Below are 115,343 nucleotides of genomic sequence, written 5' to 3' on the forward strand. Positions count from 1 at the left end.
ACAACTACCAGGTACGCAAATACGACGCCTGGTATCGCCATATCACCCTGTCCATGCTGGCGTTGGCGTTCCTGGCCGCGATGACCCGAACCCCGCAAAAGGGGGCTCTTCACGCCTGGGCGGTGACCGCGGGCCGCGAACGCGGCGGCTCGCGGCCCTGACCGTCACCGAGGCCCGGCGGCTGTTCAACCTGATCGGCTCGACTCGCACCACCATCGACCAGGGACTTCACTGGTCGATCTGGAGGCGCGCGCATCAGGCGGAGGCACGACGCCACCACTTCCGAAGGCGGCTACGACTTCAGGTGATCAAGATCTAGCCCTGTAGTACTAGAGGTGTCCGTCGCGGCCAGGAGTGAGCGCTTCGCCCCGGACGACGACCGCTGGCTCTCCCAGACCCGGCTGCTGCATCAGGATCTGGCGCACGCCGCCGAACGCCTGGCGCTGCGCACGCGGGAGACACCCGGTGCCAAGGGCGGCGGCCTGGACGTGCTCGTCGTCCTCACCCCGGCCGTCCTCACCGCGTTCGTCGCGGCCCTCAGGGCCTGGATGTCCCGGGACAGAGACCGCTCCGCGCTCGTCCGCTACCGGGTCGGTGACCAGGTCACGGAGCTCACGGTCACCGTCCAGGACGGGGACACCGCCACTCTGCAGGCCGCCCTGGAGCACGGGCTGCGCGCCGCGGGCCATGCGGCGGCGGAACCTTGTGCGGACGGCGCGGAAGAGCGGCAGGAGGACATCGACGCGCGTGAGTGAGCCCGCCCGCTCCTACCATGCTCTCCTGATCGGCAACGCGGTCTACCCCGAGGAACCGGCCCTGCGGGCGCTGCAAGGCCCCGCGGACGATCTGTCGGAGCTGCGGGCCGCCCTGACCGATCCCGTCGTGGGTCTGCCCTGGCAGGTGCGGCAGCCGCTCCTCGACGCGGACTCCCACACCGTGGAAGAGGCCCTGGTCACCTTCTTCCAAGAAGCGTCGTCGCAGGACCAGTTGCTGCTCTACTACAGCGGACACGGGCTGCTCGACCTGCGCAACCGGCTCCACCTGTGCACCCGGGACACCAGCCATGAGTGGCTGCGGACGCGCTCGCTGCGGCACTCGTTCGTCAACGAGCTGATGGACGACTGCGCCGCACGGACCATCGTCGTCATTCTCGACTGCTGCTTCAGCGGCACCGCGGCGGTCAAGGGCGCGGATCCCGCGGCCCGGTTCGCCGGGCACGGCCGGTTCGTGATGACCAGCTCCGGGCCGAACGAGACGTCGTACGACGGCGCCGCCGACAAGAACCGGGGGGACGGCGACGGCCGGGAACGCCGGCCGAGTCTCTTCACCGAGCACCTGGTCGCCGGGCTGCGCCACGGGGCCGTGGGCGGCCACGACGGGTTCGTCACGGTCACCGACGTCTACCAGTACGTGCACGCACGGCTGAAGGCTCTTCATCAGCAACCGCTGATGAAGACGGACGGGCAGGCAGGCCGGGTGTGGCTGGCACGCAGGCCGCCGGGGCGGGAGGCCGGCTCCGCCGGGACCGGCGACGGGCCCGCGACCTCCGCCGCCGTCGACGTGCGTCCCGAGTTCACGGACTCCCGGGGCCGCACCGTCCGCGCGCGGACCGAGAGCCACTTCTCCGGCGTGGTCCACGTCTTCGCGCCCGGCTCCTCCACGGTGCTGAGCGTCCACCGGGACAGGCTGATCGAGGCCGGTGAGGGGACCGAGGTCACCGCCGTATGGTCGAAGCGGCCCAAAAGCCTCCGCAGCACGCCCAGCGCACACGGAGACGCCGTCTTCCCCCTGCCCGACGGGAGGGGGACCCTGCGGTGGAGCGCGAGCCAGTTGCGGGCATTCCGCCGGACCACGACGGCCGGCGGCTGGCCCGCGTCCGCCAAGCCCACGCAGCCGCGCGGGACGCATGCGGCTCTCGTCGACGCGGACGAGGGCTACGAGGCTTTTGCCCGGTCGCACCGGTCGGCACTGCGGTGGCTGCTGCTCGATGCCGCCGCGGTGGCGCTCTTCGCCCTGCTCGACATGGCGGGTCTCCGTGGCCTCCCCGCCATGCCGCTGGCGCTCTGCGCCGTCGTCCTCCTCAGTGGGGGGATCACCCTCCTCCTCCGCAGGACCAGGGAACGGTGGGCGTTCTCACGCATGCGCCGCTTCCTGCTGCTGCCCGTGCTCCCCGTCACCCGCATGCTGATGACCGTGAGCGTGGAAGAGGACGACGGCCCGGTCCAGACGGGATACCTCGCGCAGCTCACCCCTGCGCCCAAAGTCCGCGCGCACGTACGGTCGGAGGGAGACCCGCCCGAGTTCGAGCTGTCGATCCCTCTCCTCGACCACTACATCCCCCGCATCAAGGAGGGGGTCCCTCCTTTTGACGTACCGGACGGCATTCCCCGGCCCGTCGACGTCATCGGCCTGCCGACGGACGGGCAGTGGGTCGCCGTCCGCACCCCGCAGGGCGTGCTGTGGCCGCGCGGCAGGGCGAAGTAGCCGAAGGGGCGGGTGCCTCCTACGCCTCCCGGGCGCGATCCGGGGTACGCGGCGAGCGGAGCCCTGCGTTTCGGGAAGGCGGGTCAGCGAGGGGCCGCCCGCGCCGGAGCCCCTGCGTGCGATCCGGGCGAAAGGCGCATAACCTCCCGTACAGGGCGGCGCCGGGGCAACGGCGCGTGGTGGTGCGGAGGCATGCGCATGCGGATTCGGCGGCTGGGTGCCCGGCTCCTCGCTGCCGGAATTCTCGCGCTGCCGCCCCTCGCCCTCCCGGCCTCCGCCGTGCCTCCCGCGTCCGCCGCGCCCGCCCTCTCTCTCCCCGCAACCGACCCCCTCCCCCTCGACCGCGACGGGCAGATCACCGACCGCGTGGACGCCCTCCGCGACCGGCGCGGCGACGTCGACGCCGCGCTCGAACGGCTCGACCGCGAGCAGGGCACCCGGCTCTTCGTCGCCTACGTCCGTGACTTCTCCGACTTCTCCCCCCGGGACTGGGCCGACGCCACCGCCGAAAAGAACGGGCTCGGCCGGAACGACGTCCTGCTCGCCATCGCCATCGGCGACCGCGAGCACGGCGTGTCCGCCTCCCCCGGCTCCGGGATCTCCCGGCGCGACGTCGACGCCGTCGACGCCCGCGCCGTCGAGCCCGCCCTGCGGCAGAACGACTGGGCCGGTGCCGCCATCGGCAGCGCCAACGGGTACGCGGCCGTGCTCGACGACCGGCAGGTGCCCCCGCCCGACCTCACCCCCGGGCCCACCGACCCCGGGGGCGATCCGGCCGGCGAGTCCGCCGAAGGCGACGTCAGCGCCACGGATGTCGTGGTGCCCGTCGTCGCCGCCCTCGCCGTCGCCGTCGCCGCCGCCCTGTACTTCTCCCGGCGGCGCAGCGCCGGGAGCCGGACGACGCCCCACTGGCCCCACGACGGCATCAGCACCCCCGACCTCGACGCGCGCGCCAAGGAACTCCTCGTCGAGACCGACGACGCCCTGCACACAAGCCGGGAGGAACTCGGCTTCGCCACCGCCCGGTTCGGCGAGGAGACGGCCCGGCCCTTCACCGAGGCCGTCGAGCACGCCCAGGCCGAGCTGACCGCCGCGTTCCGCCTCCGCCAGGCCCTCGACGACGCGTCCCCCGAGGACGACGGCGCCCGGCGCGCCATGCTGGAAGGGATCGTCACGCGCTGCACCGACGCCAACGCCCGGCTCGACGCCGAGTCCGACGCCTTCGACCGGCTGCGCGGGATGGTGCCCCGGGCCCCGCAGGTCCTCGCCGCCGCCGAGGCCGCCGCGCGGCTGCTCCCCGACCGGATCGGCCGGGCCGAGGACACGCTCGCCGCGCTGGCCGGCACCTACGGCCCCGCCGCCGTCGCCGCCGTCGCGGGCAACCCCGCCGCCGCCCGCGACCGCCTGGAGTTCGCCACCGCGCACCTCACCCACGGCCGCGCCGCGCTCGGCGCCGACGACCCGGTCACCGCCGCCGTCCACGTACGGGCCGCGGAGAGCGCCGTCGACCAGTCCCGCACCCTCGTCGAAGGCGTCGAACGCCGCGAGCAGGAGCTGCGCGAGGCCGCGGCGCGGCTCCCCGACGCGCTGCGCGACCTGCGCGCGGACCTCGCCGACGCCCGGGGCGTGGCGCCGGGCACGGCCGCGGACGAGCCGGACGCCGGTCTGCCGGACCGGATCGCGCGGGCGCAGGCGGTGCTGACGGAGGTGGAACAGGAGGCGGCGGGGGGCCGCGACGACCCGCTGGCCGCACTGCGACGGGTGGAGGAGGCGGACGCCGCGCTGGAGGAATCGCTCGCCGGGGCCCGGGAGCGGGAGGAGGCCGGGCGGCGGGCGGGCCGGCTGCTGGACCGGGCGATGGTCGGGGCGTACAGCTCGGTGGCCGCCGCCCGGGACTTCGTCACCACCCACCGCGGCGGCATCGGCCCCGCGGCCCGTACCCGGCTGGGCGAGGGCGAGCGGCACCTCCTGCAGGCCATGGAGCACGCCGGCACCGACGCGGCCGGCGCCCTGCGGCACGCGCAGCGCGCCGACGAACTCGGCCGCGAGGCGCGCCGGCTGGCGGAGCAGGACGTGCAGGGCTTCGACGGCTCGTACGGCGGCGGCCCCTTCGCCGGCCCGCGCGGGGACGGTGACGGCGGCGGCGGACGGGGCGGCATGGGCACGGGGATGCTCGGCGGCATCATCCTCGGCGGCATGCCCGCCGGCTCCCAGGGCGGCGCCGGCCGCGGTCCCGGCAGCTTCGGCGGCGGCGGCACGCGGGGGCGGATGGGCGGTGGAGGCCGCTTCTAGGAGCTTCCAGACATTCGGAGTACGAGGTATGCCCAGGCGCGCGCCCCGCGCGTGCGCCCACCAGATGGAAGGAGAACGCATGACCGGCAGGCAGACCGTCCTTCGCCGCACCCTCCGGCTCGCCCGCGCCGACATCGACGCCGTCATCGACCGGGCCGGGGACCCGCGGAAGATGCTCGACCGGCTCCTCCGCGACTACACCGCCGCCATCCGCGAGGCCGAGCAGGCGGTCGCCACCGCCCTCGGCGACCTGCGGCGGAGGGAGGCGGACCACAAGAAGGACTCCGTCGCCGCCGACGAGTGGGGCGCCAAGGCCCTCGCCGCCGGCCGCAGGGCCGACGAGCTGCGCGCCGAAGGCGGCGGCGCGGCACAGGCCGAGACGTTCGACCACCTGGCCCGTCAGGCGCTGGAGCGGCAGAGCGCCTCCGAGAGGAAGGCGACGGCGGCCGAGCCGCTGATCGCCGCGCAGACGGAGGTCGTGGAGAAGCTGACGCAGAACCTCGACGCGATGCGGGAGAGGCTGGCCGGCCTCGACGCGCGCCGCGACCGGCTCGTGGCCCGCACCGGAACGGCGGAACCACCCCCCGCAGACGGCCGTGCAGCGGCCTGAGCACTTCCAGCGGTGGATTCCGGGAGCGATCGGCCGGGTGAGAGGACTCAGAACGCCGACAGGAGGGCTTCCTCGTCGAGGTCGGCGCGAGGCTCGGTGCCCGGCAGGGCCAGTTCGTACCAGACCGTCTTGCCGCGGTGGGTGCGTCTGCTGCCCCAGTTCCGGCTGAGCATGCTGACCAACTGCAGCCCGCGCCCGCCCTCGTCGGTGTCCCGGGCGCGGCGGCGGCGGGGCTGGACCAGGTTGCTGTCCCACACCTCGCACACCAGCGTGCGGTCCAGCAGCAGGCGGAGCCGTATCTCGGGTTCGCCGCCGCCGCTGCGACCGCCCTCGCCGTGCCGGAGCGCGTTGGTCACCAGTTCGCTGACCAGCAGCTCGGTGGTGTCGATCAGCGGTTCCAGGTGCCAGGCGGCGAGCTGCGTACGGGCGTGTTCGCGGGCGAGCGCGACCGAGCGGGGATCCGCGGGCAGCCGCCAGTCGCCGACGGTGTCGGCGGGCAGTCCGCGGATACGGGCCATCAACAGGGCGATGTCGTCCTCTCCGTGCCGGGTGTAGAGCGTGTCGAGTACGTGGTCGCAGACGTCTTCCAGCGGCTGCGCCGGGTCGGAGAGCGCCTTGCGGACCTCCTCCAGGCCCTCGTCCAGGCCGTGGTCGCGGGACTCCACGAGGCCGTCGGTGTAGAGCGCGAGGAGGGCGCCGTCCGGCAGCTCGACCTCGACCTCCTCGAACGGCTCGCCACCGACGCCGAGCGGCATCCCCGCGGGCACCTCCAGCAGCAGCGGCGGCTCGCCGGACTCGACCACGACGGGCGGCAGATGGCCGGCGTTGGCGAAGGTGCAGCGCCGGGTGACCGCGTCGTAGACGACATAGATGCAGGTGGCGAGGTAGACCTCGTCGGAGACGCCGCCGAGGCCGCCGGCGATCTCGTCCAGCGCGGCGAGCACCTCGGCCGGCTCCAGGTCGAGCATGGCGAGGGTGCGTACGGCGGTGCGCAGTTCGCCCATGGCGACGGCGGCGCGCAGGCCGCGGCCCATGACGTCGCCGACGACGAGCGCGGTGCGGTGGCCGGGCAGCTCGATGACGTCGAACCAGTCGCCGCCGACCTCGGTGGCGGTGTTGCCGGGCAGATAGCGGCAGGCGATGTCGAGGCCCGCGGCCTCGGGGTCGCCGGGCGGGAGCAGGCTGCGCTGGAGGATGAGGGCGCGGGCGTGTTCGCGGCGGTAGAGGCGGCCGTTGTCGATGCACACGGCGGCGCGGGCGGCGAGCTGGGCGGCGAGGGCGGCGTCGCGTTCGCCGAAGTCCTCGCTGCCGCGGGCCCGGGAGAACTGCACGAGCCCGACGACGGTGTCCCCGGCGACCAGCGGCACCGCGAGCGTCGTCTGCACCAGGCCGCTGTCGCCGCCCGGCACCCGGCGCACCTGGGCCGTGCGCAGCGCGGCGGCGTGCGGGGAGTGGAAGTCGAACCGGTGGGTGGAGCCGACGGCCGTGACGGGGGCGTCGGAGACGGCGCTGGCGAAGGCGACGCGGCGCAGCTCGGCGCTGCCGTCGGCGAGGCCGGGGCGGCCCTCGTCGCCGTCGATGAGGCTCTGGTAGACGTCGACGCAGGCCATGTCGCAGAACTGCGGGACGGTGACGCCGAGCAGTTCACGGGCGGTGGTCTCCAGGTCGAGCGAGTTGCCGATGCGGGCGCCGGCCTCGTTGAGCAGCGCGAGGTTGCGGCGGGTGCTGGCGGCCTCGCTCTCGGCGCGGCGGCGCCGGGTGACGTCGGAGACGACGGCGGCGATGCCCATGGGCCGGCCCGTGCGGCTGTGCACGCGGTAGAGCGATATGGACCATCTGAGGCCCCCCGGCTGGCCCTCGCGCGCGGCGGCGGCGGAGCCGGTCTGCGGCTCGTCCGGGCCGGGCCCGAGGATCTGCATGTCGGTGACGGGCTCACCGGTGTCGAGGACCTGCTGGAGGGCGGCGGTGACGCGCTCGGCCTCGGGGCGCGGGAGGTAGTCGCGGGGCGTGCGGCCGGTGTGAGAGGCGACGGTTCCGCCGAAGGCGGCGGCGACGCGCTCGTTGACGCGGACGAGCCGAAGGTCGGTGCCGAAGAGCAGGAACCCCATCGGGGCTTGGCCGAAAACCGCCTGGGAGGCGGCGAGGTCGGTCTCGATACGGCGCAGGGCGTACGCGTCGACGGTGAGGCACAGGGCGCCGCGGGTGCCGCCGAGGCCGGTGGTCGGCATGACGTACAGTTCGGCGATGCCGTCGACGGCGTGGCGCCCGCCGGCGGCGCCGGACCCGGCCGGTCTGCGGTAGGGCAGCAGGCCGGTCCACTCCCGTCCGTCGAGGATCTCCGCCACCTTCTCGCCGACGTCCGCCCGCAACTCCTCGGGAACCAGCGCCTCGACGGCGTCGCGGCCCAGCACCTCGGCGGCGGAGATGCCGAGGAGCTCCTCGGCACGGGCGCTCCACTGCTCGATGTGCCCCTCCGCGTCCAGTGCGAAGGAGGCCACCTTGATGTGGTCGTAGATGGAGCCCGGCGGACTGCTCTGCCAGAACGGTGCTCCCACGCGACCGCCCCCTTTGCTGATCCTGCTCCGGGTATGCACCGCAGAGTATGCGGGAAGATCCGTATCCGGAACATGGTCGTCGGGTCACGGGTTCGGAACGCCCCACCGCTTCCGGTCCCGCTGTCCGCTGCGTCTGCGAAGTGGTGCCCGCCCGGCACCCGGCGCTACTCCCCCGTGCGCCCCCTTCCGTACGCCGATGAAGCCTCCCTCGTACGTTCTAACCAGCGGACCCCAGCTCGAACCACACCGTCTTGCCCCTTCCCCCGCACCGGGTTCCCCAGCGCAGCGCGACGCTGGCCACGAGCAGCAGGCCGCGACCGCCTTCCTCGTCCGGCGCGGCCGTACGCAGCAGCGGCGGCACCGGCAGGGTGTCGGAGACCTCGACGCGGACGCCGCCGGGCGCGTCGGGCCCGCCGAGGGGCCGCAGGCGCAGGCCGACGGGTCCCGAGGCGTAGCGCAGGGAGTTGGTGACCAGCTCGCTGACGAGCAGGACGGCCAGGTCGGCCAGGGGGTCGAGGTGCCAGGTGCGCAGGGTGTCGCGGACGGCGCAGCGGGCGGCGCGCACGCAGCCGGGTTCGGCGGGAAAGCTCCACTCGGCGGGGCCGGCCGCGCCGGCGAGGACGGCGGAGCCGCCGGGGAGCGCGGGGGTGTCGGGGCCGGGGAGGCCCGCCGCGGGCGCCGTCCCGGCGACGGGCGCGGAATCGTGGAAGCCGGTGAGGGCGGGCGGATCGGGGAGCGGGGAGTACGGCGTCACGGCGGCGTGGCGAAAGAACGAGGGGTTGCTCACGCCTACCACATCCCAGCAGGGTTCTGTCGGATTTGACCGACTTGAGGGGAGTGGTAGGCATATACCCGTTTTGGGAAAAAATATCACCTGCATACGCGCAGGAAGCTACACGGTGGTGGCGTCCCCGCCGCCGGCGCGCTCCACCCGGTATGTCTGCCGCTGCTCCGCGGGCCCGAAACGGGAGACCGCGCGCTCGGCCTCGTCACGCGTGGCGTACCGGCCGACGCGGTAATGGTTGCCGTTACCGTCCTCGCGGACGATGACCCACGGGCGTGCGGCGCCACTGTCACCCGCACCCATAAAGCCCACCCCAGGAATCTCTACCCAGGACGCCCGCGGGACGACTGCGGTCCCGGCCGTCCTGCTGGCTACCGAATATGCCAGAGCTTACGCCCGGCATTCACTCCCCGCATACGGCTTTACACGAGAAGTGCCATTCTCGGCCGAAAGTTCGAATCACGGCGGGAGAGGGAGAAGCCGGCCCGGGAGCCGGGAAGCGGGGTGCTACTTGACGGGCAGGTGGTAGCTGACGCGGTAGCGGTCGGCCGGCACGATGACGTCCGCCGTCTCGACCGCCCGCCCCGAGGCGTAGAACGTCCGCTGGATGCACAGCACCGGCTGCCCCGGCACGGCGCCCAGCGCGTGCGCCTCGTCGGCCAGCCCGGGGCGGGTGCCCACCTCCTCCACCACGTTGTCCACGACGACGTCGATCGCCGCCATCCGCTCCACCACGCCGCGGCCGGCGAGCGGCCCCTCCTCGGGCAGCATCACGGGCGTACGGCCCGTCAGGGCCAGCGGCTCCCAGGACGTGGACAGCAGCACCGGCACGCCCGCCGAGCGGAAGACGTACCGGGTGCGCATCACGGGGTCGCCGGCGCCCAGGTGCAGCCGGGCCGCGACGGACCCGCCGGCGCGCTCCTGCGCGCTGCGCGACTCCCAGGAGCCGGTCACCGACTCGTCGGCCTGCTCCTGCCGGAACGGGGTGAGGTCGCCGAGCCCGCGGTAGCCGGTACGGACCAGCCGGTCGGGCTCGGGACGTGACCGTACGTACGTACCGGACCCGGACCGGCCCTCGACCAGGCCCTCGGCCATCAGCACCTTGCGCGCCTCCAGTGCGACGGTGTCGGAGACCCGGTACAACTGGCGGATCCGGGCCTGCGAGGGCAGCCGTGCGTGCGGAGGCAGTTCGCCGCTGACGATCTTCCGGCGGAGGTCCGCGGCGACCCGCAGATAGGCGGGCTGGTCACCTAGAGGCACCGTTTCTCCACACCCCCGGTCGCTGCGGTCACCGTCCCGGCCCGCGCCGTCTGCGGCCTGCGCCGTTCCGGCCCGAACACGCGCGAAAGCTTGGCAACCTGCGACCGGGCCCCGCAACCCCGGGGGAAAGCTTCACGGAGCGCGTCCGCCGACGGGTGTGCGCGGGGCTCCGGGGCGTACGCCCGCGTACCCGCAGTCCCGGCTACGGGCCGCCCGCGGCCCCGCTCACAGACCGAGCACCGCGCGGGCGATGAGGAAGTAGATCACCAGCCCGGTGGCGTCGACCAGCGTGGTCACCAGCGGGGCGGAGATCACCGCCGGGTCGATCCCCAACTGCTTGGCCAGCAGCGGCATCACGGAGCCGACGGACGCCGCCCACGAGCAGATCAGCACCAGCGACAGCGACACGGTCAGCGCGATCCGGCCGTTCGTCATGAGCGTCGCCAGCACGATGCCCACGATCCCGAGCCCCACGCCCAGCAGGAACCCCACCCGGCACTCCCGCCACGCCACCCGGGCCACGTCGCCGGTGCGCAGCTCGCCGACCGCGATGGCGCGCACCGCGCCCGTCGCCGCCTGGGCGCCGACGTTGCCGCCGGTGCCGACGAGCAGCGGGATGAACACCGCCAGCGCCGTCACCTCCTCCAGTTCCCCCTCGAAGGCCTGCAGCACGCCGGCGGTGAGCGTGGCGGCGAGGATCAGCAGGAAGAGCCAGATGATGCGCGCGCGGGCGAGCCGGAAGACCCCGACCGCCAGATAGTGGCCCTCCACCGGCTCGGCGCCCGCCTGGCGGGCCACGTCCTCGGTGTCCGCCTCCTCGATCAGCTCGATGGCGTCGTCCACGGTGAGGATGCCGACGACACGCTCCTCGCTGTCCACGACGGGCAGGCCGAGGAGGTTGGCCTCCTGCATCAGACGGGCGGCGGTCTCGGCGTTGTCCGTCGCGTAGACCCGCGGGAACTCGGTGTCCACCAGTTCGATGAGCGGGCGCCCCGGCGGGGCCAGCACCACCTTCCGCAGGGAGACGACGCCGACCAGGTGCCGGCGGTCGTCGACGACGGGCAGCGTGTAGACGGTCTCGGAGTCCGGGCCCTGGTCGCGCACCCGCTCCAGCGCCTCGGCGACGGTGGACTGCTCCTTCAGCCGCACCAGCTCCGGCGACATGTACCGGCCGACGGCGTCCTGTTCGTAGCCGAGCAGCGGGGCGGTCAGGGCGCGCTCGTGCGGGCTGAGGCCCGCCAGGACGCGCTGGGTGAAGTTGGCCGGCGCCTCGCCGAGGAGGCGGGCGCGGTCGTCGGGGGCCATCTCCTCGACGACGTGCCGGAAGGTCTGGTCGCGCAGCCCTTCGAGGATCTTCTGCTGGTCGCCGGCGCCGAGTTCCTCGAAGACCTCGACAGCGCGGTCCTTCTCCAGCAGCCGGAAGCAGAAGACGGCCGTGACCTCGTCGGCGCGGGCGAGTTCGTCGGCGACGACGTGCGGGGGATGTTCGGCGAGCCACTGCTGCAGCCCGGCGACGTCGTTGCCGTCGAGGAGGGCACCGAGGTCGGTGTCCACGCTCATGCCCGTACCTCCCTCCGTTCCGGCCGCTGTCCGGCTTCACCCTAGAACGTGCCGATTACCGGGCTGAGCAGTGGCGTGCCGCCCGGTGCGCCGGACCGCACGCACCCGGCGACGCCTGGCTCTTCGGCGGCAGCACGTTCTGGACGTACGACGACCCGCAGGTCATCGCCCGGAAGGCCGAGTACATCGACGACCGCGACCTCGGCGGCGCGAGGGTCTGGTCCCTCGACGGCGACGACGACGGAGAGCTGTACCGGGTCCTGGACCGCGGTCTGGACCGATCCGTCACCCCACGGAAGCGGTGCCGGGTCCGACCCGGCCCCGCCTCCTTTCCTCCTCCCAGCCGAACGGGCCTGAGCGGGGGTGACGCCGCGTCATGTGACCATGTCGGCATGACCGACAGCGCTCACGCCGAGACGGCGTCCCTCGCCCCCTTTCCCGACGACTGGCAGCGGGCTCTCGGGGTCGTCGCCCACCCCGACGACCTGGAGTACGGCACCGCCGCCGCGGTGTCGAAGTGGACCGACGCGGGCAAGCAGGTGGCGTATGTGCTCGCCACCCGCGGCGAGGCCGGGATCGACGGGCTGGAGCCCGGGGAGTGCGCCCGGGTACGGGAGGAGGAGCAGCGGGCCGGCTCGGCGGTCGTGGGCGTGAACACGCTGGAGTTCCTCGACCACGGCGACGGCGTGATCGAGGAAGGGCTGCCGCTGCGCCACGACCTGGCCGCCGCCATCCGCCGGCACCGCCCCGAGCTGATCGTCACCCTCAACCACCACGACACCTGGGGAGCGGGCCCCGGCGCCCCCCGCAACACCCCCGACCACCGCGCGGTCGGGCGCGCCGTGCTGGACGCCGTCGGCGACGCGGGCAACCGCTGGATCTTCCCCGACCTGCTGGAGCAGGGCCTCCTGCCGTGGGGCGGCGTCCGCTGGACCGCCGTCGCCGGCTCCCCGTACCCCACGCACGCCGAGGACGTCACCGCCGCCGCCAGGGACCGGGCGGTGGCCTCGCTGGCCGAGCACCGCGCGTACATCGAGGGACTGGGCGAGGAGGACCCGCGCGAGTACTCCCGCAAGCTCATCGGGCAGATGCTCGCCGAGGCCGGCAGGCTCCGCGGCACCGACCTCGCCGTCGGCTTCGAGCTGGTGCCGCACAGCTTCGACGACGCACCTTGACCTTGACGTGACGTCAACTTCTACGGTGAAAGCCACACCGACCGGCCGACCGGACCGAGGAGGGCGGACACCGTCATGGAGTGGTCCATCCAGGAGATCGCGCGCACCGCGGGCACCACGAGCCGCACCCTGCGCCACTACGGCGACCTCGGGCTCCTCCGCCCCAGCCGGGTCGCGGCCAACGGCTACCGCTACTACGACGAGCAGGCCCTCCTCCGGCTCCAGCGCATCCTGCTGCTGCGCGAACTCGGCCTCGGCCTCCCGGCCATCGCCGGCGTGCTCGACGGCGGCAACGGCCCCGCGGACGCCGTGGCCGCGCTCGGCACGCACCTGGAGCTGCTGGAGCAGGAGCAGCAGCGCATCGGACGGCAGATCGCGTCGGTGAGGACCACACTGCGCAAGCTGAAAGAAGGTGAGCCGCTCATGGCGGACGAGGTGCTCGACGGGTTCGACCACACCCGGTACGAGGAGGAGGTCACGCGGCGCTGGGGGAAGGCGGCGTACGAGCGGGGCGACCGGTGGTGGCGCTCGCTGAGCGAGACGGAGCGGGCCGGTTTCCAGCGCCGCCAGCGCGACATCGCCGCCGACTTCGCCGCCGCGCACACCGGGGGCGAAGCGCCGGACGGCGAGCGGGCGCAGGAGATCACGCGGCGGCACTACGCGTGGATCAGCGCGGGGTGGCAGGGGCAGGAGCCGTCCGCGGAGGCGTTCACGGGGCTGGGGCAGATGTACGTGGACGACCCGCGGTTCGGCGCGCACTACGACGCGCACGGGGAGGGAACGGCGGTGTTCATCCGCGACGCGATGCGGGTGTACGCCGAGCGGCATCTGGCCTAGAGGGCGGAGGGGCGCCGCCCGGGCGCCGTCCGCCCGTACCGGACCGCCGCACGTCCCCGTGACGTGTGCTGCTCCCGTCCACCTGCTCCGGTACGCGCGCCGAAGGGCCCGCCGACCTCGTCGGCGGGCCCTTCCCCCGGCCCCCTCATGCCGCCAGCGCGACCGTCTCGACCGCGGGCGTCCGCAGCGCCCGCCGCGCGGTGCCCAGCGCGGTGACCATCGTCGCCGCCGCGGCCACCGCCGCGATCGCCGGCCAGATTCCGTACCCCGCCCCCGGCAGTACGTCGTCCGTACGGGTCACCGTGAAGGGCACGATCCCGGCCATCGCCGCGAGCGTCCCGAAGAACACCCCGGTCACCGTCAGCAGCAGCCCCTCCAGGCCGACCCCCGCCAGCACCTGGCCGGGCGTCGCGCCCGCCAGCCGCTGCTGTCCGAACTCGCGGCTGCGGTACGAGGTCGCCGCGTACAGCGTGTTGATCAGCATCACGCAGGCGAAGACCGCGATGATCCCGACGACCACGAAGTTCAGCGTCTCCACGTTCTTGTCGTCCACCGACTGCGTCAGACCGGCGGCCTCGATGTGGTCGTTCTCGACGGACTGCATGGTGAGCGTCGCGACCGAGATGCCCACGAAGAGGACCATCGGCATCAGCACCCCGGCCAACTGCTCGGCCCGCTGCCGCAGCCCGTGCACCGTCAGGTAGCCGCTGCCCCCGCCGAACGCCGTCAGCAGCCCGCCGGTGAGCCGCAGCAGCCCGTGCAGCAGCGCCGGGGAGAAGGCCGCGAAGCCGACCGACAGCAGGATCGCCCCGTACGCCGGCGGCGCCATGGCCTCCGGGCCCGCGTCGCCCATGGCGAAGCCGGTCAGGCACAGGGCCGCGCCCAGGCCCAGCGCGGCGAAGCCGCCCCGGGTGCGCAGCCGGCGGCGCGGGGCGCGCTGCTCGCGCGCCCGGTCGGCCCGGCGCACCGCGAGGAACGCGGCGCCGACCGACGCCAGCAGCGTGATGCCGAGGCCGGACGTCAGCGCGACGGTGCCGAAGAGGGGGTCGACGTCGTCCGCGACCTGGCCGCTGTCCTGGAACATGCCGAGCAGGATCCGGCCGCCGATCATGCCGGGCACGACCGCCAGCAGCGAGCCGACGAGGCCGACGACCGCCGCCTCGCCGACGATCATCCTCTTGATCTGCGCGGGTGTCGCGCCGGTGGAGCGGAGCAGGTCGATCTCGGGGGTGCGCTGCCGTACGGCGACCGTGAGGGTCGAGGCGACGGCGAAGAACACCAGCAGCGAGCCGTAGCCGCCGACGACCATGGCGGCCGTGGACAGGGACTCCGCGCTGACGTCGTCGACCCCCTCGGCGCCGGCGGTGTCGAGGAGCGAGTGGAACATCATGATGATCGTCGCGCCGAGGAAGACGGACAGGAGCGTGGCGGCGAAGCGGCCGGGCCGCTGCCGGATGGAGCGCAGGGCGAGCGAGAACACCGGTCAGACCCCCATCGGCGCGGAGTGGCGCGGGTCGTGGTGCGGGCCGCGGCCCGGGGCTTCGCCCGCGTACATGTCGCCGAGGTGGGTCATCCGCTCCGCGACGGCGTCGGCGGTCGGGGCGTCCATGCGGCCCACGAGCCGGCCGTCGGCCAGGAACAGCACGGAGTCCGCGTACGCGGCGGCCACCGGGTCGTGCGTCACCATCACCACGGTGCGGCCGTCGACGCGCACGGTCTCCTGGAGCAGCCCCAGCACGTCGCGGGCGCTGCGGGTGTCGAGGGCGCCGGTCGGCTCGTCGGCGAAGACCACGCTCGGCGCGGCGACGAGCGCGCGGGCGATGGCGACGCGCTGCCGCTGGCCGCCGGAGAGCTGGTCGGGCCGGTGCCGCATCCGGTCGGCGAGACCGACGCGGGCGAGCACCTCGCGGACCCGGGCGCGGTCGACGCGGCGGCCGGCGAGCTTGAGCGGCAGCACGGTGTTCTGCCCGACGTTCAGCGTGGGCAGCAGGTTGTACTGCTGGAAGACGAACCCGATCCGCTCGCGGCGGAACTTCGTCAGCTCGGTCTCACTGCCCCCGGTCATCTCCGCGCCGTCGACCATCACCACGCCGCTGTCGGGCCGGTCCAGCCCCGCGGCGCACTGCAGCAGCGTCGACTTCCCGGAACCCGAGGGCCCCATCACGGCGGTGAAGGACCCGGCCGGCAGGCTCAGCGTCACCCCGTCGAGCGCGGTGACGGCCGCCTCCTCCGCGCCTGCGGTGCCGTAGACCTTGGTCACCTTGACCAGGCGCAGCGCCTCGTGCGGCGCGCCGACGTCGACGGGACCGGCGGTCCCGCGGCGCTCCTTCTTTCCGAACATCGTCGTCACCCCTCTTGGTGCGGCACCCCGTGTGCCTGACCACGAAGCTACGGACGGCGAGGGGCGCGGGCACTGGGCGCACGACCCCGATGGAGGGTGGTGCTACGTGCACCATCCCGGTGTACGGCCGCGTCCAGGGACGGTCGCCGGCCTACCCGCTCCCGGGGGCCGCCCCGCTGATCTCGGAGCCGATCGCGCGGTCCGTCTCCGCGAGGCCGACGAGGTTGAAGGGCTTGTCGGGGTTGCGCACGACGTGCATGCAGGGGGCACGAACCCGTGGCGTTTGACCTCAACCGCGGTTGAAGTCGGAGAGTGGGGAGAGCCACCGACGAAAGGGGAACGGCGATGATCCTGGTGACCGGAGCGACGGGCAGAGTAGGAGGTCAGGCGGTCGCGCAGGCGCACGCGACGGGCGCGCCCGTACGCGCTCTGGTGCGCGACCCCGCCCGCGCGGACTTCCCGGCGGGGGTGGAGGTCGTACGCGGGGACCTCGCCGACCCGGTGACGCTGGGCGCGGCCTTCGCCGGCGTCTCGGACGTCTTCCTCGTCTGGCCGCTGCCCACCGCCGACACCGCCCCCGCCGTCCTGGAGGCGGCGATCACCGGCGGCGTCCGCCGGGTCGCGTACGTCTCCGCCTGGGGCGCGTCCGACGACCCGGACGAGGAACCGCAGGGCATCCTCGGCTTCCACACCGCCATCGAGCGCCTGCTGCGGGCCTCACCCCTGGAGTGGACCCTGCTCCGCGCGGGCGGCTTCGCCGCCAACACCCTGTACTGGGCGGCCCAGATCCGCGCGGGCGACGTGGTCCACGCCCCGTACGCGCAGGCGGGCCGCTCCCTCATCCACGAGGCCGACGTGGCGGCGGTCGGCGTCCACGCCCTGACGCATGACGGCCATGCCGGCGCGACGTACCACCTGACGGGCCCGGAAACCCTCACCCAGGCCGACCAGGTCCGCACCATCGGCGAGGCCCTGGGCCGGCCCCTGCGCTTCGAGGAGTCCCCGCCCTCCGTCGCGCGGGAGGCGTACGTGGCGGCGGGCCTGCCCCCGTCGTTCGCGGACGGGATCCTGCAGGCGCACGCCGCGTTGGTGACGCACCCGGAGCCGGTGACACCCACGGTGGCCGAGGTGACCGGCCGCAAGGCCCGCACGTTCGCGGAGTGGGCCAGGGACCACGCGGCGGACTTCGGCGGCTGACGACCGTGCCGGGCCGGTCGCGGTGTCCCCCTCGGCCGCGGCGGTCAGCGGACCGTCCAGCGGTAGCAGCGGGTCACCGTGCCGCCCGAGGGGTGGGGGAACGAGGCGGTGCCCAGGGCGTCGCCGGTCTCCGTCAGCCAGCTCGCCTCGCTTTCCACCGCGCCGGGCGGCAGGCCCAGGTCGATGACGCGGCCGTGGCGCCAGTAGACCGCCCGCTGGCCCACCTCCGTGAAGCAGTGGCCGGCCGCGTCGCCCCGGTCGTTGAGGGCCGTGGCCGTGGTGCCGTAGAGGGCCTCCGGGAGGGCGGGGAGTGCCGTGAGGCCGTGGCGCGGGGACCAGTGGAAGGGGCCGTCGGTGGCGTTGCTGTGGCCGACGACCTCCCCCCGGGTGTTGAGGAAGCGGCCGTCGAGGGGGACGCTGCTGGCGCCGCCGTCGAAGCGCGTGAAGTCCGTCAGGCGGTCGCCGTCCCAGACGAACGCCCGCCACTCCCCCGTGTCACCCTCCGCGGAACCGGCCACCACACCGCGGGCGTTGACGCCCGCGCCGAAGACCGGGCGGTACGCGCCCGTGAGACGGGTGAGTTCGGTGACGGAGCCGTCGTGCCAGAGGAAGGGATCCCGCGACCAGGCCATGAAGCGGACCTGGCCGGCGACGACGTGTCCGGCGCTGCCGAGCGCGTCGGGGGCGGCGTTGACCGCTTCGGGGTCGGGGGGCGTGATGCGCACGGGGTCGGCGGAGGTGGCGGGGCGCACCACGTACAGGCCGCCGCGCGGGGGAAGTTCGGGGTCGGCCTGGAACTCCGTCTGGGTCTGCACGAGGACCCGGCCGCGGTCGTCGATATGCGAGCCCCAGGCGCGGTAGTCGTCGCCCGCCAGCACCCGCCGGGGCGCACCCCCGCGGGACCAGACGACGGCCTGCGTGCGGTCCTCGTCCGGCAGGTAGTGGTAACCGGCCAGCGCGCCGCGCGCGTTGACGCCCTGGAGGGTGTACGTACCGGAGGCGTGCAGCGCGCGGGGCCGCCGTACCCGCCCGCCGTGCCACGCCGCCTGCACCTCCTCGCCGTCCGGCCCGAGCGCGCGGCCCACGGCCCGGCCACCGGGGTGGACGTACGTCAGGAGGGTCATCGGCAGTGAGCCGTCCGGCTCGGCCAGGGGCCGGGCCACCACGCGGCGGGCACGCGCCGCCGCCTGCCGGGGGATCGCGGCGGCGATGCCGCCCGCGGCCACGCCCGCGAGCAGCGCTCGCCTGCCTAAGTACCGGTTCTCGGGCACGTCTCTCCTCGGAGTCGGGTGTCCGTGGGGGGAGGTGCGCGACCGCCACTGTCGCACGGAGCGCCGTGTGCGTGCCTACCCCTCAGGGGTTCGTCCACGCGTCGGGGTCCTCGGCCAGCTCGTGCACGTACCCCGGCAGGCGCGCCGACGCCACGTCCGCGAGCGTGACCTCGCCCAGGATGTTGCGTACGTTCACGCGCAGCGCGATCCACAGCGGCAGCAGCGATTCCGCGGGTCCCACGTACGACAGCTCCGGCGGCCGGGCACCGCGCACGGAGACCAGGGGACCCTCCACGACCCGTATGACGTCGGCGATGGTGATCTCGTCGGCGGGCGCGGCGAGGCGGTAGCCGCCGCGCCCGCCGCGCTGGCTGACGACCAGCCGGCCGCGGCGCATGTCGCCCAGGATGCTCTCCAAAAACTTGTGCGGAATACCCTGCGCGTCCGCGATGGCCTCCGCCTTGACGGGGGCTTCCTCCGTCGCCGCCGCCAGCTCCAGTGCCGCGCGCACCGCGTAGTCTGCTCGTGCCGAGATCCGCATGCCGGTCATTATGTCTGCATGGCCGCCCCGGCTCCGTCAGGGGCATGCGCGTCACCCGCCCGTACCTCATGGGTGTGTGCCGGGCGGCCGGTCCGGCAGGGGGATCGAAGCGCGGACGCGGAAGCCGCCGCGGGGGCGCGGGGCGGCGTCGAGTGTGCCGCCGTAGACCGCGAGGCGTTCGCGCAGTCCGATGAGCCCGCGTCCGCTGCCGGCCGCGGCGCGGGCGGTGGGCACCCCGCCGGTGTCGGTCACCTCGACGCGCAGTTCGCCGGGAGCGTGTGCCACGGAGACCGCGACGGAGGCGCCCGCCGCGTGGGTGACGGCGTTGGTCAGCGCCTCCTGCACGACGCGGTACGCGGCGAGGTCGACTCCGGCCGGCAGCGGGGCCGCGGGCGCGCCGGTCACGGAGAGCCGGACGGGGACGCCGGTGTCGCGTACGCGCCCGGCGAGGGCGGCGAGTTGACCGAGGCCCGGCTGGGGGGCGAGGTCGACGGCGAGGGCGGGGTCGGCGGGAGTACGGGCCGGGGTGTGCGCCCCGGCGCCGTCCGCGCGATACGTCCCCGGGGGCGGCGCCCCGGCCGGATGCGCCGTCGGACCCCCGGCCGGGTCCGGTCCCTCCCCCTCCGGGCCCGCCGCCGCCATCGTCAGCAGCCCCATCACGTGCCGCAGCTCCGCCATCGCCGCCCGTCCGGCGGCCTCCACCGCGCCCATCGCCTCCCGCGCCTGCTCCGGCGACGTGTCCAGCACCTTGCGCGCCGCGCCCGCCTGGATCGTCATCATGCTGACGTTGTGCGTGACGACGTCGTGCAGTTCGCGCGCGATCCGCGACCGCTCCTGGTCCACCGCGCGCCGCGTCGCCGCCTCCTGCTGCTCCTCGAGGGCGTGGACGCGCTGCTGCCAGGAGTGGATCGCGTTGGCGGCCAGCCCTATCGGCAGCAGCACCAGCAGCGGTACGAACCCGCGCCCCACCTCCGGCACCACCCCCGCCGCCGCACACAGCGGCACCCCGGCGACCAGGCTCACCAGCGCGCGCCTGCGGTACGGGCTGTACATCACCGCGCTGTACGCCGCCACCACCCCGCAGGCGAAGGCGAACGCCGTCGCGCCCCGGGCCACTTCGCCCAGGTGGAACGCGGCGGCGGCGCCGAGCACCGCCCAGAACGCGGCGAGCGGGTAGCGGCGGCGCAGGACCAGCGGCACCGCTGTCAGCGCCCCGAGCACCAGCTCCCAGGCCCGGGCGGGCGGCAGCACGTGCTCGACGACGGGCGGCACGGGGTATTCCGCACGGGGCGGCTGCTGCGTCCCGGCGCCGCCGCGCTCCGGTGCCTCCCGCCGACCGGGCTCCGGGAACGCCGGCGAGCCGGGCTCCGCCGTCCCCGGCGGGAAGGGCGGCGGCGGAGGGCTGATCCTTCCCGGCCCTCTCTCCCGCGGGGCGACCTCCTGCGGGGCGACCTCCTGCGGGGCGTCCTGACGCTGCTCGTAGAAGGAGCGGTCGAGGTCGGCGACGACGGTGCCCACGCAGAGCACCAGGGCGAGGGCCACGTCGGCGGTCCAGGCCCACCGCGACAGCCGCGGCGGCACGCCTCCGCCCCCGGGCGCCGGCACGAACCAGCCGCGCGCCCGCCCCGCGGCGCGCCCCACGCCGCGCCCGCACCGTCCGATGACCGCACCCGCCCACGTCACCGCCTCAGTGTGCCAACCCGCCCCCCGCCACCGGATCCACCGCGAGACCCACCCCCCGTCCACCGGGCGCCTACCTCGCGCGGATGACGCCGCCGGCCATCGGCCGGATGCGGTACGGACCTTCCCCACCGCGGCCGACGTGCCCGCCGCTCCGCCACGCCTAGCGTCTGGCGGCACGCAGCGCGTCGTACGACGCGCGCCGACCGCCGAGCTGGGGAGGCCCCGGGCCATGACATCACCACCGCACACCGCGCGCGCCGAGAGCGACGGCGGTGCCGACGTCCTGATCGCACTGCGCGGGGTCAGCAGGACGTACGACGAAGGCCCGCCCGCGCTGGACGACCTGACCCTCGCGGTACCCGCCGGGCAGGCGCTCGCCGTTCTCGGCCCGTCCGGCAGCGGCAAGTCGACGCTGCTCAACCTCATCGCGGGCCTGGACCGTCCGAACGCGGGCACCGTCAGCGTCGACGGCCTGCGCGTGGACGAGCTGAGCGAGAGCGCGTCGGCGAAGTACCGCAGGGCGTCGGTCGGGATGGTCTTCCAGTTCTTCCATCTGCTCGACGACCTGACCGTGGCGGACAACGTGCTGCTGCCGGCCCAGTTGGCCGGGATGCCCCGCGCCCGCGCCGCCGCGCGGGCGGCGGAACTCCTCGCGTACCTCGGCATCGGGCGGCACGCCCGCGCCTACCCCGGCCGGCTGTCGGGCGGCGAGCGGCAGCGCGTGGCGGTGGCACGAGCGCTGATGAACCGCCCGCCGCTGCTGCTCGCCGACGAGCCCACCGGCGCGCTGGACACCGCCTCGGGGGCGGAAGTCCGCGAGCTGCTGCGGGACTTGCACGCGGACGGGCAGACGATCGTGCTGGTCACACATGACCTGAAGCTGGCGGAGTCGTGCGCGACGCGGACGGTGGAGCTGGTCGACGGGCGGATCGCGCGGGACAGCGCGGCCGACGGGGCCGACGGGGCCGACGGGGCTGCCGGGATCGGCGGGGCCGCCGGAGCGGTCCGGTGAGCGCCCTGGGCCGGGTGGTGCGCGCCGGGGTGGGGCGGCGGCGCGTGCAGACCACGGTGATGGTGCTGACCACGCTGCTCACCGTCGCCGCCGCCGTGCTGGCGACCGGGCTGCTCGTCGGCTCCCGGGCTCCGTTCGACGACGCCTTCGACCGGCAGCACGGCGCCCACCTCACCGCGCAGTTCGACGCCGCGGAGGCGACGGCCGCGCAGGTGGAGGCCACCGCCGGCGCCGAGGGCGTCGCCGCGTCCGCGGGACCGTACACGATCACCTCGCTGCGGCTGCGCGTCACCACCGCGCCCGAGGGGGCCGTCTCGCCGCCGCTGACGGTCGCGGGGCGGACGTCGGCCGGCGGTCCCGTCGACGACCTGGACGTCACCGAGGGCCGCTGGGCGCGGGCGCCCGGCGAGATCGTGCTCGAATCCGGGGCGCGGGCCCCGGACCTGGCGACCGGCGCGCGGGTGCAGGTCGACGGCCTGCCGGGCGGCCCGACGCTGAAGGTCGTCGGGATCGCCGAATCGATCGGCGAGAGCGCGGACGGATGGGTCGTGCCGGAGCAGCTCGGGGAGCTGACCGCGCCCGACGGGCCCCGCCCCGACCGCCAGATGCTCTACCGCCTCGACGACGCCGGCTCGCGCGCCGACGTCGCGGCGGGACGCGCGGCGGTGGCCGCCGCCGCGCCCGCGGGGGCGCTGACCGGCTCGCAGTCGTACCTGGACGTCAAACAGCTCGCCGACGAGAACACCGCCGCCTTCATCCCGTTCGTGACCGCCTTCGCGCTGCTGGGGCTGGCGATGTCGGTGCTGATCGTGAGCATCGTCGTCAGCGGCGCGGTGGGCGCGGCGACGCGGCGGATCGGGGTGCTGAAGTCGCTGGGCTTCACGCCGCCGCAGGTGGCGCGGGCGTACGTCGCGCAGGCGGCGATCCCGGCGGCGGTGGGGGCGGCGCTGGGCGCGCTCGTGGGCAACGCGCTGTCCGTACCGCTGATGCACGAGGTGGCGACCGCGTACGGCACGGGGCGCATCCTCATCCCGCTGTGGGTCTCGCTCACCGTGCCGGCCGCGGTCCTCGCCCTCGTCGCGGCGACGGCCCTGGGTCCGGCGCTGCGCGCGGCCCGGCTGCGTACGACGGCCGCGCTCAGCGTCGGCCGCACACCGCACGCCGCGCGGGGGCACCGCGTACGGCACGTGCTGGGCCGGCTGCCGCTGCCGCGGGCGGTGGGTCTGGGCCTGGCGGGCCCGTTCGCCCGGCCGGCGCGGTCGGCGACGATGGCCGCGGCGGTGACGTTCGGGGCGCTGGCGGTGACGTTCGCGGTGGGGCTGGGGACGTCCCTGATCGCGGTACAGAAGGAGGGGACGCCGGACGCGACGGGAGACGTGAGGGTGCACACCATGAGGGGCCCGGGTGCCCCGGGAGCACCGGCCGTCCCGGGCCGGCCGGGAGGGGCGCCGCCGGGGTCGGAACCGGAACCCTCGGCGACGGCTCCCTCCCCCACCGTCACCGTCGCTTCCGCCAGACAGATCGCGGCGGCGATCGGAGCCCGCGCGGGGACGGAGCACTCCTTCGCCACCGCCGAGGCGGACGTCACGGTCGCCGGGCGCAAGGGCACCGTACCGCTGGTCACGTACCACGGCGAGGCCCCCGCCGACGGCCACCGCATGGCCGCCGGCCGCTGGTTCGCCGCGCGCGGCGAGGCGGTCGCCCCGGCCCGCCTCCTTCAGGCCACGGGCGCCGGGATCGGCGACACCGTGACCCTCCGGGACGGCACCCGCACGGCCGAACTCCGCATCGTGGGCGAGGTCTTCGACCTGAGCGACGAGGGCATGGCCATCCGCACCGCGTACGCCTCCGTCGCCGACCTCGTCCCCGACCTCGAACCCGCCGCATGGACGGTGGACCTGACCCCGGGCACCGACCGGAGCGCCTACCTCAAGGCGCTCAACGCGGACCTGCAACCGCTGGGCGCGGAGGGGACCTTCGCCGAGAACGACGAGGAGTCCCCGGTGATCGTCGCCATGCAGGCGCTGATCGCCATGCTCACGGCGATGCTGGTGGCGGTGGCCTGCCTGGGCGTGCTCAACACCGTGGTCCTCGACACCCGCGAACGGGTCCACGAGCTGGGCGTGTTCAAGGCCCTGGGCATGAGCCCCGGGCAGACGGTGGCGATGGTCCTCACCTCCGTCGCGGGCATCGGACTCGCCGCGGGCGCGGCGGGCGTCCCCCTGGGCATGGCCCTGCAGCACTACGTGGTCCCGGAGATGGGCCGCTCTGTCGGCACGAACATCCCGGACGCCCTGGTGGACATCTACACGCCCGCACACCTGATCCTCCTGGCCCTGGCAGGCGTGGTCATATCCACGGCAGGCGCCGTGCTCCCCGCCACCTGGGCCGCGGCCACCCGCACCGCAACGGCGCTGCGCTCGGAGTGACGCGGCGCCGGCCACTTCCCCGGCGGGGGTGCGCCGGCGCCGTTGGAAAAGCCCCGTGGGGGCGGGCGCACGAGGCCGGCCACGCCCCCTGCCCCGGGATCTTCCCACCGGCGCTGCCGCGCATGTGCGCACGGAGGGGGTCGTGGTCCGGCTGGGAGAGCGCACGGTCCTGCCCGGCGCCGACGTGACGGTCTCGGCCGGTTCGCGTCTGGCCGTCGTCGACCCATGTCTACGTGACCCCGATGAGTCCGGCGGAGATCCTGAAGAAGCCCGGGGGATTCAAGTCGTTCCTCGGCGTCACCAGGGAGAAGTCGGAGTACATGATCGAGTTCGAAATGGACAAGGCCCTCTTCAAGGCGATCAGGGGCGATCGGGGCAAGCACGTATGGCACAGCCCAGGTGATCTCCATATCCCCAAGAGCGCGATCTCCTATCACGGACCCACCTCTGGCTGGACCCCCTAGGCCGGCATCGCAACAGGAGCAACTGTGGACCTGACCGGATATCCCACCGACTTCCTCGCGGACCTCGGGTTTCCCGAGGCCGCGCGGAGGTTCCTCGTGCGCCGGACGCGCCGCTGGCCGCAGCTCTCCCTCAACGGGGAGCCTCTGGACGACGCAACGCTGAGCCACTGGCAACTGCCGGAGGAGGCGGACACGTCCGAGTCGAACATCCTCGGCTTCGCCCGCGACTCCACGATGGAGCAGCACTGGGAAGACGAGGGGTACGCGCTTGACGACACCGGCGAGGGACCGTTCGCCCTGTTCTACTCTCGATACAGCCGGCCGCTGACGGCGGGAGCGGTAACCGGGGTTTCCGGTGTTCCGGAGTCGGTCGCCGAGTCGGTCGAGTCCATCGGCCTGATGCTCACCGGATTCTTCGTGGTCACCCTCCTCACCCCCGACGACCCGGCCACCGACCCCTTTTCCGGCACCGTTCTCCGCGACTTGCGCGAGAGCTTCGCTACGTAAGGGCGCGGGCGCCGGGGAGGGTGCCGCAGGTGAGGAGCGTCATCGAGAATCTGTGGAGAGAATGCCGACTTCCGTCCCGCAACGCGCCGCATGTGTGTGGCGAGCGGCTCGCCGATCAGGTCGGCCCCCCTGCGTCCCTGGTGCGCTCGAGATGCGCGCGGGCGGCGGCCACGGCCTCGGGGACGCGCGACATGAGCTGATCGCGGACGCGCGGCGCGCCGGTGGCGGCGAGCCGCGGACCTACACCGGCGGCGACAGGGGCGTCGGACATGTCACCGACCCGTACATCGTCGGACAGGGCGGTGACCGCGACCCGCTTGACGACGGTGGGACGGCCGAGGGCGCCGGTTGGGCACCGCCTGAGGGCTGGGCGGCCGGGCGCGCACGAGGCGTGAGCACCCGCGCACGCGTGGTGGCAACGGGTGGCCCGCGTGCCAGACTTGACACGTCGGTCCAATCCGTGCGGAGGAGTGGGGCTTGCTGCAGCCGCTGGACGCGAACGCGCCACGCCAGATCGGCCCGTACGAACTGCTGGCGTGTCTCGGCGCCGGCGGCATGGGCGAGGTCTACGTGGGCCGGGAGTCCGCCGGCGGCCGGGACCGGCTGGCGGCCGTCAAGACGGTGCGCCCCGAACTGGCGGACGGCGCGGCCTTCCGGCACCGGTTTCACCGTGAGATCGAGCTGGCGGGGAGGGTCGGCGGCGCACACGTCGCCGAGCTGCTCGATGGTGCCGCGGACGGCGAACCTCCTTGGCTGGCCACCGAGTACGTGCCCGGCCCCAGCCTCGGCGAGGTGGTGCGGCGCACCGGCCCGCTGCCCGAGCGGACCGTCAGGGCCCTGGGGGCCGGGCTCGCCGCGGCGCTGCGGGCGATCCATGCGGCGCAGGTGCTGCACCGCGACCTCAAGCCGGCCAACGTACTGCTCTCCGCCGCCGGCGTGCGGGTGATCGACTTCGGTATCGCCCGCGCCGGGGGCGTGACCACGCTGACGTCGACCGGCTCGCTCGTCGGCACTCCGGGATTCATGTCCCCGGAGCACGTCGCGGGCAGCAGATCGGTCGTCGCGGCCTCGGACGTGTTCTCGCTCGGCGCCGTGCTGTGCTTCGCAGCGACCGGGCACGGCCCGTTCGGGGAGGGCCAGCCGGCGGCCGTGCTCTACCGCATCGCCGCGGAGGAGCCCGATCTGGCGCGGGTGCCGGCGGGGTTACGGGAGTTACTGGCGCGCTGCCTGTCCAAGGACCCCGGGCAGCGCCCCACGCCGGAAAACCTCGCGACCAGCCTCGTTTCCGGCCTCGCCGCCGCCCCCGGGACGATGGCGTGGCCTCCGCCCGTACGGGCCCGGATCGCCGAGTACGAGGAGGCCGCCGAACGGCTGCGCCGGGTCCCCGGCGGCTCGCTGCACCGCCTGCCGACGCTGCCGTCCGCGCCTCCGGAGGGCGCCCCGGCGCGCCCGGCCTCCGCGTTGGCGGCGCGCGGTCCTGGTCGGCGCCGCGGGGCTGGCGGTGACCGCGCTGTTCGCCGGCGGGGTCGTCGTGCTGGACCCGTTCTCGGCGGACGGCTCCGGCGGCGGCTCCGCCGGCCCCGGCCCGGGCGACGAAGACCGCGACAGCGCGGGTGACGGCACAAGGGCCCTGGTCGACGGCGTCGACGAACTGGGCGGCCTGGACGGCTCCGGCGTGATCCCGCAGGTCCGCAGCCAGCGCCCCGAGGGGTGGAGGCAGTGGCGGGGCAAGCTCTCCCAGCCGCCGATGGGCTGTGCTGCCGACACGGTCGTCATCGTCTGCCATCTGGTCGACGGTTCGTACGAGGGGGTGAGCGCGGCGGACGGGCGCCCCCTGTGGCGCACCGGCGCCGAGCCCGGCAGCAAGGAGGCGGCGTACGTCGGGGCCGCGGGCGACCTCGCCGTGCCGGGAGCCGGCGGGTTTCCCACGGTCCGCGACGGCGTCGCCGTCTTCGGCACCTTCGGGCGACTCCAGGTGCGGGACGCCGCAACAGGGCGCCTCCGCTGGCAGAAGCGGCACAAGGACGCGGTCAGCGGCTACAAGGGGGACAATTTCGGCCGTCCCGTGGTGGCGGACGGGAAGGTGTTCGCCACCGCGAGCGAGAAAGTCGTCGCCTACGATCTCGACAGCGGCCGGGAGCTGTGGCGCCGCAACCTCACCAACGAGGACCTTCCGATGGTGGGGCGCCGCGTCAAGACGTTCGCGGCGACGACGTACGCGCACGGCCGCCTGTACGCCCGTACCGACCTGGGACTGATCGCCTACGACCCGGAATCCGGTGACACCCTGGCGGAGTCCCCGCCGTACGACAACGGATGCGACCAGGTGCGGGTGCAGGGGGATGGCGCGTACTGCGCGACGACGATGCGGGAGGGCGAGGAGGCCTTGACGTGGGTGCTCGTCCGGCACGACGCACGCAGCCTGCGGCCGGAGGCGTCGGTCCGGGTGCCCGGGATCGACACGAACACCCTGATCGGCTCGGTCGGTGAATCGTCGCTGATCGCGTCCGACTACTTCGGCGCGGACATCCTCGTCATGGACCGCGAAAGCGCCCGGATCCAGCGGCGGTTTGCGTTCGGCAAGGAGTCACTCGGGCTGCATCCCCTCGTGCCGCCCCCGCTGATCGCCGACGACCGCATCGTCTTCGCCGACGCCTCCGAGCTGTACGTGCTGCCGCTCGACGACCCCGGTGCGGAACCGCTCCGCGTCGGGATCGACGGCGCCCCTGGCGGCCGGCCCAAGGGGGAGTGGAGCGTCAGCGACGGCCTCGCGGTGTCGGACATCCCCCGCCACCCCTGGGTGCTGCCGCTGGGCGGGGTGGTCCACATCGTTTACGACCGGGGGACGATCGTCTCGGTGCCGCTGCCGGACACACCCCGGCGCGCGGGGAGCTGACGTGCTCGAACCGCTGCCGCCCGGCCGGGGCGGGTACATCGGCCCCTTCCAGTTGCTGGCGCGACTCGGCGCCGGCGGCATGGGAGAGGTGTACCTGGCGCGCCGCCACGCCGCGGGAGCTCAGGAGCCGGAGCTGGCCGCGGTCAAGACGATCCGTCAGGACGCCGGCGCCGACGAGGAGTTCCGGGTCCGGTTCCGGCGCGAGGTCGAGGCCGCACGGGCCGTCACGGACCCCCGCACGGCTTCCGTGCTCGACGCCGAGGTGCGGGCGGCGCGCCCATGGCTGGCCACGGAGTACGTGCCGGGGCCCACGCTGGCGGACGCGGTGCGGAGCTGCGGGCCGCTGCCGTACGACGCGGTGCGGATGCTGGGTGCCGAACTGGTTGGGGCGCTGGGGAGCATCCACGCCGCGCGGGTGCTCCACCGGGATCTCAAGCCCGGCAACGTGCTGCTCGCCGCCGGCGGTCCCCGGGTCATCGACTTCGGGATCGCCCGGGCCTTCGACGCCACCGCGCTGACCGCCACCGGGATGGTCGTCGGCACCCCCGGCTTCATGTCTCCCGAGCAGGTCACCGGCGCGCAGGTGATCGGACCCGCGAGCGACGTGTTCAGCCTCGGCTCCGTGCTCTGCTTCGCGGCGACCGGGCACGGCCCGTTCGAGGACGAGGAGGCCGCCGCCGTCATCTTCCGCATCGCCCGCGCGGACGCGGACCTCACCGGGGTGCCGGACCCGTTGCGCGAGATCATCGCCGCATGCCTGCGCCGGGACCCGGACGAGCGCACCGACGTCGGCACCCTGGCCGCGTTGCTCGGCGCGGACTCCCCGGTGGCGGCGCCGGACAGCGCCTACCCGTGGCCGCCCCGGCTCGCCAAGCTGATCACCGGGTACGAGCGGACGGCGGCCGGCATCGCCGCGGCGACACCCGTGCCGCCGCCGCACCGGCGGGCCGCGGTGACCAGGAGGGCCGCCCCTGCTCCCAAGCCGCGAAGGGCGAGCGCCCAGTGGGCCCTCGCGGCGGTCGCCGCCGTGGCCGCGGTGGTCACGGTGGTGCTGCTGGCGACCCTGCTGGCGGGGGACGAGGGCGGCGCGGGCGGCGGCGGGGCCGGTGCCGGCAGCGGGGGCGGGAACGGCGGTGAGGGCTCCGCCGCCGACGGCGCCCAGAAGGACGGGCCGCCCGTCGTCACGGACGGCGGCGCGGCCGTCCGCACGGGAGACTTCGGCGACGACGCACTGCGGCCGGAGCGCCGCCCGACGGGCTGGAGCCCCTGGAACGCGTCCCTGCCCCGCGTCAACGGCTGCGCACTGGGTGGCCGCGTCCTGGTCTGCACCACCTCCGAGGGCGGCGCCGTCGGTCTCGACGCGTCCGACGGCACCGAGATGTGGACCGCGCCGGGCTCGCGCGAGAACGAGGACACCGCGATGTACCCGCCGCCGGCGGTCGAAGGCGGCGTGGCCTACCTGCCCCACCACGACGGCGTCACCGCCGTGGAGCTTCAGTCGGGCGAGTCCCTGTGGGACGAACCCGGATCGGGCGGGCAGGTGCAGGGGCTCGCGGTCCTCGACGGCGTGCTCGTCATGTCGCAACCGGCGCCGAAGGGCATGTCGGCGGTCACCGCGTTGGGGACCGCCGGCGACCGGAAGGAACTGTGGTCGTTCGAGGACGAGAGGGTCTTCTCCATATCCGCCGTCGACGGCCGCGCCTACCTCACCCACGCGCTGGCCCCGAGCGACCCGTCGGCCGGGTACGCCGCTGACGTCAGCGCCGTCGGTCTCCGTTCGGGCGGGCGCACGGGGCGTGCCCGCTGCCGCGACTTCGCCGTCCGCGACACCTGGGCGGTCTGCTGGGAGCCGCCCGATCTCACCGGTGAGACGGGCGTGACGGTACGGACGGCCGACACGCTGAAGAAGCTCCGGACGATCGCCCCGGATGTGCCCGTGCACACACCGCCCGTCCTCGATGACGACGGGGCCATCCTGCTGCACCACGACGGCAGGCTCACGCGCTACGACCTCGCCTCGGGCGAGCGGCTGTGGGACAGAAGGGGGATCACCGATTCACAACCCGAGGCCGTGCTGCAGGCGGGCGGCAGGCTGCTGGCGTACCAGAACGTCACCGTCTACGCGACGCCCGCAGGGGACCCGGACGGGGTCGTGACCAGTCGGAGTTTCGCGGTGGAGTTCAAGGAGAGCGGGCCCGAAGACGTGACGCTGCCGGTGACCGTCCTGGTCTCCGGCGGGGCCGTCTTCATGGTCTACAACGACGGCACCGCGCTCTCCGGCTACCTCCCGACCTGACACGCCTGAAATGTCCGATCTCACAGTCGGGAGAAGGCAACTGACAGCAATCTGCCAATCCCCCCGACGCCGCCCGCGGGCGATGATGCCCGTACGGCTCCGAAGCGGTGACGCCTGAAGTGGGGTATCCGGATGGGCAGTGGCTCCTCGCGCGCACCGAACTCGCCGACCCCGCACTCGCCTTCCGGTCCCGCGGCGGCCGAAGGGGCCGCCGTGGCCCAGGAGCCCGCGGTGGCCACGCACTGCCCGTACTGCGCGCTCCAGTGCGGCACCCGCCTCCGGCCGGGCGCCACCCCCGGTGAACCCCTGCGGGTGGAGCCCGACGCCGCGTTCCCCGTCAACCAGGGCGGCCTGTGCCAGAAGGGCTGGACCGCCCCCGCCGTCCTCCGGGCCCCCGACCGGCTGCGTGCCCCGCTCGTCCGCGACCGCGACGGCCGTCTCGCCCCCGCCGGCTGGGACGCCGCCCTGGACACGGTCGCCTCCCGGCTGGCGGAGATACGCGCCGCGCACGGCCCGGACGCCGTCGCCGTCTTCGGCGGCGGCGGGCTGACGAACGAGAAGGCGTACCTGCTCGGCAAGTTCGCCCGCGTGGCCCTCGGCACCCGGATGATCGACTACAACGGCCGGTTCTGCATGTCCTCCGCCGCGGCGGCCGGCATCGCGGCCTTCGGCCTGGACCGCGGGCTGCCGTTCCCCGTCACCGACCTCGGCGAGGCCGACACCGTCCTCCTCGCCGGCGCCAACCCCGCCGAGACCATGCCCCCGCTGATGCGCCACCTCAACAAGGCGGGCGCCCTCGTCGTCATCGACCCGCGCCGCACCGCCACCGCGGAGCGGGCCGCGCTCCATCTCGCCCCCGCTCCCGGCACCGACCTCGCGCTCGCGCTCGGCCTGCTGCACGTCGCCGTCACCGAGGGGCTTCATGACGAGGAGTACGTGCGGACCCGTACCGCCGGCTTCCCGGAGGCGTGGCGGCATGCCGCCGGCTGGTGGCCGGAGCGCGTGGAACTGGTCACCGGCGTGCCGGCTGCCGCGCAGCACGAGGCGGTGCGGCTGCTGAGCGAGGCCCGGCGCGCGTACGTCCTCACCGGGCGCGGCGCCGAGCAGCACAGCAAGGGGACGGACACGGTGGCGGCGTTCGTCAACGTCGCGCTGGCGCTGGGGCTGCCGGGGCGGGCGGGGTCCGGGTACGGCTGCCTGACCGGCCAGGGCAATGGGCAGGGGGGCCGTGAACACGGGCAGAAGGCGGACCAGTTGCCCGGCTACCGGCACATCGCGGACCCCGGTGCGAGGGCACACGTCGCGGGTGTGTGGGGCGTGGATCCGCAGAGCCTGCCGGCGGCCGGGGTGAGCGCGGCGGAGCTGCTGAACGCCCTGGGCACGGACGACGGGCCGCGGGCGCTGCTGGTGTTCGGCTCGAACCCCGTGGTCTCCGCGCCGGACGCCGAGCGCATCGAGCGCCGGCTGGCGGAGCTGGACCTGCTCGTCGTCGCGGACTTCGTACCGTCGGAGACGGCGGCGATGGCGGACGTCGTCCTGCCGGTCACCCAGTGGGCCGAGGAGGAGGGCACGCTCACCAACCTGGAGGGCCGCGTCCTGCGCCGCCACCGCGCCCTCACACCGCCCGAGGGCGTACGCGGCGACCTGGACGTGCTCCGTGCACTCGCCGTCCGCCTCGGCCAGCCACCCGACCGCTTCCCGGCCGAGCCGCGCCGCGTCTTCGACGAACTGCGCCGCGCCTCCCGCGGCGGCGCGGCCGACTACAGCGGCGTCAGCTACGACCGCCTGGACGCCGGCGAAGCGCTCCACTGGCCCTGCCCCGAAGTCCCCGACGGCGACGCGCCCCATCCCGGCACCCCGCGGCTGTTCCTCGACCGCTTCGCCCATCCGGACGGCAGGGCGCGCTTCCAGGCCGTCGAGCACCGCGAGCCGGCCGACGCGCGCGACGACCGCTTCCCGCTGTGGGCCACGACGGGCCGGCAGCTCGCGCACTACCAGTCCGGCGCGCAGACGCGCCGGGTGCCGGAGCTGGTACGGGCCGCGCCGGAGGTGACGGTGGAGCTGCACCCGGACACGGCGGCGCGGGCGGGTCTTGCCGACGGCGAGCTGGCGCGGGTGCGCTCGGCGCGCGGGGCGGTGCTGGCGCGGGTGCGGCTGGTGGCGACGCTGCGGACGGACACGGTGTTCCTGCCGTTCCACTTTCCGGGGCACGGGCGGGCGAACCTGCTGACGGGCACGGCGCTCGACCCGCGCAGCCGGATGCCGGAGTTCAAGGTGAGCGCGGTGAGCGTGGAGCCGGTGGAGGTCCCGGAACGGGAGCTGGAGCCGGCGGTACGGAGCACGGCGGAATGAGGGGTACGGGGCGCGGCGGGACCCGCGGCGGGGCGGGGTCCGCGGAGCGCGGCGGGCCGGCGGGAACGGAGCGCGGGCGGACGACGGCGTCGCGGACCCGCATCGTGATCGTCGGCGGCGGGCCGGTGGGCCACCGGGTCGCCGAACGCCTGCGCCACCACGGCCACGAGGGCCCCCTCACCCTCCTCGACGCCGAACCCGGCCCCGCCTACCACCGCGTGCTCCTCCCCGCCCTCCTCGACGGCAGCCTCAGCCCCGCCGACCTGCGCCTGCCCGACCTGACCGGCCTGCCCGGCGTCACCGTCCGCCACGGCGTCTCCGCGGCCGGCGTCGACCTCCGCCGGCGGCAGGTGCGTACCACCGAGCACGACCGGCTCCCGTACGACACCCTCGTGCTGGCCACCGGCGCCCGCCCGCACCTCCCGCCCGTCCCCGGCCTGCGCCACGCCTCCGGGTGGCTCATCGACGGGGTCACCGGCCTGAGGTCGCGCACCGACTGCGCCCGGGTGCGGGGCGACGAGATCGTGGTACTCGGCGGCGGCCCGCTGGGCGTGGAGACCGCGGCGGCGCTGCGCCGCGCCGGCCGGCGGGTCACGCTGGTGCACCCCGGCCCGTACCCGCTGGACGACCGCCTCGACGCCGAGGCCGGCGGGGTGCTGACGCGGCATCTGGCCGGGCTGGGCGTCGAGTTGGAGATGGGCCGGGTCGCGGCCGGGGTGCAGCCCGGCAAGGTCGTCCTCGACGACGAGTGGCCGCTGCCCTGGGACACCCTCCTGTGCTGCACCGGCGTCCGCCCCCGCGCTCGGCTGGCGGAGGCCGCGGGTCTGGCGGTACGGACCGGGGTGCTGGTCGACGCCGAGGGCCGCACGAGCGACCCGGCCGTCCGCGCGGTGGGCGACTGCACGGAACAGGCGGGCTCGCTGTACGACGGCTGGGAGCAGGCGGAGGCGGTGGCGAGGTCGCTGACGGGCAAGGGGGCGCCCCGGAGGACGGGCGGCGGGCGCCGTCCGGTGTTCCGGCTGCGGCTGCCGGGGCTGACGCTGGGTGTGCTGGGCGCGCGGGGCGACCGGAGGGGCGGCGCGGGGGACGAGATCGTCACGTACCGCGACCCGGCGCGTGGCCGGTACGCGCGGCTTTCGCTCGACACCGCGGGCCGCGTCCGGACGGCGATCCTGACCGGTCTCCCCCAGGCCCTGGCCACCCTGACCCAGCTCTACGACACCGACACCCCGCTCCCCGAAAGCCGCCTCGCCCTCCTCCTGGGCCGCCCCGCCCCGCGCACGGGCCCTCTGCCGGAGCTGCCGCCGGAGGCGGTGGTGTGCCGGTGCAACAACGTGACGAAGGCGGCGCTGGCGGCGGCGTGGAAGGAGGGCGCCCGTACGCCCCGGGCGCTGGCGGGGGCGACGCGGGCGACGACGGGATGCGGCTCGTGCGTGGAGGAGGTCCGGGAGATGTGCGAGGAGTTCGCGGGAAGCACGCGATGAAGCGCCTGCTGATCATCGGCTACGGGATGACGGCACATCGCCTGGTGGAGGAGATGCGCACCCGCGACCGCCGGAACCGCTGGCGGATCGTCGTCCTGGGCGAGGAGCGGGAGGAGGCGTACAACCGCATCGCGCTGACGGACAGGCTGCGCGGCGTACCGGCGGAGAAGCTCGCGCTGACGGCGCTGGAGGATCCGCGCCTGGAGATACGCACGTCCACGGGAGCGGCGCGCATCGACAGAGCGGCACACGAGGTGGTGACGACGGAGGGCGAAGGGGTGCCGTACGACGCCCTCGTCCTGGCCACGGGTGCCGTCCCCGCGCGCCCCCCGCTGCCGGGGACCGGGCTGCCGGGATGCCACGTGTACCGGACGCTGGACGACGTCAACGCGATCCGCGGGGTGGCGGAGACCGGGCGCGACCGGACCGCGGTGGTCGTCGGCGGCGGCCTGCTGGGCCTGGAGACGGCGGAGGCCCTCCACCGCCATCTGGGGGTCCGCACGCACGTGGTGGAGGCGGCCAGGCACCTGATGCCGGCGCAACTGGACCTGACGGCGGCGGAACTCCTGGCAACCGGGCTGAGCCGGCGGGGAATCCGCCTCCACGCGGGAAAGGGACTCCTCTCCGTGGACGCCGGCCCGGGCGGCCGGGTGACGGGGGTGACGCTGACCGACGAGACCCGCATCAGGGCGGACCTGGTGATCTTCACCGCGGGCACGCGCCCCCGCGACGACCTGGCGGAGGCGGCGGGGCTGCCGCGCGGGGAGAGGGGAGGCTACCTGGTGGACGACGACTGCCGCACGCCGGACCCGGACATCTGGGCGATCGGGGACTGCGCGGCGATCCACGGCACCCGCACGGGCACGGTGGCCCCGGGCTACCACATGGCGGCCACGGTCGCGGGCCACCTCCTGAACGCCCCCGAGCCCCAGCCCCCGCTGTCCCCGGCGGAGCCCTCAACGGTGCTGAAGCTCCCGGGCGTCGACGTGGCCAGCATGGGCAACCCCCACGCCACGGCGGAGGGCGCCGTAGAACTCACCTACACCCACCCCGACCCGACCCCCCGCTACGCCAAACTCGTCCTGGATCCGGAGGCGCACACCCTCCGGGCAGCGATCCTCCTGGGCCACCCCGGCGCCTACTCCCGCCTCCACGCCCTGGTGGGCCGGGAACTCCCGGCCCCGGCGGAACAACTCCTCGCCTGAGGGGCGGCGCCGGGTCACGGTGACCCGGCGCCGCCCCCGGCCCCGCAGTGCGCCCCGCGCCGCCCCGCGGGGTCGGGGTCGAGGGCGGCGCGGGGCACGGGTGGAGGGCCGGTGAGTCAGCCCGTTTCGGTGGCGGAGCTGCGGGCGGGGACCGTCAGGGTCCTGCCGTCGGAGAAGGTCACCGTCTGTTCCGCTGCACCGTAGTTGTGGGCCGTGTAGGTCTTCGTGCCGCCGGTCGCGAAGACCGCGGCCGTCGGGCTGTCCGCCGTCACCGTGGTGTCCGGGGCGCCCGTCGCGGCGAGGGTGTGGATCCAGTGGTAGACGTGCGCCCACGACTCGCCGGCTTCCGGCCCGTACGTGCCGCCGCCGCCCGCCGCGTACGCCTGGCGGGCCGCGGCCGGGTCGCTGAGGGCCTGGAACTCCCAGAGCAGTTCGCGCCACTCCACCGCCGGGCCGCCGTTCTCGCGTTCCAGCTCGGCGAGGTTGCGGTCGATCGCCGCCTTGTCCCGGGCCAGGTGCAGGGAGCCGCCGGTGACCGGGAGGACGTTGATGCCGTGGATCTCCTCCGGGTTGCCCGTCCACCACGTGGCGTGGGCGCCGCCGGCGCTCCACACCATGCCCAGGGTGTTGTGCTGGAAGTCCGCCGGGAAGGCGTCCTCGTCGGCGTCGAACCAGTAGCTGCGCACGGCCTCCGACTCCGTCGTCAGCAGGTACACGCCGAGGTCGCGCAGTTCGGTGTCGCCCGTGGCGGCGCCGAACATGATCAGACCCGCGCTGAGGTTGACCGACTCGGACGACGCCTCCTGGTTGTTGCCCGCCGCGAACCCGGCGTGCCCGGCGGCCCAGCTATGGCCGGCGTAGACGTCGAAGCCGCGCAGGAACGGGTAGCGGTCGCCGTCGCGTGCGGGGTTGGCGGCGTCGGCGATCAGTTCGCGGACCATGCCGCCCCAGGCGGAGTCCGCGGCCCAGCCGGGGTCGTACTGGGCGACGACGGCGGCGGCCATGACGTAGTAGCCGTAGTGGAAGTGATGGTCGTTCAGCTCGGTGTCGCTGCCGTACGAGGCCGGGTAGCCGGTGAGCGTCTTCCACACCGCGTCGTACGAGAACTCCGTCTCGCCGCCCGCCGTGAACCACTCCTCCAGCCGCGACTTCATCACCCCGAGGATCTTGTCCCGCGCATCTGTCGCGCCGGCCTGATCGGCGATCGGCACGACCTGGGCGAGGCGGCCGAGGGCCTTGCCGGTCCAGTACGTGTCGGCCGGGCCGACGGCCGCGGTGTCGGCGACCTCGTTGACGAAGGCGGTGAGCTGCCCCTGGTCCACGCCGCCCGACTCCGGAAGCACGGGCAGAACGCCGGTGACGTCCTGCGAGGTGGTGAAGGAGGCGCCCTCACGGACCTTCATGGTGCCGCGCGGCGAGACGTACTCGTACCCGGTGAGCTCGTCGGAGGTGTGCTTCCACTGGTGCGGGTAGAGCGCCTGGAGGGTGCCGGTCTCGGTGCCCTCGCGGGCCTCGGTCCGGAGCGTGTACGTCGCGTTCATGCGGCCCTGGTCCGGGGCGTAGTCCCAGTCGACGCGGGAGCCGGTGACGAAGCTGAAGGCATAGCGGCTGTATGTCTCGAAGGCATCCGGGCCCGGGAGGACGGCGACGGAGTAGTAGTCCTTGCCCCCGAGGTCGGAGCTGAGGGTGCTGCCGGAGGCGGTCCAGTCGCTGCCGGTGGGGGCGAAGAGCGCGTAGTGCTTGCCGCCGACCGTGATGCCGAGGGCGTTGCCGTCGTCGGCGAAGACCTCGGGCGCGGCGGAGGCGGTGATCTGCGCGGCGCCTCCGGTGGCCTCGGCGTAGACGAAGGGGCTGCCGTGCCCGATGGTGGCGCGCAGGGTGCGGCCGTCACCGGCCCAGTAGGGGCTGACGGTCCAGTCGGACCAGCCGTCCGCCTTCGCGTCGGGCGAGTGGAGGCCGTCGACGCCGAGGGTCAGATCGGCCTCGTGCTGGAACTCGTACTGCGCGCCGCCCCCGACGACGACGTGCTCGGTGGCGTACCCGACCTCCAGCCCGCCGGCCACGGCCCGGTAGCTGAGCGGGTGGCCGAACATGGGCAGGGAGTACGGGTTGTCGGCCGCCCGCTGGAACGCGAGCGAGGACCACCAGTCGTTGGTGGGGACGGGCCGGTCCGCGACCCGCTCGGTCACCTTCGGCTCCACCGGCTGCCCGGCGTTGTCGACGGGCCCGGAGGTGCCGGGCGGCCGGGTGTCGGAGTAACTCCCGCTCCCGACCGGTACCTCGGCGGCGCCGGCCGCGCCGGCGGGCAGCGCTGATCCGGCGGCGACGGTGGCCACGGCGGTGAGGGTCAGGAGGATGCGTCTGCGCTTCGGATGTGGTCCCACGAGCTGCGTACCTCGCAATGAGTGGGGGACAGAGGAGGGTGAGAGCGCTCTCAGAGGGGCGTCGCAGAAACTAGAGCCACCCGAAAGCGCTGTCAACACCTCTCGTCAAGACTCAACCGAAGTCTGCTCACGTGCGTTCAGTTTCTGAACGCATGTCGAGCGCGGATCCTCCGCCGCGTCAGGGCTTGCGGAGCACGCCGCCGTACTCGTACAGCTTGTCGCTCTTCTTCGTGGCGCCGACGAACTGTTCCAGCTCGGACGCGACGGGCGGCAGCGGCGGCTGGGTGGGGTCCGGGCGCCATTCCGCGACGTTCACCATGCCCGGGGAGACCGGCTCCAGGCCCTCGGTGAAGGCGTCGATCTGCCGCGGGGTGCGGGTCTGCCAGGGGACGCGGTTGCTGTTCATGTACTCGGTCGTCCCCCGGGCGGTCTCCTCGTCGTCGGAGGCCACCTGGGAGAGCGCGAGGTAACTGCCCGGGACGGCACGGTCGATGACGGTGCGCAGGATTCTGCGGGGATCGTCGTCGTCGAGAAGGTGGTGCACCACGGAGAGGAAGAGCACGGCGAGCGGCTCGTCGAAATCGATGAGCCGCTGGAGGTCCGGGTGACCGAGAACGGCTTCCTGGTCGCGCATGTCGGCGGTGATCACCGCCGTGGACCGGTCGTCGGCGAGCAGCACGCGGCCGTGGGCCAGGACGATGGGGTCGATGTCGACGTAGACGACGCGGCAGGACTCGCCGTACGCCTGCGCGACCTGGTGGACGTTGTTGTTCGTGGGCAGCCCGCAGCCCATGTCGAGGAACTGCCGGATACCGGCCTCCCGGGCGAGGTAGCGCACCGCGCGGTAGAGGAACTGCCGGTTCTGCCGGGTCATGTCCACGCCCTCGGGGAACCGCTTCAGCCCGACACGGAGCATGTCGCGGTCGACCTCGTAGCTGTCCTTGCCGCCCAGCATCCAGTCGTAGGCGCGGGCGGAGGTCGGGCGGTCGGTCGGGATGCCGGGTACGGCGGGTCCTTCGTCAGGCGTCACTGCCCACTCTCCTCGTCTCGCCACGCGTCCTGCGGCGGCCGAACAAACCTGGGTACGGCGGGAGTTGAGACTATCCGCTCCCCGCCACCCGGACCACAGGGGGCGCCCGCCGCCCGGGGTTTCCCGCCCTTCTCCGCAGCAGCCGGTGTGCGACGGGCCGGGCCGGCGTCCGCGCCCGCAGCAGAGCGGGTCCGTGGGGTCGGGCTCCTCGCCGTGCGCAGGGTGCCGCGCGGGCGTCCGCGGGTACAGCGGGCCCCGGGGACCCGCACACCGCACGTTCCCGGCCCGCTCTCCCGGAGCGGATCCGGCGCGCCGACGGCACGCGTCCCTGCCGGGACGGCGCCCCGGACGTGCATGCGGAACAGACCGGCCCCCCGATCGAGGGCGCCCGGCCCCGCGGCGGGCGCCGTCGAGCGCGGGGCCGTCCCCCCGTGTGACGGCCCCGCGGCCGGTGACGCCATCCACCTTGCGGGACCCACCTGGCAAGAACCTTGCAGGCACCTAGAATCCGCAGGTAGTGCCGCCGGGCGGGCGGCCCGGCAGACGAGGGACGTGCATGGAGTTTCGACTGCTCGGCGGGATCGAGGCAGTGGCAGCCGACGGACGTCCGGTTGATCTCGGGCCCGCGCGGCAGCGGAGCGTGCTCGCCGCGCTGCTGCTCGACACGGACCGTGCGGTGCCCGCGGCCCAGCTCATCCACCGGGTGTGGGGGTACACCGAGCCGCAGCGGGCCCGGGAGACGCTGTACAGCTACCTGTCCCGCCTACGCCGTACCCTGTCCGGCTCGCAGGCAACCCTCGCCCGCGGCCCGGACGGCTACCGGCTCGCCCTCGGGCCCGCGGAAGCGGTGGACGTCCACCGCTTCCGCCTGCTGCTCACCCGGGGCCGGGCCGCGCGGGACGACGCCGAGGCCGGGGACTTCTTCCGCGAGGCGCTGGCGCTCTGGCGCGGCGCGCCGTTCCCCGGCGTCGACACCCCGTGGTTCAACGCCACACGCGACGCCCTCGCGAAGGAGCTGCTGGCCGCGGAGCTGGACTGCGCCGATGTACGGCTGCGCCTCGGCGACCACGCCGCGCTGCTGTCCGCGCTCGCCGAGCGCAGCGCCGCCCACCCGCTGGACGAGCGGCTGGCCGCGCAGTACATGACCGCCCTCTACCGCTGCGGCCGTCCGGCCGACGCGCTCGACCACTACCGGCACGTGCGCCGCCTGCTCGCCGCGGAACTCGGCATCGACCCGGGGCGCCGGCTGCAGCAGTTGCACCAGGCGGTGCTGGGCGGCGACCCGGAGCTGAGCATCCCGGAGTCCCGCCGGGCGGCGACCGTGTCCAGGCCGTCGTCCGCGCCGCCCGCCTGGCAGGCGCAGTGCCAACTCCCGCCCGCCGTACGGGGCTTCGCGGGCCGCACCGATCTCGTCGCGCGCCTCGCGGAGCTGCTTCAGTCCCCCGACGGCGCGCCCGTCGTCGTCTCCGGCTCGCCCGGCGTCGGCAAGACGGCGCTGGCGGTCCACCTCGGCCACCGGCTGCGCGGGGCGTTCCCCGACGGCCAGTGGTACGTACGGCTGCAGGGCACCCGCGAACGGCCGCGGGAGCCCGCCGACGTCCTCGCGGGCCTGCTGCGCGTCTCCGGCGAGGACGCCGCCGCCATTCCCGAGTCGCTGGAGGACCGCGCCGGGGCGTTCCGCGGCCGGGTCGCCGACCGCCGCGTCCTGCTGGTGCTCGACGACGCCGCGGACGCCGAGCAGGTGCGTCCCCTGCTGCCCGGCACCGGGGGCGTGGCGGTGCTGGTCACCAGCCGCTCCGACCTGCGGGGCCTGACGGCCAGTCATGCGGCGCACCCCGTAGGGCTGGACGTCCTGCGCCCCGGTGAGGCGAACGACCTGCTCGCCGGCATCCTCGGCGAGCGGCGGGTCGCGGCGGAGCCCGCGGCGGCGGGGCGGCTGGCGGAGCTGTGCGCCCGGCTGCCGCTGGCGCTGCGGATCGGCGCGGCCAACCTGGCGGCGCGGCCGGGGCGTTCCCTCGGGTCGTACGCGGACGAGCTGGCGGGCGACGGGCGGCTGGCCAAGCTCTCCATCGCCGGCGACAGCGAGGCCGCGGTCCGTACCGCCTTCGACCACTCCTACGCCGCGCTGGAGCCGGCCGCCGCGCGGCTCTTCGGCCTGCTCGGGCTGCACCCGGGGCCGGACTTCACGGCGGCGTCGGCCGCCGCCCTGCTCGGCTGCGCGCCGGCCGGGGCCGAGGAGCCGCTGGACCGGCTGGCCACCGCGGGGCTGGTGCAGCACACGGGCGCCGACCGATTCCAGTTCCACGACCTGCTGCGGCTGTACGCCGCCGAGCGGGCCGCCGCCGACCCGGACGGCGAGGCGGCGTGGCAACGGCTGTGCACGTGGTACCTGGCCTCGGCGGACGCCGCCACGGCCTTCGACTTCACCGGCCTGGCCCAGCTTCCCCGGCCCCGGCACACCTCCGGCCGGTTCCGCGACCGGGAGGAGGCGCTCGCCTGGCTGGACAGGGAGCGGGCCAACCTCGTCGCCGTCACCATCCGCGCCGCAGCGGCCGGCCCGTACCCGGTCTCCTGGCAACTCGCCGACCAACTGCGGATGTTCTTCTACTACTGCGGCCACCAGCCCGAGTGGGAGGCGACGGCCACCGCCGGACTGCGGGCGGCGGAAGAGCACGGCGAGGTGCGGGCCCGGGGGGCGATGTATCACAGCCTGGGGCTGCTGCGGCAGAGCAGCGGCGACTCCGCAGCCGCGCTCGAAGCCCTGCGGAACGCGCTGGACGACTACCGCGACACCGGCCTGAAGCCGGGCGAGGCGGCGATCCTCAGCAACCTCGCGGTGCACGCGGGCCAGCGCGGCGACATGCGCACGGCGCTGCACTGGCAGCAGCTCGGCATGGAGGTGCTGCGCGGCCTGGACAAGCCCGTGCAACTGGGCGGGTCACTCAACATCCTGGGCCTGGTCCACGCCTACCTCGGCGAGCTGGACCGCGGGCTGGAGCGCACCACCGAGGCGATCGAGGTCTGTCTGGCCCACGGGCAGTTGCCGCGCACCATCAGCCCGTTGATCAACCGGTCGCTGATCCATACCTGGCTGGGGCGGTACGAAGAGGCGCTGGCGGACGCCGCCGAGGCGATACGGCTCGCCCGGGAGCACCGCACGCGCCAGCACGACGCCGGCGCCCACGGGGCGATGGCCCGTGCCCACCTCGGCAGCAGCCGGCCCGACCTGGCCAAGCCGCACGCGGAGCAGGCCCTGCGCACCGCCCGCGAGGTCGGCGACCCCAGCGAGGAGGTGGAATCCCTGCTGACCCTCGCCGTCCTGCACCGGTTACGCGGCCGGCACATGCCGGCCGCCGACCGCCTCACGGCGGCCCTGGTCCTCACCCGCCGCAACGGCTTCCGCCACCAGCAGGCCGAAGCCCACGCCGCTGTGGCCCCCCTCCACCTGGGCACCGGCGAGGCCGCGACGGCGGCGGACCACGCCGAACTCGCCCTCGCGACGGCCCGCGAGCTGGACCTGCCCCTGACCGAACACCGGGCCCTGAGCGCACTGGCGGCGATCGCCCGGGCGACGAACGACCCCGAGAAGGCCGCCCGCCACACGGCCGAAGCGCAGCGCATCGAAGAGAAAACGGGCTACCGGCCGGCCCCCTATGCCCGGCCCGGCGCGGACGGTCCGGCCGTCCCCGTACCGCGCCGCGGTTATTACCCGTGATTAGCCTGTGGGCTCCCTTGACGGCCTTCCGCAGACGGCGGCACAGTCCTGCTCATCCGCATCAGCTCTCGCCCTGCCGGTTCACGCTCCCGAGCTAATGCGTATTAGCAGCGCGCGCGTCGCGCAGCCGCGCCACCCTCCGCAGCCGACAAGGAGCCCTCATGACACTCGACCGCCGCCGCTTCCTGCGCACCGCCTCCGCCGCGTCCGCCGTCACCGCCGGCGGTACCGTGCTCGCCCTCGGCGGGACCGGCGCCACCCCCGCGGCCGCCGCGCCCGGCGGGTTCCCCGACTACCGGTACGTGCGCACCCTCCTGGTCCCCGGGCAGCTCTCGTACAACCCCAGCGGCGAGATCATCTTTCCCTGTATCCGCGGCGTCTACGACCGCCTCCCCAGCCCGCTGGGCCGCTACTACCTGTACTACGCCCCCCATGAGAATCCCGGAGGGATCTGCCTCGCCTACGGCGACTCGCTGGAGGGACCGTTCACCGAATACCCCCGCAATCCGCTCGTCTCCAACGTCTGGAGCCCGCACTACAGCGTCAGCCACGTCTCCTCGCCCCACGTCATGTGGCACGCCGGGAACCGTGAGCTGTGGCTCTACTTCCACGGCGAGAACAACACCACCCGGCTCGCCCGCTCCACGGACGGCATCAACTTCACCTACGACACGACCGTGCTGACCACCGGCATGCTCCCCGCCGGCACCACCGAGACCTCCTACGCCCGCGTCTTCCCGTACGACCTGCCGGGCCGCGGCGCCCGCTACGTCATGCTGTTCATGCGCAACGACACCACCAACCACCGCGACATCGGCTGGGGATGGTCGGCCGACGGCCGCACCTGGACGTTCGACCCCGAGCCGCTCATCGACCACGCCGCCGTCGGCGCCTCCGACGTCTCCGGCGCCCACCTGCTGGAGCGCGGCGGCAGCGCGTACGTCGTCTACCACACCGACAAGGGCAGCGGCGGGAACATCCTCATCACCGAGGTCGGCGCCGACTTCTCCCGCCGCAACCACCTCGGCGTCTTCTACGACTCCGGCTCCGCCGCGCCCGAGACCGGCCGCGCGGCGGCTCCCTCGTTCGGCACCGACCGCGGCGTGCCGTACATGATCTACGAGGCCGGTGAACGCCTCTCCGGCGTCATCGCCATGGCCCGCGGCTGAAGCACGGGGGACGGCGTGACCGTGCGGAAGCGGCGTACGCCGGCCGCCGTCCCCCGCGCGAGCTACACGCAGGTGTCCACCCTGCGGTGACGATTCCGGGGCGGCCGGGTCCCTAGCGTTCTGGGCGACCGGAGTACGGCCGACCGGCCGACCGGGCCCGGATTCCCGCGACCTGGAGGACATCGTGTTCCGCAGCATCCGCAGCAACGCCACCGCGACGGCACTGGTCTGGCTGTGCTGCACGGCGGCCGGCGCAGGGCTCGCCGGCTGCTCGGACTCCTCCGGCACGGCCGACGACTCCGACGGCGCGACCGCCGCCGCCCGGAAGCGTACGGCCGACGAGGACCTGCTCACCGGCACCGCGAAGATCGAGGTCGGCGGGCAGTCGGTGAACGTCTCCTGCTCCGGCGGCCCCGCGGAGGGGCGTCCGGTCATCGTCCTGCTCTCCGGCGGCGGCGACGACCTGACGGCGCTGGCCGGCCTCCAGAAGAAGCTGAGCGAGAAGGACCGTGTCTGCGCGTACGACCGGCTGGGCCAGGGCGCCAGCGACAAGCCGGCCGGGCCGCAGACGATCGAGAGCACGGGGACGGTGCTGACCGGGGTGATCGAGCAGGTCGCGGGCGACCGGCCGGTGGTGCTGGCGGGGCATTCGCTGGGCGGGCTGATCTCCGCGCGGTACGCGCCCGACCACCGCGACCGGGTCAGGGGCCTGGTTCTCATGGACGCCACCTCGCCGACCCAGAGGGCCGATCTCACCGGGGAGATCCCGGACTCCGCCACCGGCCCGGCGCTCGATCAGCGCGAGCGGGCGCTGGCGGTCCTCGATGGCGGGGGCCCGGAGAAGCTGACGGTGCCGGACGGTCCGGTGCGGTCCGCGGGGGACATCCCGGTCGAGGTGATCCGGCACGGGAAGGAGTACCTCGCGGCCGTGCCGGAGTACGGGCCGGGGCTGGAGCGGGCGTGGCTCGGCGGGCAGCGCAAGTGGCTGGCGCTGTCGGAGCGGAGCGAGCTGAGCACGGCCGAGAACAGCGAGCACTACATCTACCGGGACGAGCCCGAGGTGGCCGTACGGGCGATCCGGCGGGTCACGGCGCAGGCGGCGGAGGGGGCCGAGGGTTAGGCGCCGGTACGGGGCGGCGGAGCCGGCCGTGTCCGGGCCACGAAGCCGCGGCGGCCGGCCGCGCCGCGGCTACACTCCACCGGTGACGAGACTTCGGCAACGTGCGGAGCTGTGGCGCCGGTTCGACGTCACGGTCCGGGATCTCCCGCTCGGGCTCCTCATCCTCTTCGCCGCCCTCCTCCCGGCGTCGCACACCCACGGCACCCAGCTCGGCGGCCTCCCCGGCCGCGACTTCGACGCCCTCGCCGTCGCCGCGGTCGCGTTCCAGTGCCTGCCCCTCGCGATCCGCCGCCGGTGGCCGCTGCTCTGTCTCACCCTGGTGACGGCCGGCTTCGCCGTCGACCAGCTCCGCGGCTACCACTCCCTCGCGGGCACCGCCCAGGCCATCGCCCTGATGAGCGCGGGCGCCCATCTGGAGCGCCACCGCCGCGCTTTCGCGGTGCTGTTCTCCGCCGCGTACGTGGCGCTGGCGGTCGCGCTCGTCGCGGCCGGCGGGACCGAGGGCCCGAGCGAGTTCATCATGTACTACCTGGGGATGGCCCTGGTGTGGGGCATGGGCTCGTGGCTGCGCTCGACCCGGGCGGCCGAGGCCGCGCACCGGCGCCGGGTCGCCGAGGACACCCGTACCGCGGAACGCACGCGTATCGCCCGGGAGTTGCACGACGTGGTGACCCACCACGTGACGGCGATGGTCGTGCAGGCCGAGGCGGCGCGCTATCTGACGGCCGCGCCCGACCGTCTCGACACGACCCTGAGCGCCGTCACCGACACCGGCCGCCGCGCCCTCACCGACCTGCGGCACCTGCTCGACGTCCTCGACCCCGGCTATGACGGGGAGGAGGCCGGCATCCCGCCGGTCGGCAGGCTGCTGACGCTGGTGGAGCAGACGCGGCTGGCGGGACAGCCGGTGGAGTTCACGGAGCGGGGCACGCCGCCGGAGTCGACCGGCAGCGCCGACCTGGTCGCGTACCGCGTCGTCCAGGAGGCACTGACGAACGCGCTGAAGCACGCGCGGGGCAGCGCCACGTCCGTCGACGTCCACCACGGCGCGGGCGAGATCAGCGTGGCGGTGAGCACCGCGGGCACCGCCACGCCGACCGCCTCCCCCGGCGGCAGCGGCCGGGGACTGGCGGGGCTGCGCGAGCGGGTGGACGTGCTGGGCGGCACGTTCAGCGCGGGCGCGGAGACCGGCGGCTTCGTCGTACGGGCCCGGATCCCGGCGGGCAGCGCCTCGTGACCGCACCGGTCCGCGTCCTGATCTGCGACGACCAGGTCCTCGTCCGCACGGGCCTGGTGACGATCATCGACGCCCAGCCGGACCTGGAGGTGGCCGGCGAGTGCGGCGACGGCCTCAGCGCGGTCGACCTCGCCGGCCGGCTGGAGCCGGACGTCGTGCTGATGGACGTACGCATGCCGGTGCTCGACGGCATCGAGGCCACCCGCCGCCTGGCCGGGGCGCGGGTGCCGCGCCCGGCGAAGGTGCTCGTCCTGACGACGTTCAACCTGGACAAGTACGTGTACGAGGCGCTGCGCGCCGGCGCCTCCGGCTTCCTCCTCAAGGACGCGCCGCCGGCCCAACTGCTGCACGGGATCCGCACCGTGGCCACCGGCGCGGCCCTGCTGGACCCCGGCGTGACCCGGCAGCTCGTCGGCCGCTACGCCGCCCGCATCCGCCCCGCGGACGGCACCCCGCGCGAGGTCCCGCTCACGCCCCGCGAACTCGAAGTCCTCTGCCTCATCGCGGAAGGGCTGTCCAACGGCGAGATAGCCGCGGCCCTCCAGCTCAGCCACGAGACCGTCAAGACGTTCGTGTCCCGCATCCTCACCAAGCTCGATCTGCGGGACCGCGTCCAGGCCGTCGTCTACGCCTACCGCCAGGGCCTGGTGACCTGACCGCGCGCGCAGTGGCCGCGCGGCGCCGTCCGCCCTGCCGGGCGTGCGACCTCGGTTCGACGGCGGCGCGGGCCCGGACGCACAGGACGCCCGCGGTATCTCCCGCGCACCGGGCCCGGCCCGCCCCGCCGGGCGCTCATCGGTCGGCGGTCCGTACGGTCAGGCCCGCGTCGGCGGCGGCATCGAAGGAGTCGTCGACGGCGACGACGTCGCGGCCGGCGGCGTCCAGCATGGAGGCGGCGACGGCGGCGCGCATCCCGCTCGCGCAGTGCACCCACACCTGGCCCGCGGGGACCTCGGCGAGGCGGTGGTAGAGGGTGTGGACGGGGATGTGGACCGACCCCTCGACGTACCCGGCGGTGCGGCGCTCCGCGTCGCGCCGCACGTCGAGGACGACGGGGCCGGCGCCGGCGGTGTCCGGGGGGACGGCGCCCTTCCCGGCGAGGTCGGCAAAGGTGCCGCGGGGGAAGGAGGCCGGGGTGTCGCCCTCGCGTACCCACTTTGTGGGCGGGCCCGTGGCCGCGGCGGCGGGGCGGTCGATGCCGACCCGTACCAGCTCGCGCTGGGCGGCGGCGAGCTGGCCGGCGGACTCGGCGAGCAGGGTGACGGGCCTGCCCCAGGGGATGAGCCAGGCGAGATACGTGGCGAGCTGCCCGGCGGCCTCGAAGTTGAACGAGCCGGAGACGTGCCCCTCGGAGAAGGCGACGCGGTTGCGCAGATCCACGACCCACTCCCCCGCGGCGAGCCGCTCGGCGATCTCCTCGGCACCGGCGGGCGCGGGCGGGGTGAGGTCGACGGGGGCGGGTCCGGCGGCGTTGGCCGGGCTCATGTGCACGTAGTAGGCGGGGGTGTCGTCGAGGCCGGCGAGCAGGTCGGCCACGAAGGTGTCGACGTCGCGGGTGAGGGCGTCGTTGACGGCCTTCTCCCGCCCGATGGTGGTGTCGCCGCCGGCGGCCGGGGTGGAGGAGCAGAAGCTGCCGAACCCGTGGGTGGGCAGCACGGCGGTCTCCTCGGGCAGCTCGTCGGCGAGCCGCCGCGCGGAGGCGTGCTGCGCCCGCGCCAGCGACTCGGTGAGCCGCGGCTCGACGAGGTCGGGCCGCCCGACGGTCCCGATGAGCAGCGACCCCCCGCTGAACACCGCGACGGCGACGCCGTCCTCCTCCAGCACGTACGAGGTGTGGTGGGGGGTGTGCCCGGGGGTGGCCAGCGCCCGCAGCGCGAGACGGGACGCCGGATCGGCCTCCGTACGGTCCCCGTCCCGCACCGGCACGCGCGCGAAGGCGACCTGGGCGCCGGCGGGCACGAGATACGCGGCCCCGGTGAGGCGGGCCAGCTCCAGCCCGCCGGTGACGTAGTCGTTGTGCACGTGCGTCTCGGCGACGTGGGAGATCCGCACCCCGCGCCGCGCGGCGGCGGCGATCACGCGGTCGATGTCGCGCGGCGGGTCGACGGCGACGGCGGTCTGCTCGCCGCCGGCGAGATAGCTGCGGTTGCCGAGACCCGGCACCTCGATCGTGTCGACGAAGAACACGGCGTACTCCCTTCCCGTGACTCCTCACCCCCGGGGCACACCGGGGCCGTGACCCGGTCACCGGGGTCTCGTCCCGGCCGCGGGGACCGCGCGGAGAACAGCCCGGCGGGCGCCGCGTACCCGCCCGGTCACCGCGTACGGGCCCGGTCGCCGGGGCCGGGTGACGCACCGGCGCCCGCCTTCTCGGCCCCCGCACGCGCGGCCCCGGTGGCCTCCCTGGCCGCGGCCCGGGTGATGTTGCGGGCCATGCCGCCGAAGACGATGCGGTGGAAGGGGAACACCGACCACCAGTAGGCGTGACCGAGGAGGCCGCGCGGGTGGAACAGGGCGCGCTGCCGGTACCGGGTGCGGCCGGCGGTGTCCTCCTCCGCGTACATCTCCAGCCAGGCGAGCCCCGGCATCCGCATCTCCGATCGGAGCCGCAGCAGGCGTCCGGGCTCGATCTCCTCGACCCGCCAGAAGTCCAGCGAGTCGCCCACCCGCAGGTGTTCGGCGTCGCGCCGGCCGCGGCGCAGACCGACGCCGCCGGCGAACCGGTCGAGCCGCCCCCTGACCGCCCAGGCGAGCGGGAAGGAGTACCAGCCGTTCTCGCCGCCGATGCCCTCGATCACCTTCCACAGCACGTTCCGGGGCACGCCGGCCGGGAGCTGCCGTTCGTCCTCGTAGAGGCTGCCGCCCGACCAGTGCGGGTCGGTGGGCAGCGGGTCGCTGGGCGCGCCCGGCACGGAGGCCGACGACCAGCGGGTGGCGACCCGCGCCTCGCCCACCCGGCGCAGCGCCAGGGCGAGCGCCTCGCGGAACGGCAACGGCCGTCCCGGCAGGTCGGGCACGTATCGGGCGATGTCGTGCTCGCGGCAGACGACCTCGTGCCGCAGCGACTCCGTGAGGGGCCGGGCGAGGGCGGCGGGGACAGGGGTGACGAGCCCGATCCAGTGGCTGGACAGCCGCGGCGTGAGGACCGGCACCGGCAGGATGAGCCGCTTGCGCAGCTTCGCCTCGTCGGCGTAGGCGCGCATCATCTGCCGGTACGTCAGGACGTCCGGCCCGCCGATGTCGAAGGTCCGGTTCACCTCCCGCGGCATCGTGGCGGAGCCGGCCAGGTAGCGCAGCACGTCGCGCACGCCGATGGGCTGGGTGCGCGTGTCCACCCATCTGGGGGTGACCATGACCGGCAACCGCTCGGTCAGATAGCGCAGCATCTCGAACGAAGCCGAGCCGGAACCGATCACGACGGCGGCACGCAGCACGGTGGCGGGCACCGGACCGTCGAGGAAGATCCTTCCCACCTCGGCGCGGGAGCGCAGATGCGGGGAAAGGGATGCCTCCGGTACACCCATTGGTGTGAGCCCGCCCAGGTAGACGATCCGCCGCACACCCGCGGCGTGGGCCTGACGGGTGAAGACGCCGGCCGCTCGACGGTCGGTCTCCTCGAATCCGGCGCCGGAGCCGAGGGCGTGCACGAGGTAGTACGCCACGTCGATGCCGCGCATCGCGGCTCCCACGGAGTCCTCGTCCGTGACGTCACCGCCTGCCACGTCGACGTCCCCGGCCCAGGGGTGGTCACGGAGCTTGGCGGGCGTACGGGCCAGGCACCGCACGCGGTGACCGGCCGCGAGGAGCTCCGGCACCAGGCGCCCGCCGATGTACCCGGACGCCCCGGTGACCAGGCAGTTCAACGGGGCCGGGGCAGGCCCGCCAGCGGTGTCCATGTTCGTTCCTCCGTCCTCGCCGGATCACGGGGTCGCCGGGTCCCCGGCGGCGTCCGTCCGGAGCGGGACGGGGGACCGTCCCCGCCCCGGCGTGGACGGTCGTCACGAGGAAGCAGGCTCCGCATACCTCCATGATCACGTCGGGCGGGGATCCGCGCGACGGCAGCGGTACCGGGATGCCGCCGGCATGTCGGCGCATGTGCACCCGCGCCGCTCTTTGTCCGGGTGCGGCGGGCACATCAGCCCTTGCCCGCCTCCGGCGGCTGCGCCAGGTCAACTCGCCACGACGCGGAGTCAATTATTCCGCCGGTACGGGCGAGGACCTTGTCATCGAACATACGATCCCCCTAGCGTGACTGTCCGTTCGAAAGCCGAACACCCGCCGCGCGCCGGACCGCCGAATCCTGCCCCCGGCCGCCGCGGTACCCGCCGAGCAGCCATCACCGCCGGGCAGGAGCGGGGGACCCACGGGTCCGGCCACCGCCGGACCGCGCCGTCCCTGCGACGGCTCGGGGTGAGGCCCGCCGAAGCCGGCGGCCGGGCATCTCCAGCCCGAACCCGACAGCTCACCTCGCAGGCGTCCGGAGAAAGAGGCCCGTCAGATGTCATCCCCTCACGGCCGCCACCGAGCGCGGCGCCGCCCCGGCAGCGCCCGCACGCTCGCCACCCGCGCATCGGCGGCGGGCGCCACCCTCGCACTGCCGGTCATCGGCGCCTCCGCCGCCTTCGCCGAGGAGGACACCACCTACACCGTCGCCTCCGGCGACACCCTCTCCGTCATCGCCGCGGAGCAGGACGTCGACGGCGGCTGGCAGGCGCTGTACGAGAACAACAAATCCGTCATCGGCGACGACCCGAACCTGATCGCCCCCGGCATGGAACTCTCCCTGGACGGCCCCGCCGACGGCTCGGCCACCGACGCCGCCAACGCGTCCTACGGCACCGGCACCGCCGCGGACGAGCCGACCGCCGTCATGCCCGTCGACGGCAGCACGCCCACGGCGGGTTACGAGGCGTCGGGCGAGAGCTGGGAGAACGGCCACACGGGCCAGGACTGGTCGGTGCCCGTCGGCACGACGGTCAAGGCGGCGGCCAAGGGAACCGTCGTCGAAGCCGGCTGGGACGACTCCTTCGGCTACCAGATCGTCGTCAAACACGGCGACCAGGACTACACCCACTACGCCCACCTCTCGCAGATCGACGTCTCGGCCGGCACCGCGGTCGCCATGGGCGAGGCCATCGCCGAATCCGGCGCCACCGGCAACGTCACGGGCCCGCACCTGCACTTCGAGGTCCGCACGACACCGGACTACGGATCGGCCAAGGACCCGATCACGTGGCTGCGGAACCACGGCGTCACCACCTCAACCACCACCTGACCACCCACCCCGGGCGGGCCCGGCCCAAGTGCCGGGCCCGCCCGCCCACCCGCCGGTGCCGGGCGGATCAGGTCGCCGCGGACGGTGGCATCTGCACGCCGACGTACCGACCCGCACCCGGACCTCCATGGGGGAGGCGTTCGCGGGGGCCGATTGTGAGTGTGAAAACCATTACCCTGCGTGCTCACGCGTGAGCTACCGTTGCCCTGCACCGCGCGTCCACCCGGAGGACGTGCGCGTGGTGGCCCGCGGAGACGCAGGCCCTCCGGTCTGGTGATACGGCAACACGGTGCGCTCCCGGCGGGAGCCATCCGGCGCCGCCACCGTCACCGAAGGGAGCGCACTCCGATGGCTGCCGTCAAGGACACGTCCGAACGCCGGAACTGGGTCCGTGAAGTCCTCGTGGGCGTCACGGTGGGCCTCGGCTCGAACCTGCTCTGGCTGCTGGCGCAGGCCGCGGTGCACAGCCTCGGCTGAGCCGGGCGGCGGGCGGGCCTCCAGGGGCCCGCCCTCACCTCGGCGCCCGCTACTCTACGAATCGTCATTGCGGCCCGACGGGCTTCCGCTCCGCTTCAGCGGAGTCACGAAGGACATGCCCCCACCCGCACGAGTCACCTCGTGCCTGGGGAACCTTCGTGCTCCTGCAACTGTCCGCGGCCGAACTGGAACCGCTCATCACAGTCGACAGCGGGTCTGAACTCACTCCGCTGACCCGGACGCTCCAAGCCACGCACGAGAAAGTCAACGGCCGACCGGCAGGCCCCGGCGACATCGCTTCATGGAACAACAGCATCCCCGTAGTGGTCAGCGCTCTGCTCTCGAAAGGGCTCGAGGAGGTGGAGGTGCAGATCGAGGTCGACTTACCGCACACCAATTCCGCTGTTGATCTGGTGCTCTGCGGCCGGAATCCCGGTACCGGCGAAGACTCCTACCTGGCCGTCGAGTTGAAGCAGGTGCGACATGCCACCGTCGACCCCGAGTGCCCGGTCGCCGTGGACCTCGGGTTCGGCAAGGGGAAGAACAAGCTGCATCCGGTGCGGCAGATACAGCGCTACTGCGAATACATGAAACGCTATCTCCCGCATCTGCAGCAGAGCGAAGATGCGCTGACGGGAGTGGCGCTGCTCCACAACGCCCGGGACAAGCACGTGGAAGCCTTGTTCGCCCTGCCCGAGACCGACCACGGCTGGCTCTACACCCTTGACGACATCGACCGGTTCGGGCGCATCCTGACCTCGAAGTTCACCGCTTTCTCCGGAAAAGGCGCCGCAAAGGCCCTGGCAGGGGATCGCTGGCGTCCCCTGCGCAAGGTCACGGATGTCGCACGGCAGCGGTCGGTCACCGGTGGCGGCCTGACACTCCTCGACGAGCAGTACGTCGCGTTCGACCGGATCACCCGGCGACTGGAGAGGGCGGCTCCTTCGACGCCCGTCGGCCTTGAGCTGTTCTACGACGCCGAGGCCGCGCATTCCCCGGCCCCCGACTCCGGCGGCAAGCACGTCTACATCCTCCGTGGCGGCCCTGGAAGCGGGAAAAGCGCCGTCGCGTTGGAACTCCAACGGGAACTCGGCCTCCGGGGCCGTGAAGCCGTACTCGCCAGCGGATCCCATGCGTACACGGAGACGCTGCGTGAGATCATGATCGCGTCGGCACGCCTCGGGCAGATCAAGGACAAACGCAGGGCGGCCTTCAAGCTGTACCAGTACTTCAACAGCTTCCGTGATGTCCCTCCCGACAGCGTCGAGGTCCTGATCTGCGATGAAGCACACCGGATGCGGCGCAACTCGACCAATCGCTGGACCCCGAAGGAAATCCGGGACGACGACCGGCCACAAGCCGTGGAACTCTTCAGGGCGGCCAAGGTACCGATCTTTCTGCTCGACGACCATCAGTCGATCCGCCCGGACGAGGTCGGCACCGCGGAATACCTCAGCGAACTCGCCGGTGCCCACGGGTACGAGGTCCACGTAGAAGACCTGGAAGGAACGTTCCGTGCGGGTGGCAGCAAGCGGTACCAGAGCTGGGTCCAGCGGCTCCTGGGGCTGGGGACCGTCTCCGATCCCGTGGCGTGGCGCCCGGACGGGCGGATGGCGCTCACGGTGGCCGATTCCCCCGAGCACATGGAGCAGTTCATTCGGGATCGCGGCGCTGCGGGAGCCACGGCGCGCATCACCGCCGGCTTCTGCTGGCCGTGGAGCAACCCGAACGGTGACGAACTCGTCGACGACGTACGAATCGGCGAGTGGCAGCGGCCCTGGAACGTGAAGCCGCAGCACGAGGTGCCGAACGCGCCGAAGTCGGATCTGTGGTCCACCGATCCCCGCGGCATCGGACAGATCGGCTGCGTCTACACGGCCCAGACCTTCGAGTACGACTGGAACGGCGTCATCATCGGCCCCGACCTGCTCTTCCGTAAGGGCAGGTTCACCGTGGACCGCAGCGCCTCCCGCGACCCGGGCTTCGGCCGCGAAGTCGACGACGGGATCATCGAGCGGTGTATCCGGAACGCCTACCACGTCCTCCTCACCCGGGGGGTCGTGGGCACGGTGCTGTATGCGGTCGACCGGGAAACCCACAACGCGCTGCGCACCTTCATCCCGGGCACCATCGGGATGCAGGAAGTACCCGGAGCCCAGCCGCAGCTCACCGCGGAGGGACCTCAACTACCACGCCCCTACCGCGAACGGCGCAGGTAACCTTGCTCCCGTCGTAGCTGCGGCCCGCCGGGCTTCCGCTCCGCCTGGGCGGAGTCACCATGGACATGCCCCCACCCGCACGAGTTCCTTCGTGCTGCCTGGGGGCATTTCTTGCTGTTCCGCGACTCCGCCGCCGCGGTCGGCGCCGAGTGTCTGTCGGGCTCGCTCTTCTTCCGCATGACGGAGCAGTTCGTGCACGTGCACGGTCACAAACCGCGCTCGTCCGAGGTCCGCTCGTGGGAGCGGAGCATCCCGTTGCTCGCGAGCGCACTCAACGACGCAGGGCTCGGTCAGGTGGAGATGATCCTGGAGTACGGGCTGCCGCTGAACAGCAAACGCGCGGACGCCGTGCTCGCCGGCGTGCACCCCACGACCGGCCTGCCGTCGTACGTCGTCGTGGAACTGAAGCAGTGGAGCAGCGCCGAGCCGGATGACGACGATCCGTCGCTGTGCCGCGTGGACGCCTACACCAGGGCGGTGTTGAACCCGGTCGACCAGGTACGCGGCTACTGCGAGTACCTCGTCTCATTCAACGGAGCGCTGGCGGAGCACCCGGACCGGGTCAGCGGCGCCGCATATCTCCACAATGCCACCGAACTCAGCGTCAGCGGACTCTTCGAGACCGATCAGGACCAGTACGGCCGGCTCTTCATCGGTGCACGGCGAGGGGAGTTCGTCGACTATCTGAGGACAAGGCTGGGAACCGGGTCCGGCGCTTCGGCCGCCGACGAACTGATCAACGGCAAGGTCGGCCCGTCCAGGCGGCTGATGGCGGTGGCCGCGGAAGAGGTCCGCGAGCGCGAGAAGTTCGTCCTGCTGGACGAGCAACGGATCGCCTACCGCCAAGTCCTCAATGCCGTCCGCCGCGCGAAGAGGTCGGACCACAAGGAGGTCGTGGTCGTCACCGGAGGGCCCGGCACCGGTAAGAGCGTCATCGCCCTGTCTCTCCTGGGAGAGCTGTACCGCCAGGGCGCCACGGCCCTGCACGCGACCGGATCGCAGTCATTCACGAAGACGATGAGGAAGGTCGCGGGCGCCCAGAAGCGCGCGGTCCAGGACCTGTTCAAGTACTTCAACAGCTTCATGACGGCCGAGCGCAACGGCCTCGACGTTCTGATCTGCGACGAGGCTCACCGTATCCGGGAGACCTCGGCGAACCGGTACACCCCGGCGTCGGGCCGCACCGGCAAAGCCCAGATCGATGAGCTGATCGACGCGGCCCGGGTCCCCGTCTTCCTCCTGGACGAGCACCAGGTCGTACGCCCCGGCGAGCTGGGCACGGTGTCGGACATCAAGTCGGCCGCGGCGAAGAAGGGCCTGCACTGCGAGGTGGTGCCGTTGGACGGGCAGTTCCGGTGCGGGGGAAGCGATGCGTACCTTCGGTGGGTGGTGGGGCTGCTGGGCCTCGAGCCCGGTGGTCCGGTGATCTGGGAGCCGGACGGCAAGATGCAGTTACTGGTCGCGGACACCCCACAGGAGATGGAAGCGTTTCTCGCCGAGCGCCGCTCACATCAGTACAGCGCGCGCATGTCGGCGGGCTATTGCTGGAAGTGGACGAAGAAGGTGCCACCCGGGCAGCCACTCCCCCCGGACGTGGTCATCGGAGAGTGGCGACGGCCCTGGAACGTCTTCGGCGACCGAGCCGTCGGAGGCGCGCCGCCGTCCGCCCTCTGGGCGACCGACCCGGCGGGTTTCGGGCAAGTGGGCTGTGTGTACACGGCCCAGGGCTTCGAGTACGACTGGAGCGGCGTCATCATCGGCCCGGACCTGGTCTGGCGCGGTGATCGCTGGGTGGTCGACCGTTCGGCGTCCAAAGACCCGGTCTTTAAGAAGTCCACGCCTGACGCGGATGTGGACCGGCTCGTCCGCAACACGTACAAGGTGCTGCTGACGCGGGGAATGATCGGCACGGTGGTGTATGCGACGGATGCCGAAACACGGGCGAAGCTGCGTGAGCTGACGGGTTCGGCGACCGGAGTTCCTGCCGCCGTGTAAGGGCATTGCGCTTCGATGCGGTCGGGGTAGCGGTGCCGAGGGCGGCGAGCGTGACGGCGCCGCCCTCGGAGGCGAAGCCGGGGCCGCCGCCGCCCCGGCGCGGCGACGTCTAGCTCGTGAGCAGGCGCTCGCTCAGTTCCCAGAGCCGGCGTGCCGAGAAGGGGTCGATGGCGTGGGGCGCGACCGTGGCCAGGGGGTGCTTCTCGGTGGGGAAGTCGATGGGCGTCTCGTCGTCGTCCAGGGGTGAGATGTCGTTGTCCTTGAGGTAGACACCGCCGATGTCGGCGAGCGCCGGGCTGGTCGCCGCGAACACGCTGGTGCTGGCGCCCTGTTGCGGGGTCTTCTTCTCGTGCTCGGGGTCGATGACGGGGCGGCCGGACTCGTCGATCAGTCCCATGGCGCGCAGTGCGTCGTCGCCCGGCCAGGGCGCCGGCTCCTCGCCCTCGGCGTGCCAGGGCCCCAGGTCCGTACCGATGACGATGCCCGGGTGCACGGCGTAGCCGCGGATTCCCTCCGCGGCCCAGCGGCGGTCCAGTTCGACGGCGAAGAGCACGTTGGCGGTCTTGGACTGGGCGTATCCCTGCAGCCCGAGGTCGTCGTAGCCGGCGAGGAAGTGGGGGTCGTCCCAGCGGATGCCGGAGGCGCGGTGGGCGCCGGACGTCAGGTTGACGACCCGGGCGCCGCGGGCGGCGCGCAGTGCGGGCGACAGGCGCAGGGTCAGCTGGAAGTGGCCCAGGTGGTTGGTCGCGAACTGCGACTCGTAGCCGCGTGCGTCCCGGACCAGGGGACCGCCCATGAGGCCGGCGTTGTTGATCAGGACGTGGAGCGGGCGGCCGGAGTCGAGGTACCGGGCGGCGAAGGCGTCGATCGACACGGGGTCGAGGAGGTCCAGCCGGCCGGTTTCCACGCGCTCGATGCCGGCGAGCTTCGCCGCGGCGCGGTCGGGGTTGCGGGACGCGACCGTGACGGAGGCGCCGGCCTTGCTGAGTGCGCGGGTGGTCTCCAGGCCGAGGCCGACGTGGCCGCCGGTGACGACGACGTTCGTGCCCGAGAGGTCGATGCCCGCCAGTACCTCGTCGGCGGTCGACGCGGCCGTGAAGCCGGAGGTGAGGGGGTGCTGCCTGTGCATCGTGTGCTGGGTCATGACCTCCACTGTGTCCTCGGTCCCCCGGACGATGAATACTTGTCGATCCGCATTACCTGCGCGAGAGTACGGGAATGACTGCCGACCACCTGTCCGACGTCTTCGACCTCGTCGAGGTCCGCGGCGTGGTGTCGGGCGGTTTCGCCGTACGCGGGCCGTGGGTGTCCCGCGCGGCCGTCGAAGGGCTGAAGTTCACCGCGATGGTCAGTGGCCGGGCCCGGCTGACCACCGACGGCGTCCCGGGCCCGGTCGGGCTTGAGCCGGGCGACGTCGCCGTCCTGAACAACCGGTCGTGGTTACGGATGGAGGGCGGAAGCGGCGACGGACCGCCCCAGGAGATCCTGCCCGAGGCGGACTTCGCCTCCGCCCGTCTGATCGGCGCCGACCGCGGTACCGACTTCGTCGTCGGCGGCCACGTCGAGCTCAACCCGGCCGGCCGGGCACTGCTGCACCAGGCGCTCCCGCCGCTGGCACACGTCCGCGGCTCCGACTCCGCCGCGACCAACCTGCGCGGCAGTCTCCACCGGCTCTTCGACGAGGTGCGAAGGGACCGCGTGGGGTCCGCCTTCGCCATCCGCCAGCACGGCCAGCTTCTCCTTCTTGAGGTACTGCGCGCCTACATCGACCAGGCCGAGCTTCCCCCGGGATGGCTGCGGTTGCTGACCGACGAGAGGCTGCGGCCGGCGCTCGAACTCGTCCACACCGATCCCGGGAGGCCCTGGGGCCTGCGGGAGCTGGCGCACGCGGCGGCGATGTCGCGGACGACGTTCGCCGAGCGTTTCCGCACCGTGGCGGGCGTACCGCCGCTGACCTATCTCCACCGCCGGCGGATGCTGCTGGCGCAGCGGGCCCTTCGCGACGGTGACGTACCCGTCGCCGCGCTGGCGGCCGAGCTGGGATACGCCTCGGCGAGCGCGTTCAGCACCGCGTTCAAACGGGAAGTGGGGGAATCACCGCTGCGCTACCGCTACCGGGTGCGCAGGGAAAGGTCCGCTCGCGGACGTGTCGCCGCCGTCCCGAACTGACCGGCCGCGCCGGGGCCAACCGGCCGCCGGACCTGCGGAGACGGCAGGCGGGGCGGGCGTGTCAGTGAGCTGCCGTATCCTTCCGGCCACCGCACATCGACCGGGAGGAACAAGAGAATTGAGTCACCTGTCCGCATTCCCGCTGCCCTTTTATTCCTCCCGTTCCCAGCCGTTCGCGACACCGCGGACACTGCGGGAACTCCAGATGATGCGGTGCAGCGCCCATATCCGCGCGAAGCCGCAGTGGTTCGAGAAGATGAACGACGCCGGCATCGTCGCCACATGGACGCGGGAGGCGGTTTCCCAGGGCCTTACCGAGGCGCAGGTTCGTTACGTGATCGCGGAGCTCGCACATTACGCCGCGTTGCGGAACGAGAGTAACGGCGTGGAGGTTTCCGCCGTCGACGGGGTGTGGCAGTCGGACGCCCTGATCGATGACGAGCTCAGGTCCCGGTTGCGGGAGGCGGTCCGGGTGCTGGAAGAGGTACCCGAAGAGGAAAAGGACTGGCATCCCGGCTCCGACGGCCAGGTGCTGGATCTCGTGCACCCCTCACTGTTCTGCCTTGTGCGCGAGGCGAGCGGCGCGCCGGAGCGGGCCTGGCAGAACCCGGCGGACCGCTGGTCGCGGTACGAGTTCTCGGAGAAGTTCCAGTGGCTGCCCACGAACGTCGATGTCAGCGACGACGGCGAGGCCGTCTTCCGCTCGTACGTGAACAACGTCCACCCCGAGGACCATCGCGAACTGGCCGCCGTTCTGCCGGAGCTGTTCGCGCGCCTGCGCCCGCTGCTGGAGAACGTGCTCACCGATCTACGCCATCCGCGACCGCTGCGGATCGAGGCCGATCCCTTCGGGTGGTATGACTCCGAGCCGGAGTACCCGGATGAATCGGATCACGGCGACAAGGCGGCCTACGAAGAAGCCGTCCGCGCCTGGGAGGAGGCCCAGGACGACTGGTGGCAGAACCGCAGCCCGGTCATCCCGGACGCCCCGGACTTCACCCCGCCCGGGATACCCGACGAGTCCGAGCGCGTCGACCTGCGCGGGCGCCGGCTCCAGGTCATCGTCAAGCTCGCCACCATTCATCTCACCCCGGAAAAGCCCGAGTACGCCGGCGGCTCCTGGCACGTCGAGGGGATGCTGAACGAGCGGATCGTCTCCACCGGCATCTACTACTGGGACAGCGAGAACATCACCGAGAGCACCCTGGGTTTCCGGGCGGCACTCGACTACCCCAGATACGAGCAGAACGACGACAACGGTCTGCGCGAGGTCTACGGTCTGGAGGACGAGGACGCGCTGAACCAGGAGCTGGGCTCCGCCTCCACCCCGGCGGGCCGCTGCCTGGCCTTCCCGAACATCCTGCAGCACCGCGTCGGCGCATTCCGCCTCGCCGACCCCACGCGCCCGGGACACCGCAAGATACTCGTGTTCTTCCTGGTCGACCCGTCGAGGAAGATCGTCTCGGCGTCCGAGGTGCCGCCGCAGCAGCCGTGGGCCGAGACCTCGACCATGACGCTGGAGCAGGCCAGGGGCTACCGCGACCAGCTCATGCAGGAACGCAAGTTCTTCGTCGACGAGCACAACGAGCAGCTCTACGAGCGGGAGTTCTCCCTCTGCGAGCACTGAAGAGCCGGCCACCGGCGGAGCGGAGGCGCCGTCGAGCCGACGACGATTGCTCCGCCGGGACCGGAACCGTTCGGCGCGTGTCCGCGTGATCCCTGTGTGTTGCCGGCGAGGTGAGGGGACCGAATGAGGGCTCGGACGATGGTGAGCGTGGCGGTATCGGCCTGTGTGGCGGTGGTGGCGTGCGCGTGCGGTTCAAACAGCTCCGAGGAGGACTCGGACGCGAAGCAGTCCAAGCCGTCCGCGTCCGCGCCGGCCGAAGAGCCTTCGGCCGAGCCGTCCGCGTCCCCGTCCGCGTCCGCCGGCACCGAGACGCCGTCGGCCTCACCCGCCGGCGACCAGCCCGCGCCCAGGACGAAGGAGCGCGCGATAGAGCGGTACGAGCTGTTCCTCCACGCCGTGGGCGGTGAGGACGTCGACACGATCTGCGAGGTGGCCGGGCCTGCGGCCAAGCAGGCCGAGGACGAGGGGTTCGGCCCGTGCGAGTCGACGTTCGTCGCCGTGTTCCAGATGATCCCGCCGGAGAAGAAGGAGGCCCTGAAAACCGCGACCGTCGACCCGCAGGGCGTCGACGTGCTCGCTCCCGACAAGGTCGAGATTCCGGCCGCAGCGGTCAGGGCCTCCGTCACCTTCACCGAAAGTGAGATCGGCAGCAGCACCATGGAGTACCTCGAGGACGACTGGTTCGTCACCGACTGACCCGGCGCCTCGTACGCGGCTCCGCCCGCCGGACGGCTCACGCCGGGCGGAGCCGGTGACCAGGAGATGTCCGCCGCCCTGCCGGCCGTGACCGCCGGCGGTGCCCCCGCGTCATCACGCCGCCGCCCGCCGTAGCCGCTCCGGGCGGCGCGTCGCGGGCGGCGTCCGGACCGCCGCTCCCGCCGCGGCCCTCACCCACGCCCTCCTCGGCACTCTGCGTGACACTGACGCCGCTCTGGGCGAACCCCGCGCCGGCCCGGCGCCGTGATCGGCCCGGCGCCCCCACCGGCCCGGAGCCGGTGAAGGTGCCGGACCCGGCGGGTGCGGGACAATGGAAGTGCCATGGTCGGGGTTGTGCCCCTACGCGGCAGGCGCCACCGCGCGCGTACGCGCAGCCGCCCGGCCGGTCTCTCGCATACCAGCCACAGTCGAGAGGCGAGAGGAAGGCGGTCGTCATGACCAGCATCACTCACCGTATCGGCGCCCTGTTCCGGATCAAGGCCGGCAAGGCCCTCGACCGCGCCGAGGACCCGCGCGACGTCCTGGACTACTCCTACGAGCGGCAACGGGAACTGCTGCAGAAGGTCCGGCGCGGCCTGACCGACGTCGCGACCAGCCGCAAGCGCGTCGGGCTGCAGGAGGACCAGTTGCGGCAGTCCACGGGCAAGCTGGAGGACCAGGCGCAGCAGGCACTCGCGGTCGGCCGGGAGGATCTGGCCCGCGAGGCCCTCACCCGCCGGACCACCGCGGCGTCGAAGATCATCGAGCTTCAGGAGCAGCAGACGTCGCTGCAGGCGCAGGAGGAGAAGCTGGGCGTGGCGGCGCAGCGCCTTCAGGCGCAGGTCGACTCCTTCCGTACCCGCAAGGAAACTCTCAAGGCGAGCTACACGTCGGCCGAGGCCCGGACCCGGATCAGCGAGGCCGTGAGCGGCGTCGGCGAGGACATGGGCGAGGTCGGGCTTGCCGTCCAGCGGGCCGAGGACAAGACCGAGCAGATGCAGGCGCGGGCCGGTGCGCTGGACGAGCTGATCGATTCCGGGGCGCTGGAGGACGCCACGCTGCCCGCCGGCCGGGACGCCATCCAGGACGAGCTTGCGCACATGAGCGCGGACCAGGACGTGGAGATCGAGCTGGCCCGGATGAAAGCGCAGTTGCCCGCCGCTCCCGGCCCGCCGGAGAGGGGAGGTCCCGGCGCCACGAAGAGCGGCCCCGAGGAGGAGGAACCGTCATGATCACACGGATTCCCGGCGCCGGCACGCCGCCGCGGGATGAAGAGACCGTCCCCACGCAGGCGGGCCGCTGCTCTCCGACGAAGGCCCGTACCCGGGGTGAGGACTGATGCGCAGCCGCTTTGCACCCGATCGGCAGTTGACCACGCGCATGGTGGTCACGATGTTCCTGCTCGGGCTGGTGTACGTGGCCTTCGTCGCCGCGCTGATCGTCCTGCTCAAGTCCGTCGTGCTGGTGATCGTCATCGCCGGCGGCCTGCTGGTCGCGCAGTACTGGTACTCGGACCGGATCGCCCTGTACGCGATGCACGGCAGACTCGTCACGGCCGAAGAGGAGCCACAGCTGCACGGCATCGTGGACCGGCTGTGCGCGACCGCGGACATGCCCAAACCGCGGGTGGCCGTCTCCCGGATGGACCTGCCGAACGCGTTCGCCACGGGCCGCAACGCCGACCACGCCGTCGTCTGTGTCACCACCGGGCTGCAGCGCCGCCTGACGACCGAGGAACTCGAAGGCGTCCTCGCCCACGAGCTCTCCCATATCGCGCACCGCGACGTGGCGGTGATCACCGTCGCCTCGTTCCTCGGCGTGATCGCGGGACTCGTGGTGCGCTTCGCCTTCTACTCCCAGTTGTTCGGCGGACGCCAGCGCGACCAGAACACCGTCCTCATCCTCGCCGCGGTCATGGCGGTCTCCGCGCTCGTCTACGCGCTCAGTTTCCTGCTCATCCGCGCGCTCTCGCGCTACCGCGAGCTGGCCGCCGACCGCGCCGGAGCCATGCTGACCGCGAAGCCCTCCGCGCTGGCCTCGGCCCTCACCAAGATCAGCGGGGACATCGCCCGTATCCCCACCCAGGATCTGCGCACCTCCCAGGCGTTCAACGCCTTCTTCTTCACCCCCGCCCTCGGCCCCGGGACCGTGGTGGCCAACCTGTTCTCCACCCACCCCAGCCTGGAGCGCCGCCTGGAGGCCCTCGCCGAGATCTCCGCCGACCTGGGCGAACCGGGCGGCGGGGCACCGTGAGAGGGAGCTGAGACCGCGTGGGCTTCCTGGATTCCCTGTTCGGCCGGTCCAAGCCGGTCAAGCCCGACCTCGACCAGCTCTTCGGACTCCCCTCCGCGGCGGTCACCCTCCAGGCGGCCATCGGCTTCACCCCGACCGGTTCGGGTTCGGTCTGCTTCGCCTCCATCGAGGGCGGCGCCTTCGCGCAGGTGCAGCAGGAGGTACGGGCCCTGCTGGACGCCGATTCCGAACGGGCGGGGGTGCCGGTGGAGTTCAGCCGCGACGACTACGGGTACTCATGGCTGCTCTCCCGCCGCGACCCCGGCGACCTGCCCGCGCTGGTGGGCGACCTGCACGCGGTGAACACGGCGCTGCAGGACAGCGGCTTCGGTCCGCAGCTCCTCTGCTCGCTGGTCTCCTTCCGGGACACCGAGCGGCGCTCCATGGCGTTGGTCTACCTCTACAAGCGCGGCACCTTCTACCCCTTCGCGCCGTTGTCCGGTCAGAAACGCGACAACCCGCTGGAACTGCAGGTCCAGGCGGTGCTCAAGGACGACCTGCGCATCGAGCAGGACCTGAGCCGCTGGTTCCCCCTGTGGGGCGCCCCCGGCCTGTGAAGAGGATCAAGAAAAAGTGCACCGCTCCCGCTCCTGTCCGATTCCTCGCGCAATCCTGCGATGGTCACGGGCGTCCGTATCGGTCCTCGCGTGCTCCGGCGCCCCTGCCTGACCGTCGTCGCGTGAGTTTTCCCCCGGGTGGCGTGCGTCTGTCCGCGGGATCCCCGAGCTCCTCCACGCCGACGCGATGACGCAGATGCGGGCGCCCGTGCCGGCCGCGGGTCGAGGGGCGGGGGTCCCGGTGCGGGCGAAACGGGATACTGCGGCGCTCAAGTCGCAGCGTTGCGAGGGCTGTTGACGCTTCCGCGATCCCTCGTCATCATACGTAACAGCGTTCAACAGGCCGACCAATGGTCGAGATATCGAACATCCTCGCCCTCATCGCCCCGGGGCCGAGGCTGATCCGAGAGCCTTCCCGGCCGGCCGGACATGCGAGACAGACCCCCCACGAGAGGTCACTGCCATGTCCTCGTTGCCCTTGTCCCGGGAAGCAGCGGTCACTGCTGCGAGCCCGGCGGCGCCGACCTCGGCGTGTGCACCGTTCCGGAAGAGCCGTGGTCTCCGGCTGCCCGTCGGACGCGACCGCCGCATGCGTAAGACACCGTCCGTTCTCCGGCCGGCAGTGCCGGAGCCGCCTCCCATCCGAGAGGAACCCCCCACATGAAGGAACGACACCGCAGACGGCGTCGCGCCCTCGTGGCGCTCACCGTGGCGCCGCTGCTCGCGACCGGCACCCTGACGGCGACCGCGTCCGACGCCCAGGCCGCCGAGTCCCGGGTCCTGCTCTTCACCAGAGCCGTCGGCTACGTCCACGACTCCATACCGGCCGGCATCCAGATGTTCCGGGAGGAGGCGGCCGAGCAGGACATCGAGCTGGTCCAGACCGACGACCCGGCCGTCTTCGACGACGCGGAGCTCTCCGGCTTCGACGCCGTCGTCATGCTCCAGAACTCCGGCATGGTCTGGAACACCGACGAACAGCGCCAGGCCATGCAGAACTACGTCACCGGCGGCGGAGGCGTGGTGGCCGTCCACAACAGCCTCGACGCGGGCATCGAGGGCGAGTTCCCCTGGTGGGACGAGGTCGTCAACGGCGGCGCCCACATGCCCGGCCACGCCGCCGGCATCCAGAACGGCACCGTCCGCATCGAGGACCCGGACCACCCCTCGACCCAGGGTCTCCCCGCGACCTGGACGCGGCCCGAGGAGTGGTACAACTTCGACCCCAACCCGCGGCCGAACGTCCACGTCCTCGCCACCGTCGACGAATCGACCTACGACCCCGGCCAGTTCGCGATGGGCGACGACCACCCCATCTCGTGGTGCAGCCTCGAATCCGGCGGCAGGGTCTGGGCGACCGCCATGGGCCACGACTCCGCCTCCTACGCGGAGGAGGAGTTCCGCAGCCACGTGATGGGCGGCGTGCAGTGGGCGTCGGGCAACGTGCCGGGAGAGTGCGGCCAGGACTCTCCCGACCAGGACACCTTCGAGAAGGTGACGCTCGACGACGGCACCGCCGATCCCATGGAGCTGGACGTCGCACCGGACGGCCGCGTGATCTACATCCAGCGCGGCGGCGCGGTGCGCGTCTTCGACCCGGACACGCAGTCCACCACGACCGCCGGGACCCTCGACGTCTACACCGGCGGCGAGGACGGGCTCATCGGGCTGGCCCTCGACCCGGACTTCGCCGCCAACGGCAGGATCTACCTCAACTACTCCCCCGCCGGCAGCGCGGAGGACGTCAACAGAGTGTCGGCCTTCACCCTTGACGGAAACAGGCTGGATCCGTCGAGCGAGCAGCGGGTGATCGACATCCCCGCCTACCGGGACCGGACGTTCCCGGAGCCCGGTCACACCGGCGGCGGCCTCGAGTTCGGCCCGGACGGCAGCCTGTACATCGGCACGGGCGACGACACGGCACCCAATCTCGAATCGGCCTGGCAGGGCTACGCCCCACTGGACTGGCGCGAGGGCCACGAGATGCAGGACTCGGCGCGCACCGCGGGCAACACCAACGACCTGCGCGGCAAAATCCTGCGCGTCCGGCCCGGCGACGGCGGCGGGTACAGCATCCCCGACGGCAATCTCTTCCCCGAGGGCACGGCGGACACCCGCCCCGAGATCTACGCCATGGGCTTCCGCAACCCCTTCCGCTTTTCCGTGGACCCCGCCACCGGCGACGTGCACATGGCCGACTACGGACCCGACCGCCGCGGGACGACGGACAACCGCGGCCCGGCGGGCCTGGGCGAGTACAACGTCATCACCGAGCCGGGCAACTACGGCTGGCCCTTCTGCCACGGCGACAACCAGCCCTACGCCCCCTACAACCCCGACACGGGCCAGGTCGGGGCGAAGTTCGACTGCGACCGTCCCGTCAACGAGTCCCCCAACAACACCGGGCTGACCGAGCTGCCTCCGGTGCAGATGCCCGAGATGTGGTACGGCTACGACACCTCATCGCAGTTCCCCGAGCTCGGAGCGGGCGGTATCGCCCCGATGGCCGGACCGGTCTACCGCTACGACGACGGAAACCCCTCTCCCACCAAGTTCCCGCAGTCGTTCGACGGCTCGGCGTTCTTCTACGAGTGGGACCGCGGCTTCATCAAGGAACTCCGCTTCGACGGGAGCGGTGACCTCGGAGCGGTCAACGACTTCCTGTCCGGCACCAGGTTCATCAGGCCGATGGACATGACCTTCGGTCCGGACGGCTCGTTGTATCTCCTGGAGTGGGGCAGTTCCTTCGGGGGCGGCAACGGCGACTCCGGCCTCTACCGCATCGATCGCGTGGGCGCCGCAGGCACTCCCTGAGTCATCCCTCGGCGAGGGCGGCGAGGCCGGACGGCCGAGCCGCCCGGCCGGGGACGGGACCCCGGTGGCCGGAAAGCCGGGGGCGCCGGTGAGGTACCGGCACCCCCGGCCCGCGGAGTTACTGTGCCGCCGGCTCGTAGGGGCACTTGTGCTGGTACCGGGCGACGCCGCTGGTGTCCGCCATCTGCGGGCAGAAGAACTGGGTGTAGCGGGTGTCGTTGTCGATGAAGGTCTTCAGCCACGGGATCGTCAGGCGGGTGACGTTCGAGTTACCCCAGACGGGGAATCCGTGGCCGCCGCTGCTGAGCTGGACGTAGGCACCGGGGGTGTCGGACGGCAGGGTGGCGTAGAGCCCGTCGAGGGCACCCGGCGTGATGACGGTGTCATCCAGCGCGCCCATGATCATCGTCGGGACCCGGAGGTTGGACATGTTCTGCGAGAACGAGGCGGGCGCGAACGGCACCGCGGCCTGGAGGTCCGGCCGCTGCGTGGCCGCGTGGATCGCGCCGCCGCCGCCCATGGAGTGGCCCATCACGCCCAGGCGTTCGGGATCGACGCGGTCCCTGACCGGGCTTTGCTGGGTGAGGTAGTCCAGCGCGGCCAGCAACTGCCGGCCCCGGGCGTCGTCCCAGTCGGTGGGGCTGTTGGTGTCGATGCCGATGACGACGAACCCGAAGGACGCGATCCAGTGCCCCATCCAGGCGCCCTCGGCGTCCCAGCTTGCGGTGTAGCCGGGCACGACCGCGACCGCGCCCCACGTGCCCAGGCTGGTGTCGGTGGGGTAGTAGATCTTCCCGCCGTTGAAGCCGTGGCCGGACTCGACGTTCATCTCCGCGGTGGCGAACGTCCCGCGCTGTGCCCTGACGCTCTCCACGGTGGGGTCCGGGCCGCGCTCGTACGGGTTCTCCTGGGCGGCCGCGGGTTGCATCGCGACCACGGCCATGATCAGGCTGAGGACGGCCGCGAGCGCGGACGCGCCGAGCCTGCTCCACCCGCTTCTCGTACGAGGTCGTGCCCGGCGGCCGGTCGCGGTGCCCGCGGGCGCCGCGATCCGGGTGAGAGTACGTTGCATGCTCGTGTTCCTCCTTGTCGCTGTGGTCGCCGGCCGTCGCACGGCTGGCTGCCGTACGAGGACCGGTCGGCGTCGTTGCCGATAAGGGGCCGGATCACGGGACACCGGGACTTGTGCGGTTCAGGTCAGGCGGATCACGTTCCAGGACATCGGTTCGAGCATGGCCCGCAGGACCCCGTCCGACAGGGCCGTGCCCTCCGCTCCGTGCGGGGTGACGCGGTCGGGGTCGGCCGCGGTGTTGCGGGCGTCGGGGTCGGCGTCGGACAGCACACTGTGCTCGGCGACGCCGGTCACGCCCAGCCCGCGTACGCCGATCTCCACCGGGAGTTCGGCGTGCTGCGCGCGGTTGACCGCGAAGACCGTGACGGCGCCGCTCGCCTCGTCCCGTACCGCCGTGGCGTGCAGCAGCGGGACGTCGCCGTAGCGTGCGGTGTCGTACGCCGGCGAGTCGGCGCGCACGTCGAGGACGGTGCCGCGGCCGTGGCGCGCCGCCTGGGCGAAGGGATGGAACGTGGTCTGCCGCCAGGCCGGGCCGCCCGGCTCCGTCATGATCGGTGCGATGACGTTGACGAGTTGCGCGAGGCAGGCCAGCTTCACCCGGTCCGCGTGCCGCAGCAGCGCGATGAGCAGCGAGCCGACGACGACGGCGTCGGTCACGGTGTAGTTGTCCTCCAGCAGCCGCGGGGCCTCGGCCCAGTCCGGCGACTGCCGGTCGAACTCGGCGTGGAAACGCCGCTGGTACCAGACGTTCCACTCGTCGAAGGAGAGGTTGATCCGCTTCTTCGACTTCAGCCGGGCCCCTACGTGGTCGCAGGTGGCGACGACGTTGTCGATGAAGGACTCCATGTCCACGGCCGAGGCCAGGAAGGAGTCGCGGTCACCGTCCACCTCCTCGTAGTAGGCGTGCAGGGAGATGTAGTCGACGAGGTCGTAGCACTCCGTGAGGACCGTCCTCTCCCACTCGGCGAACGTCGGCATCGACTGGTGCGAGCTGCCGCACGCGACCAGCTCCAGGCCCGGGTCGATCTGCCGCATCGCCCGCGCGGTCTCGGCGGCCAGCCGTCCGTACTCCGCCGCGGTCTTGTGGCCCGTCTGCCACGGCCCGTCCATCTCGTTGCCCAGGCACCACAGCCGGATGCCGTACGGCTCCTTGCTCCCGTGCGCGACACGGAGGTCCGACAACGCGGTGTCCCCCGGGTGGTTGGCGTATTCCTGGAGCTCAAGCGCCTCGGCGACCCCCCGGGTGCCGAGGTTGAGAGCCAGCACCGGTTCGCATCCGGTCTTGTCCAGGAAGTCGGCGTACTCACGGAGCCCGAACTGGTTGCTCTCCGTGCTCCGCCAGGCCAGGTCGAGCCGGCGCGGCCGGTCCTGCCGGGGGCCGACGCCGTCCTCCCACTTGTAGCCCGAGACGAAGTTGCCGCCGGGGTAGCGGACGGCGGTCACCCCCAGCTCGCGGATGAGGTCCAGGACGTCGGTGCGCAGGCCGGCCGGGTCGGCGGCGGGGTGGTCCGGCTCGTAGACGCCCGTGTACACGCACCGGCCGAGGTGCTCGACGAAGGACCCGAACAGCCGCGGGTCGGCCTCGCCCACGGTGAAGGCGGGGTCGAGGGTGAAGCGTGCGGTGGTGCTCATGGGTTCCTCTCTGTTGCGTGCCGGCTGGGTTCGCCGCCGGCCGGTGTCACTTCCCCGCGAGGCCGGTGTGCGCGACGCCGCGGACGATCTGGCGCTGGAAGAGGGCGAAGACCACCAGCAGCGGCAGCCCGGCCATGACCAGGGAGGCCATCACCTGGGAGTAGCGGACGCCGTAGCTGGACTGGATGTTGACGAGGCCCACCGGCAGCGTCATGCCGTTCGGGTCGGTGGTGACCAGGAAGGGCCACAGGAAGTTGTTCCACGTGTGGATGAAGACGAAGATCGAGACCGCGGCGAGGATGGGCCGGGACAGCGGCAGCACGATGGTGAAGAACACCCGCCAGCGCCCGGCGCCGTCGCAGAAGGCCGCCTCCTCCAGCTCGCGCGGCACCCCTTCGAAGAACTTCACCAGGATGAACACCATCGCGGGCACGGCCACCTGCGGCAGGATCACGCCCCAGTAGGTGTCCACCAGGCCGAGCGCGGCCATCTCCGCGAAGAGCGGCGCCATCAGCACCTGCGGCGGCACCATGATCCCGGCGAGCACGAGCGCGTAGAGCACCTTCCGGCCGCGGAACTCGGTGCGCGCGAACCCGTACGCCGCCATGGCGCACAGCAGCACGGTCAGCAGGGTGGTCATGGCCGAGATGTAGAGGGTGTTGAGCATCCACCGGGGGATGTCCCCGGCCGCCCACACCTTGTCGTACGCGTCGAGGGTGATGCTGGAGCCGATCCAGGTGAGCGGGGTCTCGACCTCCTCGCCCATCGGCTTGAGCGAGGTGGCCAGGGCGTAGGCGAGCGGCAGCACCCACACGGCGGCGAGGACGAGTGCGGCCAGCAGCATGGCGACGCGGCCCCGGGTCCAGCGCGGCCGGCCGGTGCCGCGGGCCGGGGCGGGCTCGGTGGAGGAGACCGGGTCCGGGCGGGAGGTGTCGGCCGCTGCGCTCATGAGGTGCTCTCCTGGCGTGTCCGGCGGGCGAGGTGCAGGTGGACGAGGGAGACGATGACGATCAGCGCGAAGAAGATGTACGAGGCGGCGGAGGCGTAGCCGATCCGGTAGCCGGTGAAGCCCTCTTCGAAGACGTACAGCAGAGTGGTCCTCGTGGCGCCGTCCGGCCCACCCTGGGTCATGATGTAGACCTGGTCGAAGATCTTGAGCGAGGCCAGCAACTGGAGGATCACCACCACGCCCGTGGTGCGCCGCAGCATCGGCAGGGTGATGTGCCACAGGCGCTGCCAGGCGCTCGCACCGTCCAGCTCGGCGGCCTCGTAAAGGTGCTGCGGGATGGACTGCAGTGCCGCGAGGTAGAGCAGGAAATTGAAGCCCACGGTCCACCAGATGGTGGTGAGCACGATGGAGAGCATCGCGTACTGCGGGTCGGTGAGCCAGCCGATGCCCGGGTGCAGGCCGAACTCGGCGAGCACCTGGTCGGCGAGGCCGAAGTCGGCGGGATAGATGATCCACAGCCACAGGAGCCCGACCACGCCGGAAGGCAGCAGGTAGGGCGCGAACCAGCTCAGCCGCCACAGCCAGTCCACGAACCGCAGGCCGTGCGCGAGCAGCGCCATCACCAGGCCGAGCAGCACCAGCGGCACCGTCGACAGGAGGGTGAACCACACGGTCTGCCACAGCGCCTCCCACATGTCGGGGTCGGAGAGCGCCTCGGTGTAGTTGTCGAACCCGACGTACTCGCCCCCGCTGCCGGTGATGTTGTCGCTGGTCAGGCTCATCTTGATGCCGAGCACCACGGGCCAGACCAGGAAGAGGGCGTAGACGGCGAGGAACGGGGCGACGAACATCAGCCCGTGCTCCCACCGGCCGTGCCGGATGGCGGTGCCGCCGGGCACGGGTGCGGGTGCGGGCGCACCGGGGGCGGCGGTGGTGTCCGCCTCGGTCCGCGCGGGTGCGGTCATGCCCGATCACCTCCCGGGGCCTGGACGTCGCCGAGCGGACTCGGCGTGTCCAGCAGCTTCTTCAAACCGGACGTCGCCTCGGCAAGGGCGCTCTCGGGCGTACGGGCCCCTGTGAAGACCCCCGAGAAGATGTGCCCCAGCTCCAGCCACATGAGGGAGGCGGAGCCGGCGAACCAGGCGGGCGGGTCGAGGGCGACGTGGTCGATCACGTGCCGGTACTCGGACTGCGGTTCGAGCTTGAGGTAGGCGGGCGTGCTCAGCGTGGGGGTGTACGCGGGTATGTGCCCGCCGCTGGCCCAGTCGGCCGAGTGCCTGAGCATCCAGGCGACGAACCGGTGGGCGGCGCGGTTGGCCTCGCCGCCGCGGTCCTCCTGGTGCGGCAGGACGAAGGAGTGGGAGTCGGCCTGAGCCGCGGGGCGGTCGAAGAGGGTCGGCACCGGGGCCATGGAGAACGGCAGCTCGGTCTCCAGATAGGTGCTGACCTCCCAGTCGCCGTTGAGTGCCAGGCCCGTCTCGCCCGCGTTGAAGATCCCGACGCTGCCCTGGTAGTCGGCGACGCGGACGGCGAGGCCGTCGTGGGTGAGCATGCGCATGAACTCCAGCACGCGCAGCGCCTTGTCCTCGTCGAGGGTGAGGCGGGTGCCCGTGTCGTCCAGCAGGGTGCCGCCGGTCTGCGCGTAGAAGGTGGCGAAGACGCGGGCCGGCCCCGCCGCGTCCGCGCCGGTGGTCTCCATGACCAGCGGCGGCCGGTCGGTGACCCGGCGGATCGCGCGCAGCGCGTCGGTGAACTCCTCGACGCCTTCCAGGGTCTTGATCCGCCCGTCCGGCTGGAGCAGCCCGGCTTCCTTGCAGATCTCGGTCTGGTAGTAGAGCACGAGGGGGTGGGTGTCGAGCGGCACGGCGTACTGCTTGCCGCCGATCGTGCCGCGGTCCCAGATCTCCGCCGGGAAGTCCCGGGGGCGTACGCCGTACTCGGCGAGCAGGTCGAGGTCGAAGGCGTCCAGCAGCTTTCCGGGGCCGAAGCCGGGCAGCCGCGCCAGGTGCAGCACCGCCACCTCGGGGGCCCGGCCCCCGGCGCCGGCCATGCCGAGCTTGGTGTAGTAGGGCGCCCCCCACTCCAGTTGGGCGGCGTCCAGCGCGATGCCGGAGTGCTCGGCCTCGAACGCGTCGAGCATCGCCTGCATGGTGACGCCGTCACCACCGCCGAACAGATGCCAGTAGCGCAGCGGCGTCTTGCCGGAGGCCACGGAGGAGGGCGCGGCGCAGCCCGCGGTGCCGGCCGCGCCCGCGCCGGTGAGCGCGACGAGCCCGGCAAGACCTGCGGCGGAGCCGAGCAGGCGCCGGCGACTCGGCTGGGGGACGGATGGACCAGACGGGTCAGGAGGCTGTGGGGACATGGGACTCCTCACCGGAGGTGAAGTGTTCGCTATCTCGAACAACGACCGGCTTTCCGGACGGAAAGTAGGCTCGAAGTTCGCCCACGTCAATGCCGGGGAGAGGACCAATCCCGGCCGTCCGCAGCGCACTCCCCCACCTGCGGGGCGCCGGCCGGGCTTGCGGCGCTCCCTTCGGCCGGCGGCAGCGAGGTCTCACAGGCCGCGCCCGGCTGAGCGAACACGAGCCGACCTGCCGGTTCTTCAGCCAACAGATGCCGGCTGAACGCTCACAGTCGCCGGCTCGTAACTCCCGGTGGTGAACGTGAGGAGGGAGCGAAGACTGTGGGCTTCGATGTCGGGGAGCCGTGGCGGCTCCTGCTGGTCGACGACGACCGTGAACTCGCCGAGCTCTTGTCCACCGCGTTACGGGACGAGGGGTACGCCGTCGACGTCGCACACGACGGGCAGCGCGGGCTGCACCTCGGACTGACGCGCGACTACGACGTGCTGGTACTCGACCGGCGGCTGCCCGTCCTGGACGGGCTGGACCTGCTGGCCCGCCTGCGCGGCAAGGGGATCCGCGCGTGGACGCTGATGCTGACCGCCATGGATGCGGTGTCGGACCGGGTCGACGGCCTGGACGCCGGCGCGGACGACTACCTCGGCAAGCCGTTCGAGCTGGAAGAGCTGAGCGCACGATTACGCTCGCTCTGCCGGCGGACGCTCGAACTGGCCGACGTGGTACGGATCGGGTCGGGGTGGCTGCACCTCGGGGCGCGCGAGGTCGAGCTGGGCGACGGTGACCGAGTGGCGCTCGCGGCCCGTGAGTTCGAGCTGCTGCGGGTGCTGGCGTCCAGGCCGCAGGCGGTCCACTCGCGGGCAGAGCTGCGCCGGCGGGTGTTCGGCGAGGCTTCCGCGTCGTCGATCGTGGACACCTACGTGTACTACCTGCGCGGCAAGCTCGGCAGACAGGTCGTGCGGACGGTGCACGGACACGGATACCGGCTGGGGTCGCTGTGAGCGCCGCCGCGGAGCGCGTCGTGGTGCGCAGGGCACGGGTGCGGATCAGCGTGGTGGCCGCGGTGACCATCACGACGCTGGTCACCCTGGTCGGCGGCATCGCCTATGCGGTGACGGTGCACGCCCAGAACGAGCAGGTGCGGCGGGAACTGCGGTACAGCACGCGCACCGGATCGCCGGACGCGCCGCCGGGATGCACCTGGCTGTACGCGCCCGGCCGGCCGGCGCCGGCCGGTTCGCCGCCGGGCTTCCCGCTGCGGGCCGACCTCGACGGCGTACGCGCCTCCGGCCGGGCGATCGAGCGGAGATCCGAGCGGAACGGAACCGTCTACCTGGTGCGCACCGAGCCACGCGGGGGCGGGGTCGTCCAGGGCGTGTTCGATATGCGGTACCAGCTCACCGACCGGGACCACCTGCTGGTCGCGCTCGCCATCGCCGAGCTGGTCGGCCTGCTCGCCGCCGCCGGGACCGGGTGGGTGCTCGGCCGGCGCGCGGTCGCGCCGCTCGCCGACGCGCTGGCCAGGCAGCGGCGTTTCGTCACCGACGCGAGCCACGAGCTGCGCACCCCCGTCACGCAGGCATACACCCGGGCCCAGCTCCTGGCGCGGCGGGCGGTGGCCGACGGCCTCCCGGCGGCGCACCGGGAGGGCCTGGACCGGCTCACCGGCTCGGTGGGCAGGCTCGGTGAGATCATCGACGACCTGCTGCTGTCCGCCAGGATCGCCGGCGCCCGGCCAGCCGCGGCGGCGCAGCCGGTCGACCTCGCCGCCGTCGCCGAGCAAGCCGTCGCCGACCATGCCGACACGGTGCGCGCTCACGGGCTCACCACGTCGATCGACCGGCCGCCGGAGCCGCTGCTCGTGCACGGCGTCGAGTCGGCGTTGCGCCGCGCGGTGGGCGAGTTGCTGACCAACGCCGTGCGCCACACGCCGGCCGGCGGCCGGATCGAACTGACCCTGGCAAGAGTCGGCCGCGACATAGAGCTGGCCGTGTCCGACACCGGCACGGGCTTCGCGCAGACGGATGCCGAACGGCTCTTCGACCGCTTCCACCGGACCACGGCCGGCGACGACGGTCACTACGGACTCGGTCTCGCGCTGCTGCGCGAGGTGGTCACCAGCCACGGCGGCACGGTCACCGCGACCGGGAGGCCGGGGGCGGGCGCCCGCTTCACCATCCGAATCGCCGCCGTCTCCGCATGACGGGCCCCCCGCCGTCACCCGGTCCGGCGGGGCCGGCACGCGGCGCGGACGGCGGCCCCGCGGGCGGGCACGCGACGCCTCAGGGGATGAGGAGGGCCGCGGCGGTGCGGACGTCGGCGTCCAGGGGGCGGTCCGGCTCGACGGGTGGGACGGCGTCGGCCAGGGCGTCCAGCAGCGCCCCGCAGGCGTCGGCCGTGGGGCGGCGCGCGCCGGTGTGGCCGGCTTGGCGCAGCCCGACGGCGAGTGAGCCGCAGAGCAGTCGGAGCAGCTCGGCCATGTCGTAGGCGCGCAGCGCGGCGTGGGTGCCGAACGGGATGACGTCCTGGTTGTGCAGATTGGTCGGCAGACTCTGCATCGACGCCGGCGTCGCGGCCCGGCGCATCTCCGCGACGAAGGAGGTGGTGGCGAGCTGGACGCCCTGCAGCCCGTGCTGCCGGCCCGGCTCGACGGCCAGCATCGGCGGCAGGCCGCCGTTGCGGGCCGGGTCGACGAGCAGGTCGAGCTGCCGCTCGGCCAGGTTGCCGAGCTGCGCGGTCACCGACGCGAGCAGGTCCGCGGCGAACGCGGCCGGCTGGCCGAAGAAGTTGCCGCCGTGCACCACCGTGCCGGCGTCGGGGAAGAACAGCGGATTGTCGCTGACGCCCGACAGGTCGGCCGCGACCACCCCGTCGACGTAGCGCAGCGCATCCTCGGCCGCGCCCAGCAACTGCGGCGCGCAGCGGATCGAGTACGGCTCCTGCAACCCCCGCGTCCCGGACGCCACCGCCCCCTCGAGCATCGCGCGCATGTCCGCGGCGACCGAGACGGCCCCGGGATGCCCGTAGGCCCGCAGCAGGTTCGCGTCGAGGAAGCCGGCATCACAGCCGAGCAGGTCCACCAGCAGACACGTCAGCCGGGCCAGTGCGCGGTGAGCGGCGCGGACGGCGTGGTGGGCGAGCGCGAGTGCCGCGGTGGTGACCGAGGTGCCGTTGACCAACGCGAGGGCGTCGCGCCCGTCGAGGGCCAGCGGGGCGAGCCCGGTGGCCTCCAGCGCGTCCGCCGCCGGCATCCGCCGGCCGTCCGCGTACGCCGGTCCGCGCCCACGCAGCGCCTGGGTGGCGTACGCGAGCGGGATCAGGTCGCCGCTCGCGCCCACGGATCCGTACCGGGGCACGGCCGGTGTGAACGTGGTGGCGAACATCGCGGCGAGCCCGTCGACGACGTGCGGCGACACCCCGGACACACCCTGCGCGAGCGACCACGTCCGCACCAGCAGCGCGGCGCGGACGACGTCGTTCGGCAGGTCCGGCCCCTGGCCGGCGCCGAGATGGGCCAGCGTGTTGTCGCACTGGTCGGCTTCCTCGTCCCGGCCGGCGAACCCGACGAGCGCGCCGAAGCCGGTCGTGGCGCCGTACACCTGGCGGTCCTCCCCGGCGAGCACGGAGCGGAGGAACGCCCGCCCCCGCCGCACGCGGGTGCGGACCTCGTCGGCTACGACGACGGTGAGCGGGGCGGCCGCGCGGCGCAGGTCGGCCGCATCGAGCCGGCCGTCGAGCGAGACGGTCCCGGTAGTGGTGAGCACGGACAGCACGCTACCGACGGAATCTCAGAGCACTCTGAAATCCGGCGGGTAACTTGCCGCTCATGGCGCACGACTACCTGATCATCGGGGCCGGGCCGGCGGGACTCCAACTCGCCGCCATGCTGGAACGGGCCGGTCGAGACTATGTCGTTCTGGAACGGGGCAGCGGGCCGGGAACGTTCTTCACCCGATTCCCGAGACACCGCCGGCTCATCTCCGTCAACAAGGTGCACACCGGGTACGACGACCCGGAACTGCGACTGCGCATGGACTGGAACTCGCTACTCTCCGACGAGCCGGAACTGCTGTTCACGAAATACAGCAGACAGTACTTCCCGCACGCCGACGACTTCGTCCGCTATCTTGCCGACTTCGCCACGAAGACCGGCGTACGGATCGCCTACGACACCGAGGTGACCCGGATCGCCAGGGACGCGGACGGCTTCACCGTGACCGACGGTGGCGGACGGATGTGGACCGGCAGGCGGCTGGTCGTCGCCACCGGTCTGGCCAGGCCGTATGTCCCGGACATTCCGGGGATCGAACACGCCGAGCTGTACAGCGAATTCGACACCGACCCGGAGACGTTCACCGGCCGGCGCGTGCTGGTCATCGGGCGGGGAAACTCCGCCTTCGAGACGGCGGACAGTCTGATGGAGACCGCGTCGGTCATCCACGTCGTCGGCTCCGGGTCGCTGCAGATGGCGTGGCGGACGCACTTCGTCGGTCATCTGCGCGCGGTGAACAACAACTTTCTGGACAGCTACCAGCTCAAATCACAGAATGCGCTGCTGGACGGGCGCGTCGTATCGATAAGAAGGGACGCGGACGGATATCACGTGCCCGTCGCGTTCGAACGAGTCGACGAGGTCGTCAAGGAGATACGTTACGACCGGGTGATCGTGGCCACCGGATTCCGTTTCGACGCCGGCGTCTTCGACGACAGCGCGCGGCCCGAACTGACCCACGGCGACCGGTTGCCGGCGCTGAGCCCGGTCGCTGAATCGGTGAACGTACCGGACATGTACTTCGCCGGCACGCTCACCCAGTCCCGGGACTTCAAGATATCCACGAACGGCTTCATCCACGGCTTCCGCTACGGCGTACGCGCGCTGCACCGCCACCTCGGCCGGCGCTACCACGACACCCCGTGGCCGACCGCCGACCTCGGCGCGGACGCGGAGCGTGCGGTCGACGCGATCGTCACCAGGGTCAACCGGTCCTCCGCGCTGTGGCAGCAGTTCGGCGTCCTCGGTGACGTCCTGCTGGTCGCGCCGGACGGCGCCATGCGCTACGCCGAGGAACTACCGGTCGACCACGTGGGACAGGCCGTCGCCGCCGGCGAGTTCGGCGACGTCGGCGCGTACGCGGTGATCACGCTCGAGTACGGCGAGGACCACCACCTGGTGGACCCGTTCGACGTCACCGCCGGCCGCAAGTCCCAGCAGGACACCGCCGGGCTCGACGGCCGCTACCTGCACCCGGTGGTGCGCTGGTTCCGCGCCGGCGAGCAGACCGGCGACCACCACATGACCGAGAACCTCGAAAACGAGTGGGACAGCGAGCGTTACCACCGCGCGCCGCTGCGGGCCTTCCTCGCCGCGCAGCGGAACTCACCCGCGCCGGTGCTGCCATGACGCTGCGCGCACTCCACGACCGGGCCCGCGAGGCCCTCGACCCGGTGCACTACGACTATGTGGCAGGCGGCGCCGGGCAGGAACGGGCGCTCGCCGACAACGAGCGGGCGTTCGACCGGCTCGCGCTGCTGCCCAGAGTGCTGCGCGGCGCCGCGATCCGGGAGATCACCGTGGATCTGCCCGGTGCGCCCGGCGCCGCACCGGTCTTCGTCGCGCCCACCGCGTTCCACCGGCTCGCGCATCCCGAAGGCGAGGAGGCCACCGCCCGCGCGGCGGCGGCGGAGCGGGCCGTGCTGGTCACCGGGATGGCCTCGACGACGGCCGTCGAAGAAGTGGTCGCCGCGGCCCGCGCGGTCCGCGCGGATGCCGCCGTGTGGTTCCAGCTCTACCTCCAACCGGACGTGCAGGTGACCGACGCGCTTCTCGCCCGCGCGACCGGCGCGGGCTGTACCGCACTGGTGGTCACCGTCGACTCCCCGGTGTTCGGCCGGCACACCCGCGACCTGCGTCACGGCTTCACCGACCTGCCGGCGGGCTACGCGGCCGAGAACATGCGCGGCCTCCCGGGCGCGGCTGCGGGCGGGACGCTGGACATCGCCATGTCGCCGGACCTGTCCTGGGCGGACCTGGACCGGCTGTGTGCGACGGCCACCCTTCCGGTGCTGCTCAAGGGGATCCTGCACCCGGTGGACGCGCGGCTCGCGGTCGAACACGGTGCCGCCGGGGTCATCGTGTCCAACCACGGCGGCCGCCAGCTCGATGCCGCACCGGCCACGGTGGACGCGCTGCCGGCCGTCGTCGACGCCGTCGCCGGCGCCGTCCCGGTGCTGCTCGACGGCGGTGTGCGGCGCGGCGGCGACGTCGCGCTGGCGGTCGCTCTCGGCGCCGCCGCCGCCGGCGTCGGCCGGCCCGTCGTGTGGGGGCTGGCCGCGAACGGGGCGGCCGGGGTGCGGGAGGTTCTCGCCACCCTGCGCGACGAGTACGACCACACGCTCGCGCTCTGCGGGGCACGCGGCAGCGCCGACCTGGCGCCGGACATGGTGGTGCGCCGGTGAGGGCCGTATCGGTGCTCGCGCTCGCCGCCGCGGTCACCGCGCCGCGCTGGCTGCCGCAGCGGGTGGTCGCCCTGCGCGGCGCGATATTCGAGAAGGTCAACGGGGACGGCGCGATCACTCTGCCCAACGCGACGCACGGTCCCGAGGTGTTCGAACGCGTCTACGCCGACCCGGCCGCCGACGGCCGCAGCGCGGGCGCCGGACTGTCCGACCTGTTCTGGTACTGGCTCGCGCCCGGCCCAGAGGTCCATCAGGAGCACCTTGAACGGGGCGCGCGCTACGACGACGTCGCCGCGACCACCCGGCGCATCCTCGCCGGCCGCTCCGCCGATCTCGCCGACACCGCCGGCCGCGCCGTCGGCCGCGCGCTGGACGCTCTGCCGGACGACAGGATCAGCCTGGTACGCCTGCGGGACCTGCTGATGCCGGCATGGGCGGAGTTCAGCTACGAGCTGGTGTTCGACGAGCCGTGCCCGCGGCACGCGCGCGAACTGATCGTCGCCCACGCCGCCGACGTGGTCACCGCGCTGAAGTGCACCGGCCTGCGCCACCCGCGCCGCCGCGCCCGGCTCACCGCCTATCTCCGTGGCCGGCTCGCCGACGTCGTGCACCGGCTGCCCGCGTCGCTCTCGCCGGAGGAGCAGGTGCACTATCTGCAGGGCACGTTCTTCAACACGGCTGTCGTGCAGCTTTCCGAAGCGAGCGCACACCTGCTGCTGGCCCTCGCACAGCACCAGGACGTACAGGCCAGGCTGGTCGCCGATCCGGCCGATGACCGCTACCTGGACAACGTGCTCGACGAGACCATGCGGATCTACCCCCTCTTCGGCATCGCGCACCGGATCACCACCGGCGAGATCGCGCTGGACGCCGGCACCGTCCTGCCCGCGGGCTCGGTGGTGTGCTTCAGCTACCCCGACTACCACGCGACGGGCTACGACCGGCCCGACGAGTTCGACCCGGACCGGTGGAACTCACTGTCCCGCAGGGCGGCCCACCACATCCCCTTCGGCATGCCGGCCAACCGGCCGTGTCCCGCCTGGCGCCTCTCGCCGCTGGCCCTGCGGGCCGCCGCCCGCGAGGTACTGCGCCGGTTCCGGCTGGAGTCCACCGTCGCGCACACCCGCTCCCTCCCGCACCGGGCACCCTGCCTGCTCATCCCGCGCTGGCGCGGGACCGATCCGCTCCCGCTCCCCCTGCTGCGGCTGTTCGTCCGCGGGCGCGACCGTGTCGAGGACGTGACCCGCAGCGTCACGCAGTTGGTACTCGGCACCGCGATGGTGCTGCACGCGCGGCGACTCCGGCTCGCCGGCACGTACTTCGACCGGCACGCGGTGGCACCGCCCGGGCGGTGCCCGCACCACACCGGACCGGAAGCACACGAGTGAGCGGGGACGGCGGGCTGAAGCCCGCACGCGCGGGTACGGCCGGGGAGGTCCGCGCCGTACCGGGGGACGCGGACCCCGAGGGCGAGGACCGCTTCGGCCGGCTGCGGCCGTGGTGTGTCGGCGCCGGGGTGGTGGTCGTCGTCGCCGGCGTACTGCTGCACCTGCCGGAGCTGCGCATGCTCGGCGAAGGCGACGGCATGCCGATGGACATGCGCTGGACACCGGTCATGGTGACCGGCATGGTCGCGGTCACCGCGGGGGTCCTGCTCACGATGATCGGTCTGTTCGCCGGCCGTCCCCGGCCGCGGGCCTCGGTGCCCGTGGTGGGCCACATCGAGCACGGCAGGACCCGCCCCGTCTACTGGGTCACCTGCGGTGTGCTCATCGTCGCCCTGGTCATCGACACCATGAAACCGCTCACGATCGCCTTCGTCCTGCCCGGCATGGCCGACGAGTACGGCATGTCGACCTCCGCGGTGTCGATACTGCCGGTCGTGGCGCTGACCGGGACGACCGCCGGGTCGGTGGTCTGGGGTGTGATCGGCGACCGGTACGGCCGCCGCCCCGCCCTGGTGCTGGCCACCGTGCTGTTCATCGCGACCTCGGTGTGCGGAGCCATGCCGTCGTTCGCCTGGAACCTGGTCATGTGCTTCACCATGGGCATGTCCGCCGGCGGGATGCTGCCCCTGGTGTTCACGCTGCTCGCCGAGGTGGCGCACCGCCGGCACCGGGGCTGGATGGCGGTGGCGATCGGTGCGGTGGGCGGGCTGGCCGGCTATCTCGCCGCGAGCGTCGCGGCCAGCCAACTGGAGCCGCGGTACACCTGGCGGGCACTGTGGCTCATCGGCCTGCCGACCGGCCTGCTGCTGCTCGCCGTGCTGCCGCTGATCCCCGAGTCACCTCTGTTCCTGCTCCGCCAGGGCCGGCGAGCGGCGGCCGAACGTATCCTCGGCCGCTTCGGTGCCCGCCTGACCGTCCGGCCGTACTCGCCCGACCTCGCCTCCCCCGGCCTGCGGGAACTGCTTCGCAGCCGGACGGCCGTCACCCTGGCGATCGGGCTGGTCGGGCTGAGCTGGGGGCTGGTGAACTTCGGCTTCCTCGGGCTGCTCCCGGCGCAACTGAGCGAGGCGGGTATCTCCAGCACGTCGGCGAGCGCCCTGGTCGCCCGCGCCGCCCTCTACTCCGCGCCCGCGCTGCTGGTGGTGGTCGTCCTCTACGCGATCTGGAGCAGCCGGGGCAGCCTGATCCTGTTCGTCACGATCACCGCCGTCGCCCTGACCGGCGTTGTCGCGTGGAGCATCGACGACGGCGGCGATGCCCTGCTGACCGGCTCCGTCGGCCTGCTCGTGCTCACCCTGGCCGCGGTGAACGCCGTTCTCGTGCCGTACAGCACCGAGATCTACCCGACCGAGTTCCGCGCCCGCGGTGCCAGCCTCGCCGCCGCGTCGACCAAACTCGGCGGCGTGCTCGGGCCGGTGGTCATGCTCGGCTTCCTCCAGGTCAGCACGCCGGGCCGGCCCACTCTCGCCGTCAGCGCCATCGTCTTCGGCGGGCTCAGCCTGCTCGCCGCCGCCCTCATGCTCCGCTACGGCCGCACACCACCGTCCCTGCCCACCCGCTGAGCGGCCCGCACGGCACGGACGGTCACCCGGCGACGCGGGCGCGGAGGCCGGCCCTGTCGGGCTTGCCGGCGGGGGTGAGGGGGACCTCGTCGAGCACCGTCAGCCCGGTGGGGGCGCACGGCTCACCGAGTGCGGCGGCGACCAGGGCGCGCAGGGCCGGCAGGTCGGGGGTGTGGCCGGCGGCCGGAACGACGAAGGCGTGCGCGGTCTCGCCGGTGTCGGCGTCCGGTGCGGCGACGACGTGGGCCTCCGCCACCGACGGATGGGCGGCCAGCACACGCTCGATGGGCCCGGTGGCATACACCTCGGCGTTGACGATGACCACGTCGCGGGCCCGGCCGGTCAGCCAGAGCATGCCCGCGGCGTCGAGGTGGCCGATGTCGCGGGTGCGCACCCAGCCGTCCACGAAGACCTCGGCGCTGCCGACGGGGTCGGCCCAGTAGGCGGCGCCCTGCGCCGGCGTACGCGCGAACAGCTCGCCGTCCACGCCGGGTGGCAGGACCGCACCGTCCGGGCCGCGGACCTCCAGGCCGGCCGGCGGCCGGCCGACCGAGCCGGCCGGGTCGTGCGGGGTGGCCATGGCGATGGTGCCGGTCTCGGTCTGGCCGTACCCGTGGAAGACCACGGGCCCGAGCACGTCGAGCGCCTCCCGCAGCCGCGCCGGCGACAGCGGCGAGCCGGACACCATGAGCGCGCGCAGGCACGACAGGTCCGCCGGCTCGGTGCGCTGACGCGCGACGAGCTTGCCGAGGCGGGGCACGGTGATCACGCTCGCCGTCGCGCGGTGACGGACGAGCGCGTCGGGGAACGCCGGCGCGTCCGCGACGACCATGGTGCCGCCGGCGGCGAGTGTGAGCAGCCCGTACTCCATCATCACCTGGCTCGTCAGCGAGCCGAACACCAGGAACCGGTCCAGCGCGGATGCCAGGGCCGCGATGGCCGGCGGCCAGGCGGACGGCCGGAGCGTCCACGCGGAGCCGAGCGCGGCGTAGGTCTGGGCGACCGCCTTGGGCACGCCGGTCGAGCCGCTGGTGTGGAGCAGCCTGGCGACGTCGTGGGGCAGGCCGGCCGGCGTGACCGGACCGTCGGCCGCGGACAGCAGCGTGCCGAGCGGAGTCGTCCGGCCGGGGCCCGGGGCACCGTCCGAGACGGTGACGGCGACGTCCTTCAGCACGTGCGCGAGCCGGCCGGCGGGCAGGCCGGGACGCGCGCCGACGACACGTGCCCCGACCACATGGCAGGCGATGATCGCGGCGAACGCCTCCGGCGTGACGCCGAGGAGCACGCCGACGCCGTCGCCGGGCCCGATGCCGTCGTGCCGCAACCCGTTGGCGACCCGCCGGACCATGCCGAGCAGCGCGCCGCCGGACACGACGCGCTCGCCGTGTTCGAACACCGCGCGGTCGCCTGCCGCGCCGAGCAGGTCGAGTACCCGGCCGGGGAACGGCTGTGCCGGGTGCTCAGCCAAGGCACTTCTGCACGAAGGCCGCCAGCGGCTGCCGGTGCACCTCCGGCAGGTCCCAGTCGTTCTCCAGGTTCTCCGCCAGGTGATGGGTGCCGCCCGGCGCGCCGTCGCGGTAGTAGCGGACCACCGGGTGCAGGTAGCTGGCGCGGTCGGCGTTCTCCGCGTCGTTCTCCGCGACCCGCGGGATCGTCACGTCGAACGGGTCGCCGTGGTCGTGGTCGGCGCCGTACTCCAGGTCGACGACGAACCGGTGCCGGGCGTCGCCGAGCCCGCCTTCCCGCACATAGGCGAGCGGGACCTCTTCCTGGTACCAGGCCCTCTCCGCCTCGACGGTGACCACGTCGCCGAGCACGCCGAACTGCTGCCACAGCGCGGAGGACCGGTTGACCCGCGCGATGACGGCGTCGGCGACGGCGTCCTGCGTCGGCTCGACCGGGGCCGCGGGCCACGCCCGGTCGTGGTGGCGCGCGCGCAGGATCCGGTGCAGGGCGCGCACGCCGTAGCGGAAGCCGTGGATGAACCCGTTGGTGGAGGTCTTGAAGTCCCGCTGCTGGGTCAGGGTGCCGGCGAAGTACAGGCCCGGCACGTTGACCGACTCGTACGCCGACGTCTGCTCGGGGAACCGGTCGTCGATGACCAGCGCCGGCCGGCAGCCGTCGGCGAAGACGCTCGCGTCGAAGCGGAATCCGGTGCAGGCGATGATCCGGTCGTAGTGCAGCTCACGCAGCTTCTCCACCGTACGGGCATAGCGGAACAGCACACGGAACCCGCCGTCGTCACGGCGCTCGATGCGCTCGACGCTGCCGTCCAGCACGGTGTTCTGCGACTTCAGCTGGTAGGTGTCCAGGAAGTTGTTGTTCACCGCGCGCAGATGTCCGACGAAGTGCGTCTGCCAGGCCATCCTGACCGAGTGCGGACCGGCGACGTGGATCACCGCGGCCTTCTCCACCAGCGCGTCGGCCGTCTCGAATCCGGAGTTCCCCTTGCCGATGACCAGCACCCGCTGTCCGGTGAAGGTCTGCGGGTCCGGATCGAACGAGTCGTAGTACTCGGCGAGCTCGATGCCGGGGATATCCGGGATGTTGAACTTCGACACTCCGGTGGCGACGACGAGTCGCTTGCCCGTCCACGTCCGTCCCCGGTGGTCGGTGACCGTGAAACCTCCGCCGCCGGCTCTGGAGATCCCGGTGACCTCGGTGTCGTACTCGACCCGCACGCCGGTCTTCGCCGCGAAGTCGGCGAGATAGCGCAGCAGGTCGTCCGCCTGGGGGAAGTAGCGCTCGCTGTAGCGGGTGAACAGCAGGTCGGGGTCGTCGGACAGGAGGGAGTTCCAGTCCATCCGCATACGCAACTCCGGGTCGTCGTACCCGGTGTGCACCTTGTTGACCGAGATGAGCTGCCGGTGCCGGGGGAACCGGGTGAAGAACGTGCCCGGCCCGGACCCCCGCTCCAGAACGACGTAGTCGTGGCCGTCTCGCTCAAGCAGTGCGGCAAGTTGCAGCCCGGCCGGACCAGCCCCGACGATCACGTAGTCGTGTGCCATGCGTCGCAAACTACCCGCCGGATTTCAGAGCGCTCTGAGATTCTCCGGCCGGACGACCGGCCGCGGCCGATGAGCCGGATGACGCTTCAGAGCCGGCCACTCACCTACGACCGCACCTCCGCACGGCATCGTTCTGCCGGTGCGCATGCCGAGCCCTCCACGGCTCGGCATGCCACAGGGCGTTCGTGCAGTCGGCGGTGGAGACGCCCCGCGCCTCCACCGCCTCGCCGCTGCTGCGGCGATCAGCCGGAACGTGGCCCGCGACCGGTCTCAGGTGCCGGCCGGTCGCGGACCTTGCCCGGCTGCCGGGCCGCGAGTCCTCTTACGTGACGGTCCAGCGCTGGTTGCCGCTGTTGGTGCAGGAATAGAGCCGGACCTGGCTGCCGTTGGAGGTTCCGGCCGCGTCGAGGCAGAGGCCGGACTGGACGCCGACGATGGTTCCGTCGTCGGTCACCTGCCATTTCTGGTTGTCGCCGCCCCAGCAACTGTAGATCTGGATCGCGGCGCCGCTGCTGCTGCCGGCGGCGTCCAGGCACTTGTTTCCGTAGACCCGTAGCTCACCGTCGTCGGTGGCGGCCCACAACTGGTTGCTGCCGCCGTGGCAGTCCCATATCTGGAGCGGGGTGCCGTCGGCGGTGCCCTCACCCGACACGTCCAGGCACCGGCCCGACTCGACGCCCTTGATCTGTCCGGAATCGTCAGGCGGCGTGGTGGAGCCGCCGTTGAGAGCGTTGAGGACGGCGTCGTAGGCGGGCTTCTTGCTGCCGTCGTTGTAGAACAGCAGCGGCGTGTCCTGCGCCCGCCAGGAGTCGCTGTCGCGCACGCCCCAGACGGTGATGCCGAGGCAGCGTTCGACGGCCAGGCAGTCGTTGGTCACCGCGGCGTAGGTGTTCGGCGAGGCACCCTGGATGTCGAGCTCGGTGACGGCCACGTCGACGCCGAGGTCGGCGAAGCTCTGCAGGGTGGTGCGGAAGTTGCTGTTGTAGGGGCTGCCGCTGTTGAAGTGCGACTGGAAGCCGACGCAGTCGATCGGTACGCCGCGCTGCTTGAAGTCCCGGACCATGGAGTAGACGGCCTGCGTCTTGGCCCAGTTCCAGTTCTCGATGTTGTAGTCGTTGTAGCAGAGCTTGGCGTCCGGGTCGGCGGCGCGCGCGGTCTCGAAGGCGACCTCGATCCAGTCGTTGCCGGTGCGCTGGAGGTTGGAGTCGCGCCGCGCTCCGGAGTTGCCGTCCTCGAAGGCTTCGTTCACGACGTCCCACTGGGTGATCTTGCCCTTGTAGTGGGCCATCACGCCGTTGATGTGGCCGATCATCGCCTGGCGCAGGTCGCTGCCGCCGAGGCTCTGCATCCAGCCGGGCTGCTGGTTGTGCCAGGCGAGGGTGTGGCCGCGCACCTCCTTCCCGTTCTGCACCGCCCAGTTGTAGACGCTGTCACCGGCGCTGAAGTTGAACTGCCCCCGCTGCGGCTCGGTGGCGTCGATCTTCATCTCGTTCTCGGCCGTCACCGAGTTGAACTCGCGGCTCGCGATCGACGTGTACTGCGAGTCGCTCAGCCTGCCCGAGGCGATGGCGACGCCGAAGTACCGGCCACTCTGCGCCGCCGCGGCACCGAGCGTACTCTCGGCCGCGTCCGCCTTCGGCGGTGCGGCGAGCGTCGCGACCGCGCCGAGGACGACGGCGACCAGCGCCAGCAGCAGGCCCCGGAGTTTTCGGCCGACGGGGGGTCTGGGAAGGGCGTACGAGCCCATGACTGTGCCTCCAAGCTAGAGATCAAGGAAGGACTGATGCGCAGGGGACTGCGTCGCCCCGGACGGTCCCGGCCGGCACGGACAGATCAGCTCGGCGGGTGGCGTACGCCGGGCGGCCAGGTCTCGGCACGGGCATGGCGGGGCTCCACAGCGGCTCAGCCGGGGGCCGCCACGCGGCGTCCCTGCCTCGCCGACTGCGCGAAGAGCCAGGACGCACGGTGCGAACCTCACCGGGGACGGAACGGGGTGGCACAGGTGCGTTGGTGCGGGGATCTGCCGTGCAGTGCGGGGCCGCAGGATCCGGGATTTCGAACTCTTGTCAGCCCCTCAGACAAGGATGATTGAGGCCTTGACCGTGGATCGTCAACACCTGCGCAGAAAAAGTTTCCGCTCCATCTTCGAAAATTTCGAACGCCCACGCACGGGCCGGCGTCGCCGCGGGGAGGAACCGCGTACCGCGTCGGGGCGTTGAAGGAGCGAGACGCAGGAACAGCGGGGTCCGGAAGCGCGGAGTGAGACCCGGTTGACCACCCCGGAATCGTAAAATCTTCCTACAAATGGCCGGAAACTTTGGCATAGGGGATGTAACCGGCTGCCGATACGTCAGCCCTCTTCCCTTTTCGTCCCGTTCCACCAGGCGTCGCGCTCGCCGCCCCGGAGCAAGATCGGCCAACCTCCGGTGACCCGCACCGACCGTGTTGTCATGTTCTGGACGCGTTCCTAGCCTTGAGAGCGTTTGCACGACGTGTTTCCCGCCCCGCTGCACGAGTGCCACCGCCCCGACCCGACCGGCTGCCGCCCGTACGGAGGGAAACGGCCGGACGGCGCTGGCCGTCGCGAGGCGTCTTGGATGGAGATCCGAGCCCACTTCTGACCACCAGGGGGAGATTCTTGTGCGCATTTCGAGGGCCAGGGCCACCTACAGGCTCTGCGTCACGGCGTTAGCCGGCGCGAGCCTGCTCGTCCCTCTCGCGGCGGCGGCCCACGCCGCCGACCGTCCACCGTCCCCGGCAGTCGTGTCGCTCCCGGCACCGGCGGCCGGCGAGTCCGTCACCGGACCCGAGCCGGCACCCGCTCTGACCACGACGACAACGGGGCAGGAGGCCCCGGGGCTGCTGCTGACGACCCCGATCAACTTCGGCCTCAACGCCGGGGTGGCGGCCATCTACGACAACGACGGCCAGCTCATCTGGGAACGGCCCGGCAGCTACTTCACCATGGCCACCAACGAGTACCGGGGCCGGCCTGCCCTGACGTTCTACGACGTGGACCGCAGCGCGTACCTCGTGCTGGACCAGTCGTACCGCGAGATCGCCGCCATCACCATGCGGAACCAGCCGACGGACAACCACGAACTCGAGTTCAGCCCCGACGGCTCCCGCGTCCTGATCCAGGGCTACGTCCCGACCCCCTACGACCTCAGCCCGTGGGGCGGCCCCGCCGACGCGACCGTCGTCGACACGGTGATCCAGGAGCAGATCGTCAAGACCGGCGAGGTCACCTTCGAGTGGAGCGCCCTCGACCACGTCCCGCCCGACGAGACCACGGAGCCGATGAGCGGTTCCGCGGACCTCGACCTCTACCACTCGAACTCGCTGGACTACGACACGGACGGCGACATCCTCACCAGCTTCCGCAACACCAGCACCGTCTACAAGATCGACATCAGCACCGGCGAGATCGTCTGGCGTTTCGGCGGTGAACGGAGCGACTTCACCTTCGACGGCGGTGCGGCCGACATGCCCAGCTACCAGCACGACGCGCGGCGGCAGCCGGACGGGCAGCTCACGCTCTTCGACAACGGCAACACCCACAGCCCTCAGGAGTCGCGCGCGGTGACGTACACCCTCGACGAATCCGCCATGACCGCCACGGTCGCGGAGGACCTCAGGGACGACCCGCCGTCCTTCACCTCGATCACCGGCAGCAACCGGCAGATGGGCAACGGCAATCAGCTCGTCTCCTTCGGCGTCACCGGGCGCATGGTCGAGTTCAGCGGCGACCGGCCCGTCTTCACCGGCACCTTCCCCGCCGGCTGGTTCACCTACCGCACGGAGCGCGCCGACGACTGGACCGGCACCCCGGCCGCCCCGCCCGACGTCGTCGTCAGCGACCTCGCCGAGGACGGCAGCCGCACGATGAACGTGAGCTGGAACGGCGCCACCGAGGTGGACGCCTGGCGCATCGAGGCCGGGCCCAGCAAGCACAGGCTCACCAAGGTAGGTGTCACGCCCAAGACCGGCTTCGAAACGGCGGCCGAGTTCTTCGCCCCCGAGGACGCCGACGTGTTCCGCATCACGGCCCTCGACGACTCCGGGAAGAGACTCGGCAGCCGTACCGTCTCCGGCTCCTGACCCGCGACTGCCCGGAGGGCCGGGCCGCCGCGCCCGCAGAGCACCCGACGCACACGAAGCGGCGGGTGCTCCGGGCGCCGCGCGTACCGCGGGTGAGGCGCCCGTCCGGCGACCGGCCGGCGCCGGGGGCAGGCCCGCGTACGCCCCGGGCGGCCACCCGCCGCCGCCATCCGCGGCCGGAGTCGGGCGGGACGGCGTCGTGCCGCTCACGCGCGCCTCCTCCCCGCTCGCCGGCGGGAAGCCGCATAAGAGCCTGACCGCAACGAATCCTGCCCCTCAGCAGGTGTACACCGCAGAAGGGAACAAGCATGACCCACTTATCCCGACGAACCGCGTTAGGCGGTCTCATGGCGATCGGCGCCGGGACCCTCTTCGCCGGCACCGCGCAGGCCCACGCCACGGCCCTCGCACCGGCCGGCGGCATCGGCCACCGCCGGGTCGCCGCCCGGGCGGCCTCGCAGCAGGACCCGCCGAAGCTCGACGTCCGCACTCGGCTCCCAGGCACCGCGCCCGGGCTGCTCTTCCTCACCCCCCAGGGATTCGCGGCGCCGACGATGCCGCGCGGGCCGCAGATCGTCGACGACAAGGGCCGGATGGTCTGGTTCCGCCAGATCCCCAACGGCACGTTCGCCACCGACCTCCGCGTCCAGACCTACCGGAACAGCCCGGTGCTGACCTGGTGGGAAGGCACCGCGGGGGTGGGCGGGATCGGCGACGGTGTCTGCCACATCGCCGACGCGTCCTACACCATCGTCGCGACCGTACGGACGCCCACGCCCGGGGGCAGGCTCGACCTCCACGAGTTCCTCCTCACCCCGGAGGACACGGCGCTGATCATCACCTACCGGGAGGTGCCCCACGACCTCACTCCCGTCGGCGGGCCCGCGGACGGCACGGCCTGGGACTGCATCGTGCAGGAGATCGACGTCGAGTCCGGGGCAGCCATCCGCGAATGGCACGCCCTCGACCACGCCGCCCTCGAAGAGTCGGAGATGCAGTACCGGCAGGGCACCGGCGCCTTCGACTACTTCCACGCCAACGCGGTCTCGCTGGACGTGGACGGCAACCTGCTCATCTCCGGCCGCAACACCAGCACCGTCTACAAGGTCGACCGGGTGACGGGCGAGGTCATCTGGCGCCTCGGCGGCTCGAACAGCGACTTCCAGCTCGGTGAGGGCACGCCCTTCATCGGGCACCACGACGCGGAGGGCGAGGGCGGGAACGTCTACCGCGTCTTCGACAACGCGACACACGGCCCGCCGGGGGGCACCTCCCGTGTCATACGGATCGAGGCGGACCCGGAGCTGGGTACGGCCACGCTCCTCGACGAGATCACCCACCCGGACGTGCAGACGGTCGCGGCGGAGGGCGGCACCCACCGGCTGCCCAACGGCAACACGCTGGTGAGCTGGGGGCACGCCAGCCGCGTCTCGGAGTTCTCACCCGACGGAAGGCTGCTCTTCGACGGCACGTACGAGGCGGGCATCAGCAGCTATCGGGCCTACCGTTTCGCGTGGCGGGGCCGGCCGGCCCGCGCCCCCCGGGTCACCGTGGACCGCGCGTCCGGTGACGTGCACGCCCTCTGGAACGGCGCCACCGGCGTCGCGGCGTGGCGCGTCCTCGGCGGCGACAGCCGCGCCCGCTTCGGTGCGGTGGCGCGGGTGCCGTGGAACGGGCTCGACACCGCCGTGCCGCTGCCCGGCTCCCTCCGGCGGGAGCTCGACCACGTCCAGGTCCAGGCCCTGGACGAGCGGGGCAGGGTGATCGGCACGTCACCGGTCACGTCCTGGGACGACGCCCTCGCCGGTGCGAGCTGACGACGATGGCCCCGATGCCGTACGCGCGTCTCACGCACGTCGCCTTCCACACACCGCCCCTGGTCAAGATGGCGGACATCGCCGCCTTCACCGGGCCCGACGACGGCGGCGGCGCCGTCGCCCAGGTCATCGGCAACTCCGCCATCGACACCAAGGGCATGGCCGTCACCCCGCAGATCGAGGACCCCAGGCGGTGGCCGACCAGGCGGCGGATGGCCCGCGGCCTCCTCGAAGCCCGGAAGCTGGGCAGAAAGACCATCTCCCGGGCCCTCGACGAGGCCGGGCTGCGCCCCGAGGACGTCGGCCTGCTGGCCACCACCACGACCACGACCCACTCCGCCCCCGGACTCGACGCACTCGCCTCCGAACTCGGCATGCGCGCCGACGTCCAGATCCTGTCGCTCGGCCCCATGGGCTGCTACGCCGCCCTGCCCGCCCTGTCCGTCTGCGCGGACTGGGTGGCCCTCCACCGGCGGCCGGCGGTCCTTCTCGCCGTCGACCTCTTCTCTCCGCACGTCCAGCCGCCCCCGTACGACAAGGAAGCGGCCGTCGTCCTGACCCTGTTCGGCGACGGCGCCGCAGCGGCCGTGCTGAGCCCGGCCACACCCGGGCTGCCCGGGGTGGACGTCATCGACCGCGAGCAGCTCACCGACCCCCGCCCACGCCGCCGATCTCCAGGTGCACCTCGGCGACCTGGGCCTGCACATCACGCTGAAGCCGTCCATGCCGGACGTCGTCGCCGCGTCCGTCGCCCTGCCGGCCAGGGCGGTGCTCGAACGCCACGGGCTCGGCTGGCACGACGTGGCGTGGTGGGCGGTTCATCCGGGCGGGCGCCGCATCCTCGACCGGGTCGAGGAGGCGCTCGAACTCCCGGAGACCTCGATGGCCGTCTCCCGCGGCACGATGCGTGAGTTCGGGAACACCGCCGCACCGGCCGTACTCGGCGTGCTGGCGCGGCTGCAGTCCACCAGACCACTCGCGCCCGGGGAGCACGGAGTCGCTCTCGCCTTCGGCCCCGGCGCCACGGTGTGGGCGACGCTGCTGCGCGGTGCGTGAGCAGCGTTCACCCCCCACTTCTCCTCCGGAAGGAAACACCCGACATGCTCGACGTCTTCGGCACCGGTGCCGGACGCACCGGCACGATGTCACTCAAACTCGCCCTCGAAAAGCTCGGCTTCGGCCCGTGCCACCACATGCTGGCCATGCTCGACAAGCCCGACGAAATCCCCTTCTGGGAAAAGGCGGCCGACGGCCGGGCCATGGACTGGTCCGAGGTCTACGCCGGCTACCGGTCGAGCGTGGACTGGCCCGGGGCGCGCTACTGGCGTGAGATCGCCGCCGCCTTCCCGGCGGCGAAGGTGATCCTCACCGTCCGCGACCCGGAAAGCTGGTACGAGAGCGTCAACTCCAGCATCTACGCGGCGGCCGTGGCCCCGCCCCCGCCGGACGCCGCCCCGGTGTACGAGCAACTGCGGCTGATGTCGCTGCAGACCGTCTGGGACGGCGTCTTCGACGGCCGGTTCGCCGACAAGGACCACGCCATCAGGGTCTTCACCGAGCACAACGACGCCATCGTGCGGGAGCTCGACGACGACCGCCTCCTCGTCTTCGAGGTGAACCAGGGCTGGGGTCCGCTGTGCGCGTTCCTCGACGTCCCCGAACCCGAGGAGCCCTTCCCGCACAGCAACGACAGGGCGCAGTTCGCCTCCATGGTCAAGGAACACACGGAGGGCACGGAGCGCACCGCGCACGACGCCTCCTGACCCACGGCGCCGGACGACGCGAGCGGCATACGGGCCGATGCCCGTATGCCGCACCCCCCTCATGCACCGTCACCCGACGCCCCGGGCAGGACGTCCGGCGGCTCAGCCCGGCAAGCGTCCGGGCGGTGGTCATCGCGTCCCGGGCCGTGAGGTCAGGGGTTGCACAGGTGAGGGACGGCGGGGGCGTTGCCCGGCGCCGCCGGGCCGGTTCAGGAACGGATACCGGACAGGGCCGCTTCGACCAGGTCATGCCCCAGGTCGGGGCGGACCCCGTCCGGATTGGTCAGGTCGTGGTCGGCGTACCAGCCGGCGTCGGCCTCCGGGTGGGGCCCGACGACGGCGACGTGCCCCTCGCCGTACGGGGCGAGAGCCGCCGCCGGCAGGGCGTTGTCGTACGTGGCGATCACGGTGGCCGCCTCGTCGGTGAGCGTGAAGTAGGGCCCGTCCTGGAAGTACATGTGCCGCCGCCGGCCGCGCCAGCGGACGGGGATGACGGTATCCGCCGCCGTGTGCACCGACGCCCCCGGCGAGGCGATGTACGCGTCGGTGTCACCGGGCAGGAGACCGAAGCCGGGACTGCAGCCGGCCAGGTAACCGCCCATGCAGAAGCCGAGATAGCGTCCTCCGCCGCGCACCCAGCGGCGAAGCGGACCGGCGAAGGCACGCATCTCCCGCCAGGCCGCCGTCACGTCGTCACCGCCCCCCGGCTGGGCGTAGACATCCGCCGCCGCCAGCGCCGACGCCGTCAGCGGCACGTCTTCGCCGGGGCCGCAGTACCGCACGACCGGGGCCGACGGCGCACTCCGTAACAGCGCGGCCACCGCCTCCGCACAGCCCGCGCACGCAGCCGGCCCCCGGTAGACCAGAGCATGCGGCCGCGGCTGCCGTCCGGAAGGTTCCCCGGCCGATCGCCGCCGCCCGCACCCGGACTGAACACCCGTCGAAGCAGCCGCCGCAAGGGCACACGAGAGCAGCCGGCGCCTGTCCATACGGCGAACGTGGACGGTGAACCCACCGCCCGTCAAGTTCACCGCGGCCGTCCGGGCCGGCCGGAGTCAGCTTCCGACCGCGAACTTCTCACGAAGCCGCAGGTGACTGGGTATGGTGCGGCTATGCGGTCACATGACTACGCGGCGGTGTTGCCGTTCCTGAGCGACGTCGAAGTCGTCGCCTCCACCGTCGTCGCCGTCTGTACCGCGATCACGGGCGTCGTCGCTGTCACCCGCGCCATCCGTTCCAACCAACGGGCGGTGCGGGCGAAAAGCCTCAAGATCGGCTGGCAGGTCGATGCAGGCCCCGGCTCGACAGGTGCCCTCGTCCTCAACGAATCCAACGGCACCTTCCAGAAGTTGGTCGTCACGGTCACCTGTGGCACACACCTGCGGACGGCCCGCAAGGACATCGCCATCCTCAGGGCGGGCGACCAGCATCTGTGGCCGAGCGACGACGTCCACCGGTCGGTGAGCCCCCGGCGGCCTCCCCAGGAGGCCTTGCCGAGGCATTACGGCACACCGCACGACGTACAGATCACCTTCCGGGACGGCAAAGGCTACTGGTCCTTACACGAAGAGCAGCTCGACCGGGTGCGGTCGCTGGTGGTCTGGGCGGAACGGACCCGGGCCCGCACGCTGGCGAAGTACTTCGGGCGTTCCAGTTCTTTCCGCAGAACCTACGCGGTCTCCGTCACGGTGGAGTCGTTCGACCGCACCGAGGCGCTGGAAGAAGCGCTCACAAGACTCGTCGCGACCGGCCGCCCACCACACGGCTACCACGTTCCGGATGTGGTCGCCGGGCCGCACGACTGGATCGGGCGCGTCGTACAGGAAGGCTCGGTACTCGAACCGCCGTTCAGCCGCGCGGGGCTGGCACGGATCTCCCCCGTCGCCGTGGAAGCGCTCACCAGCCGGGAACAGCTCTACGCGATACCGTACGTCTTCGACAGCGTGGCCATGATCCGCAACAACGCGCTTGCGGGCGGCGGTCCGATGCCGGCGACGTTCGACGAGGCCGTCCGGGCGGGCGACGCAGCCATCCGGGCCCAAGGGATCGAGGACGGCGCCGGAGTCGCGCTCCAGGTCGGCCCCCCTGACGCAGCGGGGAACGCCGGCGACCCGTACCACATGTGGCCGCTCTTCTCGAGCTGCGGCGGGACGTTCTTCGGCCTGCGCAGGACTCCCCCCGAAGCGGGCGGCGCCGACAGGTTCGAGGACATCTCGGCGTGGCGCGAGAACTTCGTCAACGCGTTCGTCCGGCTGAGCGAGCTCGGCATCGGCCCGGGCGGGAGCGGCGCGCTGAACCCGGACCTCGGCCGCGCGGAAGCATTGCCGCTCTTCTTGGAGGGCCGCGCCCCGTTTCTGGTCTGCTCGTCACGAGCCCTCGCCTCGATCAAGGACCGGCGCATGGACGTGAGCGTCGCGGCCGTACCTCCGCTGGGTGACAGGCAAGCCGTGTCGATGGTCTCGGTGTACGGCTTCTACATCTACCGGGACGCCCCGAACATCCCCGCGGCACGCGACCTGGTGACCTCCTACCTGTCCCAACCGGACGCGGGTGACGACCTCAACAAGCTGCAGCAGCTTGTCCCCGTCCAGGAGGAGGCGATGGGCACCGTCGCCGCCCGGGACGCGACCCTGCGTCCGTACATCGGCCAATGCCACGACGGCCAGGTGATGCCGTCGTGGCCGGAGATGCGGGCGGCGTGGCAACTCCTCGGACACACCGAGTACAAGGTGCTGGCCGGCGAGGGCGACCCGCACGCCGTGGCCGGGGAAGCCGCCGACGCCGGATGGGAACTACTCCGGGAGGCCCGGTCCTCGGGATAGACAACCGGCTACAGTCACCAGGCCAGCTCTCGGAGGGCCCACGCAGACGCGGACCGGCCGGCACCTCACGGACGATGGCACTTACACACCCAGCGCTGTATTCGACTACGCCCACCCACTTGTCCGGGCCCAGCAGCAGACACGACTTCTCGTCGAGCCGGAGCCCGCCCTCAGCCTGATCCACCCGGAACCCCTGAATAAGTCGATCAGAATGCACACTTCCCGCAGTGATTAATACCCCTATTCGATCGATTCGCAGGGAATTAGTCCGCTGATGAATTCACCGAAGGTGCTGGCCACTCGACGGGGAACGCGGTCTTCGTCCACGTATGCGACAGCAGGTTCGCCCGCAGGGCCACAGTGAGAGTAGTCCAGCATGACCGTATCATGCCCAGCGGACGGGGTGTCGCAAATCACCACACCGATCTCCGGATACCCCCACTCCGAGATCAGATAATGGCTGTCCTTGCCCGAAGAAAGGGCGATCCCCCACGATCCCCCAATTCCCCGGATCCCGCTGATCTCAAAATGATCTATGGCCCAGGAAGTCGGAAACGTCGTGGGAAAGCAGCGGCGTCGCGGAGTTCCACCGTTCCGCAGGACAAGGACGTCGACGTAACTTCGCGGTAGTCGCACCCCCAGGACTTTCTCCGCTCGACGGATCATGTCGCCATCGACAGGAGGACCAGTGTAGTAATCGCTGTCTTCGAACAGCTCCGCCATCAAAAACCTCCCGTATGCCCTGTTTGAGCATGGACTTTCCTGTCGATCAACTGCATGAGCCCGCTGTCTTGATGATGATGCCATGTGTATCCCGCTGGCGTAGCGCGCAACCCTGCAGCTTGATTTGCCAGCCTGAAGTCCTTCGACCGGCTACCGGTCAGCTGAATCCTAACGTCCGGAACCTGTGGGTGACGCCAGGCAGAGAAGTCCGGGAATCCGTTCGCATCGAATGGCACGCCCGAAACCGGGTGAGTTTCTCCAGCGAGCTTCCCGTTCCGCACCTTCGGTACGTCACCGTTTGCACAGTTGCATGTACTTGGGTGCTGCTGAACAGCTCCCCCGCAATTGTGAACGAGGACCGGCGTTGACCCCGCGAGCGTGTAGTACGTGTGGATGTCGTTGATCGTGAGGTCGTGGGTGCGTTGGCGCTTGGTGTAGTAGCGAACTTCCTCGACCGTGGCGCCGGCGCCGTCCGGAGTGCGGAGGGTCTGGCCTGGCGTGAGGCCGCCGGCGTTTACCCAGCCGTTTTTCTCCCCCGTCCAGAACGGATGCGTGGTGGTGGACGCCAGGGTGGTGTTGCGACCGTCTGCCTTGATCGTGAGATCGACGAAGTCCTTGTCGTCCTCCGTGGTGATCGTGGCCACGATCTCGCGAATCTTGGTCTTTCCGGTCGCGGAGTCGGTGACGACGACCTTGTCGCCGATCTCGAGATCCTCGATGGGCTTGGTGCTGCCGTCGGCCAGCAGCACCCGGGTTCCCGGGACGAAGCTGTGGCACTTCTTCGCCGCCTTGATGAGCTTGACCGGCTTGAGTGCCTTGGCCCAGGGCAAGTCGAGGGCAGCGGAGCCGCAGGCGCCGGTGAGATCGAGGTTTTGCAGGCACTCCCTCCAGGCACCGACGTCAGGTGCGACGATGGAGAGCGCCAACTGGTCGAAGGGAGTCGGTTCCCGGTCCAGCCAGCCAAGGTCGCCTGCGGCGCCACAGAAGTCCACGTCTCCCGAGGCGGTCTCCCCTGGTCGGCACCTGGACTGGAGGTACTGATCCATCCGGTCATCCACACTGAGCGTCGGGTACATCCGCTCCAGTTCGAGGGCCGTGGGAAGCTTGACGCCCTCCATCCAGACGGCCCCGCCCTCCTGGACGAAATCGATCGCCTGAGATGGGTTCTGCGACGAGCAGTTGCCGGTGCAGGGATGGCTCACGGACGGCCGGCCTATGACCCCGCCGCCGGTTTGGTTCATGCCGTTGCCGCGGCTGCCGTCCGCGCGGGTCTGGCCGCTGCCGCAGCTCACGCCGCTCGGGGACCCCCTGCCGCAGTCGAGTCCCAGGCCGGTGGGGTCCTTGCAGGTCAGTGGGTTCTGGGCTGCGTAGGTGTAGCCGTTCAGGGTTTGGGGTTTGTCGAGTTCGAGGAGCGGGTCGACGCTGATGAAGCGGCCCAGCTCCGGGTCGTACTCGCGCGCGCCCAGGTGCTGCAGGCCGGTGCTGGCGGTGTCGTCGGTGCCGCCGACGAAGCCGCGGGTGCCCGGCCATGACCCCGGTTCCGGGTCGCGGGGAGCGCCGAAGGGGAGCTGCGGCGCTGGTCGAGGTTCTGAGTGGCCGCCTCGATGGCCAGTTGGCCGGTGACCTTGTGGTCGGCGCGGCGGTGGTGCCTGTCGAACGGGGGAGGGAGAGCCGGCCGCGGGGCCGTACGGACTGCGGAGGGCCCGGGCGGGCCCCGCGGACCGTAGTGCCGCGGGGCCCTGCTCAGCCGGTACGGGGCTCCGGGCGGGTCACCGCATGGCCCAGCCGAACCGCGTGCCCACGGCCGGCAGGCCGTCCTTGCCGGGTTCGTAGCTGGTCACGGCGGAGGTGTCGGGCCAGCCGCGTACGTTCGCCCACGGCAGCGCGTGCATGGCGCCGTACGGGGACGGGCCGTAGGGCATGCCGACGTACAGGTTGCCGCCGGTGGCCTGGATGTGGGCGCCCACCTGCTGGTTGGCGCCCAGGCTGCCGGGGAGCCCGGCGGAGCCCGTCTGGATCCAGCGGTCGGTGTCTCCCGGGGACCACAGGGGTGCGAACGTCTGGACGGCGCCGGTGTTCGCGATCCCGCTGAGGTCTTCGCCGGGAACGCCAACGGCCAGCGCGATGTTGTCGGCGGAACTGAGCTCCTTCGGCCTGGTGTTCACCGCGGCGAAGGTCGCGCCGAAGCGGTCGCCGTTCTCCGGTCCGCCGGCGACGCCGGCGTGGCCCTGCCAGATGGTGCTGTGCTGGCCGATGGCGCCGGCCGCGGTCACCTGGATGGTGAAGACGCCGCCGGAGTCCGCGTAGCCGACGCCGTCGACGGTGACGTCCTCACCCGGCGCACCCACGAAGAAGATCGAGTCGGTGGCCGCGGCGGAGCCGGCCGGCCGGTAGGGGACTCCGGCCAGGCCGTCGGAGAACCGGTCACCGGCCTCGCCCGCGCCCGTGACGTCGTCCTGGTCCTGGTTCACCACTCCGAGCGGCCTGGGGGCGCCGGCCGTGGACAGGGCGTGTTCGAGAATCTGCACCCCGCCCGCGTCGGCTTCGCTGCCGAGGCCCTCGCCCGGGACGCCGACGGCGATGTGCTGTGGTGTGGCCGCGAGGGTGGCACCGAAGTCGTCGCCCGGCTCGGGCCCTCCGGACACCCCGTCCTTCCCCTGGACGAGCCCTTTGTTGACGGTCCCCCGCAGGTAATAGGCCGTGCCGGCGTCGGCGTCCTCTCCGGGGGCCCCGATGACCAGGTAGGGCTCGCCGGTGGTCGTGTGCCCGGCGGCCAGCGCGGCGCCCATGCGGTCGCCGGCTTCGCGCAGGGACGCGGCGATGTCGCCGGAGCCGGAGCCCTGCTCGTAGTTGACCGATGCCTTTCCGGTGGTCAGGCCGCCGGGGGCGCCGTAGAGGAGGCTGGCCATGCCGGCGTCCGCGGCGCCGCCGAGATCCTCGTAGGGGATGCCGACGACGAGGTCCGTGCAGCCGTCCTCGTTCTCGTCGTACGTGGCCAGTGCGCGGCCGAACTGGTCGTTCGCCTCGGCTCCGCCCGGGACGGCGTCGAGGTTCTGGGTGATCTCGGCGACACCCTTGCCACCGCCGTGGACGATGCGTACGACGCCGGCGTTGGCGACTCCGTCCACCGTGACGTTGGGGTCGGAGATCGCGACGTCCTCGGCGCCGTCGCAGTTGAAGTCGGTGTACCGCGGGCGCCCGACCGTATCGTCGACCCACGCGCGCAGGTCGTCGACGCGGGCGCTGACGGCACTGTTCGGGGTGCCGTCCGCGGTGTCGGTGCCGAAGCAGCCGACCTGGTAGGAGCGGGAGCTGAGCGCGACGAGTTCGGCGGTGCCGTTCGTCACCCGGACGGCGGGGCCGCCGGTGTCGCCGGCGCAGACCGCGGCGCCGTCCTTGCCGGAGAGGGTCAGATCGGGGGTGCCGACGGCGTCCACGGTGAAGGCGCCCGTGTGCAGCTTGTCCGGGGCCCAGTCGGCGCCGGTGCGACCGTAGCCGGCCACCTGCAGCTCCTCGCCCGCGGCGGGTGCGGTGGCGCTGACGGCCACCGGAGGTATGCCGGACACCGGCCGGGCCAACCGGGCCAGGACCACGTCGCGGCCGGCGTAGGGCACCAGCTCGACGACGTCGCGGACCTGGCCGGAGGACGTGTCGGACACGTCGGTGCGGCCGATGGTGGCCACGGTCTTGTCCTTCGGCTTGCCCGCGGCGACGGCGATGCCCGCGGCGGGGTCGTCGGCGAAGCAGCTCGCCGCGGTGAGCAGCCACTCCCGCTCGACCAGGGCGGCGGAGCACCCGCGCTGGAAGTCTCCGATGACGAGCCTGCTGGTGAAACCGTAGGTGTTGTCGGCCTGCGGGCTGCCGACGACGGCTGCGGCCGGCGTCGCGGCCAGCGCGAGCGGCGCCGCCGTGGCGACAGCGGTGAAAGCGGCCCACACGCCTCGGGCGGCACGGGGGGTACGGGGTTTCCTCATGACCTCTTCCTCGATCGGGTTCAGGGGACCCGGTACTGACCGGGCCGGCAGTCGACTCACGTGCAAGGCGCCGTCACTTGCTGGTCCTGATCTCCACCAGCGTGTGGTCGCGCCGTTCCGGATCGGTGCCCTCCCCGACCGCCTCCCACTGGTTGCGGGGGATGTCGTAGGTCTTGGTCTCCTCGTCGACGGTCATGGTGATGGTGGTGTCGTAGTCGACTCCCCTGACGGTGTAGACCGCGGGCAGATCGAGCGAGAGATAACCCGTGTCGCCGGTCACCCTGAAGCAGTACTCCGGCTTGCTGCGGGCCCATACGCGCAGCAGGCCGTCGGCGCATGTGGGGGACAGCACGATGTGCCCGTTACCGCGCTTCAGCAGGATTCCGCGCTCCTCCAGGATCTGGTCCGCGTTCGGATAGGCGAAGTTCTCCACCGCGTACCCCGGTTCATCCACCGCCGCGGGCGCGGGAGACATGTTCTGCTGTCCGGCAGGTGCCGCAGCAGCGTAGGCCACCGCCGCGAGAGCCGCGACCATGCCCGTTATCAGTGCACGCCTGATCAACCTCATGGGAACTCGTTTCTCCGGTACGCCACCGGTGTTATTCGAGTACTGACAGGGTGGCCGCCACGCCGAGCGTGGCGGCTGCCAGAACGACGAGGAAGAACGCCGCTTTCGGGCCGGAGAGCTGCTCCAACGGCAGTCCCGACCGCCTTCGTGCGACCTGACGCCTGACATACGGCGTGAAAACAGCCCTCGCCACGGCCGCTCCCAGCGCCCCCGCGGTGAAGAGCTTCAGCGCCGCCTCCACCGGGTCTCCGCGCACCACGGCGGCCAGCGCCATGAAGGCGAAGCCCACCAGCGGAGTCGCGCTGATGAGGAACCGCTGCCGCAGCATGGTCGCGAAGAACTGCAACGCCAGCGACAGGGCAAGTCCGGCGACGCCGGCGGGAATCCACCACTGTGCAGGCGTCAGAGTCACACTCGGCATCTTCCGTTCGATTCTGTGGAATCGGTTACCAGGTGACCCATCCGATCACCGTGGTGTAGGCGTCACTCCCGATGTCCACCACCTTCTTGCCGACCTCCTTGACCAGTCCGATGTGCCGGGCAGCCTTTCCGATCTTGGAGAGCACGGGCGGCAGCGAGGCGGCTCCGAGCGCCCTCCAGAATTCGTTGCTTTCGCAGCCGTAGGCGAATCCGCTGATGATGGCGCTGCCGCCCTGCATGCCCCAGGAGAAGAGTCCGAGGCTCACCGCGAGAGGACCGGCGACCGGGGCGGCCGGGGGGAACAGGGAGACGATCCCGGAAACGACGGCGAGACCTCCGGCCCACGTGCTCCAGTGGCCCAGAGCCTCCGCCCAGTCCTTGGCGTCGAAGATGTCCTCGGGCCACAGACCGAGCCACTTCGTGTCGCCGTCGTCGTCGTTCTCCTCGTTGTCGGCGGGATGGATGTGGTGCTGCTCGGCCTCCCGTTGCCGCTGCAGCTCCTCTTCCGCCTGCCGTTTGAGTTCCTCTTTGAGCTTTCCCGCGGCGATCTGGTGGGCCTCGGTGGCAGCAGCGGCGGCGGCCCGTGCGTCCTTCCCGGCCTGGATGGCTGAGGCCCGGGCGGCGGTGGCGGAGGACTGCGCCTGCAGCGCGGACGCCACCGCCTGCCTGGCGGACAAGGCAGCCCGCTTGGCCGAGTAGTTCGCCGTACGGGCCGCACCCCGCGCGGTCGCTGCCGCCGCCTTCGCGGCCTGCGCCGACTGCTTGGCGGCGGCGGCCGAAGCGTCGGCGTCGTCCGCGTTCCGCTTCGCCTCGGCGGCCGAGTCCGCGGCGGCTTCCGCCCAGCCCTGCGCCTTCGACGCCCACTCGGCCGCCTCCTCGGCGGCCTCCCGGGCCTCGGCCGCCGCCTTGGAGGCCACCGCGGCGTCCTCCTGCGCCTGGGCGGCGATCCCGGCGGCGTGGGCGATCGCGGCGCGCATCGCCGCCACGTGGGCCACGTAGTCCTCGTCGATCCGGGCGATGTTGAACTTGTCCTTCAGGACGAAGGCGCGCCGCATCCGGGCCGAGCCCTCCAGCACGATCTGACACGCGGCCTTCATGTAGGGGCCACCGGAGTCGAGGAGAGTGGCCACCTCGACCCGGTCGTCCTCCTTGACCGCCTCCGCCCATTCGTAGGTCAGGAAGCGGTGCATCGCCTCGGCCGTCCCGGCATCGAGTGCCGCCTGGGCCTTCGCCTGCACGGCCCGCCCGGTCTCGGCGCCCAGAATCCGCACGATCTGAACGCGGTACTCCTCGGCCGCGGCCTCGATGGCCCCGTGCGTCAAGAATGCGGCCGGCGCGTCCGGGTCGGTGCTCGACAGCGCCGAGACAGCCGCCTCGACCACGTCGGAGACGGCTGACTTCGCCAGCGTGAGGGTGTTCTCCTGGTCGTCCTGCCGTTGGGCGAGCGGACGGTCCACGTCGATCCAGTTGAGGACGTCCTCCTCGCTGCCGGACAGCGCGAACTCGGCCGCCTGCCTGGTCCAGGAGCCGGTCGCGTCCAGGAGCTTGACGGCGGCCCGGCGGCCCTCGGTGACCGCTGTCTCTGTGTCACCGGAGTGGTATGCAGCCTCGGCGGCGGCGATCAGATCCTTGATCGCCTGGGACGTCTGGCCCGACTGGTCGAGTTCCCGCTGCAGCAGCCGGGTGTCCGCCTCCTCCTCCTGCGCGAGCACCCCGGCCTCCTCGACGCCGATCTGGGTGTCCTCGGCCAGCTTGGCCATGTCGGCATCCCGTGCCGCCTGCTCCACCTCCACAGCCTCGTTGACCGCGGCGGAGGCCGTGTCGGCCGCCAGTACCGCCGCCTTCGCGTACTCGGTGGACCGCTTGGCGTACTCGATCGCCTCGCCGGCGTGCTCGGCCGCTTCCTCGGCGGCGTCCGCCGCGTTGTCGGCGTGGTCCGCCGCGCTGTTGGCGGCGTCGCGGGCCACGCGCGCCGCAGCCGCCGCCCTGTTCGACAGTGCCTGGGAGGTGTTCGCGGCCCGGGTGGACCTGGCAGCCGCGGCACTGGCCTCGGCGGCGGCCCGGCGGGCCTCGGCCGCCTGCGCCTGGGCGGCGCCCGCGGACGTGGCGGCGGCAGCGGCGGCATTGGCCGCCGCGGCGGCGTTCTGCGCCGCGCTCGCGGCGGCGGACCCGGCCGACGAAGCCTTCGACGAGGCGACGGCGGCCTTGTCGGCGGCCGACGCCGCGGTACGTGCGCGGCGCGCGGCGTCCCGGGCGCCCTCGGCCGCGGCACGAGCGGCCGATGCCTGGGAGGCGTCCTTGGACGCGGCGATGGCGGACCGGTAGGCGCGCGAGGCGGCGCGCCCGGCCGCCGCGGCGGCGGCCGCGGCCGCCTGCGCCGCCCGCGCGGCCCGCTGGGAGGCGTTCTGCGCCTGCCGGGACGCGGCGATGGCTGTACGGGCGGCACTCGCGGCGCCGCGGGCGGCGCTCGCGGCGTTGTTGGCGGCCCGCGCCGACCTGCGCACATCCCCCTCGGCCGCCGCTGCTTCCGCCGCGGCCTCCAAAGCGGCGGCCTTGGCCTTGGCGGCGGCCTCCTTCGCCTTCTCGGAGGCTGCGACGGCCTGCTCCGTGTTGAGAGTGGCCTTCTCGCCCTCCCGCTCCACGATCTCGACCAGCTGCGCGATCTTCGCGGCCTCTTCATCCCGGGCACGGGCGATGTACTGGCCGGAGACGAGGAACTGGTGAATCGCCTCGGGCGATCCGTCGTCCAGGGCGCGCTGCGCGTACTCCTGCACCCACGGCGTGGCGGTCGCGAGGAGGTAGACGACCTCCACCCGCTCGTCCTCGTTCCTGGCCGTGTGCTGGATGTCGTCCAGGAAGTCCCGCAGGGCGGTCTCGGTACCCGCGTCCAGGGCCGCGGAGGCCTTCTGCCGGACGGTGGGGCCGGAGTTGTTCATGATGACGGTGACCGCGACCCGCAGATCCTCCATCAGGAAGGGCTGGAAGCCCCCCTCCAGATAGGCGGTGACCGCGTCGTCCCCGCCGGACAGGGCCGTGTCCGCCGCTTCCTGCACGGCCCGGTCGGCGTGCGGGAGAGCGGCGACGACGGCGAAGCGGTTGTCCTCCGCCCGGAGCACGGGCAGGTCGTCGGTGAGGAATGCGGAGACCGCGGCCTGACCCTGCGTCAGCGCGATGGCCGCAGCTTCCCGGACCCGGCGGCCGCCGGTCTTGTACGCCCAGACTGCCTGGCCGCGTTCGGTGTCAGGCAGGCCGGTGTCCGTGTCACTGGTGCCGGCCGCCCGGGCCGGCGTGACGGACCAGGTGAGGATGGAGGGCAGAGCGGGGGTCGCGGCTGCGCCGGCGATGGTGGCGAGCACACGGCGTCTGTTCCATAACCCGTGAGACATGGCAGGCATCCTTCCCATGAGCGATCCAAGGGGATTCAGATGCGGTGCCCCCACCACAGGGCGGGCCACCGCGGTTGAGTCCCGCGCCGCGTCCTGTGGGGGATATCCGGCATGACTGTACATGCCAAATGAGGAGGGTGGCAGACCGTGTGCCGGGGCGGCGGAGCCACACGCTTCCAGCACACCCTGCGCGTCAAACGGGCCCGCCCCCACCGGCATCGGTGGCCGGACCCCCGCCATCCGCGTCACCAACCGGACTGCCGCAGGGTGGCGGGTGACACCTGACCCGGCTTCCTGAGGAGCCGTTTGCCCTGTCGATCACGTGGTCACCGGTCCGAGGGCGGCGCGGCCTTGCCGGTATACAGCCGGGTCGACCGAACGTTACTGATGAGGTCAGCTTCGCTGGAAGAACTCGACCTCGGCCAGCGCCAGGTGGCGGTCCCCGGTGAGGCCGACGGCGGAACGCAGAACCAGGCGTACCGTCTTCACGTCGCTGATGCCGGTGGTGATCGTCTGGTCGCCCGGTTTGTCGCTGAGGGTGAGCTGCTCGTCGTGCTTCTCGCCGTCCTGCGTCGTCACCTCCATGTGCATCTGAAGCGCACGCGCCTGACCGGCGTACTCCTCCGGCTTCGCGGACGCGCCATTGGTGATGATCAGGTTGACCAGCCGGAACGGCTTGCCGAAGGTGTACGTCACCGAAGCGCCCGACGCGGGAGCCCCCCAGTACTTGTCGCGCAGTCCGTCGGTGGTGTTCTTCGCCGGGTGCCCGGGGACCTCGGCGCTTGCGGTGACGTCCATCGGCGTCACGGGGGTGGCCTTGCCCAGCTTGTCCCGTGTGTCCTCGAACAGGGCACGCCCGGCCGGCAGCAGCAGGTAGCCGCCCACACCCAGTGCCACCACCACGGTCAGGATCACCAGCAGCCGCACCCCCCGCCCCGAACTCGCACGCACCCGGCGGCGGAACGGCCGCACGGTCCGCCACCACGGCAGCGGGTCCGCCTTGGCGGCGGGCGTCAACTCGGCCGCGCAGTGCCGGCAGAACCGGCGGTTCGGCGCATTGGGCGTACCGCAGGAGGGGCAGGGCAGGCCCGCTCCCTCGTCCGGCACCGCCGCCTGTCGTACGACGGGGCGGGGGGCCACCGGCTTCGCAGGCTGTACGGGCGCGACGGGGTTGCGTGCCGGTTCCTCAGGGGTGGGGGTGGCCGGAGGGCGGAGGCCGGGCGGGTTCCGGGTGGGTGGAGCGGGTGCGGTGGTGGGCGTCGGTGGTGTGGCCGGTTCCTGCGGGACCCGTGCGGCGGTTCGGGATGCGGCGGGAGTGGAGCCGGCGGATGCGGGTGCCGCGGGCGTGGGGGTCGATGATCCGGGCGCCCCCGCGGGGGGAGTTCCCTGGGCTTCGTCGCCATGGGAGGACTCCCCGGTGCCGGTGGTCGGGCGGCGCGTGGCGGCGGGCGTGTCGGTGCGGGCTGCCGGGGTTGCGGTCTCCTCCTGGCCGGGGTGGGTGTCGGGCCTCTCGTCGGCGCCGGCGTCTGCGCCGGTGGTCGGCATGGCGCTCGGATTCGAGGCCGGTGTCGTGTCCGACCAGCCCAGATACGCGCCGCAGTTGCCACAGAAGTCGTCGCCGGAGCCGTTGGACGCTCCGCAGACGGGACACTCCCGCATGACGTCATCTCCCCTCGTCGGCGGGCGGGCCGGACAGGACCTCCACCCGGCAGACGGTATGCACCGGGCACATGATCTGGACGATCTCGTGAACCCCGGCCACGTCCACCCGCGCCGCACGGCCCGGCCACACCCGGACCGGGATCTCGGCGGGGGGCTCCGGCGGCAGCTCGGTTCCGGCGGTGCGCGACCAACGCGCGCCACCGTCATCGGTCACGTCGGCGTGTACCCCGAGCGCGAGGTTCAGGGCCTCGACCAGACCGCGTCCGGTGCCGCGCCACCGGTGCAGCTCCACCGCGCGGACGACCGCCTCACGGCGCACCTCGACGGGCCACTGCGGGTCGTCGGCGGCGCCCACCCATGACGCCAACCAGGCGAGGAAGTCGGCCGGTGTCACCCGCGGGTCGACGTAGGCGGGCAGGTTGTCGAGAGTCGCGAACACCGGGGCGAGGACGGTGTCCAGACCGGCGGTGAACCGCTGCGCGAAGCCGTCGCCGGCGTACAGGGCGGGCAGTTGCTCACCGATGGGGTGACTGCTCGCCAGCCCGGGTACGGCAGCGCGGCTCATCGCGGTACCTCCGGCTCCACGCCGGTGCCGGCCACGCTCATGCCGGCGCCTCCCGCCCAAGCGCCGTGACCACGACCTGGTGATGGTAGGAGAAGACCAGCGCGCCCGCGGCCACGTCGATGCGGTCTGCCGGGGCGCCCCGGCGGCCGGTGATCGGGTCGGCGGGAAACAGGCGGATCTCCTCCACCAGCGCATCGCCGGTGGCACGTTGCAGGATGCCGAAGATCTCGCCGTACTGCACGGGCCGCCCGAAAGGCCACCCGGTCCCGTCCGGGCCGCCGTGCAACGGGTTGAGATGGCGGAACAGGGCGTCGAGCGCCGCCTCGCGGACCCGGTCGGTGTCACCGGATGCCGTCACGAGCCGGGCGACCACGGTGACGCCCTGGTAGACCGGCGGCTCCACCACGAGACGGGTGCCGATGAGGCGCCGTTCGTCGAGGCTCACGGTGATCGCTTCGAGGACCTGGTCGGAGGGGATCAACTGCTCGAAGCGGAGCCGGTCGTCGCCCTCGTCGGCCACCGCGTCCGGCACCACCAGGACCCGTACCGCGCCCGCGTCCTCCGCGGCGGGCAGACAACGGACCCGGCGTACCGAGGGCGCGGCCTGACGGCTGATGATCTCATAATCCTCGGCGGTCACCGCACGCTCCTGCATCCGCAGTACGTCCGGCGCCCGCAGCTTGGCGTTGGCAACGGTCTCACCTGCGACCCCACCGCGCGCTGCCTCCCGGTTGACGACGCTGGCCACGTACGGAACAGAGCTGCGCAGCACGGAGATCGCGCCGCGGGCGACGTTGCCCGCAGGACCGCCGCCGGTGCGGTAGCGGGCCACCCGGACCTGAGCCCCCTTGGGGGGTACGGCTCCGCACTGACGCAGCGTGCCGTCCGGTTCGCGCAGCACCGGGGGGAAGGTGAACTCGCCCGTGGTGGGGTCCACCCTGACGTGGCGGTCGGTGGGCCCCGAACGGCCGAAGTGCTCGACCACGTCCCAACGTTGCCACCCCTCGGCCGAGGACACCTCCACCACCGGAGGCTCACGGTCGAGGAGGACCGGCGGGCTGCCGAGCCGGAACGTCTGCCCGGCGACGCCTTCCGAAGTACCGAGCGGCACGTCGGTCACGGTCTCGGCGTGCTCGGTGAACACGGTGCCGCCGACGGTGAACACCGCTGCCTCGCGCACCGTCGGGGACTCCGAGTAGAACGGCCGGCCGGGCTCCACCTCGGTGACCCGGCAGCGTAGCCAGCCCGCCCGGGTCCCGCCGATCACCGACGCCGTGTGCCCTGCCGGTACGTACACGATGACCTCACCGGGCTGGTTGAGGCCGCCGGTGGTGTCCGTGCCGGTCTCGCAGACCTGCCAGCCGCCGCCGTTCCACGCCTCCCACACCAGCGGGGGCTGGCGCGGGTCCACGCCGATGCCCTCCACGCGGCTGTCCAGACGCAGCGCGACCACGCAGCGCGGCACCGCCGTCGGCAGGCCGAACAGCAGCGCGTCACCGGGCTCCGGTGCCGCCTGGAAGCAGCGCACGTCCCGGCCTTCCGCGAGCGTGCCGGTCATGTCGGTCTGGGCACCGGAGCGTGGCGCGGTCACCAGCCGGATCAACTCACTCGGCAAGATGTGCAGCTCGTCCACGGTCGTGAGCACCACGGCCTCCTCGGGCTCGCCGCGCGCGGTGGTCACCTCGGTGCCCGCGGGCAGGACGACGGTGTCGGGTTGCGGGGCCGACAGCCAGAAGTCGACCTCGGCCCCGGCCGCGGCGGGCGGGAAGAGTCGGATGCCCAGCAGGTCCAGGAACGCGGTGTAGTTCTTGTCCGGGACCCGGTTCAGCCGGTACAGCAACTGGTCCACCATGTAGGCGAACGTCTCGATCAGGGTGACGCCGGGGTCGGAGACGTTGTGGTCCGTCCACTCGGGGGCGCGCTGCTGCACGTACCGCTTCGCCTCGTCGACGAGCTGCTGGAAGCGCCGGTCGTCCAGGTTGGGGGAGGGCAGGGCCATCAGTTCGCGACCGGTTCCTCGGCCCCCTCCTCGGAGGGGATCGTGTAGAAGGGAAAGACCAGGTTGCGCCGGTCGTTCGTGGAGCGCACGGAGTAGTGCACGTCGATGTAGAGGGTGCCTTCCTCGACGGCGTCGAAGGCGACCACCACGTCGTCCACCGCGATCCGCGGCTCCCACCGTTCCAGTGCCGCGCGCACCTGCTGCGCGATACGTCCGGCGGTGGCGCCGTCGCCGGGGGCGAAGACGTAGTCGTGGATACCGCAGCCGAACGCGGGGCGCATGGGACGCTCGCCGGGGGCGGTGCCGAGCACCAGCCGGATCGCCTCCTCGATTTCCCGCTCCCCTTCGGCCATGGCGATGCCGCCGGTCGACGCGACCCGCAGGGGGAACGCCCAGCCGCGGCCGATGAACTGTTCGCTCATCACACGCCGCCGATCAGGACGTTCGGGGCGCCGGTCACGATCATGGCGCCGCACGTCGTCTGGTCGCGGGCCTTCGCGGCCGGCAGCCCGCCGATGAGCACGGTGCCCGAGGCGAGCCCGGCCGGGTCGGGCACGATCACGTTGCCCGGTCCCAGGGCCGCGTGCGGCGGTATCACGCAGGTGTGGGCGCTTCCCACGACGGCGGCGGGGCGACCGCCGACGAGCACGGTGGCCACCGCCGCGGCGGCGGGCGGCGGTGGTGCGGCGATCACCCCGCCGTGGTTGGTGGGGTCGCCGGTACGGGCTGCGGCAGGCATGCGGCGCTCCTTCACAGGGGTCGTGGGTACGGCGGACAGAAGTCAGTTGATCCGGATGAGCTTGGCTTTGAGGACGCCGAGCAGACCGCCGTCGATGGTGACGTCCGACGAGCCGTCGACGCTCACCCTGCGGCCGCCGATCTTCACCCCGACCCGGCCCTGGATGTCGACGTTCCGGCCCGACACGCTCACATTGCCCCGTCCCGCGTCCAGGGTGATGCCCGTCTTGTCGAGCAGGACGGAGGTGAGGGGTTTCCGCCGGCCCTTCGCGGCGTACACCGTCAGCTCGATCCGGTCCCGTCGGTCGTCGAGGAATACTTCGAGGCGCTCGTCGGCGGACATGAGTCTGACGCCGGATGGGCCCGGCGCCCTCGCGTCCAGCAACTCGACCCGGTGTCCCGAACGCGACACGATGGAGCGGCGGTTGACCCGTCCTGTGGTCTTGTCGATGAGCTGGACATCGTGCGGCGACGGCTTGTCCACGCCGTTGTAGAGCCCGCCGATGACGTACGGGCTGTCCAGCAGGCCCTGTTCGAAGCCGACCAGGACCTCGTCGTTGACCTCCGGGCTGACCACGCCACCGCCGCCCCTGCCGCCCCACTGCACGGTGCGTACCCAGTCGCTGACGTAGGTGTCGTCCAGCCAGGGAAACTTCACCTTCACGGCGCCGCGCTCGGAACCGGCCGGCTCGCGCACGTCCGTCACCACGCCGATCGCCAGCCCCGGCATGCGTGGCCCGCGGCTCGCCGCGTTGGCGCCGGTCACCAGGCCGGTCAGGGAGCGGTCGGGGCTGCCGCCCACCCACACCGTCGTCTGGTACCCGCCGTGCGGTTCGAGGACGTGCCGCACGGCCGTCGCCGTGTACCGGCCCGAGAACGCCTGCCCGACGTTGCCGAGCGCCACGGGCTTGCCCGCCCGCAGCAGGGGGTTGCCCTCGGCCACCGCCTCCCACTCCCCGAAGCCCGCGCTGACCTGACCGGCCACCGCGTCCGCGACCGCGGTCGTCTCGGCCTGGGTGCGGTACGGGGTGTCGGTGACGGTCAGCTTCGACGACGTGCCGAACCGGGCGGCGAGCGCCGGGCTCAGACCCGGCACCACCGTGTCACTGCTGACCGACGGCTGCCGGGCCACCAGCGGCCGCTTCGTGGTGACGTCCCAGCCGCGCACCTCCACCTGCTGGGCACCGTCCGCGGCAGACAGCGAGGCCCGCAGCGACAGCAGGTTCCGCCCGTACTCCAGCACCAGGGGATTCCGGGCGGCCGAGGTCGACGGCGCGGGCGCGCCGGACGCCTTCCGCGGCCTGGTGAACTGCAGCAGCCCCTTGTCGTCGACGCGCACCTGCGCACCGCTCTCGGCAGCCAGAAACTCAAGGAACTCCCAGTCGGAGACGTTCGCCTGCGAGAGCTGCTTGTACGTGACCGGTGCGGCCTGCACCGTGCCACAGGTCAGCCCGGCCCCGGCGGCCACCTTGCGGACGATGGCCGCCGCCGTCATGTTCCGGTACGCCACCACCTTCCGGCCGCGCTGGAGGCGGTGCGCCTTGGAGTAGGCACGCACCACCGTGAACGAGCCCGTGCGATCCCGGTCCACCTCCAGGGCCGTCACCTCGCCGTTGAACAGCCGCTCGCGCGCCCCTCCGGACACGGTCACCACCGACACCCGTAGCGGGGTGCCGATGGTGACGCCGGTCGCCCGCAGGAACTCGTGGTCGGGATCGCGGAAGGTGAGCACCGCCGCGTCCGGCAGGCCCACGTTCTCGTCCACCACGCAGCTCACCAGCTGGGTGGCCCAGACCGGCGGCAGTTCGCCGGGCGTCTCCACGACGGGGTCCGCCGCGAACGACCGGCCGCCCCGTTCCCCGGGTGTGGTCACCGCTCCTCCTCACCGCCCGCGTCACGCAGCCCCGGCACCACCAGTTCGGTGCCGGGCACGAGCACCATCGGGTCGTCGATTCCGTTTGCCTCCGCGATGACCCGCCAGGCCGTCGGGTCGCCGTACTCCCGCCAGGCCAGCATGGCCAGGCTGTCGCCCGCCACCACGGTGTGCGTACTGCGGGCGGTGCGCGCGCCGGACGTCGGGTTCTGGCCCGGCGGGTCGACGCTCGCCTCCTCGATGGACAAGGCGCAGGTGGCCCGCAGGGGCTTGCCGTCCACGTCGAACAGCGTGTATGTCACGGACAGGCTGGAGAGCACCCCGTCGAACGAGGTCGTCCGTGCGGTTCCCCACTCGAACCGCACCCACGGGCTGGCCGGCTTCTTGCGGCCGAGGCTGGCCGGGGTCGGCACGCACGCCTTCATCAGCTTCTCCACCGCCAGCTCCACGGAGTTGTCGTGCGTGGCCGTGGCATCCAGAAACACCTCGAGGCTCAGCTCGCGCGGGCCGCTGCCGACGAACTCGGGCAGCGCCGACTCCCCCGCCATCCGGGACGGCGTACGACGCCACTCGGTGGTCTTGCGCAGCTCCAGCGAGGCGGGGTTGAACTGCAGGTTCAGCCGCGCGACCGTCCCGCCGGGCTCCTCCCCGACCGAGGCCGGGGGCTCCTTGAGGGTCAACTGTGCCCTGGCCCGGCTGGAGCGGGACGCTGGGGACATGTCCCCGACCTCCTTTCTGGTGCGCACATGTGAACGGGGAGCCTTGCCGAGGTCGTGTCAGGAAGGGCGCAGCCCCTGGTGGGCGATCTCCAGGGTCTCCACCGCCGCCTGCGAGTCGGCGGGGTCGAAGGACGGCCCCTGCCAGCGCACCGGGACGATCCCGAACACCTGCCAGCCGGTGATCGGGGTCAGGTCCGGCTTCAGCGCCACGATTTCCCCGTCCTTGGGCTCCACCCGCTTCAGCGTCTCGTCGAGCCAGCGGGCGATCTTCGCCGTGTCGGCGGTGACCGGCCGGGTCAGTGTGATGTTCGACCAGGTGACGCGGCCGGGTAGCTGCCAGGTGAAGCCGTTGTTGCCGCCCTCCTGATAGCTCTCCATCTCCACCTCCGCGCCCATGCCGGAACAGCTGTGGAAGGGGCCGAGGTCGTTGCCGCCTATGGCGAGCCTGAAGAACACGCTCGTGGCGAAGATGCTGTCCGTCATTCGTCGTCATCCGTTCCCTGCGTGCTCAGCGGCGTCCGTCGTGAGGGCGGCCGATACGTTCCCGCCCGCGCCGCAGTTCGGTGCGCAGCAGCCGGGCCATCGGGTCGAGCAGGCGGCGCGCCAGGTCGTCCAGGTCGATGCCGGTGTCCTGCGGCGCCGCGGCACGCGCGGCGGCGCTCCTGCTCGACGGGCCGGGGGCCTGCCAGGACTGACCGCGCGCCGGTACCGCCCCCGCGGGTACGCCCGCGGGCGCGGCGAGGTCACCGGCAGCGGAGGCCGGCCGCGACCGGCTGCGCGTCGGCACCGACCTCGCCGGTACGCCCGTGGGTACGGCGAGGTCATCGGCGCTGGGGAGCTGACGCTGCACCGGCGTTCCCGGTCCACGGGTCCGGTCGACCGCCGCCGGCGCGGGGCCGGGCACGACGTTCCCCGGCCGGACCACGGGAACGTTCCCCGCCGGTGCCGGTGTCTCCGCCGCCACCGGTGTGCGGTCCGCGAGCGGCGGCAACTGCCCGGCGGTCACAGGCAGGGGCCGCCCGGGTACGACAGCGGCGGGGGCGGCCGGCCCGGAAGGCTCCGGGTGGGACGGGGCGGGCCGCACGACCGGGACGCGCTGCACGAAGGCCGCCGAACCCGTCTCCGGCCCACCCGGGTTGTCCGGACCGGGGCCCTCAGGCGCGGCACGCTGGACGGGGGGCGTCGCAGTGGTCGCCGCGGAGGGTACGGCCGCCGCCGGGGCCGACGGGGCCGGTTCGCTCATCGCGGGGGGCTTGGGGGACGATCCCGGCGTAGCCCTCCGGGACGACCTGTGCGGCCGGCCGGAGTCTGCCCGGCCGTCAGCCGGTGCGCCCGGCCAGCGTGCCGCCACGACCGGACGGTCGGCGGTGCGGGCCGCAGCGGGCGGTGGGAAGCCTTCCGGGGGCCGGGTGTTCAGGGTGAGAGGGCGCGTGGGAAGCAACTGAAGGGTGCGGGGCGGTGCCGCCCCTCCGGCGTAGGGCGGAGGGTGACCGGTGCCGTCGGCCACCGGCCGGGCGACGACGACGGGGCCCGGGGGGCCGGGGTGTGAGAGCCGCCGCGCGCTGGGAGCCGGATCGTCGGACGTCGTGCCCCCGGTGCCGGTGCGGGCCGCGGGGCTGCGCTGGACTGCGAGCTCCCCCGGCACCGGGCTCTCGCCCTGCGCCGGGTGTGCGGGCTCGGGGAGCGCCCGGTCCTCCTGGTGCACCGGTGCGCGCCGGACGGCCGGCGACGGGCGGGAGTCCCCGGCACCGGACCCGGGCACGTCGGCGCTCGGCGGCAGCGCCGGGAGCGGTGCACCCAGGCCACCGCGTGCACGGGCACCGGCCGGGCGGGGGGAGGGGCCGTCCGGGGACACTCCCCGCACGCCGTCGGCGGACCCGCCCGGGGTGTCGCTCGTGCTGCCCGTACCGTCCGCCCGGCGCTGGACGACGGGAAGTGCCGGACCGGACGCCGGACCGGTGCCGGACGAGGCGGGGGTACGCGGCGCAAGCGGTGTGGCTGTGGCGGGCAGTTCGCTCAGCGGAGCACCGAGGGACGCGCCGCTTCCCCGGCGTGTGGCGGTGCGCTGCGCGGAGGTGATCGATTGCGTGGCCGCCCCGGCGGGTGTGGCCGGCGCGGCGGGGGTGCCGGATGCATCGGGACTGGTGCCAGGTGACGGATGCGCGGCCGGCCGCAGGGCGGTGAGGCGGCGTACGGGCCCCGGCCGGCGGGGGGCGACGGTCAGTCGAGGCCCCACCGGGCGGAGCCGGACGGCTCGGCCGGGCACCCCGGCGGCATGGGACGCCTGCGGCGCTGTGTCCGCGGCCTCGGTCGCGGTGCGCCTTCCAGCCGGGCCGGAAGGCGTACGGCTGCCCGAACCGGCCCGCGTCCGGGAGGCGGTCCCGGAGTCCGGCCGCGGTACGCCTCCCGGCGGTGTCCGGGACCCGGGCGTACCGGGCGCGGGGCGGTCCACCACGCCGTCGCCGGCCGGGTCCGGAACCACGGCCACTCGTCGTACCAGCGGAATCTCCGCGGCGGCCGGCCGGTGGCCGGTGTCGGCGGGGCTCACGACCGGGGCGCCGCCCGGAGCCACGGCCCGTTGGACGGGAGCCGACGCGGGGAGAACCGCAGGGGAATCCGTGGACGTGAGGCCACGGCTCCGGGGGGACGGGCCGGAGCCGGACTCCGGCGCACCGGATCCCGGCGACCCGGACCCGGATCCCGACGCAGGGGAGCCCGCCGGATCGGATGCCGCCGGCCGTGCCTCCGGCCGGGGCCGAAGCGCATCCGGTGCTGCCGGGCCCGTGGCCGACGGCGTCCTCGCGCCGTCCGGGTCCCCGGCGCCCGGGCCGGCCACCGGCTCGTCCGCTCCCTCCGCCCGCACGGCCCGGAGCAGCAGCGGCCCTCCCCCGGTGTGGCCGGGAAGCCGGGCGGCCGGGCGGGTGACGCCGCGGACCAGGCCGGTCGGAGCGGTGGACAGCACGGCGTGGCCGAGGCCCCTGTCGAAGGACGGGTTCTTCCAGGCGGCGAGCCCGGCGCGGAAGGCGAGACCGTCGCTGACGCCCAGCGGAGCGCGGGCCACGGTGAGCGTGGGCTTCCGGGTACGGCGCCAGCCGCCGTCCCAGTCGGCAGGCACGGAAGGAGCCGAGGCACCGGACGCGGAAGAACCCGGATGCCCGGACACCGAAGAGCCCGACGCCCCCGTGCGGGAACGCTCCTTACCACGCGAGCCGGCCGCCGTATCCGGCCCGGCGGCCCGGCGGCGCAGCCTCTCCCGCCATCCCATGTGCTCAACCGCCTTCGTTGATACGGGTGTTGATACGGGCGATCTCGGCCACCCACTGCCGGCGTTCGCCGTGGGTCAGGTCGAGGATCTCCTCACGTGGCCAGTGGAAGTGGTAGGCGACGTACGCGATCTCCTCCCGGAGCCGGGGAAGGGCGTACGTCACGATTCCCCCAGGCGCCCACCCGAGAGGTCGACCTCGAAGCCGGCCTCGCAGTGCGGGCAGGTCACCGCCGCGCGGGTGTGGCCCTCGCTGTTGACGCGGCGGTAGAAGTCCTGGAGGAACGCGACATCGGTGGCGTACATCCGCTCCACGATCCCGGCGTGCACGTCAGTGAGCGAACCGATCCGGGTGATCACCTGGCTGAGCAGCACCACGCTCAGATACGCCGGGTTCTCCTTGACCCGCAGGTCGATCTGGGGCCGCAGCTCGTCACGGGCCGTGGCCAGACG

Annotated in this window: 86 protein-coding genes and 5 pseudogenes (1 of these 91 running past the window's edge); 47 read left to right on the plus strand and 44 right to left on the minus strand. The window is 72.8% G+C overall.

The window, feature by feature from the left end; all coding sequences use genetic code 11:
* The 5 genes and pseudogenes from I003_RS35965 to I003_RS31775 form a co-directional block, all read left to right on the plus strand.
* Window positions 1-161 (plus strand): annotated as a pseudogene (locus I003_RS35965) (IS701 family transposase); the annotation flags it as partial.
* Between the two features lie 174 nt (window positions 162-335).
* Window positions 336-755 (plus strand): effector-associated constant component EACC1, encoded by a 420-nt coding sequence (locus tag I003_RS0109770; RefSeq protein ID WP_027771368.1) that lies wholly within the window; start codon window positions 336-338, stop codon window positions 753-755.
* Window positions 748-2,484 (plus strand): caspase family protein, encoded by a 1,737-nt coding sequence (locus I003_RS0109775; RefSeq protein WP_027771369.1) that lies wholly within the window; start codon window positions 748-750, stop codon window positions 2,482-2,484. The genes I003_RS0109770 and I003_RS0109775 overlap by 8 nt, the downstream gene beginning before the upstream one ends.
* Before the next feature lie 198 nt (window positions 2,485-2,682).
* On the plus strand, window positions 2,683-4,776 hold the full coding sequence (locus I003_RS0109780; RefSeq protein ID WP_027771370.1) for a TPM domain-containing protein: 2,094 nt from the start codon (window positions 2,683-2,685) through the stop codon (window positions 4,774-4,776).
* 79 nt (window positions 4,777-4,855) lie between these two features.
* A complete protein-coding gene (locus I003_RS31775) occupies window positions 4,856-5,386 on the plus strand; it encodes a PspA/IM30 family protein (RefSeq protein WP_078563861.1) in 531 nt (176 codons plus the stop codon).
* Between the two features lie 47 nt (window positions 5,387-5,433).
* On the opposite strand, the gene I003_RS0109790 is transcribed toward I003_RS31775, so the two are convergent.
* The 5 genes from I003_RS0109790 to mgtE form a co-directional block, all read right to left on the minus strand.
* Window positions 5,434-7,941: a SpoIIE family protein phosphatase gene (locus tag I003_RS0109790; RefSeq protein ID WP_027771371.1), complete on the minus strand. Its 2,508-nt coding sequence runs from the start codon at window positions 7,939-7,941 to the stop codon at window positions 5,434-5,436.
* A gap of 217 nt (window positions 7,942-8,158) precedes the next feature.
* Window positions 8,159-8,728 carry an ATP-binding protein gene (locus tag I003_RS0109795; protein WP_027771372.1) on the minus strand — a complete coding sequence of 190 codons (570 nt, stop codon included), beginning with the start codon at window positions 8,726-8,728 and terminating at the stop codon, window positions 8,159-8,161.
* Window positions 8,729-8,833: 105 nt separating this feature from the next.
* Window positions 8,834-9,028, minus strand: a complete 195-nt coding sequence (locus I003_RS0109800; RefSeq protein ID WP_027771373.1) for a hypothetical protein — start codon at window positions 9,026-9,028, stop codon at window positions 8,834-8,836.
* Window positions 9,029-9,232: 204 nt separating this feature from the next.
* On the minus strand, window positions 9,233-9,985 hold the full coding sequence (locus I003_RS0109805; protein ID WP_027771374.1) for a GntR family transcriptional regulator: 753 nt from the start codon (window positions 9,983-9,985) through the stop codon (window positions 9,233-9,235).
* A gap of 225 nt (window positions 9,986-10,210) precedes the next feature.
* Window positions 10,211-11,545 (minus strand): magnesium transporter, encoded by a 1,335-nt coding sequence (mgtE, locus tag I003_RS0109810; protein ID WP_027771375.1) that lies wholly within the window; start codon window positions 11,543-11,545, stop codon window positions 10,211-10,213.
* Window positions 11,546-11,571: 26 nt separating this feature from the next.
* On the opposite strand from mgtE, the pseudogene I003_RS35495 reads away from it, so the two are divergent.
* From I003_RS35495 to I003_RS0109820, 3 genes and pseudogenes are all read left to right on the plus strand, one after another.
* Window positions 11,572-11,769, plus strand: a pseudogene (locus tag I003_RS35495) (glycosyl hydrolase family 18 protein); the annotation flags it as partial.
* Between the two features lie 168 nt (window positions 11,770-11,937).
* Complete coding sequence (locus tag I003_RS0109815; protein ID WP_027771376.1) at window positions 11,938-12,720, plus strand: PIG-L deacetylase family protein; 783 nt, start codon at window positions 11,938-11,940, stop codon at window positions 12,718-12,720.
* Between the two features lie 75 nt (window positions 12,721-12,795).
* A complete protein-coding gene (locus tag I003_RS0109820; RefSeq protein WP_027771377.1) occupies window positions 12,796-13,557 on the plus strand; it encodes a MerR family transcriptional regulator in 762 nt (253 codons plus the stop codon).
* 145 nt (window positions 13,558-13,702) lie between these two features.
* Here I003_RS0109820 and I003_RS0109825 read toward each other — a convergent pair whose 3' ends face one another.
* Together I003_RS0109825 and I003_RS0109830 are read right to left on the minus strand one after the other, a co-directional pair.
* The gene (locus I003_RS0109825) at window positions 13,703-15,037 is read right to left on the minus strand and encodes an ABC transporter permease (RefSeq protein WP_027771378.1); all 1,335 of its coding nucleotides are present in this window, start codon (window positions 15,035-15,037) and stop codon (window positions 13,703-13,705) included.
* A 3-nt stretch (window positions 15,038-15,040) separates the two neighbouring features.
* Entirely contained in the window at window positions 15,041-15,898 is an 858-nt protein-coding gene (locus I003_RS0109830) for an ABC transporter ATP-binding protein (RefSeq protein WP_051368157.1), read from the minus strand.
* A gap of 345 nt (window positions 15,899-16,243) precedes the next feature.
* Here I003_RS0109830 and I003_RS0109840 point away from each other — a divergent pair, with 345 nt between their 5' ends.
* Window positions 16,244-17,095, plus strand: coding sequence for an NAD(P)H-binding protein (locus I003_RS0109840; RefSeq protein WP_027771380.1), 852 nt, complete (start codon window positions 16,244-16,246; stop codon window positions 17,093-17,095).
* 44 nt (window positions 17,096-17,139) lie between these two features.
* Here I003_RS0109840 and I003_RS0109845 read toward each other — a convergent pair whose 3' ends face one another.
* From I003_RS0109845 to I003_RS31780, 3 genes are all read right to left on the minus strand, one after another.
* Complete coding sequence (locus I003_RS0109845; protein ID WP_027771381.1) at window positions 17,140-18,366, minus strand: hypothetical protein; 1,227 nt, start codon at window positions 18,364-18,366, stop codon at window positions 17,140-17,142.
* Window positions 18,367-18,448: 82 nt separating this feature from the next.
* Window positions 18,449-18,907 carry an RrF2 family transcriptional regulator gene (locus I003_RS0109850; protein ID WP_027771382.1) on the minus strand — a complete coding sequence of 153 codons (459 nt, stop codon included), beginning with the start codon at window positions 18,905-18,907 and terminating at the stop codon, window positions 18,449-18,451.
* 66 nt (window positions 18,908-18,973) lie between these two features.
* The gene (locus tag I003_RS31780; protein ID WP_051368158.1) at window positions 18,974-20,590 is read right to left on the minus strand and encodes a histidine kinase; all 1,617 of its coding nucleotides are present in this window, start codon (window positions 20,588-20,590) and stop codon (window positions 18,974-18,976) included.
* 229 nt (window positions 20,591-20,819) lie between these two features.
* On the opposite strand from I003_RS31780, the gene I003_RS31785 reads away from it, so the two are divergent.
* The 4 genes from I003_RS31785 (at window position 20,820) to I003_RS0109875 (ending at window position 25,002) form a co-directional block, all read left to right on the plus strand.
* Entirely contained in the window at window positions 20,820-21,602 is a 783-nt protein-coding gene (locus tag I003_RS31785) for an ABC transporter ATP-binding protein (protein WP_051368159.1), read from the plus strand.
* A 14-nt stretch (window positions 21,603-21,616) separates the two neighbouring features.
* A complete protein-coding gene (locus tag I003_RS0109865; protein ID WP_037720535.1) occupies window positions 21,617-24,031 on the plus strand; it encodes an ABC transporter permease in 2,415 nt (804 codons plus the stop codon).
* Window positions 24,032-24,264: 233 nt separating this feature from the next.
* Complete coding sequence (locus I003_RS35970) at window positions 24,265-24,495, plus strand: hypothetical protein (RefSeq protein ID WP_158688951.1); 231 nt, start codon at window positions 24,265-24,267, stop codon at window positions 24,493-24,495.
* A gap of 24 nt (window positions 24,496-24,519) precedes the next feature.
* Window positions 24,520-25,002, plus strand: a complete 483-nt coding sequence (locus I003_RS0109875; protein WP_027771385.1) for a hypothetical protein — start codon at window positions 24,520-24,522, stop codon at window positions 25,000-25,002.
* A gap of 115 nt (window positions 25,003-25,117) precedes the next feature.
* On the opposite strand, the gene I003_RS35975 is transcribed toward I003_RS0109875, so the two are convergent.
* Window positions 25,118-25,273, minus strand: a complete 156-nt coding sequence (locus tag I003_RS35975; RefSeq protein WP_158688952.1) for a hypothetical protein — start codon at window positions 25,271-25,273, stop codon at window positions 25,118-25,120.
* Window positions 25,274-25,479: 206 nt separating this feature from the next.
* Here I003_RS35975 and I003_RS36795 point away from each other — a divergent pair, with 206 nt between their 5' ends.
* The 6 genes from I003_RS36795 (at window position 25,480) to I003_RS0109905 (ending at window position 35,235) form a co-directional block, all read left to right on the plus strand.
* Entirely contained in the window at window positions 25,480-26,619 is a 1,140-nt protein-coding gene (locus tag I003_RS36795) for a serine/threonine-protein kinase (RefSeq protein WP_486584153.1), read from the plus strand.
* Window positions 26,504-27,898 carry an outer membrane protein assembly factor BamB family protein gene (locus I003_RS36800; protein WP_037720504.1) on the plus strand — a complete coding sequence of 465 codons (1,395 nt, stop codon included), beginning with the start codon at window positions 26,504-26,506 and terminating at the stop codon, window positions 27,896-27,898. Before I003_RS36795 ends, I003_RS36800 begins: the two co-directional genes overlap by 116 nt.
* 1 nt (window position 27,899) lies before the next feature.
* Window positions 27,900-30,194, plus strand: coding sequence for a protein kinase domain-containing protein (locus I003_RS0109890; RefSeq protein ID WP_027771386.1), 2,295 nt, complete (start codon window positions 27,900-27,902; stop codon window positions 30,192-30,194).
* Window positions 30,195-30,326: 132 nt separating this feature from the next.
* Window positions 30,327-32,546 carry a molybdopterin oxidoreductase family protein gene (locus tag I003_RS0109895; RefSeq protein ID WP_486584154.1) on the plus strand — a complete coding sequence of 740 codons (2,220 nt, stop codon included), beginning with the start codon at window positions 30,327-30,329 and terminating at the stop codon, window positions 32,544-32,546.
* Window positions 32,543-34,030, plus strand: a complete 1,488-nt coding sequence (locus tag I003_RS0109900) for an FAD-dependent oxidoreductase (RefSeq protein ID WP_486584155.1) — start codon at window positions 32,543-32,545, stop codon at window positions 34,028-34,030. The genes I003_RS0109895 and I003_RS0109900 overlap by 4 nt, the downstream gene beginning before the upstream one ends.
* Window positions 34,027-35,235 carry an FAD-dependent oxidoreductase gene (locus I003_RS0109905; RefSeq protein WP_027771389.1) on the plus strand — a complete coding sequence of 403 codons (1,209 nt, stop codon included), beginning with the start codon at window positions 34,027-34,029 and terminating at the stop codon, window positions 35,233-35,235. The genes I003_RS0109900 and I003_RS0109905 overlap by 4 nt, the downstream gene beginning before the upstream one ends.
* A gap of 116 nt (window positions 35,236-35,351) precedes the next feature.
* Here the strand turns inward: I003_RS0109905 and I003_RS0109910 are convergent, their stop codons facing one another.
* Together I003_RS0109910 and I003_RS0109915 are read right to left on the minus strand one after the other, a co-directional pair.
* Complete coding sequence (locus tag I003_RS0109910) at window positions 35,352-37,619, minus strand: glycosyl hydrolase (RefSeq protein ID WP_027771390.1); 2,268 nt, start codon at window positions 37,617-37,619, stop codon at window positions 35,352-35,354.
* Between the two features lie 178 nt (window positions 37,620-37,797).
* Window positions 37,798-38,649: an SAM-dependent methyltransferase gene (locus I003_RS0109915; RefSeq protein ID WP_027771391.1), complete on the minus strand. Its 852-nt coding sequence runs from the start codon at window positions 38,647-38,649 to the stop codon at window positions 37,798-37,800.
* A 556-nt stretch (window positions 38,650-39,205) separates the two neighbouring features.
* On the opposite strand from I003_RS0109915, the gene I003_RS31800 reads away from it, so the two are divergent.
* The 5 genes from I003_RS31800 to I003_RS0109940 all read left to right on the plus strand — a co-directional run bounded on the left by I003_RS31800 (window position 39,206) and on the right by I003_RS0109940 (window position 46,546).
* On the plus strand, window positions 39,206-42,364 hold the full coding sequence (locus I003_RS31800) for a BTAD domain-containing putative transcriptional regulator (protein ID WP_051368160.1): 3,159 nt from the start codon (window positions 39,206-39,208) through the stop codon (window positions 42,362-42,364).
* Window positions 42,365-42,525: 161 nt separating this feature from the next.
* Entirely contained in the window at window positions 42,526-43,533 is a 1,008-nt protein-coding gene (locus tag I003_RS0109925) for a hypothetical protein (protein WP_027771392.1), read from the plus strand.
* Window positions 43,534-43,705: 172 nt separating this feature from the next.
* Window positions 43,706-44,653 carry an alpha/beta fold hydrolase gene (locus I003_RS0109930; RefSeq protein ID WP_027771393.1) on the plus strand — a complete coding sequence of 316 codons (948 nt, stop codon included), beginning with the start codon at window positions 43,706-43,708 and terminating at the stop codon, window positions 44,651-44,653.
* Window positions 44,654-44,735: 82 nt separating this feature from the next.
* On the plus strand, window positions 44,736-45,890 hold the full coding sequence (locus I003_RS0109935) for a histidine kinase (protein WP_027771394.1): 1,155 nt from the start codon (window positions 44,736-44,738) through the stop codon (window positions 45,888-45,890).
* Window positions 45,887-46,546, plus strand: a complete 660-nt coding sequence (locus I003_RS0109940; RefSeq protein WP_027771395.1) for a response regulator transcription factor — start codon at window positions 45,887-45,889, stop codon at window positions 46,544-46,546. The genes I003_RS0109935 and I003_RS0109940 overlap by 4 nt, the downstream gene beginning before the upstream one ends.
* Before the next feature lie 136 nt (window positions 46,547-46,682).
* Here I003_RS0109940 and I003_RS0109945 read toward each other — a convergent pair whose 3' ends face one another.
* Window positions 46,683-48,077 carry an MBL fold metallo-hydrolase gene (locus I003_RS0109945; protein ID WP_027771396.1) on the minus strand — a complete coding sequence of 465 codons (1,395 nt, stop codon included), beginning with the start codon at window positions 48,075-48,077 and terminating at the stop codon, window positions 46,683-46,685.
* A gap of 128 nt (window positions 48,078-48,205) precedes the next feature.
* The gene (locus I003_RS31805; RefSeq protein ID WP_051368161.1) at window positions 48,206-49,786 is read right to left on the minus strand and encodes an SDR family oxidoreductase; all 1,581 of its coding nucleotides are present in this window, start codon (window positions 49,784-49,786) and stop codon (window positions 48,206-48,208) included.
* 602 nt (window positions 49,787-50,388) lie between these two features.
* Between I003_RS31805 and I003_RS0109955 the strand changes: the two genes are divergently transcribed.
* The 4 genes from I003_RS0109955 (at window position 50,389) to I003_RS0109970 (ending at window position 55,856) form a co-directional block, all read left to right on the plus strand.
* Window positions 50,389-51,165, plus strand: a complete 777-nt coding sequence (locus I003_RS0109955; protein ID WP_027771397.1) for a M23 family metallopeptidase — start codon at window positions 50,389-50,391, stop codon at window positions 51,163-51,165.
* Window positions 51,166-51,513: 348 nt separating this feature from the next.
* Complete coding sequence (locus tag I003_RS36805; protein ID WP_486584156.1) at window positions 51,514-51,642, plus strand: DUF6408 family protein; 129 nt, start codon at window positions 51,514-51,516, stop codon at window positions 51,640-51,642.
* A 158-nt stretch (window positions 51,643-51,800) separates the two neighbouring features.
* Window positions 51,801-53,861 (plus strand): DUF2075 domain-containing protein, encoded by a 2,061-nt coding sequence (locus tag I003_RS0109965; protein WP_051368162.1) that lies wholly within the window; start codon window positions 51,801-51,803, stop codon window positions 53,859-53,861.
* Between the two features lie 111 nt (window positions 53,862-53,972).
* The gene (locus I003_RS0109970; RefSeq protein ID WP_027771399.1) at window positions 53,973-55,856 is read left to right on the plus strand and encodes a DUF2075 domain-containing protein; all 1,884 of its coding nucleotides are present in this window, start codon (window positions 53,973-53,975) and stop codon (window positions 55,854-55,856) included.
* Between the two features lie 109 nt (window positions 55,857-55,965).
* On the opposite strand, the gene I003_RS0109975 is transcribed toward I003_RS0109970, so the two are convergent.
* Entirely contained in the window at window positions 55,966-57,000 is a 1,035-nt protein-coding gene (locus I003_RS0109975) for an SDR family NAD(P)-dependent oxidoreductase (protein WP_027771400.1), read from the minus strand.
* 74 nt (window positions 57,001-57,074) lie between these two features.
* Between I003_RS0109975 and I003_RS31810 the strand changes: the two genes are divergently transcribed.
* From I003_RS31810 to I003_RS31815, 7 genes and pseudogenes are all read left to right on the plus strand, one after another.
* Window positions 57,075-58,025: an AraC family transcriptional regulator gene (locus tag I003_RS31810; RefSeq protein ID WP_037720507.1), complete on the plus strand. Its 951-nt coding sequence runs from the start codon at window positions 57,075-57,077 to the stop codon at window positions 58,023-58,025.
* A gap of 76 nt (window positions 58,026-58,101) precedes the next feature.
* Window positions 58,102-59,652 (plus strand): DUF4246 domain-containing protein, encoded by a 1,551-nt coding sequence (locus tag I003_RS0109985; protein ID WP_486584168.1) that lies wholly within the window; start codon window positions 58,102-58,104, stop codon window positions 59,650-59,652.
* 147 nt (window positions 59,653-59,799) lie between these two features.
* Window positions 59,800-60,348 carry a hypothetical protein gene (locus I003_RS35980; protein ID WP_158688953.1) on the plus strand — a complete coding sequence of 183 codons (549 nt, stop codon included), beginning with the start codon at window positions 59,800-59,802 and terminating at the stop codon, window positions 60,346-60,348.
* A gap of 455 nt (window positions 60,349-60,803) precedes the next feature.
* Window positions 60,804-61,580, plus strand: coding sequence for a PspA/IM30 family protein (locus I003_RS0109995; protein WP_027771403.1), 777 nt, complete (start codon window positions 60,804-60,806; stop codon window positions 61,578-61,580).
* A gap of 106 nt (window positions 61,581-61,686) precedes the next feature.
* Window positions 61,687-62,601 carry a zinc metalloprotease HtpX gene (gene htpX / locus I003_RS0110000; RefSeq protein WP_027771404.1) on the plus strand — a complete coding sequence of 305 codons (915 nt, stop codon included), beginning with the start codon at window positions 61,687-61,689 and terminating at the stop codon, window positions 62,599-62,601.
* Window positions 62,602-62,618: 17 nt separating this feature from the next.
* Window positions 62,619-63,197 carry a PspA-associated protein PspAB gene (gene pspAB / locus I003_RS0110005; protein ID WP_027771405.1) on the plus strand — a complete coding sequence of 193 codons (579 nt, stop codon included), beginning with the start codon at window positions 62,619-62,621 and terminating at the stop codon, window positions 63,195-63,197.
* A gap of 660 nt (window positions 63,198-63,857) precedes the next feature.
* Window positions 63,858-65,984 (plus strand): annotated as a pseudogene (locus I003_RS31815) (ThuA domain-containing protein); the annotation flags it as partial.
* Window positions 65,985-66,129: 145 nt separating this feature from the next.
* Here the strand turns inward: I003_RS31815 and I003_RS31820 are convergent.
* From I003_RS31820 to I003_RS0110035, 5 genes are all read right to left on the minus strand, one after another.
* Window positions 66,130-67,083, minus strand: coding sequence for a poly(ethylene terephthalate) hydrolase family protein (locus I003_RS31820; protein ID WP_078563869.1), 954 nt, complete (start codon window positions 67,081-67,083; stop codon window positions 66,130-66,132).
* A gap of 120 nt (window positions 67,084-67,203) precedes the next feature.
* Window positions 67,204-68,715: an arabinosylfuranosidase ArfA gene (gene arfA / locus I003_RS0110020; protein ID WP_027771406.1), complete on the minus strand. Its 1,512-nt coding sequence runs from the start codon at window positions 68,713-68,715 to the stop codon at window positions 67,204-67,206.
* 46 nt (window positions 68,716-68,761) lie between these two features.
* The gene (locus tag I003_RS0110025; RefSeq protein WP_027771407.1) at window positions 68,762-69,664 is read right to left on the minus strand and encodes a carbohydrate ABC transporter permease; all 903 of its coding nucleotides are present in this window, start codon (window positions 69,662-69,664) and stop codon (window positions 68,762-68,764) included.
* Window positions 69,661-70,629: a carbohydrate ABC transporter permease gene (locus tag I003_RS0110030; protein WP_027771408.1), complete on the minus strand. Its 969-nt coding sequence runs from the start codon at window positions 70,627-70,629 to the stop codon at window positions 69,661-69,663. The genes I003_RS0110025 and I003_RS0110030 overlap by 4 nt, the downstream gene beginning before the upstream one ends.
* Complete coding sequence (locus tag I003_RS0110035; protein ID WP_027771409.1) at window positions 70,626-71,966, minus strand: extracellular solute-binding protein; 1,341 nt, start codon at window positions 71,964-71,966, stop codon at window positions 70,626-70,628. The genes I003_RS0110030 and I003_RS0110035 overlap by 4 nt, the downstream gene beginning before the upstream one ends.
* A gap of 381 nt (window positions 71,967-72,347) precedes the next feature.
* On the opposite strand from I003_RS0110035, the gene I003_RS0110040 reads away from it, so the two are divergent.
* Together I003_RS0110040 and I003_RS0110045 are read left to right on the plus strand one after the other, a co-directional pair.
* Window positions 72,348-73,025, plus strand: coding sequence for a response regulator transcription factor (locus I003_RS0110040; RefSeq protein ID WP_027771410.1), 678 nt, complete (start codon window positions 72,348-72,350; stop codon window positions 73,023-73,025).
* Window positions 73,022-74,227, plus strand: a complete 1,206-nt coding sequence (locus tag I003_RS0110045) for a sensor histidine kinase (protein WP_027771411.1) — start codon at window positions 73,022-73,024, stop codon at window positions 74,225-74,227. The genes I003_RS0110040 and I003_RS0110045 overlap by 4 nt, the downstream gene beginning before the upstream one ends.
* A gap of 79 nt (window positions 74,228-74,306) precedes the next feature.
* Here I003_RS0110045 and I003_RS0110050 read toward each other — a convergent pair whose 3' ends face one another.
* A complete protein-coding gene (locus tag I003_RS0110050; RefSeq protein ID WP_027771412.1) occupies window positions 74,307-75,788 on the minus strand; it encodes an aromatic amino acid ammonia-lyase in 1,482 nt (493 codons plus the stop codon).
* Window positions 75,789-75,850: 62 nt separating this feature from the next.
* On the opposite strand from I003_RS0110050, the gene I003_RS0110055 reads away from it, so the two are divergent.
* The 4 genes from I003_RS0110055 to I003_RS31830 are packed head-to-tail and all read left to right on the plus strand — an operon-like array spanning window position 75,851 to window position 81,490.
* Window positions 75,851-77,425: an NAD(P)-binding domain-containing protein gene (locus I003_RS0110055; protein WP_027771413.1), complete on the plus strand. Its 1,575-nt coding sequence runs from the start codon at window positions 75,851-75,853 to the stop codon at window positions 77,423-77,425.
* Complete coding sequence (locus tag I003_RS0110060; protein ID WP_027771414.1) at window positions 77,422-78,480, plus strand: alpha-hydroxy acid oxidase; 1,059 nt, start codon at window positions 77,422-77,424, stop codon at window positions 78,478-78,480. The genes I003_RS0110055 and I003_RS0110060 overlap by 4 nt, the downstream gene beginning before the upstream one ends.
* Entirely contained in the window at window positions 78,477-79,868 is a 1,392-nt protein-coding gene (locus I003_RS31825) for a cytochrome P450 (protein WP_037720511.1), read from the plus strand. Before I003_RS0110060 ends, I003_RS31825 begins: the two co-directional genes overlap by 4 nt.
* A complete protein-coding gene (locus I003_RS31830) occupies window positions 79,865-81,490 on the plus strand; it encodes an MFS transporter (protein WP_051368166.1) in 1,626 nt (541 codons plus the stop codon). The genes I003_RS31825 and I003_RS31830 overlap by 4 nt, the downstream gene beginning before the upstream one ends.
* A 22-nt stretch (window positions 81,491-81,512) precedes the next feature.
* Here the strand turns inward: I003_RS31830 and I003_RS0110075 are convergent, their stop codons facing one another.
* The 3 genes from I003_RS0110075 to I003_RS0110085 all read right to left on the minus strand — a co-directional run bounded on the left by I003_RS0110075 (window position 81,513) and on the right by I003_RS0110085 (window position 86,245).
* Window positions 81,513-82,958, minus strand: coding sequence for a long-chain fatty acid--CoA ligase (locus I003_RS0110075; protein ID WP_027771415.1), 1,446 nt, complete (start codon window positions 82,956-82,958; stop codon window positions 81,513-81,515).
* The gene (locus I003_RS0110080) at window positions 82,951-84,498 is read right to left on the minus strand and encodes an FAD-dependent oxidoreductase (RefSeq protein ID WP_027771416.1); all 1,548 of its coding nucleotides are present in this window, start codon (window positions 84,496-84,498) and stop codon (window positions 82,951-82,953) included. Before I003_RS0110080 ends, I003_RS0110075 begins: the two co-directional genes overlap by 8 nt.
* 322 nt (window positions 84,499-84,820) lie before the next feature.
* Complete coding sequence (locus I003_RS0110085) at window positions 84,821-86,245, minus strand: endo-1,4-beta-xylanase (RefSeq protein ID WP_027771417.1); 1,425 nt, start codon at window positions 86,243-86,245, stop codon at window positions 84,821-84,823.
* A 1,016-nt stretch (window positions 86,246-87,261) separates the two neighbouring features.
* Between I003_RS0110085 and I003_RS31835 the strand changes: the two genes are divergently transcribed.
* The 5 genes and pseudogenes from I003_RS31835 to I003_RS0110105 all read left to right on the plus strand — a co-directional run bounded on the left by I003_RS31835 (window position 87,262) and on the right by I003_RS0110105 (window position 92,179).
* Complete coding sequence (locus I003_RS31835; protein ID WP_051368167.1) at window positions 87,262-88,599, plus strand: arylsulfotransferase family protein; 1,338 nt, start codon at window positions 87,262-87,264, stop codon at window positions 88,597-88,599.
* A 308-nt stretch (window positions 88,600-88,907) separates the two neighbouring features.
* Window positions 88,908-90,416, plus strand: a complete 1,509-nt coding sequence (locus tag I003_RS31840; RefSeq protein ID WP_078563871.1) for an arylsulfotransferase family protein — start codon at window positions 88,908-88,910, stop codon at window positions 90,414-90,416.
* A 212-nt stretch (window positions 90,417-90,628) separates the two neighbouring features.
* A pseudogene (locus I003_RS36810) lies at window positions 90,629-90,952 on the plus strand (3-oxoacyl-[acyl-carrier-protein] synthase III C-terminal domain-containing protein); the annotation flags it as partial.
* 142 nt (window positions 90,953-91,094) lie between these two features.
* Entirely contained in the window at window positions 91,095-91,472 is a 378-nt protein-coding gene (locus I003_RS36815) for a 3-oxoacyl-[acyl-carrier-protein] synthase III C-terminal domain-containing protein (protein WP_486584157.1), read from the plus strand.
* A 44-nt stretch (window positions 91,473-91,516) separates the two neighbouring features.
* Window positions 91,517-92,179 carry a sulfotransferase gene (locus I003_RS0110105; RefSeq protein WP_027771418.1) on the plus strand — a complete coding sequence of 221 codons (663 nt, stop codon included), beginning with the start codon at window positions 91,517-91,519 and terminating at the stop codon, window positions 92,177-92,179.
* A gap of 209 nt (window positions 92,180-92,388) precedes the next feature.
* On the opposite strand, the gene I003_RS0110110 is transcribed toward I003_RS0110105, so the two are convergent.
* A complete protein-coding gene (locus I003_RS0110110; RefSeq protein WP_486584158.1) occupies window positions 92,389-93,000 on the minus strand; it encodes a BPL-N domain-containing protein in 612 nt (203 codons plus the stop codon).
* 291 nt (window positions 93,001-93,291) lie between these two features.
* Here I003_RS0110110 and I003_RS0110115 point away from each other — a divergent pair, with 291 nt between their 5' ends.
* Window positions 93,292-95,001, plus strand: coding sequence for an extracellular solute-binding protein (locus tag I003_RS0110115; RefSeq protein WP_037720514.1), 1,710 nt, complete (start codon window positions 93,292-93,294; stop codon window positions 94,999-95,001).
* 240 nt (window positions 95,002-95,241) lie between these two features.
* Here the strand turns inward: I003_RS0110115 and I003_RS34650 are convergent, their stop codons facing one another.
* From I003_RS34650 to I003_RS0110200, 18 genes and pseudogenes are all read right to left on the minus strand, one after another.
* The gene (locus I003_RS34650; protein ID WP_078563873.1) at window positions 95,242-95,724 is read right to left on the minus strand and encodes an SMI1/KNR4 family protein; all 483 of its coding nucleotides are present in this window, start codon (window positions 95,722-95,724) and stop codon (window positions 95,242-95,244) included.
* Entirely contained in the window at window positions 95,724-97,016 is a 1,293-nt protein-coding gene (locus I003_RS31850; RefSeq protein WP_078563875.1) for an HNH endonuclease, read from the minus strand. The genes I003_RS34650 and I003_RS31850 overlap by 1 nt, the downstream gene beginning before the upstream one ends.
* A gap of 93 nt (window positions 97,017-97,109) precedes the next feature.
* Window positions 97,110-97,229 (minus strand): annotated as a pseudogene (locus tag I003_RS36820) (RHS repeat-associated core domain-containing protein); the annotation flags it as partial.
* Between the two features lie 264 nt (window positions 97,230-97,493).
* Window positions 97,494-99,698: a S1 family peptidase gene (locus I003_RS0110130; RefSeq protein ID WP_027771422.1), complete on the minus strand. Its 2,205-nt coding sequence runs from the start codon at window positions 99,696-99,698 to the stop codon at window positions 97,494-97,496.
* A 73-nt stretch (window positions 99,699-99,771) separates the two neighbouring features.
* Window positions 99,772-100,266: a hypothetical protein gene (locus tag I003_RS0110135; RefSeq protein WP_486584159.1), complete on the minus strand. Its 495-nt coding sequence runs from the start codon at window positions 100,264-100,266 to the stop codon at window positions 99,772-99,774.
* 31 nt (window positions 100,267-100,297) lie between these two features.
* The gene (locus I003_RS31855; RefSeq protein WP_051368170.1) at window positions 100,298-100,678 is read right to left on the minus strand and encodes a hypothetical protein; all 381 of its coding nucleotides are present in this window, start codon (window positions 100,676-100,678) and stop codon (window positions 100,298-100,300) included.
* A gap of 34 nt (window positions 100,679-100,712) precedes the next feature.
* Window positions 100,713-104,072, minus strand: coding sequence for an ALF repeat-containing protein (locus tag I003_RS0110145; protein ID WP_486584160.1), 3,360 nt, complete (start codon window positions 104,070-104,072; stop codon window positions 100,713-100,715).
* Between the two features lie 393 nt (window positions 104,073-104,465).
* On the minus strand, window positions 104,466-105,179 hold the full coding sequence (locus I003_RS0110150; protein WP_106966268.1) for a zinc ribbon domain-containing protein: 714 nt from the start codon (window positions 105,177-105,179) through the stop codon (window positions 104,466-104,468).
* Between the two features lie 556 nt (window positions 105,180-105,735).
* A complete protein-coding gene (locus I003_RS0110155) occupies window positions 105,736-106,299 on the minus strand; it encodes a phage tail protein (RefSeq protein WP_027771426.1) in 564 nt (187 codons plus the stop codon).
* A 37-nt stretch (window positions 106,300-106,336) separates the two neighbouring features.
* On the minus strand, window positions 106,337-108,298 hold the full coding sequence (locus I003_RS0110160; RefSeq protein ID WP_027771427.1) for a putative baseplate assembly protein: 1,962 nt from the start codon (window positions 108,296-108,298) through the stop codon (window positions 106,337-106,339).
* The gene (locus I003_RS0110165) at window positions 108,298-108,720 is read right to left on the minus strand and encodes a GPW/gp25 family protein (RefSeq protein ID WP_027771428.1); all 423 of its coding nucleotides are present in this window, start codon (window positions 108,718-108,720) and stop codon (window positions 108,298-108,300) included. Before I003_RS0110165 ends, I003_RS0110160 begins: the two co-directional genes overlap by 1 nt.
* Window positions 108,720-109,037, minus strand: a complete 318-nt coding sequence (locus I003_RS0110170; RefSeq protein ID WP_027771429.1) for a PAAR domain-containing protein — start codon at window positions 109,035-109,037, stop codon at window positions 108,720-108,722. Before I003_RS0110170 ends, I003_RS0110165 begins: the two co-directional genes overlap by 1 nt.
* Before the next feature lie 42 nt (window positions 109,038-109,079).
* Window positions 109,080-110,909: a VgrG-related protein gene (locus I003_RS0110175; protein ID WP_027771430.1), complete on the minus strand. Its 1,830-nt coding sequence runs from the start codon at window positions 110,907-110,909 to the stop codon at window positions 109,080-109,082.
* The gene (locus tag I003_RS0110180) at window positions 110,906-111,628 is read right to left on the minus strand and encodes a LysM peptidoglycan-binding domain-containing protein (protein WP_027771431.1); all 723 of its coding nucleotides are present in this window, start codon (window positions 111,626-111,628) and stop codon (window positions 110,906-110,908) included. Before I003_RS0110180 ends, I003_RS0110175 begins: the two co-directional genes overlap by 4 nt.
* Window positions 111,629-111,685: 57 nt before the next feature.
* Window positions 111,686-112,111 (minus strand): phage tail protein, encoded by a 426-nt coding sequence (locus I003_RS0110185; RefSeq protein ID WP_027771432.1) that lies wholly within the window; start codon window positions 112,109-112,111, stop codon window positions 111,686-111,688.
* Window positions 112,112-112,136: 25 nt separating this feature from the next.
* On the minus strand, window positions 112,137-112,478 hold the full coding sequence (locus I003_RS35985; protein WP_158688954.1) for a hypothetical protein: 342 nt from the start codon (window positions 112,476-112,478) through the stop codon (window positions 112,137-112,139).
* A 2,419-nt stretch (window positions 112,479-114,897) separates the two neighbouring features.
* Window positions 114,898-115,056 (minus strand): DUF6760 family protein, encoded by a 159-nt coding sequence (locus I003_RS36390; RefSeq protein ID WP_199784260.1) that lies wholly within the window; start codon window positions 115,054-115,056, stop codon window positions 114,898-114,900.
* Window positions 115,053-115,343, minus strand: partial view of a hypothetical protein gene (locus I003_RS0110200; RefSeq protein ID WP_027771434.1) — the 3' portion only. Its footprint extends 216 nt past the window's final position; only the last 291 of its 507 coding nucleotides appear in the window; its start codon lies beyond the right edge, outside the window — the gene reads right to left on this strand; its stop codon occupies window positions 115,053-115,055. Before I003_RS0110200 ends, I003_RS36390 begins: the two co-directional genes overlap by 4 nt.

Source organism: Streptomyces sp. CNQ329, from assembly GCF_000482585.1.

Coding starts and splice junctions, on each gene's coding strand:
- I003_RS0109780 (WP_027771370.1), top strand. CDS start 2,683: ATGCGGATTCGGCGGCTGGGTGCCCGGCTCCTCGCTGCCGGAATTCTC.
- I003_RS31775 (WP_078563861.1), top strand. CDS start 4,856: ATGACCGGCAGGCAGACCGTCCTTCGCCGCACCCTCCGGCTCGCCCGC.
- I003_RS0109800 (WP_027771373.1), bottom strand. CDS start 9,028: ATGGGTGCGGGTGACAGTGGCGCCGCACGCCCGTGGGTCATCGTCCGC.
- mgtE (WP_027771375.1), bottom strand. CDS start 11,545: ATGAGCGTGGACACCGACCTCGGTGCCCTCCTCGACGGCAACGACGTC.
- I003_RS0109815 (WP_027771376.1), top strand. CDS start 11,938: ATGACCGACAGCGCTCACGCCGAGACGGCGTCCCTCGCCCCCTTTCCC.
- I003_RS0109820 (WP_027771377.1), top strand. CDS start 12,796: ATGGAGTGGTCCATCCAGGAGATCGCGCGCACCGCGGGCACCACGAGC.
- I003_RS0109830 (WP_051368157.1), bottom strand. CDS start 15,898: ATGTTCGGAAAGAAGGAGCGCCGCGGGACCGCCGGTCCCGTCGACGTC.
- I003_RS0109840 (WP_027771380.1), top strand. CDS start 16,244: ATGATCCTGGTGACCGGAGCGACGGGCAGAGTAGGAGGTCAGGCGGTC.
- I003_RS0109850 (WP_027771382.1), bottom strand. CDS start 18,907: ATGCGGATCTCGGCACGAGCAGACTACGCGGTGCGCGCGGCACTGGAG.
- I003_RS31785 (WP_051368159.1), top strand. CDS start 20,820: ATGACATCACCACCGCACACCGCGCGCGCCGAGAGCGACGGCGGTGCC.
- I003_RS35975 (WP_158688952.1), bottom strand. CDS start 25,273: ATGTCCGACGCCCCTGTCGCCGCCGGTGTAGGTCCGCGGCTCGCCGCC.
- I003_RS0109895 (WP_486584154.1), top strand. CDS start 30,327: ATGGGCAGTGGCTCCTCGCGCGCACCGAACTCGCCGACCCCGCACTCG.
- I003_RS0109900 (WP_486584155.1), top strand. CDS start 32,543: ATGAGGGGTACGGGGCGCGGCGGGACCCGCGGCGGGGCGGGGTCCGCG.
- I003_RS0109905 (WP_027771389.1), top strand. CDS start 34,027: ATGAAGCGCCTGCTGATCATCGGCTACGGGATGACGGCACATCGCCTG.
- I003_RS31800 (WP_051368160.1), top strand. CDS start 39,206: ATGGAGTTTCGACTGCTCGGCGGGATCGAGGCAGTGGCAGCCGACGGA.
- I003_RS0109925 (WP_027771392.1), top strand. CDS start 42,526: ATGACACTCGACCGCCGCCGCTTCCTGCGCACCGCCTCCGCCGCGTCC.
- I003_RS31805 (WP_051368161.1), bottom strand. CDS start 49,786: ATGGACACCGCTGGCGGGCCTGCCCCGGCCCCGTTGAACTGCCTGGTC.
- I003_RS0109955 (WP_027771397.1), top strand. CDS start 50,389: ATGTCATCCCCTCACGGCCGCCACCGAGCGCGGCGCCGCCCCGGCAGC.
- I003_RS36805 (WP_486584156.1), top strand. CDS start 51,514: ATGGCTGCCGTCAAGGACACGTCCGAACGCCGGAACTGGGTCCGTGAA.
- I003_RS0109975 (WP_027771400.1), bottom strand. CDS start 57,000: ATGACCCAGCACACGATGCACAGGCAGCACCCCCTCACCTCCGGCTTC.
- I003_RS31810 (WP_037720507.1), top strand. CDS start 57,075: ATGACTGCCGACCACCTGTCCGACGTCTTCGACCTCGTCGAGGTCCGC.
- I003_RS0109995 (WP_027771403.1), top strand. CDS start 60,804: ATGACCAGCATCACTCACCGTATCGGCGCCCTGTTCCGGATCAAGGCC.
- htpX (WP_027771404.1), top strand. CDS start 61,687: ATGCGCAGCCGCTTTGCACCCGATCGGCAGTTGACCACGCGCATGGTG.
- I003_RS31820 (WP_078563869.1), bottom strand. CDS start 67,083: ATGCAACGTACTCTCACCCGGATCGCGGCGCCCGCGGGCACCGCGACC.
- arfA (WP_027771406.1), bottom strand. CDS start 68,715: ATGAGCACCACCGCACGCTTCACCCTCGACCCCGCCTTCACCGTGGGC.
- I003_RS0110025 (WP_027771407.1), bottom strand. CDS start 69,664: ATGAGCGCAGCGGCCGACACCTCCCGCCCGGACCCGGTCTCCTCCACC.
- I003_RS0110030 (WP_027771408.1), bottom strand. CDS start 70,629: ATGACCGCACCCGCGCGGACCGAGGCGGACACCACCGCCGCCCCCGGT.
- I003_RS0110055 (WP_027771413.1), top strand. CDS start 75,851: ATGGCGCACGACTACCTGATCATCGGGGCCGGGCCGGCGGGACTCCAA.
- I003_RS0110060 (WP_027771414.1), top strand. CDS start 77,422: ATGACGCTGCGCGCACTCCACGACCGGGCCCGCGAGGCCCTCGACCCG.
- I003_RS0110080 (WP_027771416.1), bottom strand. CDS start 84,498: ATGGCACACGACTACGTGATCGTCGGGGCTGGTCCGGCCGGGCTGCAA.
- I003_RS0110085 (WP_027771417.1), bottom strand. CDS start 86,245: ATGGGCTCGTACGCCCTTCCCAGACCCCCCGTCGGCCGAAAACTCCGG.
- I003_RS31840 (WP_078563871.1), top strand. CDS start 88,908: ATGACCCACTTATCCCGACGAACCGCGTTAGGCGGTCTCATGGCGATC.
- I003_RS0110105 (WP_027771418.1), top strand. CDS start 91,517: ATGCTCGACGTCTTCGGCACCGGTGCCGGACGCACCGGCACGATGTCA.
- I003_RS0110115 (WP_037720514.1), top strand. CDS start 93,292: ATGCGGTCACATGACTACGCGGCGGTGTTGCCGTTCCTGAGCGACGTC.
- I003_RS34650 (WP_078563873.1), bottom strand. CDS start 95,724: ATGGCGGAGCTGTTCGAAGACAGCGATTACTACACTGGTCCTCCTGTC.
- I003_RS0110130 (WP_027771422.1), bottom strand. CDS start 99,698: ATGAGGAAACCCCGTACCCCCCGTGCCGCCCGAGGCGTGTGGGCCGCT.
- I003_RS0110135 (WP_486584159.1), bottom strand. CDS start 100,266: ATGAGGTTGATCAGGCGTGCACTGATAACGGGCATGGTCGCGGCTCTC.
- I003_RS0110145 (WP_486584160.1), bottom strand. CDS start 104,072: ATGTCTCACGGGTTATGGAACAGACGCCGTGTGCTCGCCACCATCGCC.
- I003_RS0110155 (WP_027771426.1), bottom strand. CDS start 106,299: ATGAGCCGCGCTGCCGTACCCGGGCTGGCGAGCAGTCACCCCATCGGT.
- I003_RS0110160 (WP_027771427.1), bottom strand. CDS start 108,298: ATGGCCCTGCCCTCCCCCAACCTGGACGACCGGCGCTTCCAGCAGCTC.
- I003_RS0110165 (WP_027771428.1), bottom strand. CDS start 108,720: ATGAGCGAACAGTTCATCGGCCGCGGCTGGGCGTTCCCCCTGCGGGTC.
- I003_RS0110170 (WP_027771429.1), bottom strand. CDS start 109,037: ATGCCTGCCGCAGCCCGTACCGGCGACCCCACCAACCACGGCGGGGTG.
- I003_RS0110180 (WP_027771431.1), bottom strand. CDS start 111,628: ATGTCCCCAGCGTCCCGCTCCAGCCGGGCCAGGGCACAGTTGACCCTC.
- I003_RS0110185 (WP_027771432.1), bottom strand. CDS start 112,111: ATGACGGACAGCATCTTCGCCACGAGCGTGTTCTTCAGGCTCGCCATA.